Here is a 115,343-nt window from a genome sequence, read left to right as displayed (position 1 = left end):
ATGGGCTTTTATTTACCGGAAATGTTTCCCTGAAAAATAACGGAGGCTTTGTTTCCCTTCGCAGTGCCTTGGGTGACTATGACCTTTCTTCGTACAGCCACTGTGAAATCCGTTTCAAATCAGATACCGATAGGAAATTTGAGGTTTTGATTGAAAAAGACACCCCATTTTACCTACCCAAATTCAGGGCAAAGTTTGGTGTGGACAACAAAGAATGGCATACTGCCACCATTCCTTTGCAGGATTTTGAAATCAGCAAAATGGGTAACACCATCCAAGTAGGTATTGACCCCAAAAGTTTAAAAGGCATTCAGCGTATAGGTTTTATTCTGGCCGACAAGCAGGAAGGAAGCTTCAATTTATGGATTGATTATTTGAAGTTTTATTGAAAAAACCGAAATGTGAATTCTACTTGATCCTTGAAGCTTACGATATCCCAAGCGGCAATCTCTAGCGAGGTAGGATTAAAGGTGTTCTTAAATCAGTTGGAATTATTTTTAAACGTGTATTTGTCTAAGTCGTCCTAGCTATGCAACAGGAAAAATTATGCAAATAATCTTATTTTTTTTATATTGTTTACGTAAATCTGACCGATACAAAACAGTCGAATTCAACACCCATGAAACATCTCAAATACCTGCTAGCCTATTCCATCCCGCTGTCGGCTTTCTTGGCATTGCAATGGCAGGGGTGGTGGTCTTGGGCCCCTGTGATTCTGGCATTTGGAATATTCCCTTTACTGGATGCCCTTATTCCACCGTCCTCAGCAAATTATACGGAGCGTGAAGAGAAAGGTAGGTTAGCTAACCGTTTTTACGATATGTTGCTTTATATCTGTGCACCTATCTGTTTTGTCTTAGTGTATTTCTATTTTCAAACCATACAGAGAGGCGAAATGGCCAATTATGAACGCCTGGGATTGACATGCAGCATTGGTGTAGTTTTGGGTGCGGTGGGCATCAATGTAGCCCATGAACTTGGACATCGTGCCAACAAATGGGAGCAGTTTTTGGCGAAGGCAGGGTTACTCCCGGTTCTTTACCAGCACTTTTTTATAGAGCACAACAGAGGACACCATAAGCATGTATCCACCGACAAGGATCCGGCAACAGCAAGAATTAATGAATGGGTATATGTTTTTTTCTTTCGCTCCATCATCGGGCAATATATAGGTGCATGGAGGTTGGAAAGGAATAGGCTATCCAAAAAAGGTTTGCCTCCTTTTCACTGGCAAAATGAAATGCTCCGGTTTACAATTTACCAGACTTTGTATTTGGCAACTATAGTAGGTGTTTTTGGTTGGAATATGCTACCCTATGCGTTTGCCATTGCATTAATTGGCGTGCTGCTTTTGGAGACCATCAACTACATCGAACATTATGGGCTGAGAAGAAAGATGCTTCCCAGTGGAAGACCGGAGCGGGTCCTGCCTAAGCATTCTTGGAATTCTGACCATGAGATGGGGCGGATCGTTTTGTTTGAACTTACCAGACATTCCGACCATCACTATTTGGCCTCCAGAAAATACCAAATCCTCCGGCACATGGAAGATAGCCCCCAACTGCCCACCGGGTACCCCGCAAGCATGCTGATGGCACTGCTGCCGCCTCTTTGGTTTTATGTAATGAATAGGAGATTGGTCGATCAGAATAAAAAACTGGAGCGGGCTTAGATTATTTTCTCCTCGAGATATTTGGTAAGGTTGATGGGTTTTTGGGTTAATTGGTGAGGCGAAGTTAGAAATCGGCAGATATTATTAAAATTTATAACTTCTTACCTATGCCCGATTTATTTAGAGAAGTGCGGAGATGAGATACAATTGCCTTGCTTTTCTTCGTGGAACCCTTGGGACTATTGAAACAATGTTCCAAAAAGTCCCAAGTGACCCAAAGATTAGGGTTATTTTTTCTTCTTATTCCTCTCATCTATTCTCGCCTTTGTCATCCTTTCTCTTAAACCACCTTCTTTAATAAAAGCAATTTCCAATTGATTTATTTGCTGTTTTAGCAGATAGGTGCAAATTTTAATCAAGGTTATCATAGTATTGGCACAGATCTCTGGGCTTTCGTGCTCAATTGCTTTCACAAAAGTCTCATAGGTAGGTTTGGGAGTACTTTTGTTGAGCTCACGCAGGCGTGCAACCAGCCTATGTTCTTTTTCCCAAAGGGGTAGCTTTTGCGTGCGCAAAAAATCTTCATAATCTATTTGCAGCTCTTCCAAGCTGGCGCGGGCTACATTGGTTAATTTGATTTCTGTTTCTTTGGAGGTGCCTGATGCCATACTGGCTTCGGCGATATTTTGCTTGCCACTTCGGGCTGCTTGGACCATTTGCCCTACTGTGCGGTCGTACTTATGAAAAAAGCGTTTAGTGAAATACACGGTGCCGTCATAGATAATTTCTGCTTTCTGATAACTGAACAGATTGCGGTAACCTCCATGGGAGGGGATAAAACCTTTCGTATTTTCATCCTGATCGCTCATTTTTAATTGCATTTTCGCTTATCGAATTCGCCTTTTCCAAAAACTCCCCATTGAATGAGATAAATTTAAGAAATTCCGTTGAAATATTTGCATTTCGAAATGGATTGAACGGGATCAGATGCTTCTTAAATGAATTAACTGTCAATAGTCTGGTCGAGTGTGCGGGCATCCCAAAGTTTTATAGGGGTAATTTCAATAAAAAAGGCCAATTTCAGTTCATCATCAAAGCTCATAAGCGACTTCCTGTTTGATCCATTCTTTAGATTTTTCTTCTACCTCTTTTTGAGTTAAAATCTCTCCCCTCTCGACCTATTCTTCAGATTGATCAATATAGAGTAGCAATTTGGTTTCCGTTCAGCCAGACAGTTTTTCATCAATTCTTAACCCAATACGCAATTTTACCCAATACAAGAGCTAAACCGTCATACCTGGGTGAGTTTGCGTACTCATGCTTGAAAAGAAGGCCTCTGGAAAACTATTCCAAATGGCTTATAAAATATTACGATTCAAACTAGTTTGTCGATCGAAGCGTGTAGATGATAATACAAGTAGTCGTGGTTTAATGGCTAAAGCAACCGTTAAACTATTTTTATATCAAAAATTCTCTCAAAAGTATTAACCCATTATCTGATTTACAATTTTAGACTTATGACGAATAAAGCAAAGTCCCGTAGGAAAAAACCAAAACAAAAAAACCGCCCCTTCCAGAACGGTTTCCCTAATTTCATCTAGCACTATTTTACCCTACAACCTCCTAATCTCAACATTCCTAAACCAGATATCGTCGCCGTGGTCCTGTAGGGCGATGTGTCCCTCTTTGGATTTGGCGAAGTCAGGCAAGTCTTTGAATTTGCTGCCTGCTACCATTTCGTCCCAGGCATCGTTCCACATGGTGGTCTTGACGGTCTGTACACCGTTTAGGTAAAATTCCAATTGGCCGTCATTCAAAATGATTTCAGAGAGGTTCCATTCGCCTACTGGCTTAACGGGTTCTTGTTCGGAGGCGATTAAATCATAAAGGTTTGCGGTACGGTGGGTGACGATTTGGCCGTCACGGTGTCCTTCATTATCCAGCAGCTGATATTCCGGTCCGGTGTTGTGGGTGGCGCCGTATTTCTCGTTGTCCACGACAAGGAAGATGATTCCGCTATTTCCATTTTCGGAGATCTTCCACTCCAGTTTCAAATGAAAATTAGAAAAGGTCTCTTTGGTGACAAGGTCACCTCCGGAAAGATTTTCCTCCTTTTTCTTGGTTCCCTGAAAATAGATGGTACCGTCCTGTACTGTCCAAGCATCGCCGGGCTTGCCTGCTTTGAATCCTTTAAACTGATCCAGTGAGGTTCCGTCAAAAAGTGTGATCCACTCACCTCCGTTGGAGGCGGATAGTTGGGGAGTTTCCATGGCTGTCTGTTCGGTTGTTTCGGTAGATGATCCTCCGCAAGAGGCCAAACCTAATAACGCTGCGGAGAAGATTAAATGGTGCTTTTTCATAATGATACTGGTTTCGGAAAGGTGGTAAATTAGTTGATTTTAACGGGAATGGACAGCGTTGTAAAAAAGAAAGAATTCCCTTTCCAGTAATTCTACTTTCGGGGAATTCTTTTCTTAGCTCTTAGCGGTGCTTATTTTTTCAACAGCAACACATACTTTACCATCAGTTCCGCATCTTCTTTGGAAAGTGCCGGGTGGGCAGGCATGGGGATTTCACCCCAAACTCCCACATTACCGTTGATTACGTGACTGGCTAGACGCTCCACGTTTTCGTCAGTAATTTCGTACTTTTCAGAGACATCGCCATACGATGGGCCTACGATTTTTCTGTCTACCATATGGCAGCTAGGGCAATCACTTTGTTTTACCAGAGCCAAGCCGTTGACAAAATCCGGGTTATCTTTGTGTTTTTCCTCCGGAGTCATCTCCTTGGCAGGAGCAGGGGCCGGAGTGGATGTAGTTGTTTCAGTTTTAGAACCTGATCCACCACATGAATAAACCATCATCGCACCTGCGACTACGGCTAAGCTTAAGGTTTTATTTAACTTCATTTGTTTTACTGTATTATATAATTGATTAACTGATTCCTAATATTTTCTTGTTGAAATTTTCATCAGCTCCGGTTGAGGCAAAATCATCGAAGGCTTTTTCAGTAACCCGGATGATCTTTTCGCTGATAAATTTCGCTCCTTCAATGGCTCCGTTTTCGGGATGCTTGATGGCGCATTCCCATTCTAGTACCGCCCATCCGTCAAACCCATACTGGGAAAGTCTGCTGAATATACCGCTGAAGTCTACCTGTCCGTCACCCAGTGATCTAAAGCGTCCAGCTCTTTCCACCCAGCCGGAGTACCCGCCATAGACACCTTGTCTGCCAGTTGGGTTGAATTCGGCGTCCTTCACATGGAACATCTTGATTCTTTCGTGGTAAATATCGATAAATTCAAGGTAATTCAGGCACTGCAATACAAAATGACTGGGATCATAAAGGATATTGGCCCGCTTGTGGTTGTTGACCTTCTCGAGGAATTTCTCGAAAGTAACCCCATCATGCAGATCTTCGCCAGGATGTAATTCATAGCAGACATCTACATCATATTTATCAAATTCATCCAAGATAGGCAACCACCTTTTGGCCAATTCCTCAAAACCTGTATCCACCAATCCGGCAGGACGCTGTGGCCACGGATATACTGTATGCCACATTAAGGCTCCGCTAAACGTAGCGTGCGTTTTAATTCCAAAGTTATGGGAAGCTTTTGCGGCCCATTTAAGTTGTTGGGTGGCCCATTCGGCTTTGCCTTTTAGGTCACCTGCCAACTCCTTGGGAGCGAATCCATCAAACAATTCATTGTAAACCGGATGAACGGCTACCAACTGTCCCTGTAGGTGTGTGGAAAAATCGGATATCTCAACGCCTGCTTCAGCGACTGTGGATTTGATTTCTTTTACATAATCCATGTCCTCAGCAGCCCGCTTCAAATCAATCAATCGAGCGTCCCAAGTGGGGATTTGTACGGCTTTGTAGCCTATACTGGCCGCCCAGGTACAAATATTTTTCAGGTTATTGAAAGGGGCGGTATCATCTGCAAATTGAGCTAAAAAAAGTGCTGGTCCTTTTATGGTTTTCATAAGGTTATTTTTATTTAAAGTTCAAAGTTAGTCCATTTTTGATCAGATTTGGAACTTTTAACGACATGTTCCACAAATGCCATGCCCCGTAGGCCATCCTCAACTCCCGGAAAGTCTTCCCATTCTTTTTGGGGCGTTTCGCCGTTACGGGTAGCATAGAGCGTTCTGGCAAAGTTTCGGTAAAGGTTGGCAAACGCTTCCAAGTACCCCTCAGGATGTCCACCCGGAGTCCGGAGATTTTCCATAGCCCAGGAGGAGAGGTAGGGAATATTTCCGCCAGTGCGGTAGATCTGCGCAGGTGCCTCCGGATGTCTTACGATAAGCGTATTGGCATTGTCCTGTTCCCATTCAAGTCCAGCCTTATCTCCAAACACCCTGATTTTGATATTGTTTTCAGCACCGGTGGCAATCTGGGTCGCCATCAACACGCCGGTCGCTCCGTTGTCATATTTGAGCAGTACGGCCCCGTCGTCATCTAGGGTCCGGCCTTCCACCACAATATTGAGATCGGCACACAATTTGGTGGTTTTCAGTCCACTGACATATTCTGCCAAGTTGAACGCATGGGTTCCAATATCTCCCATACAGTTGGCGATACCGCTTTGCTTGGGGTCAGTTCGCCATTGGGCTTGCTTGTAGTCGGTGTTTTCCAAATCCGTCCAAAGCCAGCCTTGGGGATATTCCACATAGACCTTACGTATTTTACCCAAGACACCCGAAGCGATTAGGTGGCGGGCCTCTTTGACCATGGGGTAACCTGTATAGGTATGGGTAAGGCAAAATTTCAGTCCCGTTTCTTCTACCACTTTGGCCAATTCCTTGGCTTCGTCATAGGTAAGTGTCATGGGTTTGTCCAAGACTACGTGAAAACCGTTTCTCAATGCTTTTACCGCTGGGTCAAAATGCACGTGGTTTGGAGTGACGATCGCCACAAAATCAATTCGGTCAGATTCGGGAAGTTGCTTTTCTTTTTCGAACATTTCGTCATAGGAAGCATAGGCTCGCTCTGCGGGCAAAAACAATTCCCGGCCGGTTTGCTGGGATTTTTCCGCTTGGCTGCTAAAAGCTCCTGCTGCCAACTCAATCAACCCGTCCATCGCTGCCGATATCCGGTGAACCGCACCAATAAATGATCCGGGTCCACCGCCGATCATTCCCATTTTAAGTTTTTTGTTGCTCATTATTCCGATCTTTGGTTTTTTGGTTTTTAAAGTTTAATAATTTGTTATAAATTTCATTCCACAAATAAATGTTTCCTAGAATTGAGCCAAATACTAATCTTATAGCACATTCTGAATTCACCTATTTTCAAAGAAACCTAAATTGGTTATACTTGGGTATTATATCAAATGATAAATTTACATTAAATTGGGCAAATTATAAAGGTATGAGTAAATAGATTGCCCTTTCTGTAATGATATCCATGATTTTGCTGAACTCCAAACCTCAAATTTAACTATGAACTCATCCATTAGAATCAAGCTGTCCCTTATGATGTTTCTGGAGTTTTTTGTCTGGGGCTCTTGGTTCGTTACCCTAGGTACGTTCTTGGGCAACAATCTGGGAGCTACGGGAACCCAGTTGTCGGCCGCCTTCTCTACCCAATCCTTTGGTGCTATCATTGCTCCGTTTGTTATTGGATTGATAGCTGACCGGTTTTTTAATGCGGAAAAAATTCTTGGCGTTCTTCACCTCGTTGGAGCAGGATTGATGTTTTTTATGTTCCGAGCGGACAGTTTTACCGATTTCTATCCCTTCGTCTTTCTTTATATGCTTATATATATGCCTACATTGGCCTTGGTCAATTCGGTTTCATTCAATCAGATGAAGGATCCCGCCAAAGAATTCAGCGGCATACGCGTTTGGGGCACGATAGGTTGGATCGCCTCAGGATTGATGATCAGTTACTTCTTCCTTTGGGATAGTCCGGAAGCCTTGCAGGGCGGGATGTTGAGAAATACCTTTCTGATGTCATCTATTTCCTCGGTGGTGTTGGGGATTTTCTGCTTTACCTTACCCGCCACTCCACCGCAGGCAGCTACCGGGGAAAAACGCCGAATTTCGGAAATACTCGGATTGGATGCGTTGAAGCTTTTGAAGGATAAGGACTTTGCAATCTTCTTTATCTCGTCGATTTTGATTTGTATCCCACTTGCGTTCTATTATCAAAATGCCAACCCCTTTCTTTCAGATGTGGGTCTTTCCAATCCTACGGGGAAAATGACCATTGGCCAGGTGTCTGAAGTGTTGTTTCTATTGATGATGCCGTTTTTTTTCAAAAAATTCGGACTGAAGACAACTTTGGTGGTGGGCATGTTTGCCTGGGTAGTCCGGTATGTTTTCTTTGCCTTTGGAGATGCGGGTTCGGGCACTTATATGTTGATACTAGGAATAGCGCTTCATGGAATCTGTTACGATTTCTTTTTCGTTTCCGGTCAGATATATACCGATTCCAAAGCAGGACCCCGCTACAAGAGTGCAGCACAGGGGCTAATTACCTTGGCAACTTATGGTGTTGGAATGCTGGTGGGTTACTGGTTGGCGGGTATCGTATCTGACGCCTATATGTCAGAGGGTGTCCAACAGTGGAAATATGTTTGGCTGATACCATCAGCTATTGCATTTGTAGTAACGATGCTGTTTATTGTGTTTTTCAAAGACAGGGATTTTGAAAAGGTCTCCGCGATTCGGAAAAGTGAACAAAACATTGATCTTCAAAATAAGTTGAGTATAAAGTAAATTGCAGAAAAAGAGTGAATTACCCCCAGAGGAACCTATGTGAATATATTGCCGTTAGTTTTTTAAGCCAGGAAATCTAATTATCTTTCCCGGAAAAATTATAAAGTAAAAACCTAAAATAAAATTAAATTAAATTATATATGGCTAATGAAAGTTTTGATGCTATTGTCGTCGGATCCGGGATCAGCGGAGGCTGGGCGGCAAAAGAGCTAACGGAAAAAGGACTTAAGGTACTTCTTCTGGAAAGAGGCCCCATGGTAGAGCATGTGAAGGATTATAAAAACGCAACCAAAGCTCCCTGGGAAGTACCCCATAGAGGAAGAAGGACGGTGGAGATGCTTGAAAACCACCCAAACCTAAGAAGAGATTATGTATTGAATGAACTCAACCTAGACTGGTGGGCTCATGAGTCCGATTCTCCTTATATTGAAAAAAAGCCATTTACCTGGTTTAGAGGATATCAAGTGGGAGGGCGTTCGCTGTTGTGGGGACGTCAGAGTTACCGTTGGGCGGATGAGGATTTTGAGGCAAACTTGAAGCATGGCATTGCTGTAGACTGGCCTATCCGGTATAAGGATCTCGAACCTTGGTACAGTTATGTAGAGAAGTTTGCAGGGATTGCAGGTAATAAAGATAATCTCCCCATTTTGCCTGATGGGGAATTTATGCCGGCATTTCCGCTTAACTGCGTAGAAGAAGATGTGGCTAAGCGCATCAATGAAAAATTCAACGGAAGCAGGGCCATGATTCATGCCAGGGTTGCAAATATAACCCAACCTCTTCCCGGCAGACCAGGTTGCCAATACAGAAACAAGTGTTCTTTGGGATGCCCTTTTGGGGGATATTTCAGCACGCAGGCATCTACCTTGCCAGCAGCCGAAGCTACCGGCAACCTTACACTACGCCCTTGGTCTATTGTAAATAAAGTTGTCTACGACAAAGACACCAAAAAAGCTACCGGAGTAGAAATTATTGACGGGGAATCAAATGAAACCATTGTATATGATGCCAAAATAGTATTTCTATGTGCTTCGGCATTGAATACTTCGGCAATACTGATGCGTTCGGCCACTGAGGTCTGGCCCGAAGGGTTGGGAAGCAGTTCTGGGGAACTGGGACACAATGTAATGGATCACCATTTTCGCTTAGGTGCCAATGGTACTATTGAAGGATATGAGGATAAATATTATTTTGGAAGAAGACCCGGAGGATTTTATGTGCCTAGATATAGAAACTTGGGAGGAGAAAAACGTGACTATATCCGAGGATTTGGCTATCAGGGTGGTGCCAGCCGAAGCGGTTGGAGCAGGACTGTTGCCGAACTTGATTTTGGAGCTCCGTTAAAGGCGGAACTTACCGAGCCGGGACCTTGGTCACTAGGCATGACCGCATTTGGGGAAATCCTTCCGTATCATGAAAATACTGTAAAGCTCAGCAAAACTGAAAAAGACAAGTGGGGCATGTATGTGTTGGAAATGGACGCTGAGATCAAGGAGAACGAGAAGAAAATGCGGGTAGACATGATGAACGATGCTGCCGAAATGCTCGAGGCTGCAGGTGTGAAAAATGTTACTACCTACGATAACGGGTACACCTTTGGGCAGGGAATTCATGAGATGGGTACCGCCAGAATGGGACGTGATCCAAAATCCTCCGTACTGAATGGTAACAACCAAGTTTGGGATGCCAAGAACGTGTTTGTGACCGATGGAGCAGCCATGACCTCTGCGGCGGCTCAAAACCCGTCGTTGACCTACATGGCGATGACTGCGAGAGCTGCGGCATTTGCGGTGGACGAAATGAAAAAAGGAAATCTGTAATCACAAATTAACACACGAGATATGAGCTTAATGAATAGAAGAGAAGCACTCAAAAGCGTGGTTTTGATGATGGGTGGTACCATGGTCGGGGCCAATGTGATTTTGACCGGATGTGCTCCCGAATATAGTATCGAAGGACTGGATTTTACGGAGAAAGACATCGCTTTCATGGATGAAATTGGAGAAGCCATCATTCCTACCACTGACACACCAGGTGCCAAAGCTGCTGGAATTGGCACGTTTATGGCTATGATGGTAAAGGAGACTTATAACAAAGAACAGCAGGAATCTTTCATCGAAGGTCTAAATAATCTTCATTCAGGCTTTAAATCTGAAACAGGAGAAGATTTTATGAAAGCCTCTGTTGAGGAGCGCACCGCTTATCTAAATGGACTTAACCAGAAAGCCAAGGCCGATTTTGGCGAAGGTAATAAAGCTCCAAGTTATATTAATATGTTTAAGGACTTGACCGTTCTGGGATATTTTACCTCAGAGATTGGTGCAACCCAAGCATTGCGATACATTGAAACCCCTGGCAAATACGAGCCTTGCATTGATTATAAAAAGGGTGACAGAGCTTGGGCTTTGTAGAAAATAAATCTGAAAAGTACTAAAAAAAGGGACAGTTCAGGTTATCTTGGATTGTCCCTTTTGCTTTTTTTAATCCGATTTACTTACCGTTGGTGTAAACAATTTGGATTTTAAAAAGTTATTTTATATTATAAAGGAAATATTTAACGCCTATCATTATGCTAAAATCGATATTTGTTATCACATTTTCTTTAAGTTTCTTTTTTGTTTACAGTTCTATGGATTTATTATACAAAAATACGGATTTTGCGATTTCGCAGGATGACATAATTCCGGGAGACGAATTCGAAATGTATGCTGAAAATAAGGAAATCCCTGAAGAAATCCGCAGTGCCACGCTGGAGGCTTTATCTTTTTTTCCAGAGTTGTTGGATACTAGGATTGATTTTGAATTTAAGAAAAATATCAGTGGGTCAGTGATGCAGGCCCAGCCAAGAGTTCGTTCACTACTATTGAATAATAAGAAGAACCGTAGATACAAAATTAAAATTAGCCGTTTTTTAGAGTTAGAGGATGAATTGGTTCCTATGGAGGATCTTCCCCATGACGTATTACTTGGTTGGATTGGCCACGAATTAGGTCACATTAAAGATTATGTCGGTAGGAGTTCTGTTAATTTGATTGGATTTGGTGCGAAGTATTATTGTTCCAGCCGATTTGTTACAAAGGCTGAAATTGCAGCAGATACCTATGCGGTTTCTTGTGGAATGGGGGATAAGCTTGTTGCGACCAAAAATTTTGTATTGAACCACGATCGGCTTCCTGAATCCTACAAAAACAAAATCAGAAGCCTTTACATGTCTCCGGGGGAAATAATGTCCATGGTGGAGGTTACTGAGGAGGATGATACTGACTGATATCGATAGAATTATTGATCAATTTTTCTTTTTTGAGACATTAAACTAAACTTTGTTAGTCTTTTTGAGGTATAGATAATACGTTCTCGACGTGAATAAAATACCTAATAATGGAAAAAACCCTTCCTTTTTTCCCCCTTAAATTGGTCGCATTTCCCGGGGAAAATGTTAATCTTCATATATTTGAACCAAGATATAGGCAACTAATAGGAGACTGCCTATTACACGGGATTACCTTCGGTATATGCGTTTACCTTGACAAACTGATGATGTACGGGACAGAAGTCAGTGTGCTTGAGGTCTCCAATGTGTATGAGGATGGCCGCATGGATATCAAGACACAGGGACTACGTGCGTTTAAAATCTTGGATTTCAGAAATCCACTTGCGGATAGGCTGTATGCGGGGGGAGAGGTTGATTTTTTGGAAAATGATCCGTCATTTGACCAACAGATATTTTTGGAGTATAAGGACCTATTAAAGCAAATGTTGGTCCTGTTGGGTGTAAATGACGATTTAGAGCTAGTGGATTTGAATTCGTTTACATATTCCCATAAAATTGGACTTAAATTGACCGATGAGTTTCAGCTTTTATGCATGTCTTCGGAGGAGGACCGCCTTCGATTTTTAATTACTCACCTCAAAATAGTATTGCCAATCATGCGGCAACTTGAGACTGCCAGGGCAAAAATCAAAATGAATGGGCATTTCAAATCAATGGATCCCTTAGATTTTTGACAGGTTTTCCTTCTTGATATAGGCTGTCTTTTCGTTCCATTCTATTTCATACCAGATATCCTTGGAGGACTTGATTACCACCCGGTGTCCCGCATCGACCTTTCGGATAAGGTTGCCTGCCGCCGTCGGCTGATCCATAATTAAGGACGGCGCACCAGTTACGATGGCCGTTTCCTTGTCCTTAAGGAAATTGTTGCTGACGAATGTAAGCACGAGAAAAACAATGGCAGGCGCATAAAATCCAGTGCGTTTTTTGGGAAATACAAAGATGGAAATCAGGAAAAGCAATAGGAGCAGGGCGAAAGTAGCGGTGATCTCCTGATTTAGATCAATAAGGAACTTGAAAAATTTCTGCTGGTCGGAAACGTTGTACCCGACAAGTGTCGCCTGATTGGTAAGGGTTTTTATTTTAGCAATAACCTTTGGGTTAGGGTTGTGTGAGTAATACTTGGATAGGTAGAGTGTTGATTTGGGAAAGTCTCCCACACCCTCTGCAATAAAAGCCATTTTGAGCAGCATGGCCGGTGAGTATGCCTCATTGTCCAAAATGCCTTCGTAGATCAGAAGAGCTTCTTGATACTTTTTTTCCGCAAACAAAGAATCTGCTAAATTAATGTCATTTACATTGGCTTGACAGTCAGTTATTTGATAGGTAAACAAAAAAAATAAGATTAATTTTGCAATAAAGAAGTGCATTAAGTTTGGCATTTTGATTTAGGAGCGTTAAATTTGCAGTCCAATTACGATAAAGTTGTTTCAAAAAACAAACTTTAAAAGTAAAAAATTCTGTTGGAGGGGTAGTTCTTGAAGGCGGAGAAATAAAAGTTGATTCTGTAGCTCAGCTGGTAGAGCATAACACTTTTAATGTTAGGGTCCTGGGTTCGAGCCCCAGCGGGATCACAATCAAGTAAAGAAACCTGTTCTTCGGAGCAGGTTTTTTTGTTTTAGAACGTTTGATAGGATCGCGGAATCGACGGAAGGAGATATTCGGGAAGCGCCAACGAGCACGTCCCGTTAAAAATAATCCGGGAGATATTTTCAGGCCCGGCCCGGACGGCGGGATTCTTTAAATGGATGTTTTTCATCAGAGCATGTTTTTTTAAGTAACAAATCAAGATCTAGAACCTATTGAAACGTCTTTTTTTCACTAATTTTATAGACTTACTACCCGGATAATTGTAAGCACTTCAAAGGACATAATCTGCAATCAGATGCTGAACTTTTAAATTTACTTCAAACCACGGAACTTGAATCGGTTTAACGTTGAATGGTTGGTTGACGAATCACAATGCGGTGGTTTTATTTGCAACTTATGGAATAGCCAAAATTTGACATAGGGAGCGGAAAAATGGATCTGAAACAATGTAATTAATGAAGATAATTGATTTGAAACCGAGAAAAGTACTGAACAAGGCCTTTTTAAAAGTAAAACCGATAAGGACTGAAATTGAGAGTTTAAAGTTAAACTCCATCCATTTGATTGAAAGCACCAATGATGAATAATGTAACACAAAAAAAAACCGTTGTTGATGCCTCGAATGAATATGGGCAAAAGGAGATTTTGAATTACACTCATTTTGCAATCAACAAGCAAATCAGAGATTACATTAAAACTGAAAATGGTGGGTTGTTTATTTTCTGTGTTCTCAACGTGTTTGGCGAGGTGATCGAAAAAACATTAAGCCGATGTCTTATAAAACTCCTGTTAAGTAAAAGGAAACACAAGTAATTTCGGTCCGCTTTTTGTTCACAAACTGAATCCTGCTAGGTAAGCTTGGAAAATTTCAGAAGAAAGTTGACATTCGTATCGGGAATGATCAGGAAATATTTAATTTTATTATCCCTTCTCCCCAAATCGGAGCTACTATTCCGGATTGGTTGTTTATAAATACCCCGCTACCCATGATTAAAGTGTTGTTTGTATGTTTAGGTAATATTTGCCGCTCGCCACTGGCGGAAGCAATCCTGACCCAGAAGGTTAAAGAGAGGGGCTTGAGTAAAAGCATTGTCGTGGACAGTTGTGGGACATCTGATTTTCATATAGGGGAATTGCCGGATGATCGTACTCTGGCCTGCGCCGCCAAACATCAACTTAACATCCAACACCGGGGCAGGCAAATCCTGCGCAGTGATTTTAAAGGATTTGATTACCTTATAGCTATGGATAGCTCCAATTTGGAAAATGTGCAGAAGCTGGCGGGGAAATATAAGATAATGCCCAAGAATCTTTTTTTGATGAGTAACTTTAAAAATGGAATAGAATTTAACGACGTTCCGGATCCATACTATGGTGGGGAGGAAGGTTTTGAAGAGGTTTATGAAATACTGAATGCTTCCATTGACGGACTCCTCCAGACCTTGGAAAAAGAGTTAGTCAAAAATGGTTGATCCCAGTTTACTTTATGAGCGTATCCTTTTTGAAACCTTTGGGAAACAAATACCGCTAAACGGTGCCCAACTGATTGCAGCCGGAAATATGAATCAGGCTGTATGCCTGGAAACAGCAGGAGGAAACTATTTTCTAAAGACCAACCACCTCGAAGAAAGTGATGTTTTTCTTAAGGAAAAGCAGGGACTGGAGCTTCTACAGAAGAACACTTCCCTACATATTCCAGCGATCATCAATTGGGGCAGGATGGAGGATACGAACTACCTTCTTCTCGAATGGATACCCGCCGGACCTCCTAAGAAAAGGTATTGGCAAAAGCTAGCAGATGGTCTGGCCGAACTTCATATAGCGACCCAACAAAGCTTCGGATGGGATGCCGCCAATTATATTTCCATCCTTCCCCAAAACAATACACCGACAACCAATTGGGAGACTTTCTATATACAGGAACGCCTTGAACCCATGTTGCAGCGGGCTTACTTTCATCAGTTGATTGATGAGGGGTTTATGAAGAAATTCAGGTTATTGTATCCCAAGATCGAAGGGATCTTTCCCAAGGAAAAGCCCGCCCTGCTGCACGGAGACCTATGGTCAGGGAATGTTCTTGTAAATGCCTCGGGTAGCCCCAGCCTGATTGATCCTGCGGTATATTTTGGGCATAGGGAAATGGATATTGCCTTTTCCAAGCTTTTTGGCGGCTTTGCAGCAAGCTTTTATGAAACCTATCAGGAAGTATTCCCCATGGAACCGGGATTTGAAGCACGCAAGGAGTTATATAATCTGTACCCGCTGTTGGTGCATCTAAATCTGTTTGGTACAGGCTATTTGGCGGGGATTAAGCGCACAATTAGCCGTTATATCTAACTCACTGTAGATTTCCCCGTTGTTTTCATAGATAAAACCAGTTGCAGGGTGTGTGGACTTTTTTGAGCCAAATAAATCTTTTCTGCCTTTGATTCATAGATTTTTTCCTGTGTGGGCAGATAATTCCTGATAGTTACCAAGGTAAGTTCCTCTTCCCACTCAACATGAAAAATTTCCAAAATGGATTTTGGAAGTACATTGGATACCTGATCTGGCCGGTCAATTACCATCTTCACCGTCACCGCTGACCCCTGTGTGAGGTGCACGTTCCAGTTTAGTTTTTTTCCTAGATTAAATAATTCCTCAAAGTGAAAGCCACCCACCTTCGACAGGTCTTTAATTCTAAAGCTGGCCAAAACTTGGTTTTTACGGATAACAGTTATGGGGATTTTGGGGTCATCCTTAAAGTTTCCAATTACCGTACCGCTGGATTCTGGATCGATAAAGGATTTCACATACAGTGGAATCCGTTGTTTGGCGAGGGGCTTGATGGTTTTGGGATGGATGACTTTGGCACCGAAGTAGGTCATCTCCGCCGCCTCTTCAAAATCCAAATACTTGAATTTGACGGCATCCGGAAACAGGTCCGGATCACCGTTGAGGATACCAGCGACATCCTTCCAGATTGTTACCGATTTGGCACCTAAGCTTACAGCCAAAATAGCAGCAGTGAAGTCAGACCCCTCTCTGCCCAAAGTAGTGGTGGTCCCCTGCCAGTCGCTGCCAATAAAACCCTGAGTTACTACCGGAAAGGTTTCGAGCTTGTCAGCCAGATGTTTTCTGCACCGCTGCATGGTCAACACCCAATCAACCTTTGCCATTTTGTAGTTGGAATCGGTCGCAATCAACTCCCGGGCGTCTTGCCAGACACAGTAGTGCCCATTCTGGCAGAGCAGTTCTTGTAGGATTCGGGTGGAAATTAACTCCCCGTATCCAATTACCTGGTCGTAAAAGTAGGCATTTCCCTCCTGCTTTTTTTCGTTATCCAAAGTCCTTTTCAGCTTGGTGAATTCATTGGAGACCTGCTGGAAGATGCTGTGGCCTTCCTCGAACAGTGGCCTGCATAGATTCAGATGGAAGTCTTCCAGCTGGCTTAATTGCTCCGAAAAGCCTAGGTTATCAATAGCGCGCTGGATAATCTCCTCCAAATGATCGGTGGTATCCCCGGCTGCGGAGACCACGATCACGAGTCCGTTTTTCCAACGGCTTTTTAGAATATCTACTATTCGGATAAGAGATGTACTGTCTTTGATGGAGGCTCCACCAAATTTAAAAATAAAGGGTTGGACCATGAATTCAGAAAGGGTTAATGGCTTTTTGGGATTTTTCAGTAACTTAGGTCAAAGTTATGAAGACCAAACCTTACAAACAAGACACATCGCCCTTAGGGTATGCGGTAGGGGTGACCTTAGACCGCTTTATCAAAAGTAATCAAGCAGATTTTCCTTTTGCTACCGGAGAACTCTCCCAGCTCCTCCGGGACATAGCCTTAGCCTCCAAGATCGTTTCGAGAGAAATCAGCAGAGCGGGTCTGGGTCAGGTAACCGGAGCATTTGGCCAGACCAATGTGCAGGGGGAGGAGCAGCAAAAGCTGGATGTAGTCGCCAATATCCGTTTTACCCGTGCCTTGACGAAGGGCGGAGAGGTTTGTGCGGTCGTTTCAGAAGAGGATGACGAAGTGATCGACCTTCAAAACAAGACGGGTAAGTATGTCGTGGCCATCGACCCCTTGGACGGGTCTTCCAATATAGATGTAAATGTGTCTATCGGTACCATTTTTTCCATCTACCGAAGAGTAACCCCCATGGGGTCCCCGATTCAACCCGAAGATGTGTTGCAGAAGGGCTGCCAACAGGTGGCTGCTGGATATGTCCTATATGGTTCTTCTACCATGTTGGTTTTTACTACCGGCAATGGCGTAAACGGATTTACCTATGAACAATCATTGGGTGAGTTTTTTCTTTCGCACCATGATATTCAGGCACCCTTAACCGGTCAGATTTTTACAATCAACGACGGTTTAACTCCCGGTGCCGACCCAGGCATCGCCGGTTTTTTAAATGCGTGCAAACAGAATGGCAGAACAGCCAGGTACATTGGTAGTTTGGTGGCAGATTTTCACCGTAACCTTTTAAAAGGAGGCATATATCTGTACCCTGCTACGGTTGCAAATCCCAATGGGAAAATTAGGTTAGCCTATGAGGCCAATGCACTAGCCTTTATCGCCGAACAGGCGGGTGGAAAAGCAACTGATGGCATGCAACGCATCCTTGATATACCGCCATTAAGCCTGCATCAGCGGACGCCGATTTTTATAGGATCTGTAGAACTGGTAGATGAATTGGAAACGTACGTAAATGGATAGTAGGCTAGGTAGTTATATCTAGCGGTAAAAAAATCATTCGGAACTGTATTTCTCCCTGAGCTGAAATTTCAGCAGTTGACGGTCCACAAGAGCCAAACTTAGGTCCATTGCCATGGAGGTGACGGGAGATTCTTGCAGGATAGATTTTAATTTCTCCTCCCCCACATCGATCTGATAGCATAGCTGCAGCAACCTGCCCATATCCCTGTCCAATAAATTTCTAATTGCAGGGCATATAAAAGAAGCCAGCTCTTCCCGGGAGGTACAGGATGCGCCCTCAGGAAGCTCCAGCTTCTTTTCCAAAATTGCGGCACATGCCGGCAGATAATTTTTATTCAAATCCACGGGTGAAATTACGCCTCTCCAGTTTCTTCGGATGCGTCCTCAGTCTGTTCGGGACCATCTTCAGTAAGTACTTCCGGGGCTTCTTTTTTTATTACATGATACCAGTTGATCAGTTTTTTGATATCAGATACATACACCCGATCCTCGTCGTATTCCGGCAGTACATGTTTCAGAAATGCTTTGTACTCCTCGTTATCCGCATCAGCCAGTCCTGTATCTCCGTCAAATTCCTTCTCTATTGTCTTAAGTACTTCAAGAAGTGGGCTTGCACCTTCCTCAGTCAGGGTGTAAATGGAAATCTCACTCAATAAAGAAACCCGCTGATTGGCACCCACAATCAATTTGCCTTTTTTGGAATCCATTGATTCCAAAATCACACCGCTTCTACTGGGTTTTAATACCTTAAAAAGGCCCGGTTTACCCGAGACCGTTGCTATTTCTTTGAACTCCATGCTAATATTTTTTTGTTGATTTATTTTATATCGTGCTGAAAATATTTACTGTCAAGTGCTTACCGTTTATAAAACTCCGCAACATTTTCTTCTATAAAAGTTATTACGTCATCTTTACCCGTTGAGGTTTCGGCTGAGGTAACAAAATAATCCGGCTCATCGCCAAATAATTTCTTCATCTCCTCTAGGAATTTGCTGACGTTCGTCGTGGTTTTGGAATGGGACTGCTTGTCGGCTTTAGTAAAAATAAGTGCAAAAGGAACCTCTTGTTCCGCACACCAGAGGATAAATTCCAAGTCTATCTTTTGCGGATCCAATCGGCTGTCAACCAAAATGAAAATGGCTACCAAGTTTTCCCGCAGAGTGAGGTACTCCCGGATCATTTTGTCCCATTCAGCTTTCAAGGTCTTGCTTACTTTCGCAAACCCATATCCCGGCAAATCCACCATGTACCATTTATCATCAATGCCAAAATGATTGATAAGCTGGGTTTTACCCGGCGTGCCTGATATTTTTGCCAGGTTTTTATTATTGGTCAACATGTTGATCAACGAACTTTTGCCCACGTTGGATCTGCCTATAAAGGCAAATTCAGGCTTGTCCGGCGAGGGGCATTTCCGGAAATCCGTATTGCTGATAATAAAACTTGCCTTTTTGATCATGATATCCAATTTTTCACAAAGGTAAACTTTTCTCAGTAGCACCAATTAATCTTTAACATTTTTCCGATGCTCAGGTTTACTTACTAATATTGTACCCAAACACCACGTTATGTCAGTAGTTCCCTATAAAGATAAGCAGGAAGGCAAAAAAGAGCAGGTTGCCAACATGTTTAACAATATCAGTAAAAAGTACGACCTGTTAAACCATGTTCTCAGTCTGGGAATAGACATAACATGGAGGAAAAAGGCCATCAAGATGCTGAAAAAGGATCAACCTAAGCTTATCTTGGATATTGCCACCGGAACCGGCGACTTTGCGATAGAGGCTTTGGCATTGAATCCCGACAAAGTCATCGGCGTGGATATTTCTGAGGGTATGTTGGCCGAGGGACGCAAAAAGCTGAAAAAGAGGAAGTTGGACAATAGAATAGAACTTCAGTTGGGGGATTCTGAAAAGTTGTTGTTCGAAGAAAATAAATTTGATGCAGTGATCGTTTCCTTTGGAGTACGGAATTTTGAAAACTTGGAAAAGGGGCTGTCTGATATGTACCGGGTACTGAAGCCTGGGGGTAAGACCGTCATTGTGGAATTTTCCAAACCAAAAAAATTCCCTATGAAACAAGCATATAACGTTTATTTTAAATATATTTTACCTCAAATAGGAAAAGTAGTATCTAAAGATAACGCAGCATATACCTATCTTCCCGAATCTGTTCAGGCATTTCCTGATGGAGATGACTTCCTTCGCATCCTGGAGAAGGTAGGTTTTAAAAAGACAACATGCAAATTACTCACCTTCGGCATCAGTTCCATTTACATAGGAGAAAAGTAGGGCTATTCGGCGCACTTTTTTTTGTGACCTTTCTGTCGGGAATGGCACAGGAAAAAACGTTTATTTTTAATAAGTCCGGAAGTGATGACCAATTTTTGTCGTACGGTTTTTTTCTGGCAGCGCACAACAGTTCGCTTCGCATAAAATATTCGGAATCTTTTCTTGATCCCCTAAATACCGATGCCAGCGGAGTAAGGTCAATTATGCCTGTATTTTCGCCTGGATTTGCGTTGGGCTTTCTGGTGACCGCCCGACTACACGATCAGTTTAATATTATGTTTACCCCGAAGGTTGCCTTTTACGAGCATAGGACAGATTTACAGCTTTTTGCCGACGACGCCAACGCTCCAAATGGATTGGGAATTAATACGGTTCCATTAATGAGTGAGGAAACATTGGTGGAATTTCCGTTACTTTTCAAATATAAATCAGAACGCTTTAACAATACACGGATGTTTTTTGTGGGTGGGTTGAACGGTCAGATTCGCACCAAAAACCAAGAAGAGGCAGATGAAGATGATGTGGTACTACGGGGTAGGGACGTAGCCCTGGAGATGGGTATGGGATTTGACTTGTACTTTAAGTATTTCAAGTTTTCCCCCGAAATCCGGTTTTCTCATGGGCTGATGAATTTGCACCGACCTGGCTATTCGGATGAAAGGATTGATTCATCCATCACCGATATCCGGAGAAAAGCCATCACGATCTATTTTAATTTTCAATAATAGCTGCCAATTTCATGATTTAACTTGGGAGAATTTTTGTCCCTAAGCGGAATTATTTAAATTCAGGGATGGAAAAAAAGATCGCATTTATCACAGGTGCAACCTCAGGTATAGGTTGGTCCACGGCAATTCAGATGGCGGAAGTAGGTTATGCCATCATTGGCTGTGGGCGCAGAAGCGATAGGCTTGATGAACTCAAACAGACTTTGCCGGAAGGCACCCCCTTTCACCCCTTAACATTTGATGTCAGTAAGAAGGCGGATGTCTACAAAGCAATCGACTCGCTGTCTGCGGAGTGGAAGAAAATAGACGTGCTGATCAACAATGCCGGCAACGCCCACGGATTGGATTTTATCCATGAGGGAAATGTCGATGATTGGGATGCCATGATGGACATCAATGTAAAAGGACTGCTTTATGTATCCAAAAAAATCATACCGGGGATGGTGGAGCGAAAGTCCGGTCAAGTAATCAACATAGGCTCCATTGCGGGTAAAGAAGTATATCCCCGAGGTAATGTGTACTGCGGATCTAAATATGCCGTAGACGCCATTACCAAGGGTATGCGCATAGATCTTAATCCGTATGGTATAAAGGTTATGGGGATCCATCCGGGCATGGTGGAGACTGAGTTTTCATTGGTGCGGTTCAAAGGGGACGAAGATCGTGCAAAGACTACCTACCAGGGCTATGATGCGTTGACAGCGGATGATATTGCCGATATTATTGTTTTTGCAGTGACGAGGCCTCCTCATGTGGTTATGGCGGATGTACTTATCCTGCCATTGGATCAGGCAAGTACGATGGTGATTAATAAAAAAACTTCATGAGGAATATTGCATTTCCTGCACTTCTTGGATTTTGCCTTCTGTTAGGATGCCAAAATCCAAAATCAACCGAAGTAGCAATTCAAGATGATGGCAGGGCAAGTGGGTATTCGCTGGAAAAGGCGGATTCGGTTCATTTGAATTTTTTGTCCCAGGAGGACGAAGCTGAAGAACCAGGTGAATTGGAAAAAAGTCTACTGGCGGCAGGACTGGTAAATATTCAGAAAATAATTCCAGAAGCCTTGGTCGAACTGAAATACTCCACCACGGATAATTTTTTCCGAATGGATGTTTATGGGGACCTGAATAACGCTTACCTACAACCTGAAGCGGCAGAAATGCTGAGGAAGGCTTACGATATTTTGCAGGAAAAATATCCGGAACTTACTCTCCTAATCTATGACGGCGTCCGCCCCAGAAGTGTTCAGCAGATTTTATGGGACAATCTGGACAAACCGGATAGCATAAAGCCACTCTACGTGGCAGATCCAAAAAAGGGGGGCCTGCACAACTACGGGGTAGCGGTAGACCTTACCTTGGCGGAGAAAACCTCCGGAGAAGCCTTGGATATGGGTACGACCTATGATTTCTTCGGATATCCTGCTTATCCTGACAGGGAAGATCAAATGCTCCGGGAGGGAAAAATCACGCAAGCGCACATAAACAACCGCAAAAAGCTCAGGGTGGTGATGAACGGTGCTGGCTTTAATGGAATTGGCTCCGAATGGTGGCATTTCAACGCGTTTAGCAGCAAAGTAGCCGCCCAGAAATTCGCCATTGTAGAATAATAATTGTATAATCGTCTCTTATTTCAAAAAAACAAACCCATGAACAAAAAATTTATTCAAATATCCATAAGGAGTTTATTAGCTCTGGCTTTGATTTGGTCATTAACCATGACAACTGAATCGGTCGCCCAAAGTCAATTTAGAGCACTGGTTTTCAGCAAAACCAAGGGATTCAGACATCAGTCCATTCCCGATGGGGTGATGGCAATGAAAAAGCTAGGAGCCAAACACCGTTTTCAAGTTTTTACAACGGAAGATGAAGCTGAATTTACCAAAGAGAAACTGGAAAAATACGATGTAATCATTCTGGTCAGTACTACGGGTACGATTTTCAATGCGGAGCAAAAAGCCGCCTTTGAGGAATTTGTCCAAAGTGGAAAGGGCGTAGTGGGCATTCACAGCGCTACAGATACTGAGTACGACTGGAAATGGTACAACGATATGATTGGAGGGCAATTTGCACACCATCCCCACCAGCAAACCGCAAGGCTTAAGGTCGTAGACCGTAACCATCCCTCAACCTATCACTTGGAGGAGAACTGGCTGATGACGGATGAGTGGTATGCCTTCAAAAACTTCAACAAAAATGTAAATGTGCTGGTAAAGCTGGACGAAACTTCATATGATGTTGGATCCCGCAACGGTGAGTCCATGGGCATGGGCGACCACCCAATCTCTTGGTACCATGTATATGACGGTGGCAGGGTATTTTACACCGGCCTTGGCCATACGGACGAAGCTTTTCTCGATGAGTCGTTTTTAACCCATGTCTTGGGTGGTATCTGGTGGGCTGCGCTTGGTAGGCCGTTTTGATTAAATTGTAAGCTCTTTAATAAAAGCCGTTTCCTGTTGAAGGAGGCGGCTTTTTTGGTTATATTTTTTAAAGAACTTTGCTATTATGATTTAAAGTCTATCTTTTTACTAGTAGTTGGGGGAAAGAATAGTGTTATGGGTCTCAGCGCTCTTAGAGGAACTAAACATTACCCAATATTTCTACTATTCCGTACCCGCTACGTTCCTAGATCCGACAAAATTATCGAGAGATCGCTTGACAGGATCACTTAAATCCTTAATTTGGTATCAGCAATCATTTGATTTGGGTGCTATAGAGTAATGAGAGTTGCGTAAATGCAATAGCTATGGACAATTCATGAAAATGACGAGACAAATTAAATTAATACTAATTCTGCTAGTCTTTTCCGTTCAAGGATGCGAACAGCTTGATAGCGAGACAGAAAGGGATATTGAGAAAGCTGTAGAGTATTTCAACAGTGAAGAATATGAAAAGGCTTTAACCTATGTTGAGAAGCTAATTGAAAAAGATTCTACCAATCATATTAGTTGGGCTTTAAAAGGTCGGGCATTATTCAATATTGGAAAGGAGGAACAAGGAATACGTGCAATAAATAAAGCAATAGATATCAACCCTGCCTACCGCAAAGCCTACGGTTTCCGAGCGGTAATGTACAGCCTAACAGGAAAATACGAAATGAGCCAAATTCTTTCGGATATTGATGTCGCTCTTTCTGAAGATTCTTATAATTCCGAACTTATTAAAATTAAGGCAAACTATCTTCAAATATCAGGTCAGTTTGAAAAAGCAATAGATGAATATGACAAACTTTTGAATATAGAACCTAACAACTATGATATAATTGTCTTACGAGCTTCAGCAAATAGAAAACTAGGTAACCTAGACTTAGCGTTGAAGGAATTCAATCAAGCTATTGAAATTGATCCTGCAAAGTCTTTCGCCTATGAAGAAAGAGCAACTTTTTTCGTTGAGCAACAACAATTTGAAAAAGCAATTGCTGATTACAACAAATCGATAGAAACTATTTCAGAAAATAAAAACTTTCAAGTATTAAAAGCATATTCTTTAAATAATAGGGGATTTGCCTACTTTAAATTTGGTGAAAATGGCAAAGCATTGACAGATATTAGTCATTCCTTAAAATTGCTTTCAACAAATTCTTATGCTTATAAAAACCGTGCCATGGTCTATTTAAAGAATGGTGAAAAGGACAAAGGATGTGCTGACCTAGAAAAAGCGAATGATTTGGGATATACTGAACAATATGGCGATGAAGTGGAAAAATTGATTGATGAAAATTGCAGATAGAATAACTGGATAACATGGTATAGTCAACACTAATAGGCTAAAAAATAGTTTCTGGTTCTTGGTCCCGCTTAGGCTTTAATTACGATGAATAGTAATGAATTCCGAAATCCCCAGCATTTCAGGCATGGGCGGTTGTCGTCAGTTTTATCAAGATTATCAAAAAAAGGCTCACATTTTCAGGAACATCCTCTAGACCTAACAGCAATGTATGAATCTTCCATCTTAGAGATGGTATTAACCTGATGAGAAATTTAAAAATACAATTTGGAAATCGCTTATTTATGAGAAATCCATTACGGAATTAAATACGGAATTATGATTCAGCTCAAAATAAGCGAAATAACCTTCGAATTGAGAAAAGGGGACATATCTCAGCAATCCGACATGATTGCAGTTGTCAATGCTGCCAATGCCGAGCTTCGCATAGGCGGGGGTGTTGCAGGCGCTATACATAGGGCAGCAGGACCGGGTCTTGAAAAGGAATGCCGGCACTTGGCTCCCATAAAGCCGGGCGAAGCCGTGATTACCGGTGCGCATAATTTGCCTAACAAATATGTCATTCATTGTCTGGGTCCTATCTATGGAATAAACCATCCTGAGGATCAACTATTAGTTAAATGTTACCGCAATACACTGCATCTGGCGGATAAAGAAGGCATCACTTCTATCGCCTTTCCGGCTATTTCCACCGGAGCCTTTGGATATCCTATGGAAGAGGCGGTATCCATTGCCATAGATACGATCATTGATATGATCCCCCGGCTTAAGTCCGTAAAGAAGGTGGTCGTGGTCTTATATTCTGACGATGATTATCAGGCCTATAAAGCTTACCTCAACCAAAAATGTCAATCATGATCCAATAATGTGTGGCGTGAAAGTTTAATGTATTCCAATCCCGCTCAATCTTTTTAGGTCTCGGGCATAATTTAGCGCAAATATGAATCTCCTATTATTTATTTGTATCTTTACCGTTATTTTACTTTTACGAAAATGCTTTCCTAATAGGTTTGTGCATATCAGATGATATACTTCGTGCGATTATACATATATGTGTAAAAAATATGCTAACTTTTATTTTCTCCAGGGTGGAGGAGAAATGGGTGAATTCTTCAGAGCAACCGACTGGAGTAAAACTGCTTTAGGTCACCCCGAAAGCTGGCCCCAAAGCTTACGCACCACGGTGGGAATATTGTTGAATTCCAAATCCCCAATGTTCTTGTGGTGGTCTGATGAATTAACTTGTTTATACAATGACGCCTATCGCCCAAGTTTAGGGAAAGATGGCAAGCATCCTTCTATACTGGGGATGCCTGGAAAGGAAGCATGGCCGGAAATATGGCACATAATAGATCCATTGATTAGTAAGGTGGTGGAGCAAGGGGAGTCGTTTTGGTATGAAGATTTGTTGGTGCCCATTTTACGGAATGGAAGACTTGAAGATGTGTATTGGACCTTTAGCTATAGTCCTGTTCACAATGATACAGGCAATGTGACTGGAGTGCTTGTTATCTGTACAGAAACAACTGAAAAAGTGATTACGTCACGTAAAATTGAGGAAAGCGACCAACGTTTTCGCAATACCATGAAACAAGCCCCGGTAGGTATTACCATTTTAAGGGGCCCTCAGTATATCGTAGAAATGGCTAATGATGCCTACCTGCAACTTATAGATAAAACAGAAACTGAATTTACAGGAAATCCATTATTTGACACGTTACCTGAAGTAGAGGAAACTGTGCACTCCCTGCTGGATAGTGTACTAAGCACCGGCATTGCCTATCATGGTAACGAACTGCCTGTTCCGATCAAAAGGTATGGAAAACGGGATATTTTTCACTTCGATTTTATTTACTATCCACTGAAAGAGGGTGGGAAAATTACCGGTGTCATAGTAGTAGTGACCGATGTAACTGAAAAAGTTGAAACCAGGAAAAAGATTGAAGAAGACAAAAGGCTCTATGAGACCATAACTCAAAACACTCCTGATCTTATTTACGCATTTGATCTAAACTATAGGTTCACTTACGCAAATGAAGCATTGCTGAAAATGTGGGGACGCATGCGGGAAGATTCGATCGGTAAAGGTATGTTGGAATTGGGGTACGAGCCCTGGCATGCCGAAATGCATGAGCGGGAAATAGATCAGGTTATTGCCACAAAAAAGTCTATCCGTGGCGAGGTATCTTTTCCACACGCCCTGATGGGAATCCGCATGTACGATTATATTTTTACTCCGGTAATAAATGAAAAAGGGGAAGTTGAAGCAGTAACAGGTACGACCCGTGATATTTCTGATATAAAAAATGCCCAAAATGAATTGAAAAAAAGTGAAGAACAATTCCGACTGCTTGCTGATTCCATGCCACAGCATATTTGGACCTCAGACACAGACGGCAATTTGAATTATTTCAACCAGTCAGTTTTTGATTATTCAGGATTAACGCCTGAGCAGGTTTATAAAGACGGATGGTTACAAATAGTGCATCCGGATGATAGGGATAAGAATATCGAAGTATGGCTAAATGCCATTTCAACGGGTAACGACTTTTTGTTTGAACACCGATTTCGAAGACACGATGGGGAATATCGCTGGCAACTTAGCCGGGCTATTCCCCAGCGGGACTCTAATGGGAAAATACAGATGTGGGTTGGTACGAGTACGGAAATTCAGGAGCAAAAAATAAGAGAAGAAAAAAAAGATGAATTCATCAGCATTGCAAGCCATGAAATGAAAACTCCCCTTACTACTGCAAAGGCGTATTTGCAAATGTTGGAGCTTTTGTTGGACGAAGACAATGAAGAGGCAAATCTGTACGCCAAGAAGGCAAGCCAGTCAGTCAACAGGCTTAACGAATTGATAGGGGAACTGCTGGATGTAAGTAAGATACAGCTCGGAAAGCTTAATTATAACATCACTACGTTTGATTTTAATGATATGATTGACACGACAGTAGAAAATATTCAGCTTACATCCACCACGCATACCATTGTAAAAACGGGGAAAGTTGATAAAAAGGTTACCGGGGATAGAGATAGGCTGCAGCAGGTAGTCATCAATTTACTTACCAATGCCATAAAATATTCTCCCCATTCAGAAAAGGTTTATATCAATGTGGATCAGAAACTTGACAAAATAAATGTATCAGTGAAAGATACTGGTATCGGAATTGCTCAACATAGTCTTGACAAAGTATTTGACAAATATCATCGGGTGGAAGAGCACGCCGTTCAATTTCAGGGCTTGGGTATTGGGTTATTTGTTTCTTATGAAATCATCCAGCGCCATCATGGGAAATTATGGGCTGAAAGCGAATTAGGGGAAGGAAGTACCTTTTACTTTACATTACCGGTAACTAATGGCTTACAATAAATAGCTAGACAAAGGGTGGAAAACAACCGGGGTAAGTGTATATTAATTTACGAAGATAATCAGGAGATTTTAATTCTGTGTAAAACGATTTTGACAAGGAAACATTACCGTGTGGAAACACGATTACGATGTGAAAATGTGATCAACGACATAGATAGTGTTCAACCAGATCTAGTTTTAATGGACCTGTGGATCCCGGAAATTGGCGGTGAGAAAGCAGTATCCCTTATAAAAGGAAACCCCGCCACCCGTGATATTCCTGTACTGCTGTTTTCTGCTAATGCAGATATTAAAGAAATATGTAAAAGAACAAATGCCAATGGATATCTGGAAAAACCCTTTGACCTAAAAACTTTCATTGCAACAATAGAAGAGTATATTAAATAAAAAATTACGATGCCAAAAATATGATGCATGTATTCAGACTTTTAGAGATGGCTATTGAAATAGAAAAGAAAGTCAGCGTAAAAAGGCCAAACCGTGATTTTTTACTTGAAATTATATCCTGTAAATTTAAATATGAGGAATTATTAAAATAGGCAGAGGTAAAACGGGAAGAATTGGAGTTGGCGTTTGAAAATTCCACATGGCCTGAGGAACTCGATTTGGCAATAATTATTTAACCTATAGTTTGAGAGTTAATTCTATAAGGATAGAGCTTTTCTATAACGTTAAGATTTTGACGTATATTAACCTTTAAAGCTGCACGCTATTAGCCACTATTTAATAATGAGAGGACTATCTTTAAAAGTATTGCTTCCTTTGACCATACTACTGGAGGAACTATTAGAAAGGCGAGATTCGGTGCATGACGGTTATCATTGCTGAAGAAGCATATTGGACACTTAATTCCAGCCAAGACATTTCAATAGAGGTTGACATTGGTAATCACCTTCTCATTCAGATGGCCCAGACCGAAATAAGAACGGGAAACACTTTTCTTAAAAAAGGGTTGATCTCATGGTAGTAAATTAAGCTAAGTCAAGGGAGGTGTCTGTATCCTCTATTCGGGAATCACCGGCTGCACCCAGGCTATCTGGTATTTCATATTTTCCACCGGATTCTCTTGGGGTTTGGTGGAAGTTATTTTGGCTCGTACAAATAGCAATTCAGGATCCAGCTTAAATGATGCCGAAGTACCCTTTTCCTTTTTAAGCACAGTCGTTTCCTTTTCGCCCTTTTTGCAGCCAATAAACTCAATGGTATAGTCAATACCGTCTTCTGCCGCTACCTTAACAGATAGTTCATTATTCTTGAATGAAAAATCTTCCAGGGTAACTCCAGTAGTCGCATAGAACTCTCCCGCTTCCAATGCATCAATTAAGGAACCGGGCTGTAGGGAATCGGCCCGCACCATAACCCAACCCCTTCCGGAATTACTAAAAGTAGCACCCATATGATGGTAATTGTGGCTGTCATCCGTCGCCAGGCCAAAAAGCAGCGGCTGCTCTTTTTGCATATAGGCGATATTGACATAATCCCACATACGCTCGTAGCCCATCCGTATGGAATCTCCAAGGTTATTTACTTGGGGATGTCCGTTATAAACTTCAAAGAACCGTTCTCCCTTTAATTTTACGATGTCCTGCAGCGTGATTGCCCAGCGGAAGTTGGGATGGTTGATATGTACCATCATGGGCTGACCGGTTTCTTTTCGCCGTTCCAATACAGCATTGATATTGTTTTGAAGCACCTCTGCCACGCTTTCTCCACCTTGTGGGAGAAATAGTTTGTCAAGATTTGTTATGTTAAGGTGTAGGGGCTTACCCTTATATCCATCCGAGATTTCCTCCGCTGGAATCATAAGGAAACTTTCATCCTCCTGGAAAAGTGGGGCATACTCCGTATAGGTTTTCAGCTTCACCTGCGTTTCACCATCTTCCACTTTATATTCAACCCAATCCTCCCCGTATTCATCCAAATAATTTTGAAAGGCAGTCTGATATACGCTGTCTTCCCGCAGGGTAACCCATTTATCCCCTTCCGCAAAAATATTATGGTCGGTTAACGCCACAAAGTGATACCCGTGGCTTTTATACCAATCCATAATTACCTCCGGAAATTCGTCCCCATCACTCCAATAGGAATGGGTATGCAGGTTTCCTTTATACCACTTCTTAGTGGAGGCTGGCTCCTTTTCACAGGAAGTGAAGATAAACAAAACACATACAAGTAGCGAGAAAGCGAATAAAGAGGTGGATTTCATATTGTTTGGGTTGACAAGACGCAACAATATACTACTAAAAATAAAAATGGCCTAGCAAATCCAGATTACCGTTAGGTTAATTTACATTTATATGAATGTAACTTTAGCTATTCAGCCCCGTCCGCTACGATAATTTGGCGCAATAGCTGCTCGTCCAACTCATGCCCACCCGCATAGGTGAAGTTGCTTAGTTTCCGAAAAGCCACTGTTTCAACATGACCCAATTGCTCTTTTAATCTTTCTGGCGTGATTAAAGGGTCACTATTCCCAGTTGCCAAGATAAGGTGTAGGTTTTTTGCCTTCTCCTGTAGCTTTTCCTTATCCAAATCAACAGCCAATGCACCTCCCAAGAGAACCATTTTTTGTATCGGTAATGGGCTTTGTACTACCCAGCGGCTGACGGTGGCGGCCCCTTGGGAAAATCCCAAAACATTAATCTCAGGCCTGTCATCAAACGTTTTCAGAACCTCTTTTACAACTGCGTTCAAGTAGTTCATTCCGTTTAGAATGTCAGTTTCCCGTTGATGCTTGGTCATCCAATTGGCTCCCACCCGGCCGGAGAATCCTTCCAGATAGGAGCGGTTGATTCCTTCCGGTGCCACAAACAATCGGGAGGAATCGAAGAAAGGCCTGAATTTGCGTAGGAAAAATTCGGCAAGTTGACCGTACCCATGCAAGATCAGCCAGATTTCCTTTTCCGTCCCGGAAGGGTCATGAGATGTTAAAAAATAGTTTTGTTGGGTATAACTTACCTGCTGTTTGCCTAGGTCATTCATGGTTGGTTATTTGTTGAGATCCTCAAATTTAAAAGGAAGCAATTGGTCAATACCACTCGCTTGCAGCACTTCGCCTGAAGGCATATACATATAGAGCTCAATAGGCAAGCCAAACTTGATTTCGTACTCACTGATAGACTGCCGACAAAGGCCACAGGGAGTGACGGTGGCATAGTCCTCTTTTCCAGAGGCTCGTCTGGCAACAATAGCCAATTTGATAGGCGGTATTTCCGGGAAATTGGCGTGCGTGTATCCCAATAGGATCCTTTCGGCGCAAACGCCTACGGGGAAGCAAACGTTTTCCTGATTATTGGCGGTATAAACTTGGCCGTCCTGGAGCAGCACCGCAGCGCCCACCATAAATCCCGAGTACGGGGCATAGGCATTTTCTGTGGCAGCCTTCGCTTTGCTAACTAACTCCTGTACATCATGAGGAAGGGAAGTCCAGCTGTAAAGGGTTAGCGTGCTGGTCGTTTCAATTTTTTTATTGGTCATATGGGGGCTGCTAGTAGGTTGTACACTATTTGGATAAGCTTTGTGATGTCCAAGATGTTTAATTTTTTCGTTAAATAAAATGTAGGGCAAATATTCTCTAATGAAAATCTAGGAAGTGATACTATTCCAGAAGATAGAACACTAATCTTTGAAAGACTAAACCCACGAAAATAATGCAAGAGAAAAACATTTTGATCCTTGGGGCGGGAAAATCAGCAACCGTATTGATCGATTACCTCTTGAGGGATGCTGAAAAGAAGTTAAGGAAATTTGTCATTGCGGATGTTTCTCTGGAAGCGGCAGAGCAGAAGGTCAAGGGTCATCCTTCAGCCACAGCTAAGGCATTGGGTATTGAAAACGAAGCCGAACGGAAAGGGTTGATTCAACAAGCTGATTTGGTGATATCCATGCTGCCTCCGTCCTTTCACCCCTTGGTTGCTGCAGATTGTGTGGCAATGTCCAAGCATTTTTTCTCGGCTTCCTACTCTTCTGCGGAGATGAAAAAATTGGAATCCGAAATCAAAGAAAAAAGCTTGTTTTTTTTAAACGAATGTGGTCTGGATCCTGGGCTAGACCATATGTCCGCCATGCAGTTGATGGATAGGGAAAGGGAGCAGGGACATACGATCACCTTGTATAAATCCTTTTGCGGAGGATTGATGTCCCCCGAATATGTAGACAACCCCTGGAACTACAAGTTTACCTGGAGTCCCCGAAATGTGGTGTTGGCCGGGCAGGGCGTGTCGAGTTTTATCCGCAACGGGTACTACAAATTTATTCCCTATCACATGCTTTTCAAACGGACCGAAGAGGTTCATTTTCCGGGATTGGGGACATTTGAAGGCTATCCCAACCGGGATTCACTTTCCTACCGTGAGATTTATGGACTGCAGGATATCCCAACGATCCTAAGAGGAACTCTGCGAACCCAAGGTTTCTGCCAAGCTTGGAATGTTCTGGTACAACTGGGTCTTACCGATGATTCTTATGAAATGGATTTGCCAAAGGGATTTACTTACCGGATGTTAACAAACACCTTTCTTCCCTATGACCCGAATAAATCCGTCGAAGTAAAAATCAAGGCGCTTCTTCCCGAAGTAACGGATGCCATTTTGGCGAAACTAGCATGGTTGGGGCTTTTTGAGGATGGACCACTTGCCTTGCGTAAGGGCAGTCCAGCTAAGATTTTGCAAAAACTGTTGGAAGAAAAATGGAATCTAAAGCTTGGTGATAAGGATATGGTACTGATGCAGCATCAGGTTGAGGTGCAAGTAGGAGAGCGGGTAAAACGATTAGTAAGCAGTTTAACGGTAAAAGGCGATGACCAAGCGCATACCGCCATGGCCAAGACTGTAGGACTGCCATTGGGAATAGCTGTCGATTTGTTTTTGGAAGATAAATTTTCCAGTAGGGGACTTTTACTTCCTACACGCAAAGAAATATATGAACCCGTTTTGCAGCAATTGAGAGTAGAGGGGATTTCCTTCGAAGAAAGTGAATCTTGGATAGACGAGAAGTAATTGAACTGAGTTTGAAAGATATTTTCCGCCTAAAAATTCAATTGGCATCCAATATATCCTGCGAGATCAATCGGTAGATTTCCGCCAGTTGCTCATTATAGGTCAAAAACTGATGATGTGCCTCCAAAGTGGGGAAATCTTCCCGAAGGGCAGGGCCTGTCTGGGCTGCTCTCGCACCGATTTGTAGGCATTTGCTGATTTGTTCTATGATTAGTGGCTTGAGCATTTCCATATCCAAACCCTGCCGGTTCATGATTGCTTCCGCAATGCCAATCAGATGATTGGTAAAGTTACTGGCAAAGACAGCAGCCACATGCACGGCTTTTCGGTCCTTTGATTTTACAGTATAGTAGGGAGAGGTAAGGCTTGCGGCCAGTTTTTTTAGAATTTTAAGCGTCTCCTGATCTTCTGATTCGAGAAGTATGGAAACATCGGCAAAATCAAGGTCCCGGTTTTTACTAAAGGTTTGCAAAGGATAAAATATCCCTGTATAACTTGCTGAACTATACTCCAAAATTTCCAAGGGCATGCTACCACTGGTATGGACCAGAATGCTGTTTTCTGGAAGTATTATTCCATCCGCCACATCGGCGATCGCCTGATCCGCAACAGCAATAATAAACACACGGGCTTTACTTTCAGAGAAATCCAGCTCGTCGGTAGCTTCTGTGGCATAAAGCCTTCCCGTAATCCTTTTAGCATGGTCCAGATTACGACTGTAGACTTCTGTGATTTCATGTCCGGCGGTCTCCAAGGCTGCACTGAGGTGCCAAGCCACATTACCGGAACCAAGGATTGCGATGTCAAACTTCATGTGTTTATAATTGTTTTTCAGTTGCCACATGGAATCTCGCAATTATAATCATCCCTCCGTGCGTTGCCTGCGTCATGCTCGATTTCATGAGAAAACAATCATAACGGTCAAAATAAAACCCCTTGGAAGGGGTTTTAGAAATAAATGGGGGCTGGATCTTTATTCCAAACCTTTATTACGCATTTTGGTAAATTCGTCATAGCGCCGATAAATGGCGGTACAAAATCCGAACAACATGATGATGGTGCCAAGCCATAATACATTTATAAAAGGCTTGACGGAAGCTTTCATGACAACATAGTCTTTCTGGTAGGTATTGTACTTAAACACAAACTTTCCTTCCTCAGGTAAAATATTGTCAATCTCCACTTTGATTCCAAGATCCGAATCAATGGCTGCTATTTTTCCCACTTGATTATCCCGGATAAGAAACATGGGTTCGATAAGCCGCTTCACATCATTATCCATGATACTGAGCTTCGCACGAATGGCGACGTCACCTTCTTGCAGGCTCAAATCTCTCAATTCTTGGGGGTCACTGATAAGTTCCGTACCCTCAAAATTGGTCACAAAATCATTCATGAAAAACTGTCCCCCTGGCTCGGAATTTTCAAACTGATCCTCTTTCCATTCGGGATCCTCGTAGTCGTTGATGGCCGATACGTGGGTATATAAATCTTTAGAAAGGTATCTTTTGGAATCCGGAGAAGAAATCAATCCCATGGTAGGGTTTGGCTGGGACATGGGGAATAAGGTGAATTTTAGATCATCTTCCTGATAGTATTCCACCTTAAAATAACTGTTTTCCTCCAAAACGATGCTTACCGTATCTCCTCTTGAGAAATAGGTTTTTCCTTTGGCATCAATATCTTGGAGGGCAACGGCAGCGTTTATGCCGTCTACAGATTCCAACAAGTCAGCTTTGACATATCCGGGAAAGCCTTTGACTTTTTTGTGCCTGCCCCGATAGATTACTTCGTAATCCTTCATCTGCAGCGGCTTGTTAATCCAAAGTAATACGTTTTGTTTGTTTAGATCATCTTCCCAGTCCTTTTTATAGGTCATGCCTGACATGTTGATGGAAATGGTGTCAGAATATCCCGAAGAAAACATAACCCCGATTAGAATCATTCCCAGCCCTACATGGGCAAGAGATCCGCCAGCAAGTTTAAACGTTTTTGCTTTGATTAGCTTGATAAGAATGGATCCGTTGGCTACGATAGTAAAGGCTCCCGCCAATACGACTACGATATAACTGATATCATAAACCTTTCCCAAGGTGATAATGACAGCTGCCAGAATCATGGAAATGATATATGGCGTCACCAAAGAATTTTTTAGCTCATGCTTATCCATTTTATTCCACCAGAAGTACTGCCCCACACCCGTCAATAGGGCTAAAGCAACGGCAAACCAGAGTTGGAATTTGGTGTAGAAACCTACCTGATCCGCAGGCGGAGCCATATTGGATATGCCTCCCAATCCTTCCACGATGGCATTATATACCGGGATAGAGGTGGGCAATATGACTTGAAAAGCCATTAGCCCCAAGGTAGTGGCACCAATGAAAATCCAGAATTCCCGTGAATAAACAGATGCTTCCCTATCGGAAGTTGGAATGTTTTTCCATTCTTTCACAGATAAGAAAATGGCTATAACCAAGAAGAACAACATGTAAATCAGTAACTGACCGGAAAGCCCCAAATCAGTAAAGGAGTGCACGGAAGAATCTCCCAACACGCCACTTCTTACCAAGAACGTAGCATAAAGGACTAGAATAAATGAAGCTATTACCAGAACAATAGAGGTCTTCAGAGCCGTACTACTCTTCTTATAGGTAATCATGGTATGAATTGCTGCCACCATGATTAGCCAGGGAACATAAACTGCATTTTCTACAGGATCCCAATTCCAATATCCGCCAAAATTCAACGTAACATAGGCCCAATAAGCTCCCATAATAATTCCCATACCCAAAATCATGGCAGAGAATATAGCCCAAGGCAAAGCTGGTCGTACCCATTCCGAATAGCGCTTCATGGCAAGGCCTCCCATTAGGAAAGCAAAGGGTACTAATGTAGAGGCATATCCTAGAAACAGTGTTGGGGGGTGAATAACCATCCATATATTCTGCAACAAAGGATTCAAACCTGTCCCATCCTGTGGGATAAATTCCGGGTTAATTTGGAAAATCGGAGCTTCAGAGATGTCTCGAAGCAAAATAAAGGGGGAACTACCAATCTTAAGATCACCTATCACTACACCCAGAATCATGGATACCAAAAACGCCTGAACGAGGGCAAAAACCACCATGACAGGACCTTCCCAGAACTTATTGGTATGTATAAGGATAATGCCCAAAACTACATTCCAAAAAATCCAAAGGATAAATGCGCCTTCCTGTCCTTCCCAGAAGCTGGAGATCATGTAATGTACTGGAAGTGCTTTGGAGGAGTGGGAATAGGCGTAGAAATACTCGAACCGGTGATTGTATATGATCTCGAAAAGTGAGATGGCAATTCCTACGCTCGCAACAGCATGTATGTAAAATGTAATACGGCTGAATCGTTTCCAGGAAGCTTTTTCGAGTTCGGGTGCTTTAATATAGTTATAATATGAAAAGGCAGTTATAATGGCAGTGACAAAAGCAACAATTGCCATTAAATGCCCCAAATTACCAACAAAGGTATTCATCATTATCCGGGGGGTTAATTGAAGGGGTAAGCAACAGGAAGATTATAGTGAAGCAGATTTTACGTCAGTTTCCTGATATTTGGAGGGACATTTCATGAGTATTTTGTCAGCGACAAACAGTTCTTCATTTCGAAAAGATCCGATAACCACTACCTGTTCCGAGCGGGCGAAATCCGCAGGTACGGGTTCGTTGTAGTAAACTTGTTGTTCGTCTCCATTATTGTCTACCATCAAAAAAGTAAACGAAGTTTTATCTTCATGGACCTCCAGGCCGACTACCTGTCCGTATTCACTTTTTTTCAATTCGCCTACAACGTGAATGGCATTATCATTGCCGTTTGTGGCCAATATTTTCGCGGTTGAGAAACTTTCATAAGTGCTTGCATCGCCTATGGAAGTAATAATGATCATGATGGCTACACCAATGATGCCCAGTCCTATGATATGTCCTTTTTTCATATTTTTATGATTGTATTTTAATGGCCAAGCCTGTCCCCAATTTGTCGGGAGAATCTCGCAATGATAATAATTCCTCCGTTTGACGTTCTCGTCACGCTTGATTTCAGGTTAACTCTTTATATTGTTTTTCCAGATTGGATATCTTTCTGTCAGTATGTACCACATAAACCAATATTCCCCCCAAAACAATTCCAATTATGCCAGTCAAAACGTATATTTTTCCATTGGAGCGCATGAGGTCAGCCATTTCCACTTTGGTATTCTGGTAGTCCTCTCCGGTAATTTCGATTTTATCCTGCGCATTAAGCGAAAGGGACAGCATTAGCAGTGAGATGAACACTAATTTTTTCATATGCTTATTGATTGATCATTTTTTCTTCCATTTTTCTTTCCAGTCTTCTATACCTTACACGTATAGTTGTCACCCAGGTTCCAAGCAATGACCACCCAATGACGGCTGGGTAAAAGACAATGCGTAGCTGACTGTCCATATCGTATGCGTTAAAACCGGGGTTGCCACCGTTTCCCGGATGAAGACTGTCAGTAAGTCTCGGGAGTATAAATATAAGCGGGATAAATGCGGCATATGCAAAAATGCTGTAAACCGCACTGATCTTCGCACGTTGAAAGATATCTGTCAGCGAATTTCTAAGGATTAGGTAGGCAAAGTACATCAACAGCCCTATTGCGGCTGCGTTAAGCTTTGGATCATTGGTCCAGTATGCCCCCCAGGTAAATCGGGCCCACAAACTACCGGTCGCAATTCCGATTACACCGAAGAGGATAGCCGCATTGGTAAATTCCAAGGACATGTCGTCGTCTTCCAGCCTGCCATTTCTCAGGTATTTTATACTGTATACGATTCCCACCGTAAGCATGGCAAGCATGGCAAACCACATAGCTACATGGAAATATAATGCTCGGATGGTTTCGTTGAGTATGGGAAGTCTGGGAACATCAGCCAATAATCCGGCGATAAGGGTATAGGCCAAGAGTGCTATGGCCAATACTTTCCACCAAGTTGCTTTCATAGAATTTCTACAGGTAATCCTCCTACAAAAGTAAGGTATAAATCCCTATTTCCTTTAGTTTGTAGGTTTTATTTGATCAAGGCCTTAATGCCGTGATTAGATTACACTAGGCTGTTTAATCGGTGGGCATTTAGCTTTTCCATATAAAGGGAAAAAGCAGGTATGAGGTAGCTGCAATTACACCGTTTATGGCCAGCAAGGTAATAATTTTATCCAAGCTTACCCCCCTGTCTAGTCCGTCAATTGCATTTTTGGAAATCTGAATGGCCAGCAGTAAGATGGGAATTAAAATGGGGAAACTTAAGATAGCCATCAGGGTGCCGTTGTTTCCGGCTTTTCCAGCGATGGAAGAAACCATGGTTAGGCAGGAGGAAAAGCCTATAGAGGTCAATAGTAAGTTTAAAAGGAACATGGGCTGATCCTGAACGGGATTTCCCATAACCACCGAAAACACGAGATAGCCTAATAGGGAAAGTACTAGCGTAAGGCAGGTGTTGTAAAGGATTTTGGAAATAATGATGGATTCTGGCGAAGCAATCATGTAATAATAGAGTTGCCTGCCGGAGTTTTCCTGAATAAAACTCTTTGCAACGGCATTGACGGCTGAAAATAGAATGATGATCCAGTATAGGGCATTCCAAGTGGGAATTTGGACAGTGCCTCCTTTTACTCCAATACTTAGGTACGTGATGTAGACCGTACTGATGACGTAAAGTAAAATGCCATTTAAGGCATATTTCTGTCGCCACTCCAGCGTGGCTTCTTTTTTAACCAATGCAATGATTTCATCCAACATTTGGTGGCAAAGATACAAAGTATTGATAAAGTAGCGCAGCATAGATTGTCTTTTGACAATATGTTGAAACAAATGTAAAAACCGTTTTTGACTGGTCTGTTTTAAGGAAATCCCAGTATATCATAAGTAGTTGATTACGTAGTTGTAGAATTAGTTAGTTTTTCATTGCAATTGAAAAATCAAAACAATATGCCAAAATTCCCGATAGATCCCTCCCCAAATACTTCCCGGAGAAGTTTTCTGACTAAAGTTGGTCTAGGCCTTGCCGCAGCATCCATGCCGATCTCTATTAGAGCAAGTCAGAAAAACCATCTTAGCACTTCTATTATCAGCATGAACAACTCCGACAAAATATTTATTCCGGTGATGCTCACCACCTACCATCAAGACGGTACAATTGATTACGACGGAATGAGCAGGTTGATGGATTTTTATCTGGCTGCGGGTGCCAAGGGTTTCTTTGCAAATTGCCTTAGCAGCGAAATGTATCTCCTCACAGACGAGGAAAAATTGAAATTGACTAAGCACGTCGTGGAACATGTGAATGGAAAAATACCCGTGGTAGCCTCAGGATCATTTGGAGACACGATCAATGCCAAGGCGGATTTCACCAAACGGATAAAGGATACGGGGGTGGATGCGGTGATATTGATTTCCGGCCATTTTGCCGAAAAGGAGGAATCGGATACTAAGTTTATACAGCATTTGGATGATTTTATGCTCCAGACTGAGGGAATCCACTTGGGCACCTACGAATGTCCCTCTCCATATAAGAGAATAATCTCTCCGGAAATCATGAAATTCCTAGTGGATTCCGGCAGGTTTATCTACCATAAGGACACTACGGAAGACATTGACCAAATTAAAGCAAAGATAGACCTGGCCAAAGGCGGTGAGCTTGGGCTTTATAATGCGCATATCGGAAGTGCGGCAGCATCTTTACAATATGGCGGAGCTGGCTTATCACCCATTGCGGGAAATTTCTATCCAGAAATCATTACCTGGATGTGCGAAAATGCCACAGATTCCAAGAAAAAAACGGATGTGGATTGGTTACAAAAGGAGCTTCGAGAGGTGGAGAAAAAAATTGGAAGTCAATATCAATTAGGGGCAAGGTACTTTTTGTCCAAGAGAGGTTTCCAAACACCGCTAGTCAGTCGTGGCACCCCTGGAGCCTTAGCGGTGGATCAGGCAAAAATTTTGGATGATTTACAGACTAGAGTAAGGTTATGGCATGAACGTTTGGGGATTTGACAAACTTTTTTCGGAGGTAAAAGCTTAGTGGCGAAATAACCAGAAAAGCTTAAAATTTTCTTTTCGAATCCATTGGGGAATTTCGAGTTATTAAAAAGTCTATTGTTGAATCCAAATCTGGGATATTACTATTTCCCCCCTCCTAACAAATTCTAATTTTGAAAAAAGGTCGTCTTGCCCCTGCAATAGACAGGGGCAAGATGACCTTTGAGATTATCTAAGCTTCTATATTAACTGATCCACTCAAAGCCCAAATAGGGCACCAAGACCGCAGGCATTTTGATGCCGCCTTCCTGTTGGTTGTTTTCCAAAATGGAGGCAACAATCCGGGGAAGAGCCAACGCACTGCCGTTAAGTGTGTGGGCAAGAACTGTTTTTTTATCCTCGTCCTTAAACCTGAGCTTAAGGCGGGTGGTCTGGTAGGTTTCGAAATTGCTTACCGAACTCACTTCCAGCCAACGTTCTTGGGCTGCTGAAAACACTTCCATATCATAGGTAAGGGCGGAGGTAAAGCCCATGTCGCCTCCGCAAAGGCGGAGAACCCGATACGGTAGTTCGAGTTTTTGAAGCAGCCCCTGTACGTACCCACTCATCTGTTCCAAAGCCTCATAGGATTTGTCCGGACGGGATATATGGACGATCTCCACTTTGTCAAACTGATGGAGTCTGTTTAGTCCCCGAACATGTGCTCCCCAGCTGCCGGCTTCCCTGCGAAAGCAGGGCGTGAAGCCTACATTCTTCACGGGAAGTTGATCGGCTTGGAGTATTTCGTTTCGGTATAAATTGGTGATCGGCACTTCTGCCGTTGGTATAAGATAGAGGCCATCTTCGGTGCAAAAGTACATCTGACCCTCTTTATCCGGCAACTGTCCGGTGCCGTAGCCACTTTCTTCATTGACCAAGATCGGGGGCTGTACTTCCATATAGCCCGCCTTAGTTGCTTCGTCAAGGAAGAAATTGACCAATCCGCGCTGTAAGCGGGCACCTTTACCTTTATACACTGGAAATCCCGCTCCAGCAATCTTCACACCCAGTTCAAAATCGATGATGTCATATTTTTTGATCAACTCCCAGTGAGGTGATTTAAATTCAGCAGACAATTCTGGAATGTCACCATGGGTAAGCACCACTTCATTTTCATCCGCGCCAAAACCGGCAGGGACAGATTCATGGGGGATATTTGGAATCGTATACAAAAGTTGGGTCAGGTCATTTTCCTGCTGTGTATATTGGTCTTCAAGTATTTTTACCTGTGCCTTTATTTCCGAGGTCCTACTTTTAACTTTTTCAGCCTCTTCCTTTTGACCACTTTGCATCAACTTGCCAATGGTCTTGGAGATGGAATTGGATTCCGCCTGCAGCTGATCCCTTTCCAATTGGATATTTTTACGGGTATCGTCCAGTTGAACTAGCTGGGATAAAACTGCTTCTGCTTCGGTAAAATTTCTTTTTTTTAGACCTAAAACAGCTTTTTCAAAATTTTCTCTGATAAAATTTACTTGAAGCATGGGTACTGGGATAGATATATATCTTCGTTTACCGCGCAAAGATAAGCAAATCTTGTGAGCAGATGCATCATTCAGCGCATAAGAGCTGGTTTGGAGGCAACAGATTATTTGACAAACAAGGATTCCATTCTTTTTAGAAATAAATTTGGAATTGATGTAAAATTATAACAATTTTCGAAAAGTTTGCGTTTTAACGATTGTTACCGTAATATTGTAGCATCAATATGTTCAAAATCCCAATCCTGGAGATTTTAGTATTATCTGAATACCTTTTTACAGCAATCAAGATATACACTACTGACTTCACCAATTAATCAATCGAAATTATTTTCATACGTTTTTTATGTATAACATAGAAGAATTAAGAATCAGACTATTGTCTGAATTAAAGGAAATAGCTGAAGAGCTTGGCGTAAAAAACTTCAAATCATTAAAAAAAGATGATTTAGTTTATGCGATTTTAGACCAGCAGGCTAGACTTCCCGAACAAGCCCTACCTAAGAAAAAGCCCTCCCAAGTAGAATCACCTGAAAATCAATCCCCTAGTACTCCCGAAAAAGCGCAGGAAGACAGCCCAAAGAAGGATGACACGCCTAAACCAGAGCCTACAACGGATGAAAAGCCAAAGTTTAGAAGGCAGAATGTGACAGAAATACCCAAAGAGGCGAAGGAAGAGGAAGCGGAAAAGCCTGTCGTTTCAGAAATCCCGGAGAAACCCCGACCCCAGCCAAGAGATAGTAAACCTAAAAGGAAACCGGAGCGTGCTGAAGTTGCGGTAGAGAATAAGCCGAAAGAGACAGTTTCACCAACAGCCCCAAAAGCTGAATCTCCTAAACCAATTCAAAAGCGGGAATCAACTCCGGTAGAAGACGACAACAATTCCCGTACATTCCGCCCCAGACGAAGGGCGGTAGTAGAAATTGAGGAAGTTAAGGCGGCAAGCCAGCAAAACCCAGATGGAGAATTGCCAAAACGCAGGCCCCAAAAGGAGGTAGATGATATCCCCCCTCAGGCAGAGACACAGCCCTTTATGTCCAAGCGAAAGATTGCGTTTGCTATTAAGGAGTTCGAAGGTATCATTGAAAATGTGGGTGTGTTGGAAATCATGTCCGACGGTTATGGCTTTTTAAGATCACTCGATTACAATTACCTAGCTTCACCGGATGATATTTATGTATCCCCATCACAAATAAAGCTTTTTGGACTCAAGACTGGTGACAACATAAAAGGTCAGATACGTCCCCCAAAAGAAGGGGAAAAGTATTTTGCACTTCTTAAAGTCATCAATGTAAACGGCAAGACCACGGACGAAATACGCGACAGGATTCCATTTGAATACCTTACGCCTTTGTTTCCGGAAGAAAGGCTAAAACTTACCACCACCCACGACAATTTTTCTACTCGTATAGTAGATTTATTTGCACCTATCGGAAAAGGACAGCGTGGAATGATCGTAGCCCAGCCAAAAACGGGTAAAACGGTTCTTCTACAGAAAATAGCCAACGCAATTGCCGAAAACCATCCCGAAGTTCATCTGATGATTTTATTGATCGATGAAAGACCGGAAGAGGTAACAGACATGGCTCGATCAGTAAAAGCGGAGGTGATATCCTCGACTTTTGACGAGCAGGCTGAACGGCACGTGAAAGTAGCGTCACTTGTTTTGGAGAAAGCAAAGCGAATGGTGGAATGCGGACACGATGTGGTAATCCTTCTCGATTCCATTACCCGTCTCGCCCGGGCACACAATACAGTTGTACCTTCTTCTGGAAAGATTCTCTCCGGAGGTGTGGATGCCAATGCACTTCACAAGCCCAAGCGGTTTTTTGGGGCGGCAAGAAACGTAGAAAATGGAGGATCTCTAACCATTATCGCCACTGCGCTGGTGGAAACAGGCTCTAAAATGGACGAAGTTATTTTTGAGGAATTTAAAGGAACCGGAAACATGGAGCTGTCACTTGACAGGAAGTTGTCTAATAGGAGAATTTACCCAGCAATTGATGTTCCGGGGTCAGGTACTCGTAGGGAAGACCTCCTAATGGACAAAGAAGAGATGCAGCGTGTATGGATTCTGAGAAAACTGATGTCAGACATGACTTCCCAGGAAGCAATGGAATTCTTGCTCCAACGAATGCGGGGAACACGAGACAATGCGGAATTTCTTATTAGCATGAATAGCTAAAAATATCTTTATTCTAATATTTGAAAGCCCTGGTTCTGCCAGGGCTTTTTTATTGTCAAAATTGAAGTGTAATACGTTTTATAGCGTTCAAAAAGCAAAAAAAGGTATTTGTATAAAATTTAATCTGCGTATTCAGCAAATTCAACCTATGGAAAGCTAAGTTCATCGACTTTCTTAAATCCCTTTTTTTATTTAAGGTAGGTTTGTTCATGTTAATTTTTAAAACATAGAAAACATGAACAGCACATCCATATTCTCCGGCAGTTTCAACAGAAAAACATTCTTCGTATATGGGGTGTTTTTAGCACTTTTGTTTTCATCCACTATAAGCTGGTCTCAAAACTTTATCAGTAAGCAAGATGGAGTATGGAATCAAAACACAACTTGGAACAGCACGCACAGTTGTGGTCAATCGGACAACGTGAGTGCCGGAATTCCTCCCATCAATAAAGGTTGGGGATGTGCCGTAAGTGTCGTTATCAACCATAATGTTGAATTTACCGGAAACGCAAATAATTTTGGAGCAAATGTTTTTAACGGGATCACGATCAAGTCAGGTGCTTCATTACACTTTTCTGGCAATGTAACCATCAGTGGAGGAGGTTCAGTGCCTACGTTTATCCTTGAGTCAGGTGCCACTATGAATGTTGCCGGGACATTTACTGTCAATCGTCCTGTTAAAATTGTCATCCCTTCGAATTCAGTGGTTACAATCAAGAACCTAGTTGTTGGTGACAGTAGGCCAGAAATAACCGTACAGGAGGGAGGGAAATTGATCATCTTGGAGACTACTGAACTGAAAAGCCAAAGCACATTGAACGTTCATGGTTCATTACATACCAAGAACCTCTCCTTTACGTCTGGAGGTACTCTTAATGCAGACCATCAGGGTGCTCAAATAATAGTGGATGAAACGACTACGCTGGTGTCTAATAGCACCTTAAATCTCAATGGTATATTAAACACAAACAATCTTATTTTCACGTCTGGAGGGAAATTAAATGCTAATTCCGATCAGGCAAAAATTGAGGTTGCAAAGGATTTAACCGTCAGTAACGGTACGCTGAGTCTAAGTCAAAGCAGTAGCATCCAAGTAAATGGTAAAGCCAACGCAGGTCAAAGTGGAACCATAAGTCTTACCCATTCTGCTTCGGCAAGTTTTGAGGGGTTGGTCACCATCCCTAACGGAGCCACTATTAAAGCTGCAAATTCCTCCCATTTCCGATTCGGTAACAACGTTGATATGTCAGGAGGGGGCAAACTGGAATTGAGGAATAATGCAGAAGGTATCATCCAAGGCGATGTTTCTTTGCCAAACGGAAAAATTGAGACCTTTGATTACAGTGAGGTATATGTCGGAGGTAAACTGACCGCTTCCAATGGGGGAGAAGTTTCTACCTTTAATAACTCTGCTTTTAATATATGTGATTACCCCAATTCAACCCAGTTGGGAACATATCACATCAAAATGCTGCAAAACAGTTTTTATGGCGAAGGATGCTTTGCGCTTCCGGTAATCTGGGGAGCATTTACTGCCCAATTTGACCCATCCAAAAAGCAATCCAATATAGTGTGGGAAACGACTAAAGAATGGGAAAACAGTCATTTTGAAGTGGAAAGATCTCTGTCCGGAGTTGATGGATATACTGTGGTAGGAGAAATTTCAGCAGTTGGATACTCAGATTTGATCAGCTCCTACATGTTTGAAGATCAAGCTATCCCAATTCATAAAGGTTTCGTTTACTATCGTATTAAGCAGGTAGACTTGAACGGCAAGTACGCTTATAGTGAAACTGTTAGTGTGATGGTGCAAAACATATCGGAAAATTCCACCGCCTCCAAATGGGTTGCGTATCCAAACCCTACAAGCGGAGATGGCTTCAATCTCAAACTTACTGAAGCGTCCAACACTGACCAGGGACCAATTACTGCCCGCATCATCTCCCTGAGAAATTCTCAATCGGTGCAGGCAACTGATCTTTCCATGCTTTCCCTACTTATTGGCCAGCAGATCAGCCAGGCTCCAAAGGGTGTATGTGTAATAGAAGTAATCCAAGGGAATGAAGTGACACACTTGAAAATTTTAAAGCACTAACGATTTTACTAAAGGTCAGCATAATTTTCACATGTTCGATGTATTTATGAAACCGAACTGAGGAGAAATTCAATTTAGATGAATCCTTATTATTTGCAGACCTGCGAAGTTTTCTACCGAACGCGCAGGTCTGTTTTTTTTAATAGTTGCGTCCTGTGGTTAAAGTGAGCTACTGGATTTCTGTCATTTAGTTGTGCTTCAATGTTTTAAAACAAAATTTAGAAATGTACGAAGGATATGTGAAGGGATTTTTTTAAATTGCAGTTTTCAACCCTATTGTTAATAAACCTTTTTTACCATGAGACCGATAGATATTTTAAAGGACTTTTACGGTTACGATCAGTTTAGAGGTAACCAAGAACCAATTATCAATGCCGTGATGGCGGGAAAAGATACCATCGCACTGATGCCAACAGGTGCGGGAAAATCAGTCTGCTATCAGGTGCCTGCCATGTTGCTGCCTGGACTTACATTGGTGGTTTCTCCCTTAATTGCATTGATGAAGGACCAGGTAGATGCCCTGAATGCCATTGGGATTCCGGCTGCTTTTCTGAATTCCACGCAGAGTAGCAGTGAGCAGCGGTTTATTTCCCACGAAGTCACATCAGGTAAAATCAAATTGCTATATGTAGCACCGGAACGAATTTTTTCAGGAGGAAACTCTGTATTGGACCTTTTGGGGAATGTTACTTTGTCCTTAGTGGCCGTGGATGAGGCCCATTGCGTTTCCCAGTGGGGCCATGATTTCCGACCTGAATACCTGAAAATCGGTGAACTACGGCAGAAATTTAAAGATATTCCCTTTTTGGCGCTTACAGCAACGGCTGATACCCTCACCAGAAAGGATATTGCAGATAAGTTAGGGTTAGTTTCGCCCACTTGGTTCGTATCTTCCTTTGACCGGCCCAATATCACTTATAGGGTCGTTCTGCGAAACGATGCTTTCCAAAAACTGATTGACTTTCTATCCCACCACCCAGGAGATTCTGGCATAATTTATTGCCTGTCCAGAAAGGGTGTGGAAGATACTGCGGAGCGACTTCAAGATTTTGGTTATCAAGCCTTACCTTACCATGCAGGTTTAGAAAGGGATGTTCGTCAGCGCAACCAAGAGCAGTTTATCAAGGACGAAACAAAGATCATCGTGGCTACTATTGCTTTCGGCATGGGTATAGACAAGTCCAACGTGCGCTTCGTGGTTCATATGAACATGCCGCAGAATGTCGAATCCTATTATCAGGAGACAGGAAGGGCAGGCCGGGATGGTTTGCCAAGTGAAGTTTTATTATTTTACAGTTTTGGTGATAGTATCACGCTGGGTAGGATGATCGAAAACTCGGAAAATCCCGACCATATTGAAGTGATGAAGAAAAAGCTGGACCGAATGGTTTCTTTTTGTCAAACCCAACGGTGCAGGCGACGGTTTCTATTGGATTACTTCGGGGAAACCCAAAAGGAGGATTGCGGCAATTGTGATATATGTTTCCAAAAAGGGAATAAATTAGACGTGACTATTTTCTCTCAGATGTTGTTGTCAGCCGTGGTACGTATGAAGGAGTCATTCGGCTTAGCTTATGTGATACTTGTTCTCCGCGGCTCCCAATCCGTCAAGGTTCGTGAGGCGCATAAGGCTTTGGGAGTATATGGGGTTGGAAAGGACAAAAGTGAACAATTCTGGAAAAAATTGGGGAACCAATTGGTTTTGGAAGGCTATTTAGAGGCCACGGATAAGGAATACCCCACTTTGTCGTTGACACCCTTGGCTTGGGAAAAACTGAAGCAGAAGGAGAAAATTATGCTTTCCATGGACGAAGGAATTTTGGCAACACCCACGGAGCAGTCGCACGACAAAGGTCTTTTAGAAAAGCTTAAAAATCTTCGGTTTAGTTTGGCTAGGAAATTTAATGTACCCCCTTACATTATTTTTTCTGATGCCACACTGGTCGAGATGGCAACCCATTATCCAACCGATTTGGCTACTTTGCGTCAAATCAATGGAGTCGGACAGGTAAAGGCTGAAAAGTACGGTGATGAATTCCGCCGTGTGATAAGCCAATATTTGGTGGAGAATGACATCACGCCCCCCGCTCCAAATCGGATAAGCGGTTCCCAACGCAGGACATCCTCCTCCGGGAAGAATGTTGGAAGTGAAAAAGAAACATTGGAGCTATTTCAAAAGGGGCTTTCAGTTGATCAGATAGCTGAAAAAAGGGAGATGGCGCCTAGCACGATTGAAGGTCATTTGTTTAACCTTACGGAAAAGAAATTGATACCTCAACAAGAATTTCTCAACAACGATCAGATTGCGGAGATCAAGGCATTTTACGAAACTCAGGAAGGTCATTTTCTCCGTCCACTTAAGGACCATTTTGGAGACAAATATACTTATCTGCAATTGAAAGTAGCCGTCAGAATTAGCTAGTTCATCTTTGTTATTTGGCTTTTTATTTTTTGGCGTGTTTGTATCGGATGTAGAAAATCAATAAATCATACCCATAAAAAAGGTGCCTGTTTTGGGCACCTTTTCTTTTAACTAAAATCGAATAATTTACTTTAACCAAGCTAACTTTATTTCATCCGGCGCTTTCATTCTGTCGGCAAGTCGCATATAGCGGGAAGACAGACCGGCTAGGTAATCCTGCGCTTTGGAGGCGACATCATTCAATCCTGTTGCTGCCTCAACGTTCCACAGTTTTACCAAATGGTCGATTATCCTGGCGTAATCCCATCCGGTATAAACGCCAATTTTTTGGGTGATTGCCGAGAACTGGTCAAAAACAGTGGGGTTAGGACCTCCTTTACCCATCAATACCGCCGGCATAACGATTTGCTTGCGCATCATCTTTTCAAAAGCCAACATGGCTCCATTGGGATCAATTTCAAAAACCTGGGACATAAAGGACTTGTATGCTTTCTCATGCCGGGCTTCATCTCCGGCTATTTGTTTGCAAATTCTTCCCAATACCGTATCTCCAGCCTTGTCAGCCAGCTTCCCGGTGTTGACATGGGAGATTTTGGTAGCTCTTTCCTGAAATGAAGTATATATAATGGCCTGGTACGGGTCTTTTTCAGACCTCGGATCAAAACCGTTGTATATCAGTCGATGAATGGTCTGTTCAACCTGCCTCATGTCAGCCCGACCGGAAAGGTATAGGTATTTGTTTAGCAAATCTCCGTGTCGGTTTTCTTCCGCAGTCCAAGCCCTTGTCCATCTTACCCATCCGGCATCGCTCGTAAGGTTCCCTTCTTCATTAATACCCTCAAGCATATTGAAATATGTTTGATAGCTTGGGAGCGCTTCCTCAGTGATCATATTGCCAATAAGGGAAGTGATAATAGTGTCAGGAATTCCCTCAGCCCTTTCACGAAGCAATTTCACTTGATCCATTGCGTCTGGCTGGGTCATATCCGGTAGAAAATCAGTAGGCTGCCAGCAGTCATCCGGATCCAATAACGTTGAATCCACGGTTTGACTGACGTAGTCATTTAATTGACTAATCACCTCTGCGTTTTTTTCTATTTCATAATTTATTTCGCTCGATTTACTCATATGTCGTTCATTTTTTACCTCGCCTTATATACAAAAAGCCCCCTTAATTTTTATCATTTGCCTGTTACGCAAATAAACAATTTCCTATTCAATTTTTCAAATTGTACATACTCTTAGAACATCAAAAGTAACATGATGATTCAATATATTCATCACCATATCAATGATAAGTTGGTTTTCGCAGGGAGAGGTAGTAGTTATTTAATAAGTCAATTGATAGGCGGCTACTTTGTTTTTAAAGAAAGTAGGTACCACCACGATGTTGTCCTCAGGAATAAACCCGATGTCTGCGGTATTTGATTCGTCGCCGGAAGTATCCAACAGTAACGTTTCTTTGCCTTCTTGAATCAGGTAAATCTCTCCTTTCCACCTACTGGCCAGAAAGGTATCCGAGTCGATTACGATTAATCCGTCACCGCCAGTTACGCCCGAATTGATCATGGAAAAGCTGCCGTCTTTATTGTATTTTTTTAGACCTTCTGCATCCAGTCCATAAAGTGTCTTGTCGGCACCTACCCGCAATCCATTGATGTTAGGTTGGTTTTCAGCGAAGGTATGAATGTCTCCGTTTTCTAAATAAAGTATTTTATTAGCCCGCATGTCGGAAAAATACACCCGCTGTCCGTCTGAATCCGCATCATTAAGAAATTGTGCCCCTTCGACTTCGTAGGTGTTTAAAATGTCTCCAGATGCCAAGTCTATCTCCACTAAGGCATCGACATCGGTGACGTACAATTTCCCGTCCATCACGGCCATACCTTTGGGTGCATTTAGGCCGGTTACCCATTCTTGATCAATAATCTCTCCTGTTTTGGATAAGATAGAAATCGAACCCACCCCGTCTTTACCAGCCGGTTCACCTTCAATATTGGCCACATAGAGCTGGCCATTACTTGGCTCATAATGAACGGATTCGTTGGTGATAAATACATCCGGGGTTTCCCAAAGCAGTTCAAGGGTTGGTTCAGAAGTTGTTTCCGCAGTTTCGGTCATGCTATCGGACGCTGATTTTTCACTTGGCCCACAAGAGAGCAATATAGCTGAAAAAAGCGTCATTGGGATAATTAATCGAATTTGAATCATTGGTTTATAGCGTTTTGGTATACAAAAATACAGTTATTCTTTGAGTATTTCTCCCGATTGGGCAAACTATTATTTGTCCAGCAAATACCAGCCCAAAGGATCTACTTCCACATGGGCTGAACTGTTTACCTCTATAGGGGTTGAGGATAGTGTTATTCTTTCTATGCCTTTTTCAGTTTTTACGTCTATAGGCAAAGAAAAAGTGCTTCCGGGCAGGCTTATAAGATAGATATTTTTTTTCTTTTTCTTTACAGACACCTTTGGCAAATCTTCGCGATATAAATACCAGGATAAAAACTCCTTGATATCCAAGTCACTATCTTTGGAAAGGTAGTCGATTAAGTCTACCGTGGAGGCTTGATTGGCATAGGTGAACACTTCTTGATGCGCAATCCCTTGTAGTAGAGGGAAAAAGGCGTCGTCACCCAGCATAAACCGCAGGCTGTGCATGATAAATGCACCTTTGGTATATACATCTGGATGGTAGGCGATGTCAGAATGACTCTCCGGTGGGCTTACCACGGGAAGATCGTTTTTAATTCGTTTTTTTGCATCTGCTACTTTTTCATGATAAGCTTCTTCCCCATCATGTTTGAGGTAGAACAACCAGTCTCCATAGGAGGTGATTCCTTCATGAATCCAATAATCTGACCAATCTGAAATTGAAACTTTGTTTCCAAACCATTCATGCCCCAATTCATGGTGTAGCAACCAGTCATACCATACTTCCCCCATGCGGACAAACTGGAAATTATTGCCATAGGCGTTAATGGTTTGGTGCTCCATTCCCAGGTAGGGCGTTTCCACAACGGCAATTTTGTCTTCTGGAAAAGGATATGCGCCGAAAAAATGTTCATGGGTTTCTGTGCTTTTTTTTAACACCTCTAATAATAGAGGTGCCTTATCTTTATTCTCTTCCAGGACATACGCCACCATGGGTATTTCATCTCCCGAAATTCCCCTGAAATTCCCCTTTTCCATATGGAATTTCCCCATGGTAAAATTGATGTTGTAATTCATGATGGGATAGTTGGATTCCCAATGGAAAGTCTTTTTTCCAGTATCTTCAACCGTGCCCTTTAGCCGACCATTGGCGGCAACAGAGTATATTGCGGGTACGGTAATGGAGAGGCTTACACCATTTGCTGGTTTGTTTTTTGGATGGTCCAGGCAGGGCATAAAGATTTTGCCTCCTTCATTTTGACTGGAAAGCCCCATCCAGTGGTCGCCCTGACTGTCCTTTTCCCAGGTAAATCCACCCGACCAAGGAGGGTTGGAGGCAATGGGAGTTTTTCCATGGTAATATACTGTGACTTTATCTGGTTTTTTGCCATCTAAGCGTATATCCAATAGGTCATTTTGATGCACGAACGTCAGGGAGTGTCCGTCCCCTTTTACATCGTTTACGATATACTGGGAGACCAAATCCAACCGTAGCGTGTCCGTGTTTTCCAAATAGCGAACCGAAAGCGTTGTCGATCCGGCAATTTCTTGGGAATTAGGGAGTATTTCCAAATCCAGATGGTAGTGCGAAACACGAAATTTCTTCTGATGCGGATCCATTGGACCTCCCCAATTCCATGACTCACTTTGTTGGGCATATAAGGATTCGGTGATTCCAGAAAAAGAAAAACTCAAAAGAAAAATTATGAAGATGAAAGAAGTTTTGGTCATGTGTAGGAAGTGGGGTATGTGAGGGTTAATTCAAATTTTTGCTCTATCAGTGGTAAACCAAAGCTGTATGATTCTTGTTCAAGAACAAGTTTGAAGCCAAGTTTTTGGTAGATGGACGCTGCTTTAGTTAATGGGGTTGTTGTCCATAAATAGATATTTTGATATTTCTTTTCCCGTGCAGTGAGCATAAATTCGGTGGTGAGTTTCTTCCCCAATCCAATTCCACGGAATTCCGGCGAAATGATGAAATATCTTAGCTGGCCCAAGTATTGATCACGATGAACTAGAGAGATAAAACCAGCTAATTGATCTTGGTATTCACAGATCCAAACTCGGTCGAGACCTTCCTTGAAGTTCCCCACAAAGTCGGCGAAACTTTCAGCAACATACTGTTCAAAACCAAGGCCAAAACCAAATTCCTCGTGGTATAATTTTCCGTGGAGATGAATTATTCTGCCAATATCGCCTGGGATTAAAATTCTTCGAATAAATATTTCATCCAAGGAAGGGGGATTTTTTTTTCGATACATACGGTTGGTTGCAATGGTTTTCGTGTCTCCAAAATTAGGCATAAAATCGAAAACCGACGGGCTTGCCCAACTAAAAATGGTTAGAATCGGGTTCTAATACAAATGTGGGTTGCATCCATAACGAATTAGACCTAACTTGAACATTCATTAAATCCATCAAAAAGATGGGCACATATTTCCATATAGAAACCTTAGTTAACCAAACAAACCTATGTCCGACTTAAACGCAAATTTTAAAAAAGCTCAGCAAGCCTTTACGGCGATCAAATCCAAAACCGTGGCGGAAAAGGCTGCTTTTTTGGAAGCCATGGCAGTTCAAATTGAAAACATAAAATCCGAGTTGATTCCGACTGCATCCAAAGAGTCCAATTTACCGGACGGCAGAATAACCGGGGAGCTGGGCAGGACCTTGGGGCAAATTAGGCTCTTTGCCAATTTGGTAAAGGAAGGCAGCTGGGTAGAAGCTACTATAGATCATGCCGACCCCGATCGATCACCTGCTCCGAAGCCGGATATACGGCGTATGTTGCGGCCACTTGGTCCGGTGGTTGTTTTCGGTGCTAGCAATTTCCCCCTTGCTTTTTCTACGGCTGGTGGAGATACAGTTTCAGCGCTGGCGGCTGGGTGTCCGGTAATTTATAAAGCCCATCCGGCCCATCCTGCGACTTCTAAATTAGTCGCTGGGGCTATTCGAGATGCCGCACAAAAATCAGGCATGCCCGAAGATATTTTTCAACATCTTGAAGGTGGAATATCCGTAGGTCAGGAGATGGCAAAACATCCCATGGCTAAAGCTATTGCATTCACAGGATCCTATACCGGTGGCAAGGCCTTGTTCGATACTGCTGCGGCAAGAGAAGAGCCAATACCAGTATATGCCGAAATGGGAAGTGTCAATCCGATTTTTGCCTTTGAGAGCAAACTATCACAGCATTTGGATGCCCTCGCCACCGCTTATGTAGGTTCGCTTACATTGGGCGTAGGCCAATTTTGCACCAATCCCGGGCTAATCTTTGTACCGGAAAGTAAGGCGGATGCTTTTTCGAAGGCTGTTGCAGAAAAGATAGCTGCCGTAAGTGCTGCCCCCATGCTGCATGACGGAATAGCCAAAACCTATAAGGATCGGATCGCTACGTTGAAGGAAAAGGATAAGCTCAGTTGGGTTCATGCGGCTACTGCCTCCGAGCTGACCCATGGTTCGCCTGCTTTGGCCAGGGTGACTGCTGCGGATTGGATAAGCGACGATGCTTTTCAGGAAGAGGTATTTGGACCTTTTGGCATTTTGGTATCCTACAAAAATACAAGTCAACTGGTACAGATAGCTGATTCCCTGAAAGGCCAACTCACCTGCACGCTGTGGGCGGAGGATGATGAATTGGCGGAAAATGTCGAATTTCTGGCCTTAATTGAAGAAAAATGCGGGAGACTTTTGTTCAAGGGAGCTCCTACAGGTGTTGAGGTAGGCTTTGCCATGCAGCACGGAGGGCCCTTCCCGTCCACATCAGATAGCAGAAGCACTTCGGTAGGGGTGTACGCAATTAAGAGATTTGCACGTCCCGTTGCCTTTCAGGATATGCCGGAAAGGTTTCTCCCTGAGGAATTAAAGGAATCCAATCCACTTGATATTTGGAGAACTGTGGATGGCGTCTTGAAAAAATAAATGTGGTAAATGACACGTATTAAATTAGCCGGCACTTGGCTTTTCTGTTTCTGCTTGCTTCAGGCATTTGGACAAGGCGACGTCCATCTTCGCATTAACCAAATCGGATATAATCCAAATGACACCAAGGTTGCGGTGGCATTTTCTAAAAAAGCCATACGTGAACGGGTTTTATTGGTGGATGCATCCACCAAGGAAATTAACATGGAGATTACTCCTCAGCGCGTTGAAACCAACCACTGGGGAGTTTTTCCGTATTATGTTACGGTCGACTTTTCTGAGGTGAAAGAGCCCGGAGCTTATTTCTTAAAGACAAAGCGCAGCGGGGTTTCTACTCCGACATTTCATATAGGGGAAGATATTTATCATCAAAAGCAGGAAACGCTATTAGAATTTATGCGTCAGCAACGGTGTGGTTATAACCCCACATTAGATATGGTCTGTCATGCGAAAGACGGAAGGAGCCATTACGGACCTATTCCTGACAGCACTTATTTTGATTTGAGTGGGGGATGGCACGATGCGGGCGATCAGTTGAAATACCTGATCACCAGTAGCTATGCCACAGCCCACATGCTGATGGCATTTGAGCAATATCCAGATAGGTTTGCTGATGAATTCAATGCGCTGGGACAACAGGGAAGTAACGGCATTCCAGATGTGCTGGATGAAGCGAAATGGGGATTGGATTGGATCCATAAGCTTCATCCCCGCAAGGATATTCTTTTTCACCAGATCGCAGACGACAGGGACCATAAGGGATTCAAAATTCCCAATAATGATAACTCAGATTATGGATGGGGATCAAACAGCTATAGAGCCGCTTATATTGCTACAGGGGAACCTCAGGGATTGGGCAAATACAAAAGTGAGGCTACAGGAATTGCCAATGTGGCCGGACGAAGCGCCGCAGCAATGGCCATAGCCGCACGCATCTGGAAGGAACATCTTCATGATGAAGGCTACTCCGCCAAATGTGCAGAAGCCGCCGAATCGCTCTATGCCCTGGGAAGAGAGAACGAAGGCTACCAGCAGGGAAACTCCTATGGCGCCCCGTATCGATATAATGAAGAAACATGGGCGGACGATATGGAATGGGGAGCTGCGGAATTGTACAAACTTACCGGCCAAATGGAATACTTGGAACAGGCAAAGGAATATGCTTTGCAAAGCGGTGTAGGTGATTCTTGGACAGTGAGGGATACCGCTTCTCACTACCAACTCTATCCCTTTATTAACTTAGGCCATTACGCCTTGCACGGATTGGTTGATGAGGACTTCCAGAAAATATTGGAAGATTACTACCTGCAAGGGATACAATACACCCTAAATAGGGCAAATTCAAACCCCTTTCATATCGGCATTCCTTTCATTTGGTGTAGCAACAACCTGCTGACCAGTCTAGCGACTCAAGTAATTCTCTTTGAAAAAATGACCGGAGATACACGTTTTGAGCCGTTTTTATCAGCTCAACGGGATTGGTTGTTTGGTAGAAACCCTTGGGGAACGTCAATGTTTACCGGCATGCCCGAAGGAGGGGTGTATCCCGAGGACGTGCATACCAGTGTTTATGTTATGCTTGGCCTAAAAGTGCCCGGTGGATTGGTAGATGGACCCATCTACAAAACTATACACGAGCAACTTATAGGATTGACTCTTCTGGATCCGGATGAGTTTGCTGCAATTCAAAACAATCACGTAGTGTATCACGATGACGTCGGGGACTATAGCACAAACGAACCGACAATGGATGGGACCGCAGGAGCAATCATTATGATGACTCATTTTGGAAAGTCAAAAGAACACAGGCATTAGTTTTTTGTTTGGAAACTATACGTTAAACAGGGAGAAAACCAACGACCCGGATATAGATGTCTTTTTTGAGGTGGAAAACGTTCGAACAAGCCCGGCACAACGCTGGGTGGAAGGCAGGTTTAAAGGAAGGCTTTTCACTCGATCTCCTTCAGGGAGAATTCCCGAAACTACACCTAAGGTGGATGTGAGTGGGTCTTTCGTGTAGGAGTGATTGGTGATGTATGGGAATTGTCCAAGCCCAATCGCAGTGAGTTATTCCGAAGAAATGATTGGTTGTTTATTTTTAAGAATATCTCTTATAAAGCCTATCATCATCGATATCTCCGACCAATCAAAGGGTAGTATGTCTTGTGAATGCGCTAGGGCATCCCGAAGCTTTCCTATATTTCGTATCTTATCGTCAAAGGATTTTCGGCTGAGAGAGGGATCAAAAAGCTTGTAGCGTTTACTTTTTGAGAATATAGACCCCAAATCTCCAAGCTGTAGGCATTGGATTAGGTCAATTTCTTCGGAACGGGATGTTTTCAACTGATAAAGCTTTCGTGCGGAATCAAGCCGCTCTTTCGATAAACTTTCTTCCCATTGGGGCAAACTGGTTCGGACTAATTCCTTTATTACGGATTCCAACACGCTGATCAAACCAAACAATCCCAGCCGAACGGGGATTTTGTCCAAGTCACTACGGGTAGCGATATGAGAAATATTTGAGTCAATGCCAATAAACACCCGTCTATTACTTGCAATAAACGGGAATACTTCGAAAAGCGGAATATCTGGTGAAAAGATTTCGTCTGGGGATATTCTAGTTGGTTTTGTATCACCAAGGTCAATTTTAAGTAATCCTTCCGGTGTTTGGATCACAGCTGTCTGAAAATTACGGTCAGCCATTTCCTGCCTGTAATTCTCCATTTTAAACAGGAGCAGTTCCTCCGCTATGGATTTTACCCGCAGATGGTTTTGGAGAAAATCAAAAAGTTCTTGTACTTCCTTCATTGCATAAAAATAGGGAATATTTAAGCAAATCAGAAGTTAGCTGACTCATCACACTTACCTTCTCAGCCAAAGATTGGTGCCGCTATCAGTTTTGACATAGTCAAAGTCTCCGTATTTCCCCAGTAGGTCGACACTTCCTGCAAAATAGCTGTGCTGAAATTCTGGATATTGCCAATGGGTTTTTACCATATCATCATCACTAATCTCTTTTTGCGTAAGATTAGGATGGGCCAGTTCGACTAGGTTTTCGGCAATGAATCCTTGTCTGTCGTCTGGGAGGCGAATTCTCAACCATCCTTTCATTTTCCCTTCCACCCTTAAAACATCATGTTTAGCCAACTTGTCCAAGATTGGACTGGTTGTACTTGGGCTTTGACGAAGATTGACTACCTCCCCCTTTACCCGTACCCAAGTACTTAAGGAGCTGGTATCGGATGGAGAAAGTGGAGGCAAAACAGGTGCGTTTATGAAAAAATGTAATGGATCAATACTCCGCCGTCCCGGGGCGTAGATGCCAAAATGCAAATGAGGTGCAGTGGTGATGGCATTCCCCGTGTTACCCACGGTACCCAATGTGTCGCCCCTGCGAACACTTTTCCCCATGCTGACGAGTTGGCTGTCTAAATGCGCATAATAAAAGGAGTATTTTCCCGAAGAGACACTCACTGTATTCCCTCCGAGGCGGTTTGTTCCCACGCGAGTAACTCTACCGTCAGCAGCCGCTACTACCGGTGTACCCCTAGCCGCAAACACATCGACTCCTTCATGAGTTCTACGTCCGCCATCCCTGGCAGCTCCAAAAAAGCTCGCTATGTTAAGATGCGTTTTATCTAAAACTGGAAAACCCAAGGTACCTTCAAAACCGATAGATATTTCAACCAGTCCACCTTTTAACAACTCTGGTTGGACCCGTAGTAAGTAGGAGGCATCCGATCCTGCGGGGTAAGTCAGTCCATTATCACTCAAGTCAGGCTTTATGGGCTTTAACTCCTGGCCGGTTCGTACCTCAAACAAATCCAGAAAATAGGTCGCTGTGGAATCGGAATATGGGAGTAAGGAAATATTTACCTGTTGACCCTCCTTCACTGAAAATTGAAAGGACGCTGCCTGGGGTACTGCTGGGTCAAACTGCGTCAACTCCTGATAAGGTAACTCAATTCTATTCGAATCCTGTAAAACACTTTCTCCAACTCTTATCCACTCTTTGACCATACCGCTGTTTTTCAGTGTAGAGGAGTTAAGGTCCTGGAGGTATTTTTCGTAGGGACTAGTGGGCCTTAGTAGTTGGTCAATCTTTGTTCCTTGACAGGAAAAAAGAAGGAGAATCAATCCAAGATATGCAGACAAATGTTTCATTACTTCAAAACGTACAAAAGGCCTGCCAACTGATGACAGACCTTCCATTCTATATATATTAGGTGTTTTAGACAGTCTTTTGCTCCTTATGAACACCTTCTCTGATTTCTTCGATTAGTTTCTTGTTAAAAGCAGGAAGGTCATCCGGTTTTCTGGAAGTCACCAAGCCGGCATCGCAGACACACTCGCTGTCTGTCCAGTTAACCCCAGCATTAACCAAATCCGTCTTGATAGATGGCCACGATGTCATTTCTCTGCCGTCCAAGGCACCTGTTTCTATCAATACCTGGGGTCCATGACAAATGGCACCCACTGGCTTGCCTGCCTCGAAAAATGACTTAATAAAAGAAATGGCATCCTTGTCCGTTCTGAGCTTGTCAGGATTGATCACACCGCCTGGGATTACGAGGGCGTGATAGTCTTCCGGATTCGCCTCACTGAGTTTTTTGTCGATGGTAACTTCAACCGTCCAGTTTCCATCCTTCCACCCTTTGATGGAGGATGCAGGGGAAATAACATGAACCGTAGCTCCTGCCTCTTCCAGTGCCTGCTTCGGGCTGATCAATTCACTTTCTTCAAATCCTGTTTCGGTTAAGATAGCTACCGTTTTATTTTTAAGCTTAGACATGATATAAATTAGGTTTCGTTAAACAATCGATTAAAAGCCATATTCCACGGCCTTACAAAAACCAAGTAGAACAAGTAGAATATGGAAGCTGATAAAGTTCAATAACCGTACCATAGAATAATTGATGAAAAAATATAATTTAAAGGCTCAAAATTTGAGTTAAATAAGCTTTATAGGTACGGAAATGTATGTTTGCTTTAGAAATAGATTTTGATATTGAACAAAATGGGCAATTATTTACATGGTTATCACTGCGAGTAATGAAGCAGCTAAACTTTTCTTTTTAAGGTGCTTTAACGTTCGTTAACAAAAGGTGAATTAAACCTTACCGATTTCGCTTGGTCTAATTGCTATAAACCGTTGAAAATTAAGACTATGAAATCGAACATTGCGAAAGAGTCTCACCGAGGGATGATTACCTATAATGCGAGATTCCATATGACAACTAAAAAACAATTATAAACATATGAAAAAGCTATTAATGATTTGTGTATTGGTAGGAGCTACCATCATAAACGCCAGTGCAACCGAAGGAAAAAGATGTGAAAATTCTTCCGAAGAACTTTCAGAAAAAGTAAATGATGAAATCGACCAACCCGAAATGAAGTTGGAAAAAGTGGGTGATAAAAAATATCAGTTGAACTACATGCAGATACCTGCGGGCAAGTTAACCGTAATCATTAGGGATGAAAGCAGCCGGATTATTTACCGGGATGTGATCTTCGCTGAAAAGTTCTTCTCCAAAAACTACGACCTATCCAATTTGGATCTTGGGGATTATCAATTTGAGGTAATGGATTCCCAATCCATAAAGTTGATGGATGAAGGGATCCAAATCATGCCCAAAACAACCAAATCTACACCTGTTGCCACCGTAGAAGTGTTGGATAAGGAGCGTCTTGCAATATTCATAAACAATGAGGATGGTTTGGTTCGGAACCTGAAAATTTTTGACAACGGAGAATTGATCCACGAAGACGCAGTGGAGGGTGAGCAATTTGGGAAAAAATTTAAATTTGAAAACGTCAAGTCCCTAAGCACATTGTCCATACAAGTTTCGGATGCGGCTGGAAATACCAAATACATTTCTAGTCTATCTCTATAAGATAAGCACCTTTAATCGAGGTCCCATCCAGAGATTATATTTGGAAATTTAAAGCCCACGGTGCAAACTATGGGCTTTTTGAATTATTAGGATTCTGACATTTCTTCATCTTACGTGTTATATGTGAGGATTTTATTATATTCACCCAATAGCCCTTCAAATTATTATAGAACCAGTTAAATTGATTTATTATCGGCATCATCTGACAATTAAATCCATTCTAACTTGTAGAAAATTATGACAAATACGACTAAAATTATACTATTGATTTTGACAGTTGTCCTTAATCACACAGGCTTTACCCAGAATAGATATCAGCCAATTCGGGAAAATGTCCCTATGGATTCCATCAGATTGAGTGACCCATGTATTTTGGCCGATGAGGCTACTTCCATGTACTACATGACAGGAACAGGCGGCCTGTTGTGGAAAAGCGAGGATTTGATATTTTGGACAGGGCCTTTCCCCGTTGCCGAAACTGATCCCACATCTTGGATGGGAGAGAATCCGATGATTTGGGCTGCGGAATTGCATCAGTATAATGGTAAATACTACTACTTTGCCACGTTTACCAATAGAGACGTGAAAATTGATACAGTGAAAGGGAATGTTATTGAACGTAGAGCCTCCCATGTGCTGGTCAGTGATAAGGCGGAAGGGCCGTATTTACCCATGGAGGATTCAATATACCTACCTGCGCACATGCCGACGTTGGACGGCACTTTTTGGGTAGATGAGGATGGAAAGCCCTACATGGTCTACTGTTATGAGTGGTTGCAAAACTGGGACGGCACGATTGAGAAAATTGAATTGAAGCCGGACCTGAGTGGGCCGGTGGGTGAAAGTAAGCTCCTTTTTAAGTCTAGCGAATCACCGTGGAGTAAGGAAAGAAATGAAATCGGAGATACCATACCCAACAAGGTCACGGATGGTCCATGGTTATTTAAAACCCAAACAGGAAATTTGGGCATGCTTTGGACAAGTTGGGTGTTTGGAGATTATACCCAAGGAGTGGTTTATTCGGAGAGTGGCACATTAGACGGGCCATGGATTCATGAACATGACCCCATAACTCCACCCAATCATGGCCATGGAATGCTCTTCAAAACTTTCGACGGTCAGTTGCTGATGGCCGTCCACAGTCATCGGGTAGGGGGCAACGGACAATATATCCGAAATCCCAAGCTATTTGAAGTGGATGATTCGGGAGAAAAATTGGTGGTGGGTAGGAAGTATTGAGGGTATTCAAGAGTTTGTTTTTCCCCCCAGTCTCAAGAGAATAATCAGCAATATCCTCCAAATCTTCATCTGCTTTAACAGATAAAAGGTAATTAGGCATTCTGTATTACATTAGGTTTTAGTTTTGCCCTTATCTTATTTCATAAAAATAGAAGGAAATATATTCCAGTTCTTTTTCATCCTTTGGGAGTTTGAGGTTCCGGTCTGCATATATCCTTTCGTTTTGAAATTGGAATTCAATATCCAAGTGCCCCTCCCATAACTTTTCGCCTTCTTTGACGACCTGATAGAAGGGGATTTTAAGGCTAGGAATATAGCAACATTCCGAATTAATCAAAAACTGTTATAAAGCGGTCCGGATAAAATTTGGGGAAAATGTGAAATTAATGGGTTCAATCAATTTCAGGTTAGAATAAACCAAGCTGTTTTTTTGCCGCCTGTAGATGCTTTTCATCATTTGTATTGATGGCAAAGAACGCATAGTTTAATGGCGAAGCGGCCTGCCTTTCTATAGCTTGCTCGTATAGTTTATCCCACGTTTTGCCTCCCATTTGCTCATATATACTGATCAGTTCTTTCAAACTTTCTTCCCCAAAAACTGCACAATGACCGGAAAAATCCATGGCGGGGTCACTTACTTGCCCCTCAGACCAATCGATTATCCCACTTATTTATTTTGCAATTGTATGATAAGTATCGACACTATCCGTAGCTAAATAGTTCATTTTTAAAATCTTATGCTAAAATAATTATATTAAAAGTCTCGGATTAATTTCTTTTTTTTTATAAATTTCTTCTCTGCACTGCCATTATAAATCTATTTGTTGATTTTCTGTTTCTATATTTTCTTAGTATTTCCCACCTACTAACCAAAAGTCATGAAAACTAAAAAGAAGTTATTAGCTAAAACGTGGCGGATGGCCCCTATGTGGGCTATTCTTACAGTTATCTTTGTCGTATCCTGTCACGATAGAACGTTTTGGGATCCAGAAATAAGAAATCCACGCACCTTGGATTACGAGGAAATTGAACCCGGAACTTTTGTTGGGGAACATGGAGGAGCGAAATGGCAGCTAAGCCTGCCCAATCCTATTATCTGGAATTCCTTGCCAAAAAGGTATTTGTTCTTTTATGCACATGGTATTGTTGACCCGGTTCCCTATGAACCTGTAAAACTGCCTGAAGATAAGATAGGAGGGGTATCCGTCGAAGATATTTTAAATGGCAAGGGAATTGGATATGCGAGTTCCAGTTACCGGGATAATGGGCTTGTGGTTTTGGAAGCAGTGGAGGATATGAAAAAATTGGCGGATTTGACACGGCTTTTTTTTAAAATCCGTCCCGATTATTCCGCTCCGGATATCTTATTCATAGGAGGTCCCTCCGAAGGGGGGCTTGTGACTGTAAAGACAATTGAGAAATACGGCTATCTTTTTGATGGTGGTATTTCCATTTGTGCCCCGATTGGAAGTTTTCAAAAACAATTACAGTACAACGGGAATTTTCACGTATTATTCAATTACTTTTTCGGAGCGGAACTTATGGCTGAAGGTATTGATCTTGGAAACCCCAAAGATGGGGTGCATCCTGATATAACGCGTGCATGGAAGTCCGGGGAGTTGCAACAAAAGATCATTTTGATAATGCAGAATCATCCTACAAAGGTCTTGGAGTTGATGAAAACTGCAAAAGCTACAGTGGATTATACGAATCCTGTGGCAGTGGGTACCGCTGTTCTTGAGCTGTTAAGGTTTAACATGATGTTTAGCGAGAACGCCCGAATTGTATTTAAAGGAGTTCCGTTCAACAATTGGAAAGAAGTTTACTCCGGATCATCGGATGATAGAAAATTAAATAGAGAAATACAGCGGATTAACGAACCTGATTATCCCAGGGTGAGGTTCAATATATGGAGATACGAAACCTCGGGCACACTTATTGATTTTCCCCTGGTAACTATTCATACTACCGGGGATTATATAATTCCCTTCTGGCATGACCAGCTTTACGCTTCCAAAATCTTTCCTCCTCGGAGTAAAAGGTTGCACAAAAGCATTTCTGTAAACAATTTTGGACATTCTACCATTTTTATCGAGAATGTTGAAGAAGCCTTGGCTTACCTGATCGGAGTAACTTCTGCCAGCCAACGCTAAATGGGGGAAATGGGCTATTAAGTAAATTCGAAACATATATGAATAGCCTGCTGAACATCTTCTGCAGGCTATTTTATGGGCCCTAGATGGCGTCAATTATTTGGTGCAGTTAAAGAGCGGGAGTATATGTATGGTGTCCAAAAAGAGATGGAATTTGAATGGAGTGCTCGCCTGTAATCAAGCAGAAGTTTGAGGCCGAAGCACTCAATGCCTAAAAAGTAGGGAATAGGCTTTCAAAATGAGAAATGTGAAATTTTGATTTTCAGAAATCCTTGGACAATAAATCTTGTTTTTAATAAAGGTCTTTTTATACGGCTTGTTTTCATTTTATAATAAATTTAAATCCTTCTTTAAATTACTTATCATAATTAAAAGCCTGCTAAATATTTTTAAAACTTAACAATATTTTGAATTGTTTTTCTCTTTTACTGGAACTAAAATTCTATTCTACGTACGAGTGCCGCTGCCCTTTTATTACACCAATGCAAATAAGTTATCATCATTAACGTCGAATTTTGGGTGTGCCTTCAGGAATTCCGCCATCGCTTCAATGGCCTTGATATCCATTACCTTTCTGTTTTTTCCAATATTTTTTGGAACACCTTGTGAAGTCACAAAACTCACTTTATAAATTTCTTTGGGGTTGAGATGCTTTCCGCCAAAATATATTTCCTGAATACGATGCCCCACCGGGTTTTCAATGCGAAGGTTTACGCGTAAACCTGAACACCTTTTAACATATCCGCCCATCTGCTTCATCGGGTCTGATGAAAAAGTTCGTTCAAGGTTTTCCTCCAGCATATCAATAATTTCCTGTCCAGTCAAATCTACTGTGGAAACAGGTGGATCCATTGGAATGATATTGAACAAATCTTCTTCTGTGATATTACCTTTTTCTATAGGTGCACCATAGCGCCATCCATTTGAAAATGAGATTTCAGTACCACTTACATACTTAATAGCATTCAATAGAAAATTATCCATAGATGAATTCATGGTATTATACCTATGCAATGTCACTTCTGTACTACCGATCAGATTATTTTTTACGGCTTCATACGGTTGTAATATGGTATGGATTATCTTTTCCATTTCGGCATCAGGAGAAATGTGATTCCCTACTTTTAATAAATCATATTCATGGCCAGTAATTCGTTTGTCTTCTATCTTTAATTTTAAATGGCCCAGAAACGATCCGTGGCAACCGCACTGAATGACTATGGATTTATTCACCAAAACAGGTTCATATAGACGATTGTGTGTATGGGCACTCAAACAAACATCTATGCCTTCAACTTGCTTAAGCATATGCATGTCCTGAGGAAATCCATTGTGAGACAACAAGAAGATAATATCAACTTTATCGTTCTTTAGCTGCTTTATGTATCCAGGTAATTCATCAATTCCATCGGTGATTTTTAGCCCTTCACTAAATTCTGAAGGCATTGTTTTATCAATAATATTAGAACAAACACCAATCACCCCAATTTTCAGGTTTTCCTTTTGTATTGTTATAAAAGGCTGAAGAAAAAGACTCCCATCCATATTGTAAACATTTATTCCCAGCATCGAATAACTCAGCTTCGACAACAAATTTTTAAGTTGCTTAGGTCCATATGCAAAATCCCAATGACCTACCATGGCATTGAAAGAAAGTTCATTTAGCACCGGTATAACCGCCTCACCCTTAGAACTTACTAAGGGTAATGTTCCGTGAAAAGTATCCCCTCCATCGAATAATAAAGTTGAATTATTTTTTTGTCTAATTCCCTTAATCAACGTTGAAATGCGGGAATACCCTCCAACAGTTTCAGTAAATTCTCGTTGGTTATTGTAGAACAATTCTTTGTGCGGTTCTAAATAACCATGCACATCATTTAGATAAACTATATTTAATTCCATGTTATATTTTTTTTAGGTTGAGTTATAGTAGATTCCGGAAACAAAAACACTTTTTCCTGATTTATATTTTTTGAGGTTTATCCATTTTTACCCTAACAATTTTAGATCCAAAAATGGAAAAATGTCACAACAGATTATGTTGTCAAAATACAAGTCAAGTGATTTTTCCCCATGTCAAAAATTATATAAACCCTCTAAATAACAAGAATGGTCATTATTTAGAGGATTTATACATTTGGTTCCAATTAACTTGGGTTCATTAGTTAATAATCCCTTCTTTGATTTCTTCAGATGGTTTTAAAAGGATGTTATCATTGGATGAAAGATTACCAAACACCTCTGTCAGGCTATCCAACCGTATGCCTTCTTTAACGGCAATACGTTGCATTTTCTTTTCATTCAAGGTCATAATGTAAGTTCCCCTCTGCGTACTGAGGACACTTTGAGTAGGTACCCAATAGGAAGAGTTTTTGCGTTGTAACTTTAGTTTCACTTGTGCATAATCACCGCCCTGCAGTTCCCCAGAAGGGTTTTCTACATCAAACTCCAAGGTTAGCGACCGGTCCTGCTGGTCCAGTAAACCCGATGTACGGGACAAGGCCGCAGGAAACGTTTTTCCCGGTTGCGAACTGACGGTAAAAGTGGCTTGCATTCCCTTTTTAACGGATGCAGCATGTTTTTCGGGAAGGGATAATGTTAAACGTAGCTTGTTTCCCTGAGCCATCATAAACAAAGGAAGATTGGCACCTGTACCTACCAATGCGCCTACTGAAATATTTCTATTCGTTATTACCCCATCAAAAGGTGCAGTGATGCGGAGATATTGCTGTAGTTGTGAAGAGTGCGCCGAGCCTGCCTTGGAGGCATTGTACGTAGCTTCGGCACTTTCCATTAAACTCTTTGCTCTTTCCAGTTCAATAGCAGCAACGGCTCCTTCTGTTTTCGAGGCAGAGACCAAACGCTCATATGCCTGTATCGCAAATTGGAAATCGCCGTATAACTTTTGCTCGGTTGATTTGTCCGAAAGGTATGTCTGATTCATTTCAGGAGCTTCCAATACAGCCAAGAGTTGCCCTTTTCGAACATAATCTCCCCGGTCCACGAGTAACTGCTTTACAAAACCACTTACTCTGGCATGTACTTCTACCTGTTCGAACGGTTTCAGTTCTGCCGGAACTGATATTTCATATTCCGGATTGATGAACTTTACGGGGACTGTAGGATATGAAATTGTCTTCACCACACTTTTCTGTGTCACTTCCGTTTTTTCATCGGGTGAAGAACATGCTGCGGACACCAATACCAGAACTGTGGCCATTGCCAATAATGACTTATTTCTTAAAATTATATGATTCATCTTTTTAGGAATTATGTTTTATGATATTGCTTTTTCTAAATAATACTTGCTCTCTTCATCATCAGGGTCCAAAGACGGACTAATGTTGCCTGTCTTTGACATCATGGAAGAAAAGAAATGCGGAAGAAGCAGTAAAATGGTTGCGGTAGATGCCAGAAGACCGCCAATAACAGCCCTCGCCAATGGGGCAACCTGTTCGGCACCATCTCCCCAACCAATAGCCATGGGCAACATCCCTGCAACCATGGCAGTGGCAGTCATCAATACCGGTCTCAACCTGGAGGAAGCTGCCAGTCTTGCAGCATTTACGGGTTTCAAAGCTAAATTTCTTCTGTAAAATTCAGCTTGGTTTACCAGTAGGACAGCATTCGATACCGAGACTCCAATGGACATGATAATTCCCATGTAGGATTGAAGATTGAGCGTACTACTCGTCAGAAAGAGAATGGTAAGACTTCCGGCAATAACCGCGGGTACCACGGCCAGTATAATCATAGGCACTTTGAACGACTGGTAGTATGCCGACAGCATAAGGAAAATTGCAATAATAGCGACACCCAAACCAGCCAAGAGGCTGCCTAATGTATCATCAAGAAGCTGTAGGGTCCCTTCTGTCCATATTGTAGTTCCACGCGGTGGTTCCCCTGCCTCTTTTATAGCAGTTTTTACTGCCCGAGAAGCTGTGCCCAAATCCTTGCCATAGACGTTGGCTATGACAGTTACATAACGGTTTGGACCTTTACGGTTTACCTGAGCTGGGGCAGTGACCCTTCGGATAGTTGCGACATCTTCCAATACGGGGCGTATGCTTCCTTTTTTCAAAGGCAGAGACCGCAATTTTTCTTCTGAAGACATAATTGACTCCGGTATCTGTACCTGAACCTGGAAGACCAACCCTGACTTGGGATCAACCCAGAGGTTTTTGTCTGTAAATCTGGTGGACGAAGTTGCGGTTACAAGGCTCCGTGTAATTTCCTGCATGGTCAGTCCAAACTGTCCGGCAAGGTCACGGTCTACCTCGATTTCCAAATTTGGATAGGCAACGGGTTCGACTATTCTGACATCCCTCAAAAAGGGAACATTTTTCAGATTGGCTTCAATCTTCGAGGCATGGGCATGAGCTTCTAATACCTGACGAGCACCTACTTTGACTTCAATAGGTGTCATGGCTCCCTGTCCCATTATTTTTTCGGTCAGCTCCGTAGGCTCAAAATTGAACTGGGATTCGGGATGATTTTGAGCAATTACATTTCTGATTTTCTCTTTCAAATCCTCCATTGAACCATCATAAATCTCTTGATCTACAGACACCTGTAAGACAGCTTCATGTGAAGCATTGGTGAAAAGAAAAATGGCATTGATTGGTGAGCCAGCGGGGTGCATTCCAACAAAGGCTGAGGTGATGATAATGCCGTTTTCAGGAATCTGCTCTTTGATATCCTCTGTAATATCCCGAACAAGTTTCTCGGTTACCTCAAGCCTGCTGCCTTGTGGTGCCTGTATCCGCAGCTGAAAATCCCCACTATTTGAAACCGGCATGACATCAGTACCTACAACGGTTAACAGCAATGCTGATAAACCACCAGCTACCACAACATACATGATAAACAGGGAAAGCGATTTTTTTGAATACTTACGCATCCTGTAGGAATAATTCACCCTGAACTTTTCAAAGAAAGCTCGTTTCCTTGGGATGTTAGCGACCTCATGGTGTTTGTTCTTCATCATCCAATTGGCCAGTATGGGTACAAAAGTCTGTGATGCCAAAAAAGAGGCAATCATAGCAAATGCAACAGCCATGGATAAAGGCATGAACATATCTCTTGGGAGGCCGGTCATGACAAAGGCCGGGGTCAAAACAGCAAGGATACAGAACAATATCAATAGTTTGGGAGTGGAGATTTCCAGCAGTGCATCCACGATGGCGCGTTGCTTGCCCTTCTTCATTTCCATGTGCTGATGAATGTTTTCTATCGTCACCGTCGCTTCATCCACAAGGATTCCTATCGATAAAGCCAAGCCACTCAATGTCATGATATTGATAGTTTGACCGAAAAGGTAAAGAACCATAACAGCTGAAAGAACAGCGATCGGGATAGTCAATACGACTATTAAAGCCCCACGGGTATCGCCCAAAAACAAGAGTATGATCAAGCCCGTGAAAACAGCACCCAAAATTCCCTCATGAATAAGGTTGGATAGTGACCTTTCGATATAGGTAGACTGATCAAACTCGTAACGAATATTGACATCTTCCGGCAATTGATTCTTCAACATGGGAAGAGCCGATTTAAGGTTCTGCACTGCGTCAAGCGTTGAGGCATCAGCTTTTTTGATGATCGGAAGATAAACCGACCGTTTGCCATTGATCAATGCATATCCGGCAGTCTGGTCGGCGGCATCTTCTACCCTGGCAACATCCCTGACATATACGGTGCGATTGTCACCCGTTTTAATAGGTGTGTTTAAGAATTCTTCAGGGCTCTTTGCGAGGGAGTTAAGTGGAGCCATCAGGTTTTCATCCCCGATTCTAATATTTCCTGCGGGAGAGGGAAGACTACTTTTCGTAATTGCAACAGTTATATCCTCGGGACTCAGCCCGTTTGCCTGCATTGCTTCGGGATCAACGTTGATCACAATCGATCGAATATTTCCACCGAACGGAGCCGGAGCGGTGATACCGGGTATCTCCACAAACATTGGTCTAATTCTGGTCAGCACCAGTGTCTGTATTTCATTGACTGACCGCTGATCGCTTTCAAAGATTAGTTGCCCAACGGGAAGTGAACTTCCGTCAAAACGAACTACGATCGGGGGAACAGCTCCGGATGGCAGGAATCCCATTGCCCTTGAAACCGATGTAGAAACTTCACCTGCTGCCTGCGACATATTGGTCCCGGGATAAAAGGTAAGTTTCATCAGAGTCAAACCCTGGATACTTTTAAAATCAATATTCTTTACTCCACCTACAAATAGCAAGACCTTTTGGAACTCGTTGGCCATAAAACCATCCATATAGGATGGGGATAATCCTCCATAAGGCATTGCGATGTACATCGCCGGTAATTCCACCTCAGGAAAAATATCTACGTTGATTTTACTTATCGTGCTATAGGAAAAGACAGCTATTGCCAGCACCATCACCATTATGGCTATGGGCTTCCTTAATGCAAATCTTATGATGTTCATGCTTGAAGATTAAAGGTTGTTGAAGAGATAGTCGAAATCTGCGGTCAGTTCCGCCTCGTAAGCCACGAGCATCCAATATTCCCGTGAAGCCTCGATATGATTATTCTCAGCATGCTCTAATAAAGTGCGGATCTGCAACAATTCACTGAGTGTAATGAGACCGCTCTTGTATCGCGCCAGATACATATTGTAGGCATCCTGGGATTGCTTTACCCCTAATCTGGTTTTTTGAAGCTGTTCGGATTGTTGGAAAATTTTTGCCTGCGATGCAGTCAGGTCGGCTCGCATTGCCTGCTCGTATTGTGAGTAAAGTAGCTTTTCACTTTCGGCTTCTTTTAAGAGCTCTTCACCCTTAAAATGGTTGGTGTGAAGACTGGTAATATTCCATGTGACACCGACACCAACGAGAAAATTTTTGGTGCTATTATTAAAACCGTCACTCCAAGATCCTGATTCGGTTCCATTGGAATTGATTCCAGTCCCTCTATAGGCATATCCCCCTAACAAATGCAGAGATGGCAATGAAGCTCTTTTTTGTGCTTCACCGCTAACAGCATAAAATTGGGCCTGTTTATCCAACGCATTGAGTATAGGATGCGAAGGATCTACAGTGTTGTTGATATTTAAATGATTTCTTTCCGGATTGCTAAAACGGTAGGTGGATGCGATATAATTTATTGTGTCGCCGGCATATAACTCCAATAATTTGATAAAGGCGGCTTCCTTATACCCTTTCCATTTATCATTCTCTCCCATTGATTGGATATAGGAGGAAGATGCCAGCAAACTATCCGCTGCAGGCTTTAGGCCGGAAGCCGACAACCCGGAAGTGGTTTTGCGAATATCATTAAGACGTTCAACATTATTTTCAGTCCAAGTCAGCTTGGCCTCATTATACAAAAGAGAAATGTAGCGTTCTGATAATAGCTTTTTAAGACTAAGCAAGTAAGCATCCTTTTCACTTATGGATTTACTTGACAAAGCTTTCGCAGCCTCATTTTCCTTGCGAAGTCTGCCGAAGGAAAAAAGCTCCCAGTCAATAGTAGTGGAGCCGAAACTGTTGGCGGCCATGTTGCTCCCATTTAGGGAACTTCCGGAACCGCTTACATTGAAGAAACCTGGTTGCGGGAAAAATGCTCCTGCACTTCCCTCGTAGGTACCGTAGGTAGTTTGTGCCTGAGCTTTTAGCTGGGGAAGCATTCCGCTTTTTACAGCCCGCTCATTGAGCTTTGCTGCTTCAACATCCGAATTTTTTACGCCAACCCCCGGATAATTCTCTTCTACTTTTGGCCACAAATTGCCTAAGGTATTCGCTTTTGGTTGCTGCCCATACAATGGGAAGGCGACCGCAAGGGCACAGCACATGACTGTGATAGCTATAATATATTTGATCATCCTACAATAGAATTTTTGATAGATCGGAGTTCCGATCCATGATTATTAAATGAAAACAATAGAAATTCCGCCTATTGAAACCTGATGGTCAATAGGAACAAGAAAAGTAGGATGGTATTAAATGAGGAGTTTCCGGTATTGGAGAAAGATGGGTAAAGTACCGGTGATTTTTAAGTTCCCATAGAGGGGATGTGCTTGATCCCTGCCAGTTGTAAAACTAAGCAGGAAAAGAAAAGTAGCAGTTAGTAGAAGAATAGGTAAAAACTCGTTTGCGCTGCTGGAAACCTCTTGGAAAATTATAGGATCAGCTGTTTCGCTGTAAATACATTTTTCTATCCTTTCTCCCGAGAAAATAGTGCTTTTTTTAGCTAATCGTTGTTCCGAATTTGCGGGAATATTAGCAAGACTTAAAAGTCCGTTTTTGATTGGGCAGGACGTTAACACCACCAAAAGCATAGCCGCGAACACCAAAAAGTCTCGCAGATGGTTTTTTAAAATATTTGGTTTAGCCTTATCCATCAATCTGCAAAAATAAGTTTATTTATATACGGATGCAAGTAAAAAAAGGATTTAGCTGTTTTTTACACACTTTTTTTTAAGTTTTATTTAGTGTTGATCTACTGAAAAAAAATGCGAAATAGGGCTGAAAGCATTAAAAGCCAGTCGATTTGACTTACGTTTAGCAACTTAAATTATACGAATCTATATGGAAAAGTTTAAAATATGGTTATTTACCTCTTTTTAAGAGTTAATTGAAAAAACTCTCTCGGTACAGGTTTTCCGATTGGTTCGCCACCACGCAAAGCGTAAAACTGCTTCATTACCGATGTGCCTTTCCCGCTAAGCAGCATAAGCACCATCTGATCTCCTTCCTGGGATCTTTCCTCCATTGAGTTCAAAACCGCTTTAATCTTGAAATCAATCATGAACCAAGATAATCGAAAAAATTTAGGCGGACAAAAAAGGCGGACAAATATATCGAATTTACAGAATCAATCAGAATCAAAATTTCGCTAAACCCCTGAAAAACAAAAACCTCCGAACAATTTTTACATTGTCCGGAGGCGCTAAGTAGCGGGAACAGGACTCGAACCTGTGACCTTCGGGTTATGAGCCCGACGAGCTACCAACTGCTCCATCCCGCGATATATTTTTAACTCTTGGTTGCTTTCTAATTTGTGATCAACATCGTTTTGCTGAATTCGTGGTACAAAAGTAGGCGTATTTTTTGTCAAATGCAAGCGAAGGTTAGAATAAAATTTGGGGAGGTCCGTTTCTTTTATTATTGATGGCTGATGCCTAGGCTGTTAAATTGATTTTATTTCGCACAAAAAAATACAAACATATTGATGGGTAATGATATTTTCGGCTCAAAAGACCAAACTTTCTTTGGTTTATTCGTTCACCCTTGCTACCACTCGGAAAAAAACAAGTACCTTTGCAAAAAACTATTGTCATGACCGAAAACACACACAAAGCTGGATTTGTCAACATCATCGGAAAACCCAATGTAGGCAAGTCCACACTTATGAATGTGCTTATAGGTGAGCGACTTTCGATTATCTCCTCCAAGGCCCAGACCACCCGTCACCGGATTATGGGCCTGATCAATGACGACAACTATCAGATTGTTTTTTCCGACACACCGGGAATGCTGAAGCCCAAATACGAGCTGCACAAAAACATGATGAGCTTTGTCCACATGTCTCTGGAGGATGCTGATGTGATTCTTTTCGTAACCGATCTATTTGAAACCGACGAGGAAATAGAAGACGTACTGGAGAAAATCAACGATTCAGGAGTGCCCGTGTTACTGGTCATCAACAAGATTGACCTGAACAAGGAAAACAAGCTGGAAGAAGTTACGGCCTATTGGACACAGCGGCTTCGGACCGCAGCCGTGATCCCCATCTCCGCTACCGAAAGTTTTAACACCGAGCGTATTCTGCAGGAAATCCTGGACAGACTTCCTGTCCACGAGCCATTTTACGATAAAGATGAACTTACTACCCGGCCGGAGCGGTTTTTTGCTTCCGAAATTATCCGGGAAAAAATCTTTATAAATTACAAGAAAGAAATCCCATACAGCACGGAAGTTGCCATTGAGGAATTTTTCGAAGACCATAAGATCATCCGGATACGGGCGGTCATCTATGTGGAGCGAAACAGCCAAAAAGGCATCATCATTGGCGAAGGCGGCAAAGCCCTCAAGCGGATAGGCATTCAGGCCCGCCACGAAATGGAGAAATTCTTCGGGAAACAAATATTCCTTGAGACTTTCGTGAAGGTGGAAGAGGACTGGAGAAAAAACAAAAACAAACTGAAAAAATTTGGTTACGACCAATAAGAAATACATACGATGTCAAATATAGTAGCAATTGTGGGCCGGCCCAATGTGGGCAAGTCTACCTTTTTTAACCGCTTAGTGGAAGAACGTAAAGCCATTGAGGACAACCTCAGTGGTGTTACACGGGACCGTCACTATGGACATGCCCAGTGGGGAGGAAAGTTTTTCTCCGTGATAGATACAGGCGGGTATGTGACCGGGTCGGAAGACATCTTTGAGAAGGAAATCAGGAAACAGGTAAAACTGGCTATCGAAGAAGCCTCCGTGATCCTTTTTGTGGTCGACTGCCTGGATGGGCTGACCGACTTGGACACAGAGTTTGCCGATGAGCTCAGGTCATCCACGAAGCCAGTTTTTTTGGTAGCCAATAAAGCCGACGACAGGGATAAGATGTTTATGGCTAACGAATTTTATGCCTTGGGTCTCGGCAAGGAAGAAATTTATCCTATTGCCGCAGTTAGCGGGAGCGGTATTGGAGATCTGCTTGATGATGTAATCAAAGAATTTAAGGAAGAGGGAGATGAAGATCCCGATGTGGGGGTTCCCAAGATCGCCGTTTTGGGCCGTCCGAATGTGGGAAAATCTTCGTTTTTGAATGCCTTGTTAGGCAAGGAACGCTCCATAGTAACTGATGAAGCCGGCACCACCCGGGATGCTATCCACACCCGTTATACTCTTTACGGTAAGGACATTATTATCACCGATACAGCCGGAATTCGAAAAAAAGCCAAGGTAAAGGAAGATATTGAGTTTTACTCCGTCATGAGATCCATGCGTACGCTCGAGGATTCGGACGTAACTGTCGTGATGGTCGATGCCACCCGCGGCTTGGAAGCGCAGGATGTTAACCTAATTGCTCTTGCGATCAAAAACAATAAGGGCATCATGATCATCGTGAATAAATGGGACTTGATCGAAAAGGATCATAAAACCATGTTGACCTTCAAGGCTGACATGACTGAAAAGCTTGGAGAGAACAAGTGGATTCCTATCATCTTTATCTCCGCGCTCACTAAGCAGCGTATCTATCAGGCCATCGAATTGGCGGTAAGAGTTTATGAAAACAAAAACCGAAAGGTCGCAACATCTAAGCTAAATGAAATTCTTCTGCCGGAGATAGAAAAATATCCCCCTCCTGCAAATAAGGGCAAATACATCAAGATCAAATACATTACGCAACTTCCCACCAAAAACCCGGTATTTGCGTTCTTCTGTAACCTCCCCCAGTATATCAAATCGCCTTATTCCCGGTTTCTGGAAAACAGACTTCGTGAGAATTTTGACTTTGAGGGAGTCCCCATCAAGATTATGTACAAGAAAAAATAAAACAGAAAGGCAAGGAAATTATTCCTTGCCTTTTTTTTAGCCAATCAACTAGTTTATAGGTCGTTTGGTCTATAGGTTTTTAGGTTGATTGTGTCGAAGAATATTTTATCAAATCAACATTTTACCAAAACTCATCAACTCATCAACTTATTTTAAATCGGTTTATAGGTCGATTGGTCTATAAGTTTATAGGTTGGTTGTCGAAGAATATTTTTCCATCAACCATAAACCAATAAACCCATCAACTTTAATCAAATCGGTAAATAGGTCGATTGGTCTATAGGTTTTTAGGTTTATTGTCGAAGAATGTTTTTCAGATCAACAAAATTACAACTCATCAACCCATCAAATTTAAATGGTTTATAGGTCGATAGGTCTATAAGTTTATAGGTTGGTTGTCGAAGAATATTTTTCCATCAACCATAAACCAATAAACCCATCAACTTTAATCAAATCGGTAAATAGGTCGATTGGTCTATAGGTTTTTAGGTTTATTGTCGAAGAATGTTTTTCAGATCAACAAAATTACAACTCATCAACCCATCAAATTTAAATGGTTTATAGGTCGATAGGTCTATAAGTTTATAGGTCTATAGGTTGGTTGTCGAAGAATATTTTTCCATCAACCATAAACCAATAAACCCATCAACTTTAATCAAATCCGTTTATAGGTCGATTAGTCTATAGGTATATGAGTCGATAGGTTTTTAGGTTAGCGAAGAATATTTCACCCCATCAACCTATAAACCCATAGACCCATCAACTCATCAACCCATCGACCCATCAACTCATCAACTCATCAACTCATCAACCCATCACCCCATCACCCTATCAACACTAGTAACAAAAACCGATAAGTTCACTAGTCCAATAGGTAAATTATCCGATATTTTTACTAGTCCACTAGGTAAAATCAGAAATGAAAGGGTCCAAAACTACTTGGAGGTAATGGAGAAGTGTTTTCATTTGACTTTGTTAAAGCCATTTTCGGCGAATCTGAGAAAGGAACTGGTCAAGATGCCCAAAGGGTATTTGATGGATACAGGCTTGAGAAACTGCCTCCTTAACAATTTTCAGCCAGTTAATCAGCGGCTGGATAAAGGAGAACTATGGGAACAAGCCTTTTTCAGGCTATTGGTTGATAAATATGGTATGGATGAAATTCGCTTTTGGCGGACTGCGGATGGAAAGGGAATTGATTTTATCCTACCAAACCAACACCCGCCCCTTGCGGTAGAGATCAAGTTTGATAAGGAGCAAATAAAAATAAAAAAATACCGTGCATTTCTGGATGCCAACCCTGAATTTAACTTCAGTGTTGCGGCTGTTCATCCTTGGTCAGAAACCTTTTTCAGGGATTTTTTATAAAACTTCAATACCTTTATTATTCAAAAGGCGAAATATAATATGAAAATAAGTTTATATGTTATTATATCTATTATAAGCGTTTTTCTTCTTAGTTGCGGTTCGGATGATGATGTGTTGCCAATCATTGAGAATTCGGTGGAGGGCACATGGGAATTACGTGAGGTCACCATGCAAGGATCGGGAAGCGCCAGTATAGCTTTGGTTCCTTTTCCAATCCCAGTTACATTCGCCGGAAATGGCACCGATTACGACATGCAGTTGGTGTTTGCGGAGGATCCGCAGGTAGTGACTGCATTGGGCAGTTTCAATTTGGATGTACGGGTGGCTGCTGCGGGGATTAATATGGGAAATCGCACGGTCCCCATTATAGGTTCTGAGGCATTTAACGGTACTTGGTCCCAGGAAAATGGGGACTTGGTATTAACCGGGAATGAAAATGAGGTGCGGTTTCAACTTCTTGAGGTAACCCCAACCAGCCTGGTTTTTGAAGGTAACCCCAATCTAAGGAATTTTGAATTTGAAGAGGGGGGAGTCAGTGTAAATGAAGCCAACATGCGGTTTGTCTTTGACCGATGAAGATCCGTTACCTCCTGCCTTCATAGGGTAAATAAATTACTTTTTTTGTCTGGAAGTAATCTTCCTGGAAATAATCCTCCAAATGATAGCTGACATACATCAGTCCCAGTGCTTCCAGTTCCTCATCTACTTCCCCACCTTTGAGATAAAAGATGCCGTTTTGGAATTCCGGATGGACATCTTCCTTGCGGAATTTGCCTTTGGTCCACGGATAAAAATTAGCCATTTGGGTGACTGCCCTGCTGATGATAAAATGGTATTTTCTGTTCAATAGTTCAGCACGGGTTTGCTGTGGTTCTACATTTTGGAGCTTCAAAGATTTCACAATATCTTTCACTACAGTAATCTTTTTACCGATGGAGTCTACCAAGTGAAAGGTTACCTCGGGAAAAAGAATGGCCAAAGGAATGCCGGGAAAGCCGCCCCCGGTGCCGATATCCAAGATTTTTGTTTCAGCGGGGAATTGCACAACTTTCGCAATTCCCAGCGAATGCAGTACATGGTGCAGGTAAAAGTGCTCCATATCCTTACGGCTGATTACATTGATTTTTTCGTTCCAGGCGCGGTATAAGTCGCCAAGTTGTTCAAACTGACTTTTTTGTTCGTCAGATAAGTGTGGGAAATGAGAAAAAATAAGCGAAGTGCCTTGGTCCATTTGTAATGTATACGATTAAATATGTTTGTCTTTTCCTTGCGCGATCTCGTAAAGCAGTTCACGTGACCGATGTAGCTGCGCTTTTACAGTGCCCAATGGTTTTCCAAGTTCTGCGGCTATTTCATCATAGGACAGTTCGTCAAAATACCTCAGTTTGACCAGCTTCCTGTATTTGGCTGGGAGTTTGTCCACAAAAATACGGACCATCTCTATGCGCTGTGACTTGATGTATTCATCCTGCGGATTATTATCATCGTCTTCTACGTCAATGTTTACAGAGTTGCCCCCGTCGTCTGTCAGGGTATTGTTAAGGCTCATGGTTTTGAGCTTCTTTTTACGGATAAAGTCGATGGCGTTGTTAGTGGCAATACGAAAAAGCCAGGTGCTGAAGGTGTAGTCTTTTTTAAATTTATGTAGGTTTCTGAAGGCTTTGGCAAAGGCCTCCATGGTAAGGTCTTCGGCATCATCCGTATCACGGATCATCTTCAGAATCATGAAATAAACTGCTTTTTTATAGCGTTTCATCAGCGTGGCATATGCCTGCTGATCTTTTTCTTTGACCGCTTTGTCGATCAAATCAAAATCCTCCAATGCTTTATCCGAAAAACCCCTTTCGCTTATTTCCATTTAACTGTTTTTGACAGGTACCCCTTTGTTCCTACGATCCAAAAATAAATCATGTACATAAAATCAAAAAACATGGTCCAAAGCACCTTTCCCATGCCCTCCAATTTCATTTTGGCTTGCCTGATAATCACGTATTGCAGCAACGCTCTCGTGAGAACAAACCCCAAGATTAGTGTAATTGGTTCCCAAGATCGACTTGTTGCCAATAAAAAGATTGCGCTAAGCCAGTAGATCAAATGTGTTAACGAATAAATACCTAGTTTTAGCTTGTCTTTCAGTCGATAATATTTTCCAGCCTGAAAATGCCTCCTTTTTTGGACCAAAAAATCGCTGAACTTGGTTTTTGGCAGGGAGAGCGTAATGCTTTCCGGATGAATCACCATGGCCGTGTTTTGTTTGGTCGCGTATTTGTTCACAAAAAGGTCGTCATCACCCCCGATTATATGCCAGAGCCCCTTAAAAGCTTTTCGTTCCATAAAAAAGCTTCTGCGGTAGCATAGGTTTCTACCTACTCCCATAAAGGGGGATTTCCACAAGCCAAAGGAGAAGTAGTACAGGGCGGTAAGCATGGTTTCAAACTGGATCAGTTTGTTCAAAAAACCGGGCAAGGTCTGGTAGGAGCCATGGCCAATTGCGAAAATTTTATTCTCCAGTCGCAATGGAGCCGTCATCCTTTTGATCCATTGATCGGAAACGGGAATGCAGTCCGCATCTGTGAGCAGGATAATATCTGATGAAGCAACTTTTATTCCTAACGTTAACGCGTATTTTTTAGAAGTTAAGTGATCGGGTGTGTAGCGCACATGGACCAATTTCAGATTTGGATATGCAATCGCATATTCCATAAGCCAATCTTCGGTACCGTCTACAGACTGGTCATTGACGATCAACACTTCAAAGTTTTGATAATCTTGCGCAAACAATTTTGGCAGCAACTCTTTAAGGTTTTCCAGCTCGTTTCTGGCAGAAATAAGCACCGTGACCCCCTCCTGATTCTTCTCAACGGTCGATTCAGCGGGCTTTTGGTAGAAAAACGCTAGTCTCCCAAAAATGAAAATCAAATAAAACAACTGGATGGCAACAGCACTAAAAAAGACCAACCACAAGATATCTACCATAATAGGATTATATGTAATGGCAAAGATAAAATCAAAAACGACAATTGTTTTGAGGAATTGAATCTATTTTTGCACCCTCAAAAGTAATCAGAATCTCACAGACTTTTCAACCAACCGCAGGAATGAAATTTACCCTTCATCAAAAAGACGCAAAAAGTAACGCCCGGGCAGGAAGTATTGTAACCGATCACGGCATCATCGAAACCCCTATTTTTATGCCGGTAGGTACAGCAGGTTCTGTGAAAGCAGTCCATCAACGGGAATTGAAAAAGGACGTAAAGGCGCAGATCATACTGGGAAATACCTATCACCTCTATTTACGCCCCGGTTTGGATATCATTGAAAAAGCCGGCGGTTTGCACCGTTTCACCGGTTGGGACAAACCTATTTTGACAGACAGTGGAGGCTATCAAGTCTTTTCCCTAGCTGGTACCCGCAAAATTAATGAAGAAGGCGTTGTATTTAAGTCCCATATTGACGGCTCAAAGCATCACTTTACACCGGAGGGGGTGATGGATATCCAACGAACCATTGGTGCGGATATCATCATGGCCTTTGATGAATGTACGCCCTATCCGTGTGAGTGGGATTACGCCAAAGCGTCCATGGAACTTACGCACAGGTGGCTTCAGCGGTGCCAGACGAGATTTGACGAGACGGAGGGAAAATACGGCTACAAGCAGACTTTTTTTCCAATAGTGCAGGGAAGTGTATATAAGGACTTGAGAAAGGCGTCAGCGGAATTTATCGCGCAACAGGGCAGGGATGGAAATGCCATCGGTGGTTTGTCGGTAGGCGAACCAGCCGAGATGATGTATGAGATGACCGAATGGGTCACGGATATTTTGCCCGAAGATAAGCCCCGTTATTTAATGGGAGTGGGTACTCCAGCCAATATTTTAGAGGCAATCGCCTTGGGGGTGGACATGTTTGACTGTGTCATGCCCACCCGAAATGCACGCAATGGGATGCTGTTTACCACCGAAGGAATTATCAATATCCGTAACGAAAAGTGGAAGGAAGATTTTTCCCCCGTGGATACGGGTTTTGTCAATAAAGTAAGCAACTTCTACAGCAAAGCCTATCTGCGGCACCTGACAATCAGTAAGGAAATGTTGGCGGCCCAGATAGCAAGTATACACAACCTTTCTTTTTATCTTTGGCTTGTCGGACAGGCAAGAGAACGGATTTTGGCCGGTGACTTCGCCACTTGGAAGAACCAAATGGTACAAAAAGTGAGTCAAAGGTTGTAAGATTTGCTTCAACTATTGACCAAAGCCATTACTTTTGCGTAAGCAATACCAAGTGAAGTAAATGCCTCATTCCACATGAAGATACTGGACAAACTTATCATCAAAGATTTCCTCAAGACCTACTTTTTTGTGGTTCTGATGTTGATTTTGATTGTGTTGGTGTTGGACTTTACGGAAAAGAATGATGCCTATATCAGGAACAGCGTTCCCAGTGGGCAAATTCTGATGTACATGATGAATTACGGCTTGTACCTGAATAATCTGCTGACTCCAATTACGGTGTTTATTTCGGTTATTTTTATTACATCTAAAATGGCGGGAAGGACAGAGATCATAGCCATTTTGAGCAGTGGGGTAAGTTTTATGCGGATGCTCTTTCCGTTTTTATTTTCGGCTCTATTAATAGCAGTTGTCAGTTTTTTCCTAAACGGATGGGTACTTCCCGTGGCCACATTGGGTGTGTCGGAATTTAAAGTCAAATATTTGGACGATAACCGGAATAATGTGGATCGGCAAAACATGCACATCAAGGTAGCTCCGGATACATATGCGTACCTAACAAGGTATTACACCTCAGGTAATACGGGCTATAATTTTACGCTTGAAGAGATCAGCGAGGGGAAATTGATCTCCAAACTTTCCGCCGAACGGATTGTATGGGATACCGCTACGAACGCATGGAGTGTGCGCAACTGGAAATTACGGGTTTTGCAAGACATGGGAGAGGAATGGTCGTCAGGAGAATCTCTGGACACGGTACTTTCCATCACACCCGCGGATTTTGATTTGCCCCATAACCACCATGAAACGCTCACCCTTCCTAAACTGCAGACCCAGATAGAAATCCTGCAGGAAAGGGGAGCTGACAATACCAGTTTTTATTTGATCGAAAAATATGTGCGGTATATGTCCCCTTTTGCTGCCATTATCCTGACCTTTATAGGTGTTATTGTGTCCTCCAAGAAGACCCGGGGTGGTTCAGGATTTAAGATTGCCTTGGGGTTTTTGATGGCTTTTGTCTATATTATATTGTTTTTGCTTTCCAGAACCTTTGCAGAGGCAGGCACTGCCTACCCGGTATTGGCTGTTTGGATACCGAATATGGTGTTTGCCCTGACAGGTCTAATTATGTATAAAACTGTACCCCGATAATATGTTTGGAACTCCTACCCCGACTAAGGATTACCTTACCTTGCATTTTGTCATCTTGATTTGGAGTTTTACAGCCATCTTGGGAGTGCTGATCAGTATTCCTGCCTTGGAGATCGTCTTTTACCGGACCTTAATTGCGAGTCTGGTAATTGGTCTGATTTTTTGGGTAAAGAAAAAATCCATCCGGCTCAAACTTCGGGATCAGGCTAAGATTATTGGGACAGGTTTTCTGATCAGCTTGCACTGGACCTTGTTCTTCTGGGCAGCACAGGTGTCCAACGTTTCAGTATGCTTGGTGGGTATGGCCACCTGCTCTCTTTGGACATCCTTTTTGGAGCCCTTGGCCAATAAATCCAAAATCAAATGGTATGAGGTCATGCTGGGATTGATGGTTATTTGTGGATTAGTAGTCATTTTCAAATTCGAATTCGATTATTGGCTAGGCCTGGCCATGGCGTTGATGTCGGCCTTTCTATGTGCCACATTTATGGTCATCAACGGCCGCCTGACCAAAAAACACAATCCCTATACCATCACATTTTATGAGATGGTGGGTGCATTTGTGTTTTCAGTTCTCTTCATGCCAATTTATGCTTTTTTCCTAACCCCCGATGGTCTTGATATGCAGTTGAAAGGCCTGGATTGGATGTGGTTGCTTGTATTAGCACTCGTCTGCACGGTCTTTGCCTTCTCGATGTCGGTTGAGTTGATGAAGCGGTTAACTGCCTTTACCATCAACCTAACCGTCAATCTGGAGCCTGTTTATGGGATTATTCTCGCATTGATTATTTTTGGGGAAAAGGAAAAAATGACTCCCGGTTTTTATTTGGGTACCCTGATTATTTTAGGTTCAGTATGTCTCTACCCTTTTATCCAGGTGTACTACAAAAGAAAGTTAACCAAGACGGCACTCTTGAATTAGTCCATTATCCTTCTAAAAAGACCACGAAATACACATAGAAGGCACAAAGCACGAAGTTTTTTTCCAATACTGCCTATTCCTTTTTCACGCAACGGACGCAACGATGGCGCGGCGGACGCAACGGATTTCATAAAAGCCTATGTGAACTCCTAAGTTGAACTATGTGGTTTAAAAATGACCACGGAGGACACAAAGAAGGAACAAAGAGCACAGTTTAGAAAATTCTCCGTGTTCTTTGTGGCCATATTTAAAATTGTCTTTGGATGAAACACTATTTAGAGGTTAATTTTAATGAATTATTTGTTAAGTTTTTTGGGGACATTTAATGTAATGTAGTATAACGAACAAAAGCATAATTCACTAAAGTCTTCGAAAAATATTGTCTCTAAAATAAACCTTCATAAACAAAGAAACCTTCTTCACTTTTCCCAAAATGAGGTTCCTGATCAAAAAGTCCAAACAGCGTAGACCCTGAACCTGACATGGCTGCATAAAATGCCCCTTTAGCATACAGAGAATGTTTCACCTTTTTCAGCATAGGGTACTTTTCAAAAATGCTTTGTTCAAAATCATTGATTAATTCATCTTTCCACTTGGCAGGATCGGAAAGCACTTGCTTCAAATCGTGTATGGGTGCTTTCGGCGTTACACCGGCATACGCCTCTTGTGTACTGATATGTATGTTCGGATTAATAAGTACAATCCATTTACCGGATAGATCCAGGGGTATGTCCTTCATTATCTCTCCCCGTCCGCTGACAAGTTTGGGGGTGTTTTGGATAAAGAATGGGCAGTCACTTCCGAGTTTTTCGGCATACTCTTCCAGAAGCCAATCGTCCAAAAACAAGTCAAAAAGCCGGTTCATGAGTGTAAGGGCGAATCCGGCATCCGCCGAGCCACCTCCGAGTCCAGCTCCTATCGGGATCACTTTATGTAGGTGGACGGCGATGGGAGGGAGGTCTGGGAAATCCTTCCGAAGAAGTTTATAGGCTTTCAAAATCAGGTTGTCCTGCTCCTTCCCGGGAATGGGAATTCCAGTCGAGTCAAAGGTGGTTTTCTTCGATGGAATGATTTCCAACGCATCACAAAGCGGGAGGGGGTAGAGGCAGCTTACTATTTCATGATATCCGTCGGGTCTCTTGGATGTTATATGCAGACCTAGGTTAATCTTTGCGTTGGGATACTGGATCATGGCACTATAGGGAATGGATATTTGACAAAAGTAAAAATTATGCCACAACTTTTTCAAGGCTGTTTCCAAATTGGGTAATTTTTAAATAGTTTTTTGAACATTAATCAATACATGGGCCGATCTGATGCAGATCAGAAAATTTTGCAGAGAAATAATTAAAAGTCCCGTAAACAGAATATAATACTGTATTATTTTAAATATGAAAAATAAAAAAAATTAAATTCTCATTTTTTATTATCGATAAATTTAAATTCTATGAATAAAAAGAAATGCAATTAATTCATTTCTGCTACGAATGAAAAAATGAAATAAAATATTGTAAGTATGAAATAAGGGTTTTAATATTGCATAATCAAATTTATAATCAAACTGCAAACCCAAAGAGATATCACATATCCATGTTCAGCATCGTCAACATTATCCTCCTAGTCGTCATAGTCATTTAGTAATAGATGAAGCGCTGAACTATTGTACCACACACAGAAAACAATAAAGTGCTTCATTCAATTGAAGCACTTTTTTTTATAAGCAATTAACAAAAAAGCAAGAAAAGTTAATGGGTAATTCTAAGAAATATAGCTGGGAAGTAAGTGACAACCAAGAGAATCCGGCCTCTATGGCCATGTTGTACGCCACTGGTCTTTCGGACAAAAAGATGAAACAACCCTTCGTCGGGGTGGCCAGCTGTGGATACGAAAGCAATCCCTGCAATATGCACCTAAATGATTTCGCCAAAGAGATCAAGGACTCTACGGTGAAATCAAAATTGACGGGCATGGTATTCAATACTATAGGGATCAGTGACGGTATTTCCATGGGTACTGCCGGTATGCGTTACTCCTTACCTTCAAGGGAAATTATAGCCGATTCCATCGAATCATTTATTCTTGGTCATTCTTTTGACGGTATTGTCGCCGTGGCCGGATGTGACAAAAACATGCCGGGTGCCGTTATGGGTATGCTGCGGGTAAACCGCCCATCCATCATGGTATATGGCGGAACCATCCGTTCCGGAAAATATAAAGACCAGAAGTTGAATATTGTTTCGGCTTTTGAAGCCTATGGCAAAAAAATCAAAAATGAAATCAGTGACGAGGATTACCTGGGCGTAATTAAAAACGCATGTCCGGGAGCCGGCGCTTGTGGGGGTATGTACACTGCCAACACCATGTCTTCTGCCATAGAAGCCATGGGCCTTTCATTACCTTATAGCTCTACCAATCCCGCGACTTCCCCGGAAAAGCGGAAGGAGTGTAAGGATGTCGGCGAATATATAGCCTTGTTGTTGGAGAAAGACATCAAGCCCAAAGATATCGTTACCATTAAAAGTATCGAGAATGCAGTGCGTGTGGCAGTCGCTTTGGGAGGAAGTACCAATGCCGTTTTGCATTTGTTGGCCATTGCCAAGACCGCAGGATTGGAGTTTGGATTGGAGGATTTTAAACGGATTAATGCGGAGACTCCGGTTTTGGGTGATTTCAAGCCCAGCGGAAAGTTCCTGATGGAAGATTTGTATGAAATAGGTGGACTTCCGGCCTTTATGAGGTACTTTTTGGACAATGGTTTGCTTCACGGAGACTGTATGACCGTGACAGGGAAAACATTGGCAGAGAATTTGTCGGATGTCGCACCTTTGGTACCCTCCAAGCATGCTGTCATTCATCCGATTGAAAATCCATTGAAAGAATCCGGACATTTGTGCATTCTGACGGGTAATTTGGCTCCCGAGGGATCTGTAGCTAAAATATCCGGCAAAGAAGGCAAGTCCTTTACCGGAAAAGCCAAAGTTTACGACAGCGAACAGGAAGCCAATGATGCCATGAAAAACAATGAAGTGGTAAAAGGCGATGTCGTAGTCATCCGATATGTGGGGCCCAAGGGCGGTCCCGGAATGCCGGAAATGCTAAAGCCTACTTCCATTATTATCGGAGCAGGCTTGGGAGCGGATGTTGCTTTCCTTACAGACGGAAGATTTTCCGGTGGAACCCACGGCTTCGTCGTAGGGCATGTGACACCTGAGGCATACGAAGGAGGCCCAATTGGACTTCTTCAAAATGGAGACGAAATCACCATCGATGCCACTGACCTGACCATCAACTGCAGTGTTTCTGAGGAGGAATTTGCGCAGAGAAGGAAAAACTGGAAAAATAAAGACTTGAGCCACTTAAGTGGAACACTTAAAAAATATTCGCAGTTAGTATCTACAGCATCTGAAGGATGTATTACTGATAATGGATAAATGATATGAAATCGAGCATGACGAAAACGTCACACAAAGCGATGATTATCATGGCGAGATTCCATCTGGCCGCTGGAAAACAAATAATAAACAGATGAAAGATTCTAGAATAAGAGGAGCTGATATCGTGATAAAAGCCCTGATAGCTGAAAATGCCAAATTCATTTTCGGATATCCAGGTGGAGCGATTATGCCCATTTATGATGCTCTTTATGATTATGAAGATCAGATTCAACATATTCTAACCCGCCACGAGCAGGGAGCAATTCATGCTGCTCAGGGTTATGCGCGTGTCTCCGGCAAGGTGGGTGTCTGTATGGCTACTTCGGGCCCCGGTGCGACCAATTTGATCACCGGAATTGCCGATGCGCTTATTGACAGTACTCCACTTGTCTGCATTACGGGGCAGGTCCCCTCTTATTTATTAGGAACAGACGCTTTTCAAGAAACCGACGTAGTGGGAATCTCCATGCCCGCTACTAAATGGAATATTCAGGTACACCGGGTGGAGGATATCGCGCCGGCCATCGCCAAAGCATTTCATATTGCGCGTTCGGGTAGACCCGGCCCGGTGCTGATTGATATCACCAAAGATGCCCAAGTGGCACTGGGGGAATTCAATTATGTTCCCTGCTTGAACATCCGCTCATACAAGCCCTACCCGAAAGTCTCCGATAAAGAGATTGAAGATGCCGCCGCGTTAATCAATCAGGCCGAACGCCCCTATTTGGTATATGGACAAGGTGTAATCATTGGCAAGGCCGAAAAGGAATTAGAAGCCTTCCTGAACAAAACCGGTATTCCGGCCGCCTGTACCCTGCTGGGGACAGGAGCTCTTTCCGAAGAACACCCCAACTACGTTGGCAAACTGGGCATGCATGGTAATTACGGCCCAAATCTGCTTACCAATAAATGTGACGTATTGATCGCCGTAGGGATGCGTTTTGATGACCGGGTGACCGGAGACCTTACCCGCTATGCCAAGCAGGCAAAGGTCATTCATATGGAATTGGATTACGCTGAGATCGACAAGAACGTAAAATGCACCGTGCCAGTATTGGGAGACTGCAAGGTTACACTAGCCAAACTTACCGAACAGGTGAATTCCGCTAAACATGATGCTTGGACTGCCAAATTCCACGAATTGGAAGCGGAGGAGAAGCGGGTAGTAGTGGGGAATGACTTGTTGCCGACCAAGGATGGTTTGACAATGGGAGAGGTAATCCGCCATATTAATGAGTTTAAAGCAGATGATGCCATTTTGGTAACGGATGTGGGGCAACACCAAATGGTGGCTTGGAGGTATTTTGAATACAAAACTACCCGTACACAGATAACATCCGGGGGCTTGGGGACCATGGGATTTGCACTTCCCGCAGCTTTGGGAGCGCAGCTTCATGACTTCAACCGTCAGGTAATCTGTGTGGTAGGGGACGGAGGTATTCAAATGACCGTTCAGGAATTCGGAACCATTATGCAAACCAAGGCACCTGTGAAGGTTGTCTTGTTAAACAATAATTTCCTGGGCATGGTAAGGCAGTGGCAGCAGTTGTTTTTTGACAAACGCTACTCATTTACCGAACTGGAAAACCCCGATTTTCAAAAAATAGCAGAAGCCTATCGGTTTAAAGTTCAGAAAGTGGACAAGCGGGATGATCTTCGCGAGGCGGTGGCAGAAATGTTTATCCATGACGGGCCTTATTTCTTAGAAGTAGTGGTGGAGAAGGAAGACAATGTGTTTCCAATGATTGCCTCTGGCAGCTCCGTAGAAGAAGTAAGACTAAGTTAATTTCAAACAGCATGAAATCGAGCATGACGAAAACATCACCAAGTGGGATGATTATTATTGCGAGATTCCACCCCGATAAGCCGGGGCAAGTTGTGACCGCTGAAAGACAATTATAAACACATGAAACGATACACAATTTCTGTTTTCACAGAGAATTTTATTGGTATTTTGAGTCGGATTACCCTGATCTTTACCCGAAGGGGAATTAATATTGACGGGTTCACCGCTTCCGAAAGTAGGGAGGAGGGTATCTACCGGATTACCATAGAAGTCACGACAACAGAGGAACAGATCATACAACTTTCCAAGCAGATAGATAAGATCATCGATGTCATCAAGGCATTTTATTACATGGATGATGAGATGGTTTTTCAGGAAATTGCCCTGTATAAAATCCCCATTGGCAGCCTTGATCCTGGACTGGAAAAAGTAATTAGACAACATAGTGCACGCATTATTTCCGCGGAGAAAGATTTCGTGGTCATTGAATTGACCGGACACAAGGAGGACACACAGGCCCTTCTGGAGGTGTTGAAGGATTTCAACGTATTGGAATTTGTGCGGTCCGGTAGGGTGGCAGTGGCCAAGCCTATGGTAACCATAGATAAATATTTATAAAAATCAATTAAATCTTACATTATAACTATGAAACTGAAATTCGGTACAGTTGAAGAAAATGTCGTAACCAGAGAGGAATACCCGCTGGAAAAAGCCAAGGAAATTTTAAAGGATGAAGTCATTGCCGTGTTGGGTTATGGTGTTCAGGGACCTGGTCAGGCACTTAATTTGAAAGACAACGGATTCAACGTGATCGTTGGACAGCGCAAAGGAACCAAGACTTGGGACAAAGCGGTTGACGATGGTTGGGTACCCGGCGAAACGCTTTTCGAGTTGGAAGAAGCGTGTGAGAAAGGCACTATCCTTCAATTTTTACTTTCAGATGCTGGCCAGATTTCTTTGTGGCCTACTGTTAAAAAACATTTGACTCCCGGCAAAGCCCTTTATTTCTCCCACGGATTTGGAATCACCTACAAAGAAAAGACCGGAATCATCCCTCCTGCGGATGTGGACGTGATCTTGGTAGCGCCTAAAGGTTCCGGTACTTCCCTTAGAAGAATGTTTGTAGAAGGCAGAGGCTTAAACTCTTCGTACGCTATCTATCAGGATGCCACCGGCAAAGCCAAAGACCGTGTAGTAGCCTTGGGTATCGGTGTAGGTTCAGGTTATTTGTTTGAGACTGATTTTTACAGAGAAGTTACTTCCGACCTTACTGGGGAGAGAGGCACCTTGATGGGAGCTATTCAGGGGATCTTTGCCGCCCAATATGAAGTATTGCGTGCCAATGGACACACCCCTTCAGAAGCTTTCAACGAAACGGTTGAGGAATTGACACAAAGTTTGATGCCTCTAGTCGCTGAAAACGGTATGGACTGGATGTATGCAAACTGCTCCACGACTGCCCAAAGAGGTGCGTTGGACTGGTGGAAGCCATTCAGAGACGCTACTAAGCCAGTTTTTGAAGAGCTTTACAACAGCGTGAAGACCGGTCAGGAAGCAGCCAAATCCATTGAGTCTAACAGCAAGTCAGACTATAGGGCCAAGCTTGAAGAGGAATTGAAAGAATTGAGAGAATCTGAAATGTGGCAGGCCGGAGCGGTCGTCCGCCAATTAAGACCAGAAAATAACTAAGAAGGATGGCAGATAAGCTTTGGGTTTTCGATACGACACTTAGGGATGGCGAGCAGGTGCCTGGTTGCCAGCTAAATACCCGGGAGAAAATTGTAGTCGCCCAGGCATTGGAAGCACTGGGGGTGGATATTCTGGAAGCAGGCTTCCCCATATCCAGCCCCGGAGATTTTAACTCGGTCGTGGAGATATCCAAGGCTGTGTCTGAACCCATCATCTGCGCCCTCTCCCGGGCCGTGGAAAAAGATATACAGGTAGCCGCAGACTCCCTACGTTTTGCCAAAAAGGCCAGGATCCATACCGGCATAGGTGTCTCCGGCTACCATATCCAACACAAGCTGCGCAGCACACCGGAAGCGGTGATGGAGCGAGCAATCAATGCGGTTAAATTTGCCAGAAACCTGGTGGGCGAAGTGGAATTTTATGCGGAGGACGCCGGAAGGGCCGACCCCGAATACCTGGCCAGCATCATCGAGGCGGTAATCGCCGCTGGAGCCAGAGTAGTAAATATTCCTGATACGACGGGCTATTGCCTTCCGGAGCAATATGGTGCCATCATCCGTTTTCTAAAGGAAAATGTATCCAATATTGACCAGGCAATCATAGCCACCCACTGTCATAACGACCTGGGACTTGCTACCGCCAACACGCTGGCAGGCGTCATGAACGGAGCCAGGCAGGTGGAGGTAACCGTCAATGGTATCGGTGAACGCGCCGGCAATACCTCGCTGGAGGAAGTCGTCATGGCCATCAAGAGCCACAGCGAAATCCCCGTAGTCACCCAGATTAATACCAAAAAAATCTACGAAACCAGCCGTATCATTTCCAAACTGATGAATATGCCCATACAGCCCAACAAGGCGATTGTGGGAAGAAATGCTTTTGCGCATTCCTCCGGCATCCATCAGGATGGGGTACTAAAAAACAGGGAAAATTACGAAATCATCGATCCCAAAGACGTGGGTGTGGAAGAGTCCACCATTGTCCTCACGGCAAGAAGCGGCCGCGCCGCACTCAAGCATCACCTGGCTCTGTTGGGATTTCCTGTAGAAGGTGCTGAACTGGATGAGGTGTACGAACGTTTCTTAGTCTTGGCAGATAGTAAAAGGGATATGGGACGAAAGGAATTGCTTTCGCTTATTGGAGAACATCTCGAAGATTCCCCCTTTATTTCACTGGAGCAAATCCACTATGAGGGTGGAGAAGGTGAAATAGCGAGTGCTAAGGTCACCCTTGCCATTGGAGGTAAAAACCTTTCCGCTGATGCGGTCGGAAACGGCCCCGTAGATGCGGTGATCAAATCCATCAAACAGCTGATCGATCACACCGTCCTGTTGGATGAATTTCTGATCCAAGCTATGACCAAGGGAAGTGATGATACCTGCAAAGTGCATATGCGCTTGATGAGTGAGGGAAAACCTTATCATGGGTTCGGTTCGGAAACGGATATTGTATTAGCTTCAGCAAAGGCGTTTATTGATGCCTTGAATAAATTGCCAGTAAAGCAAAAATTGAGTAACAACTAGCATAATGGAAAATAAAACATTATTTGATAAAATATGGGATGCCCATGTGGTAAAATCCATCCCCAACGGTCCGGATGTATTCTTTATCGACAAGCATTTTATCCACGAAGTTACCAGCCCGGTGGCTTTCTTGGGCTTGGAGAGTAGGGGTGTACCTGTCCTTTATCCGGAAAAAACCATTGCCACCCCTGACCATAACGTGCCTACGATAGATCAGGACAAAACCATTAAGGATAAGCTTTCACGCATGCAGGTGGAAAGGCTTCGCGAGAACTGCCAAAAATACGGAATTGATTTACATGACTTGGGTTCTGACCACCACGGGATCGTTCACGTGATCGGGCCCGAATTGGGCATCACCCAGCCAGGAATGACCATTGTCTGCGGCGATAGCCATACCTCTACGCACGGTGCCTTCGGTACCATTGCTTTTGGTATAGGAACTTCCGAAGTGGAAATGGTATTTGCCACACAGTGCATCATGCAGGTAAAGCCGAAAAAAATGCGGATTACCGTAGATGGGGAGTTGGGCAAAGGAGTGACTTCCAAGGACATCATCCTTTATATCATCTCCAAGATATCTGCCAGTGGCGGAACGGGTTATTTTCTTGAATATGCCGGTAGCGCCATACGCAACCTAAGCATGGAAGCAAGGATGACCATCTGCAACATGAGTATAGAAATGGGCGCACGCGGGGGACTTATAGCTCCTGACGAGACTACTTTCGAATACCTGAAAGGAAAGCAATATTGCCCCAAGGGAGAAGATTGGGACAAAGCAGTAGCTTACTGGAAAACTTTGAAAACAGATGACGGGGCAACCTTTGACCTGGAATATTCCTACGATGCCGCTGATATCGAACCCATGATCACCTACGGGACCAATCCGGGTATGGGAATAAAGGTAAGGGACATGATCCCTACTACCGAAGGCATGGAGGGAAGCGAGAAAAAATCCTACCTCAAGTCTCTTGAATACATGGGCTTCCAACCGGGAGAGGCCATGAAAGGCAAAAAAGTGGACTACGTTTTTGTAGGTAGCTGCACCAATGGACGGATTGAAGATATCAGATCAGTGGCCAACTTTGTAAAAGGAAAGCAAAAAGCAGATAACATCACGGCTTGGATTGTTCCCGGATCGAGAGAGGTGGAAAAGCAAGCCATAGAAGAGGGCTTGGTAGCTATCTTGGAAGAGGCGGGCTTTAAGTTGAGACAGCCCGGCTGCTCGGCTTGCCTGGCAATGAACGATGACAAAATACCTTCTGGGAAATACGCGGTTTCTACATCCAACAGGAACTTTGAAGGAAGACAGGGTCCCGGATCCAGAACGCTATTGGCCAGCCCACTTACCGTGGCGGCAGTTGCCATTACCGGTACCATAGCTGATCCCAGGGACGTATTCGAAAATTAGTAAACGAGAATAAATTATGGCTTACGATAAATTTAATGTACTTGTCAGTAGGGTGGTTCCCATGTCTGCCGAAAATGTGGACACAGATCAGATCATCCCTGCCAGATTCCTGAAAGCTACCGAACGTACCGGCTTTGGGGACAACCTGTTCCGGGATTGGAGATATGACAGTGAGGGCAATCCAAAACCGGATTTTGTGCTGAACGACCCTACTTACTCCGGAAAGATCCTGCTTGCGGGTAAAAATTTCGGTTCCGGCTCCAGTAGGGAACATGCCGTGTGGGCACTGTATGATTACGGGTTCAGATGTGTGGTTTCCAGCTTTTTTGCGGATATCTTTAAAAATAACTGCCTTAATATCGGTGTACTCCCGGTGACGGTCACTGCTGATTTTGCGGACGAAATGTTTGCTGAAGTGGAAAAGGACCCCTCATCCGAAGTGAAAGTGGATATCGATGCCCAGACGATCACCATCCTATCCACAGGCAGATCTGAGACCTTCGATATCAATGCCTACAAGAAGGAAAATATGAAAAACGGGTTTGACGATATTGATTATCTGCTAAACCTAAAAGAGGAAATCGGAAAATTTGCCGAAAAGGCATAAAGACAACCTTTTCTAACAACAAACGTTTTGTTTAGATAATTTTTTATCGTTGTTTCCAATAAATTAACAGAGGAAAAATGGGTGGTCAAAAAAATATAGAAATCATGGATACTACCCTGAGGGATGGAGAGCAGACCTCAGGGGTTTCCTTTTTACCCTCGGAAAAATTGCAGATAGCCAAGCTGCTGCTGGAAGAACTGAAGGTAGACCGGATAGAGGTAGCTTCCGCCAGGGTTTCTGACGGGGAAATGGAGGGCGTGAAAAAAATCACCCATTGGGCCAAAGAAAGAAAATTCTTGGATAAAGTGGAGGTATTGGGTTTTGTCGATACCCCCAAATCCGTGGATTGGTTGGTGGAGGCAGGTGCCAAGGTACTCAATCTGCTTACCAAAGGTTCTCTGAATCACTTGACTCATCAGCTTAAGAAAACCCCGGAAGAGCATTTTCAGGAAATTGAGGAATGCATCCGCTATGCCATCGATAAGGGCATCGCCGTGAATGTGTACTTGGAAGACTGGAGTAACGGCATGCGGAATTCCAGGGAATACACGCTGGACCTAATTCATTTTCTATCCACCCTGCAGGTCCGCAGAATCATGCTGCCCGATACCTTGGGCTTATTACAGCCGGAGGAGGTAAAATCATTCTTACTGCTTATTACCGAGAAGTTCCCCACCGTTCATTTTGATTTCCACGCTCACAACGATTACGACCTTTCTGTGGCCAACGTGCTTCAGGCGGTTGCCTGTGGGGCAAAAGGGATACATACCACCGTCAATGGCTTGGGTGAGCGAACCGGCAATGCGCCCCTTGAATCCGTGGTGGCCGTAATCAAGGATTTTACCGAGTATGACTTGGGGATCAAGGAAAACAAAATATACCGAATCAGCAAATTGGTGGAGCAGTTTTCGGGCTTGCATATCCCTGCCAACAAGCCTGTAGTGGGAGAGAATGTATTTACCCAGACCGCCGGTGTACATGCGGACGGAGACAACAAAAAGAACCTCTATTACAGTGATCTGATGCCGGAACGCTTCGGCAGGACAAGGAAATATGCCTTGGGCAAAACCTCCGGCAAGGCCAATATCCTCAAGAACTTGCAGGAATTGGGAATTTCCCTGGAGCCGGACGAATTGACCAAAGTCACCCAACGGATCATTGATCTGGGAGACCGGAAGGAGCGCGTCACGACGGAGGACCTACCCTATATCATTTCGGATGTGCTGCAAAACAACAGCATCAAGACCGATATCAGCATAGACGGCTATCACATGGTTCACTCCAAAGGACTAAAGCCCTCTGTACAACTGCGGATGAAGATCCATGAGGAATATTACGAGCAGAACGCCTCCGGGGATGGGCAATACGATTCCTTTATGAAGGCCCTCAAGAAGATCTATAAGTCCCTCAACAAGGAATTGCCCAAGCTTACCGATTTTCATATCAGTATCCCTCCAGGTGGCAAGACAGATGCCTTTGTGGAGTGTGTGATCACCTGGGATTATGGAAAGATCTTTAAAACCAAGGGTTTGGACAGTGACCAAACCATCGCTGCCATGAAGGCAACGGAAAAAATGCTAAACATCATTGAACAATTAAATAAAACCAACCAAGAAAAATTGAATTCCTATGGAAATGAATATAGCCCTATTACCTGGTGACGGTATAGGACCTGAAGTAGTCGATCAGGCCGTAAAAGTAGTAAAGGCCATCGGTGAAAAATTTGGACATCAGATTACATTTGAAACAGCGCTGACAGGTGCCGCTGCAATTGAAGCCGTAGGTGTTCCCTATCCGGACGAAACCCATGAAGTTTGCTTGCGGTCAGATGCCGTCCTTTTTGGAGCCATCGGCGATCCCAAGTATGACAACGATCCATCTGCCAAAGTTAGGCCGGAACAGGGACTTCTTTTGATGCGGAAAAAGCTTGGCCTTTTTTGCAATGTGCGGCCTACCTTTACCTTCCCTTCTTTGGTAGATAAGTCTCCGCTAAAGCGGGAGCGTATCGAAGGAACCGACTTGGTTTTTCTTCGTGAACTTACCGGAGGCATTTACTTTGGTGAGCCAAGGGGAAGAAGCGAGCAGGGAGACCGTGCCTTTGACACTTGCGTGTACAATGTCTATGAGATTGAGCGCCTGGCCCGCATGGGATTTGAATTTGCGCAAAAAAGAAGAAAATTGCTTACCTGCGTGGACAAGGCTAATGTTTTAGCTACCTCTAGACTTTGGAGAGAGACCGTACAGCGTTTAGCTCCCGAATACCCCGATGTAAAGGTAGAGTATGAGTTTGTGGATGCGGTAGCCATGAGGTTGATTCAGTGGCCAAAGGCTTATGACGTATTGATTACCGAGAACCTGTTTGGCGATATCCTGACCGATGAGGCGTCTGTTATTAGCGGATCCATGGGTCTGATGCCTTCGGCTTCATTGGGATCTGACACCAAGTTATTTGAGCCCATCCACGGTTCCTATCCACAGGCGGCAGGCAAGGACATCGCCAACCCATTAGCCACGGTGCTTTCCGCGGCCATGATGTTTGAATATGCCTTTGATTTGCAGGAAGAGGCGGATGCGATTTCAGCGGCGGTAAACCGCTCTCTGGAAGAAGGCATCGTCACCGAAGACCTGGCTGGAGACGGCGGCAAAGCCTACAAAACCTCCGAGGTGGGTGATTGGCTGGTAAAGCAGATAATGAGTTAAGTCAATTACGAATTAAAAATTACGAATTACGGTGGCTCGCTGGGAAGGTAGATATTGAGGTGAAAAACGAATAAATAATTACGAACTAAAAATTACGAATTACGGTGACTCGATTGTAAACCAGATACTGAGCTTAAAAAGGTTTTAATTAGTAATAAAAAGGCCGGAACGGGATTCGTTTCGGTCTTTTTTTTGGGAAGATTCCCCGGTAGTTTTTCAGACTTACTTCGTAGGCCTTCCGCATATAATATCCATTTTAACGACATATGATCCCCAACGGGGTCAGTATTGGAGAAATTTCCATATAGAATAACAAAAGAATCCCGTAGGGATGGCCTATATAGTAGCCACGGGTTTCAACCCGTGGATTAAAAGCGATTTCCCGTAGCGACGTTTTGGCCGCCAACACAGTCGAAACCGCACCCCTCGTCTGGGTGTAGTATCCACTACACCCATCTATCACTTAATTCCTCAAGAAACGAAATCTTCTAAAAGCCATTTGCAATGGCTACGATAAACTGCTTTTGATATAATCCGAGCATGACACCAACGGCAACCACGCTGAAATTAAACCTTCCATTTGAGGTGGATTTATTGCAACCGGGCGTTTTCCAATTACAAATTGGAGGGGATTTCAGCAAGGTAAACCCAAAGACCGAGAAATTCCTCACGAATCATTTTGGTTTAGTCCATTACAAATGGCCGGAATCCAGTTTCGTTTCTAAAGTAGATTTGTGATAATTGGGTGTAGTTGCAAACGACACCCAGAAGGGCTTTAACGATTCAATGGTACGGCCTTCAGTCAGAGGTTTGCGCTGCCGTAGGTAAGGTTGGTATATACGCCATCCGTAATGCGAACCGTTTCATTGTTTTGGGGATTTACCAGGTCGAATTCGAAGATGCCACTTATCCTTCTGGTGGATAAATCAGAACTTTTTACCATCGAGTATCCCGATTCCTTTCCATCAAAGGTCGGTACTGAAATTGAGAAGTCCGTATCTATCATCATCCCGATAGTTCCCACGCTTGCAGGCTCATTCTCAAACATATCCACGTAGAGGGTATCGCCTATATATGAAAAGTTGGTCCCATAAGGCTCAAAGTCATTGAATCCGATTACGAGTTGTATTCCTGACGCATCTGTAGCTCGTATATCAAACTGTTTTCCCCTGTCATCCCCTGTCAACGTATTTTCAAAAGAAACCGCGGTAAATGCCACGCCGTCGATTTTGCAGGTCAAGGAGGCTTCTGCGGATTCCGACCCGTCGTCACCAGAACATGATGCAAATAGAAATGCAGCCAAAATTGCTCCTGCCGATAAGTTAAATAGTGATGCTTTCATGGTGTGTTGTTTTTAAAAGGTATAAGAAATAATTAATTTATTGTTTTTAAAAGTTATTGTTTTCCCATTTTAATATCCGATTGATCGGTTTGATTGATAAAAAAATGAAACGTTTCGATCAGCTGGTATTCCATCTCAAATACAGCATGCCCATGGCGTCCTATTTTCTCAAAAACATCGTGATGATTAGGCTGTTTACAGCCACTATTGTCTAATTGCTTTTCCGCCACGACTTCGCCTAACCCCCAAAAATAGTTTTGCATCTACTAAAAAGTCAATGCGAATTCATCGTTCGTCTCCAATACTGACACAATACTAGAAGTTTTCTGGTTAAGATGCAACTACCTATTTCTTAGATATTTTGACCTCTTAAAAAATACTCTAATCAACTAGAAAAAGTCAGCCTCGTCTGGGTGTAGTATCCACTACACCCATCTATCACTTAATTCCTCAAGAAACGAAATCTTCTAAAAGCCATTTGCAATGGCTACGATAAACTGCTTTTGATATAATCCGAGCATGACACCAACGGCAACCACGCTGAAATTAAACCTTCCATTTGAGGTGGATTTATTGCAACCGGGCGTTTTCCAATTACAAATTGGAGGGGATTTCAGCAAGGTAAACCCAAAGACCGAGAAATTCCTCACGAATCATTTTGGTTTAGTCCATTACAAATGGCCGGAATCCAGTTTCGTTTCTAAAGTAGATTTGTGATAATTGGGTGTAGTTGCAAACGACACCCAGAAGGGGTTTTACATCTACTAAAAAGTCAATGCGAATACATCGTTCATTCCGATGTAATAATAGAAGTTTCCCGGTTAAGATGCAACTACTTTTTTCTTAGACAATATCCTAACCCAAGAAAAAAACCATCAACCCATCAACTAATTCATCAACCTACCAACTTATAAACTAATTCATCAACCTATAAACCTATAGACCCATAGACCCATAGACCCATAAACCCATCAACTCATAAACTAACTCACGCCCAGGTACCATGGTATAAAGAGCCATTCCCAAGTCATCCCTGACAAAATGAATATCTGTATGACAAACCCCACAAAATAGGATTTTAATGGAATCGTCATGAGGACCCGGTTCCCGCCTTTCAATGCTAAAAGGTGCCTGCGTTTTGTGCCGCATAAGCTTTTACAGTAGCCATAGTTATTTTTGGAATAAACTTATCGAAAAAGCGAAGTCAGGTGTTAGGACGATTATTCCAACTAGTAGAAATATTATTCCAGAGATGAGAGTTGGGTAGCTGTTTTTGGAGCCAAGTAACGGTGGTTTGGTTAAATGGGTTTCTAGAATTAAGTGCTTAATTATTTTTCCTACCTGACAAATAAAGATTTTGACAATTGGCAGGACCTGATGTACACGGGCGGATTTTACGATAAGGCCCACTTTTTCAGGGACCTCTGTTACTTCAAAGCAAAAACGCAGAACTACAAACGGGCGTTGGTAGAGTTGCTGGGGACTTAGGTTTGGGGTGAGAGTTGGAGGTTTTCTATAGGTTTGATGTTTATCTAAAAATGATTATGCTTAAAACATAAATAAATGAAAAACAGCTATTTAAAAAGAGGTGTCTAAAATAAAACGTAATTTTTTACCAAAATTATTTGCATTGTTTTATTTATTTTATATATTCGAAATGTGCTTTTAGAGCCAGTTAAACGTATTTTAATATTTATTGGTCGGGTTTATTGCTATTTTGTCTCCGGTCCTTTTTTAATTCGGAAATGTTGAGTCTTGTCTTAAAAAAGGTTTCAATTACGTTGTATTAGCTGTTTGATTCAAATTAACAAAGTTTCTTTATCTGTATTCAATTTACATCATGGAGCTTTGAGTTTACTCCGAATTGCAAACCTAAGTTCTACATGTGATATTCGGTTATTATTTAAGCAGGATTAGGTGGTTTACCCTTCCATAAGAGAGAAGGAGTATACCTTCTATATACGCCAATGTTGGATCCTAAGCCAAAAGGGAAATAAGTTGGGTTTTTTTATTTGAGTCGGGTTTTAGGTCTGCTGGATTCAATGTGGTAAGGACAATACAGTCCTTTGACCCTTAGGGGTTTATTGATTAATTCGTTTTCATTCTTTTTCTTTCTTAACCATGAGAAATTCTCCCGGATTATTTTCATTTGGCACCACTATGCCTTCTTCGATCAAGAAAATACCATATGCCAGAGTATTCATACTAATGTTATTTTTAAGTTTCCCGCATCTTTTTGCAGTGGCACAGGAAAACAGATTCAGGGGTCAAGTAATCCCACCGTCTCCCGAGGTAAGTGCCTTGGCCAAGTTTGCCGATGTCACCATATCCAAATACAGCGGCTTGCCCAACGTTTCCATTCCTATCTATACCATATCCCAGGACGATTTTGAGTTGCCCATCGAATTGGTTTACCACCACGGGGGTATCAAAGTGGAGGAAATGGCCGGTTGGGCCGGATTGGGCTGGGCATTGAATGCCGGGGGCAGCATCAGCAGGACCGTCAAAGGAATCCCGGATGAGGCTTTTGGAGCCACTTCCGGATATATCAACCATCAGCGAGACCCGGAGAGTTTTTCATGGTTCCAAACATTGACGTATTTTAATAGCTTTAATAAAAGCGAGATAGACTTTGAGCAGGATATTTTTTATTTTTCCTTTGGTAGTTACTCCGGGAAGTTTGTATTGACGAAGGATCGAAAGGTTTCCTTTATCAATGCCAGTAACCTGGATATCAGTTTTACTTTATCCAACAACCGCTTTGTGGAGTGGCGGGTAAGGGATCCAAAGGGAAATACTTACTATTTCCGGGAGGTTGAGCGTACGGTGTCTGAGCCTTGGGTTAGCAGTCGAAGCCAGAATTTTAACCGTTTACTTGATTCGGCCTGGCACCTCTCGGAGATTGTTACGTTTAGAGGTAAATCAATCAAATTCACCTATCAGAGCTATACCCATAACTATTTTAGAAGGTCGATGCAAACGGCCTCATATTTTGTAGCGGGAGGTTCCAGTACAGGTGCCTGCCGTCAAGACCGGGTTGAAAACAGTTGGGCAGAATATAATGTAACGGGGAAGCAACTGGCTAGAATAACCTTTGATGAGGGTTCATTATCTATTGTTAGTGTGCGTGACCGGGAGGATTCTCCAGCGGGTAGACTGAGAAGTATCACGGTCCGCAACGTTAATAATCGGATAATCAAGTCCTTTGATTTGGTCCATGACTATTTTTTCAGTACGCTGAGCAATCTTGCCATGAGTCTTCCTCCGCAAATCCAAAATGCTACCCCTACTAAGAGGTTACGACTCGCGAGAGTTCTGGAAACCACCTCTATCCCTCATCTGGTCCATTCATTCGAGTACGAAGGCAATAACCTTCCTCACCTATTTTCGCAGGCACAGGACCATTGGGGATATTATAACGGGGTATTTAATCAAAGTTTGCTTCCCCAATACATGCGCTTTAGGCAGGCCAATGCTAATAGACTGGTAAGCCCAACATATGCCAAGTATGGTTGTCTTAAAAAAATAACATTCCCAACCGGGGGGAGCATCACCTATGAAATGGAAAGCAACACCAGCCAGGTGACCCTCAAGGACTACAATGATTTTTTTGCGCCGTTGGCAATCGATACGAATCTGCCAAAATATTCGGTAACGGTGAACCAGAATAATCGGCGGGCAACCCTGCAGGTGGAGCCTCAATTGAGTCTGGTTGATTCCATCAAGTGGTTTACTTATACAGTAAACCTTCCCACCCCCGTCAACTGTGATGGCGGATCCAGAGACTGTGTGGGCACACTTGACGTTTCCCTTTATTCAGCTAGAGTCAAACACTACGTAAGTTTAACCTCCACTCTTTTCAGCGCAGGACAAAGTCAGGGGCGGATAGGGCTTAAGGCTGGAGAAACGTATCTGTTTAGCATAGATGGTCAGACTAACCAGATTCAAGGTGTAAGTGCTGCAGTAGTGGGACACATGAATCCCCCAATGGTGGATGAAACAAGACAAATAGTTATAAATGTAGGTGGCCTGAGAGTAAAAGAAATCGTAAAGGATTTTATTACACAAAAAGAGAGGGTAAAGTTTTTGTATGAAATGCCTGACAATACCCAAACTTCCGGTGTATTGGCTTCCTTTCCAAAATATGATTATTTGATCATCAAGGAGACAGATTTAATCGATTTGCGTGGAAATCGGCATGTTTTCCCCTGCTTAAAATTTGAACTAAGGTCGGTTTCACAAATACCACTGGGCAGTAGTGGGGGATACTTCGGATATGCCAATGTAAAAGAAATCAAAGAAGTTGACAACCGCCAAATCCGGACAGACTATTCGTTTTATTCGGCATTGGAATTTCCCGACAGTGTAAGATATGAATTTCCTTTTGGGGTAGTTGAATCCGAGGAAACCAGCAGAGGTTTGCCGAAGAATGAAATTTACTTTGCTCATACGCTGGTAGGATTAAAAAAATCGAAAGAAATCTGGTACCATTATGACCGCATAGTAAACACCACCCATTCAAATTTTTTTTATGCATGCACTGAATACCAAACTTCAGGTTGTAAAAAGATTTTTCTATTCAAATATACAAATTCATCAACCTGGAATCCGCTTCGGGAAGTTACGGAAATAAACTATGAGCCTGAAAGCGGCAAATCCATCCAAGAGGTTCAGAAAAAAGAGTATCACCCTTCGTATTTTTTGCCAATTCTTGAGCAAACAAGCGTCAACGGAAATTCCGAAACAACCGAGTACTTTTACCCTTTTAACGCTTCGGGACTGTATCCAACCCGTGCAGCATCCACTGCGATAAATCTACTTCTGCAAAACTACCGGATTGCCGACCCCCTGACGGTCAGAAAAACAATAAATGGAGTAAGGGTGGAGGAGGACCGTATGCAGTTTCTAGTTAGGAACCAACTGCCCGTAGTGGTGGCTGTTGAGCGGCTCTTAAATGGAGGGGCATCACAAAAGGAATTGGATATCCTAATGCACGATTCAAACCACAACATCATTGAGCAGAAACCCCGAAATGGACCATTGGAAACGTTTCTGTGGGGATACGGACAGCGGCATGTGACAGCCGCAGTGACAAATGCGAAGTCCACAGAGGTGGCCTATACATCCTTCGAAGCTGGAGATAAAGGAGGGTGGATTTTTTCAGGAACCCCTATATCTTCCCAGTTGGCGAAGACGGGCACGTCTTATTACAACCTTAGCCGTGGAAGCATAACTAGTACAAATGTACCCGCCAACAGCAGCAGACCCTTTAAGATTTCCTTTTGGGCAAGACGGGGAGCCGGCTCGATGCTTTGGACTTTTATGGGAAAAAGCGAAATTCTCTCCACCCAGTGGAGACTTATAGAAAGGGAGATTACGGGGAATTCGGTTCAGATAATTGGTCCTGACATATGGATTGATGAACTCAGGCTCCATCCGAAGGATGCCCAAATGGTCACGTTTACCCATGAGCCGTTGGTAGGGATTACGTCAATGACCGATCAGAGAAACCAAACCACCTACTTTGAATATGACGCCTGGGGAAGAGTCGGTGCTGTCCGTGATGCGGATAGAAATGTTTTGGAACACGCTGCTTATCACTATCAAAACGGATTATAACTTTTTTACCCATGAAAAAATTTCTAATTATTGTCAGTTTGCTATTGAGCGGGAAATTGGACGTTCCCCAGGCAATAGCCCAACAAAAGGAAAATTATGTCTACCGGTATCATGCCAAGGAGCCTTTGAAAAATATCCAAGACCTAGTAACAGGGTCAAGCACTCAATCTACTAAGTCGGTCACCTATTATGACGGGCTGGGCCGCCCAAAGCAGACTATCCACCAACAGAGTTCGGCTGCTGGTTGGGATCTTATTCAGCCTATTCAATATGACGCGGCTGGGAGACAAACACGGGATTACCTCCCGTATGCCAGAAATAACGGTGCGCAAAGCGGAAATTTTAGGTCAACTGCTCCAAGTGAACACGCTGCCTACTTCAGTTCTCAATATTCCGGGGATGGACATGGCTACTCGGAAACACAATATGAGTTTTCCTCGCTGGGAAAAGCAGACAAAAAGGGCTCTCCGGGAAATCAATGGCGTATCGGAAGTGGCCGGGAAGTCATCTTGATAGAACGACCAAACCGCCCCGATGAGTCAGTACGGAAGTGGGAAGTAAACGCAGACGGCTTGCCATCCACATCAGATACGTACAAGGAGGGCGACCTATGGGTAAAGGAGACAGTCAACGAGAATAAAACCAAAACAGTGGAATATACCGACCATCTTGGAAATGTGGTCTTGCGGAAAGTTCAGATTTCGAATTCGCCATCAAGCCACCATGCTGGGTGGTTGAGCACCTATTATGTGTATGATGCTTTCGTTGACTTGCGGGTAGTTATTCCTCCCAAAGCGGTGGCATTTCTAACAAATAATTGGGCTGCCTCCACACAAATCCAGCTTGCTGATGAACAGTATTATAGGTACCGGTATGACAATCGGAAGCGGATAATCGAGAAGAAGATACCAGGTAAGGGTTGGGAATATATGCTCTATGACGAAAAAGATAGGCTTGTTGGAACCCAAGATGCCAATCTCCGCTCCAAAAATCAATGGCACTACCGGCTCTACGACGTATATAATAGGGAAATTGTGCAGGGAATAGTAGTGGATGGACGGGATAGGAGCCAGATTCAGCAACGCCTAGGTACTATGACTCCTGTAGATTTTGAAGTAGATTATTTCAAAGGGTTAATCAGCAACGGTACGCTGACTAATGCTTCAGCCAATAGGACTATTCCGGGGATCAATTCTGGCTTCCCCATGCAGATAGGAGAAATGTTACTGCTGAATTTTTATGACCATTATGATTTTAACTCGTTGGGAAATTATACTAGACTATCCATAATACATGCGATTAGTTCAAACTCTGTTCAGGGGTTGCAGACGGGTGGGCTGAAAAGAAATCTTCAAACAGGGAAATTTCTAGAAGCCACTTTTTTTTATGATAAAGATGGCTTACTGATCCAACAAATTTCAGAAAACCATATGGGAGGACTGATTAGGCAATCCACCGCTTATAATTTTGAGAAGAAGCCAATATCAGTTACCCCACAGTTGCTGGGACCAACCAACCTCAACGTGACAAAAGGAATAGATTACTTTCCCAACGGTGCTATCCGGCAAACTACTCACAGGATTGGATGGGGACAGACTATCCAACTGGTGAATTTTCAATATAGCCAAACAGGTGAATTGATCCAAAAAAGAGTTCATAATTCGCTGGCCAACCTTGATTTTAGATACAATATTCGTGGATGGCTTACCCAAATCAATGAGGCGAAGGGAAGTAATCGGCTTTTTGGGATGCAACTGTATTATGAATCAGGTGCGGATGTAAATAACTGGAATGGCAATATTTCCCGGGTCGACTGGAAAGGGAGGGATTTGGTTTCCCGTAGTTATGATTACCGCTATGACTTGGCGGATCGGATTACCCAGGCCTCCTATGCTGTTCCCGGCACCCCGGCCCAAAAAGGAAGATACTCCCTAAGTGGGCTAACCTATGATCCGAATGGAAATCTACTTCGGTTAGTTCGGAACAATCAGCAGACCGAAACGCTTTTCACCACTGTGGATAACCTCAGTTTTAATTATCTTCCACACAGCAATAGGATAAGCAAAGTTACCGACACGCACACGAATAAGAATTACCTAGCCCATGATTTCAAACCGGGAGGAAGTGTAGCGTCTTATAGCTATGACGGAAACGGTAATTTGAAATCAAACGGTGATAAACAAATTCGGGAAATCACCTATAACTTCCTGAATCTGCCAACAGAAATTACTTTTGAGTCTGGGGAGAGGTTGATTTTTACCTATGCAGCCGACGGAACCAAGCTCCGTCAGGAATTTAAGCCGACATCAGGTCCATCCAAAATCATCGATTACATCGGGGAATTTGTTTTTGAAGATGGGAAGCTTGATTATATAGTCCATGATGAAGGCAGGGCAGTGCTGGAAAATAACACATACCATTACGAATACTATATCAAAGACCACTTGGGCAATGTCCGTCAGGTGATAAGGCCGCAAGTTACTGAAACACTCCTTGCCACAATGGAACTAAACCGTTCCACGGTGGAGGAAAAAGAGTTTGAGCGGGTTAGGGAAAGCCGCCAAAGTGGGGCGGAGCACAACGTAACTCCCGGCGGAAACAACATAGCTTGGCTAAATGCGTCAAGAGGCCGAATACTAGGTCCAGCCTGGGAGCGGGAAGTTCAAGAGGGGCAGGAATTGAGCCTTTCCGTGTATGGCAAATATAGAGATAAGGGCAACTTAAAAGTTTCTCCGTTGGTGTTTGTTTCCTCAGGAGCCAAAGCCAAACTTGTGACTCAACTGGGAGAACTGTCCAATACAACAAAACTTTCTGCCGTTCCCAATGCGGTCACAATTTTAAGCGTAATTGATTTGCTGATCAAAGAAGTGCAGGCCAAACCCTCTCCCGAAGCCTATATGATGTATGCGCTTTATGACAAGTCCGGAAAGCTGTATGCCCAAGGCAAAAAAGCCTTAAGCACCAAAGCGGCGGGAAAGCATGAATATTTGACCGAAAATATTTATATTAGCAAGGATGGAAAGATGGAGGCTTTTTTGGTAAATGAGACGGCCGAAGATGTCTGGTTTGACGATTTTGAGGTACAAAGTAAGACACCACTTATCGTTCAGGAAAGCCACTATGATCCTTGGGGAGTGCAGTTAAGCGGTTTGGGCTATCAGTATAAGGGCTTTAAAGAAAACAGGTACTTGTATAACGGCAAAGAACATATTGCGGACAAGCAGTTGGCCTGGTACGACTACGGCGCAAGGATGTACGATCCCGCTGTAGGCAGGTGGTGGGTGGTGGATCCGTTGGCGGACCAGATGAGAAGGCATTCTCCGTATAATTATGCCTTTAATAATCCACTGAGGTTTATAGACCCAGATGGGATGGCACCATGCGAATCTTGTCCTGAATTGGATTTTATAAAAACCCAATTAGAAAGTCAATATTCATATATTATTTCTAACATAGAGAAAGCTTACAAAGATTTTAATAGAAAAGTAGATGAGGTGGGGAAAAATGTTTCCGGATTTTTTAAAGAATTGGATGAGAAATTTTCAAGTGGAGGGTCAGGCAATGTGCATGTGTCTGATGTTTTTAGTGGAGATGATTCGAAGGTTCGGGAAGGTAGAGTTGATGCCGTGATTAATGTGGATGATTTTATTTTACCTAACCTCCGAACTGGACCTGCGAAAAATAGCGCCGAAGGCTTTTTACAAGGAGTTGAGATGGGAACTATAATTATGGGTTTTGGAAAGGATTTGATGGAAGGAAATTTAGACTCAACATATATAAGTGGGAGCGGGAACAATCATTCAGATGGTACGGTTTCTGTTGATGTTATAATCGGTAAAGATACATTTAGTTTACGTACAAAAAACATAAATGAAACAATTAGACTTAGAGATGATCCAAATGTTAAATGGTCTAAAAATAGGCAATAAATTTTGCTTAATTTCCGTAATTTTATTTATGACTTTATTTTCATCATGCAATAAAGCAGATCCCTATAAGTATAAATATACAACGGGAGATGTATTTCAGGTTTCACTAAATGATTCTATGTATGTAGATATTAAATGTTATGAAAGCGGTGTTATTGAGACCATAACAACGAAAGATAGATTCGGAATGAAAAATGGGTTAAGTTTGGAGTATCATCCTAATGGGATGTTAAGGAATAAGTATTTCTGGGAAAATGATACAGTAGCCGGTGGTTATTGGATTTACAATGATATTGGAGAATTGCAAGTCTATTATACCTATGTTGGTGGTGAGAAAAACGGAGATATGTATGAATATGACAACAATACCAATATTAAGTCTCATTTTCTGTTTGAAAATGGAAAAGCTGTTTTCGTAGCTTACTATGAGAAAGGTCAAAAAAATATTAGTTCCGCAATTCCTATTTTTAAAAATGAAATGATTAATAATGACAGTATTTATAATGTAAGAATAACGTTTCCTTTTCCATTTAAAGGTGATTTGGAAATATTTCTTAAGGATACTTTGGATTTTAACTTAGAACAAATTGACAAGTATAATATTGATCTTACCATTACTAATTTTGATGAACGTTGGACGGCGTATGAATTTTTGCTAGAATATGAACCTGTAGAGGGTGACAGCTTAAGTAGAACAGAACAGGTCTATAAACGGGTATTGGAACTTGATAGATGATATTTAAGGTAGCAGAGTTAATAGCGGTATTAATTTTAACCAAAAGTATTATAAAAAATGATATTATTTGCATCAGAAACAAACATTATTCGAAAGATACCCATGTAATAAATTAATGGGGTTAATATGGTGGTCCCACCATATTCCGCTTAATAAATCCCGGTTTGGTTGATTGAGAAAGAAGGATTTGAACCTTTCGGGTAGAATTAGGTAATATTGAAAATGTAATGGACGGCAAATGTCTAATAAAAACGAAACTTTTGTGTTCCCATTGATTATGTCCATTATGTTTATACTGATAGGGGGAGCCATGATTTTAAAGGGAATGGTTGGTATTGGTGTAAATTCTAGGACAAAGATGGTGTCTGGATATGGTGGACATTTGTTGATTTTGGCTGGGATTATATTTTTGGTGGTCACCTATTACAGCATTTCTCCTTTCAGTAAGTTTAGAAATTTGGGAAAGATGTTTACTAAACGGAGAAAACATCCCAAACTTTAACCTAATATGGTCGGAAAATATGAGAATGTTCACGGTCTTTTGGAGTTATCGTTGCAAATAGAGAAGCGTTCGCTGAAAAAGTTGGGATGAATGAAAATCAAAAGGTTTTCTATAACACTGTAATACCCAGTGTAAATCACCTTGGAAACTGGAAGCTCAACAGTTATTATAAGTTGACTTTCGTTTTATTTTCTATTTTCCTCTCTTTGGTTGTGTATGCCCATCTAAAAGTTGATAGGGACAAATGGATTGGCAGATATAAGAAGGCACTAAGCCCTTAGAAAAGATGGGTAGACCTCAGTACAATGCAGATATATGGAATCGGTCTACAAGCGGGTATTGGAATTATTTTCTTTCTACTAAGATATCAGGGCTACGCCCCTAGGATTCGTTATACTAATTTCGATCTACAGCGGTTAAGGACCGATGCTTTTTTGGTTCATGGTTCGGTTTCCGCAGTAGAAAGATTTCAGGGCTAACGCCCCTCTGTTTCGAGACTTTATTTCTACTAAGAAGTCAGGGTTAGCGCCCCAATGTTTGGTGTCAATTTCGGTCTTTTCTATCATTGAATAACTTCCCCAATCAAAACCTTTTGGTCAAATCAATACTCACATTACCTAACCAAATTCTACCATTTTGCTGATCCAATTCTGATTTATCTGAAATACTGAGTTCCGGACTGGGAAAGGAAAATAAAAATTTCAAGTCTCTACCGGTAGGTACATTTTCAAAAGGGTAGGTAAATTCAAATGATTTGGTTTCCTTTCCTTTGATGACTGACATCCAATCCAACGTCCAATGCAGTTGAGATTCAGGTTGTTCATGGGGGATTTTGTTTTGCTGATATCCCAAGTTTGGGTCAAAAAATCCAAGTCCGTTGGTGAAATAATGAAATAGGCCTTCTCCCATTTTATTTGGATCTAAAAAGTAATAGTTCTGGTTGTCATGATTTCTTAGTTTAAATCTGAATTTTATCTCGTTTCCCTGACGTGAGATGGATTCAGTTACTATGGAAAGTCCAACCCTGTATTTATTATGTTGCTTTAACACTGAGACTATTCTGGGATCACTTCTCGGGTCTTGAATACTGCTGCCTGATCCACTTTGGAAATCACCAAAGCTGATTCGAAATGCAAAATCCCCAAAACTATCGATTAATCGTTTAATATGCGGACCGGTTGGAATAGTCGATAGGTAAAGTTCATGAATTTTTAGTGGGTAGATCTCAAACCCATTTACTAAAATGTTTGCGCCTTGAAGTTTGTCGTAATCTCCAGCGAGTCGGTTGTTTTCATTGAGGTAAACGATATGGGTAGAAAAATCGTAATAATCGATGTCGGACAAATCGAGAACTACCTCGCCTTGGTTTACAATTTTAAAATCTTCAGGGGACCCATCGTTCCCATCGGTAATACAACCGGACATCAAAAATAGAAGGAATATCAAGTATCTATTTTTCATTGTTTTGGAATTTTAGGCCAACATAATATTTTCTTCCAATCCTAAGACGTAACTCCTTGCTATCATGCTACAAAATATAAAAAAAACTAATCCACTCGACAAACAAAAATGAATCTCACAACATGACTGAGTGATTTGACGTTTCGTACATTTGCTACAAATGAAAAGATTCCTAACTATACTAAAACGCACCATGATCATTTTCTTTGGCATTAACCTACTGGTGGTTATCGCTGGATTTTTGTATTTACAACAACCGATTTTCGGTAAAGCTCCGAGTGGGGAACGCTTGGAAAGGATAAAGTTATCCCCCCATTTCAAAAGCGGAAGATTTGAAAATTTGAGTAACACGCCAGGATTATCTGAAGGGTATTCTTACGCAGGCATTATATACAACCAATATTTCAAAAGTCATCCCAACCGGGAACCGCAGAAACTAATTCCCACCACTAAAACTGACTTGCTGCAATTGGATCCTGAGGAAAACGTTCTGGTTTGGTTTGGGCATTCATCTTATTTTATGCAGCTGGAGGGTAAAACTTTTTTGGTTGATCCGGTGCTGAGTGGGAATGCATCTCCCGTGCCTGGTAGTTTAAAGGCCTACAAAGGAACCGACAGATATATCGTCGAGGATTTTCCGGAAATTGACTATTTGCTGATCAGTCATGACCACTACGACCACTTGGATTATACTACCATTGTTGGGCTTCGAGATAAAGTAAAAACCGTGGTCTGTGGGCTGGGAGTAGGCTCACATTTTGAATACTGGGGCTATGCGCCCAATGTAATAATTGAAAATGACTGGAACGAAACCTTGGACTTCGGTGACTTGAAAATACATACGACTACGGCCAGGCATTTTTCCGGCAGAGCCCTCTCCAGAAACAATACCCTCTGGCTTTCTTATGTCGTAGAAACTCCAAACCGAAAAATTTATGTGGGAGGGGACAGCGGCTACGAATCCCATTTGGCTGAAATCGGGAACATCCACGGACCCTTTGATCTGGCTATTTTGGATAATGGACAATACAACGTTGCCTGGAAAGAAATACATTTCAAGCCCGAGGAAGTCGTACAGGCAGCCATTGATCTACGGGCCAAACGTCTTATGCCTGTTCATTCCTCCAAGTTTTCTTTGGCGATGCACCCTTGGAATGAGCCTTTGAGTGAAGTGTATAAATTTTCCCAAGAACAAAACGTTCCTGTGGTCACGCCAATTATAGGCGAGAAGGTAATGCTTGACGATGATACGCAACTATTCAACCAATGGTGGATCGAATAAAATGATAGTGGTGGATCTTGTAATGGCAACCCTGCACCGGCACATTGAATAAACCGATTTGACTTTGAACTTCCTCTTCCAAACCCAAAATCGATGGAAAAACTTGATCTTACCAAAAAGTACAAAAGCTACTTCACCGCAAAAGCATTCCCTGAATTGGTGCAAATTGAACCTGCACAATATGTTTCCATCTGCGGTAAGGGCGAGCCTGGTGGGCAGGCCTTTTCCGACAGGATAGAAGCGCTGTACACAACGGCTTACACGCTCAAGTTTAGCATGAAGACCAAAGGTCAAGATTTTGTGGTTTCCAAACTCGAGGGGCTTTGGTGGTTTGATGAAATAAAATACCCCAATATGACCATCGACACCGCCCCTGTTGAAGTGCCAAGAAGTGAATGGGAATTTAGACTTTTAGTTAGGTTACCTGAATTTGTGACAAAGGAAGATACAGAAACTGCAAAGGATGTAGCCTATGCTAAAAAAGGAATCCAGCTGATTAAGGAGGTCTCGTTCTATACTATGTCAGAAGGGACATCCATCCAAATGATGCACATAGGGCCTTTTGCTAATGAACCGGAATCACTAAAGCAGATTATGGCATTCTCAGAAAAACACAATCTGGAAAGAAACGGACGACACCATGAAATCTATTTGTCTGATTTTAGAAAAACAGCACCGGAAAAGCTAAAGACTATTTTAAGAGAGCCGGTAAAGTAGTCCTGGTGGCTTGTGCGCCAAGTTTTCTTAGACCTTTGAAGTTTTTTAAAGCTCGAAGGTCTTCTCTGAATCAATAAAACCTTCGAGTTCCTAGAGATCTCAAAGGCTTAGTTCAGACCTTTGAGGTTTTTTTCCAAACCTCGAAGGTCTTTTAGAAGTCTTGCGTAATAAAAACCTTCGAGGTCGGAAAAGACCTCAAAGGTTTAGACGCTTATCCTCTGATCTTGATATTCCTTTTGCAATAGTCTATGATTTCGCCGATCCGCTTTTTTCTGGTTTCTTCTCTTTTTGCCTGGCATAGCCAGTGAAGATAACTTTTCCGGTAGGAGCGTGAAAAATTCTGGAAATTATTAAACGCATCAGGATGCATTTCAAAAGCCGTCTCTAAATCCCCCGGGATTACTCCTTTTTCTACATCATCGAAGCTGTTCCAGCTTCCGTTCTCTATGGCTATTTCAATGGACCTTAAGCCGCTTTCATGCATCATCCCATCTGCTACCAGTACTTCAATATAGGCCTTGTTGATGGCACTCCAAGCACTTTTGGGTTTACGCTTTGTGAAATATTGCTTACGCTTTCCCTGGCCAAGGCTATAGGATGTAGAATCAATCCAACCAAAGCATAAGGCAACCTTAACGGCTTCCTCCCATCGCATGGATGGCATTTCATGGCCAACGGTATATAGTAATAAATAAATACCCGATTCAGTTTCATGATTTTTCCCCAGCCATTCCCTCCATTCCTCAGTATTCTGAAAGTAAATTTCCTTTACATCACTCTTTTTCATGTGTTTATAATTGTTTTTTAAAGGTCACATGGAATCTCGCAATTACAATCATCCCTCCGTGCGTCGCCTGCGTCATGCTCGATTTCATCAATAATTTAAGTTCTGGGGTTGCAAAAAACTACAATATTGAACAGCAATGGGGTATGGCCAATTACTGTAGCTTATATAGTTAAAATTAGGAATAATTTTCGGTAAATTAGCAGTACAAACTAGATAGGATGCTTACAGCCATTCACCCCAAATTGCCCATGCGGGACAAGAATAAGACCCGAGCCTATTACAGTATTCTTGGGTTCTCAGAATTTGGCAACACTGATTATAAGGGATATTTGATGGTGCAAAAAGACCACATACAGCTTCATTTTTTTGAGTTCAGCCAGTTGGACCCGTCGGAAAACTATGGGCAGGTCTACATTCGAACGGACGATATTGAGGAACTCTATCAATCACTCCTTGACAAACGAATCCCTATTCATCCCAATGGCCATCTTCAAACAAAACCCTGGGGACAAAAAGAATTTTCGTTACTGGATCCGGACAATAATTTGCTGACGTTTGGACAAGAAATATGATAACCCTTGTTCCGCAAACCTGCCTCATTCTGATACAGCATCTTTCCAGTATTTTTCAATATAGTCTTGGGCTTCCTTAACGGTCTCATCCTGATGCGTTTTTTGGTTGGAAAAAATAATGAATTCCGATTGCTTGTTTCTGCTGATATCTATCTGAAAAATCTTGGAACACATCAAAAATAATTGTCCTGATCAACCCTTAATATTGTCGGTTTTACACCCTTTATAAGTTCCAGTTAAATGATAAATTTGAAAAAGAATCGTAACACAACAAACATATGGACAGAGATGGCTTTAATACCGAAATAGTTGAATGGAAACTCGAATGAGAAAGATGACCACATTTCTTTTCCTAACGCTTAACGGTTTTTATAAAGGGCTAAATAACGATATCAGTTGGCATAATCACGGGGAAGAGGGCAATGCATACTCTGAGCGGCAACTGGAGGCCGGCAATATTTTTCTTTTCGGTAGAAGAACCTATGAGATGATGTATAGCTTTTGGCCTACAAGAATGGCTTATGACCAATTTCCTAAGGTGGCGGAAGGGATGAATTCGGCAGAAAAATGTGTGATTTCCAATTCGTTGAAAACAGCGGATTGGAACAACTCAAAAATTATTTCCAGAGATGCAGTTCATCAAATCATTCAACACAAACAATCATCTGGGAAGAACATTACGATTCTGGGGAGTGGATCAGTCATAACTCAACTGACCGAAGAAAGAATGATTGACGAATATCAACTCTTGATTGATCCAACAGCTATAGGCAAGGGGACACCTTTGTTTGAAAACATTTCTCAAAGACTGGACTTGGAATTGATTGATTCAAACGTATTCAAAAATAGCGGATCTGTATTACTTACCTACAAAACAATATGAAACGAAAACAATATAAAGTCGAAATCAATGCGCCAGCCGAAAAGACCTACGATGTGATGCTGGGACTTTCCGAAAAAAGCACCTATGACCAATGGACATCCATTTTCAGTCCCACATCAACCTTTGAAGGGAGTTGGGAGAAAGGCGGGAAGTTGTACTTTATAGGTTTTGATGAAAATGGAAAGAAAGGCGGTATGGTAGCCAGAGTTGTAGAGAATACTCCCAGTCAGTTTGTATCCTTGCAGCATTACGGCATTTTAGACGGTGAGCAAGAAATAGTAGAGGGGCCACAGGTCGACGAATGGGCAGGTGGATTTGAGAATTACACCTTTGAGAGGAATGGGGAAAAAACAGATGTAACCGTAGACGTGGATGTTACGGAGGATCATTTGGAATACTTCGACACCACGTATCCCAAAGCATTGGAAAAATTGAAGGAAATAGTAGAAGCCAGTTGAGGGTTATAGCCGCTACCTGTTTGGTTAATCTAATAATATGCCGGAAAAACTCTCGGAGCGTATCTCAACCTTAGTTCATGCCTTGCCCTTATATCCGGGAATTCGGGTTTTGGAAGTTGGCTGTGGCCCAGGCGCAGCGGCAAGGGCCGTTGCGGGAAAAATTGGCAATGGATTTATATTAGCCATCGACCGCTCCGAAAAGGCTATTGGCAAGGCTATCTCCAATTCCCAAGAAGCGATCAAAACGGGTAAACTCTCCTATCGTATAGCTGAGATTGGAAAATTTCAACTCGAAAATTGGGGGATGTTAGGGCAAAACTGAAAAAACGAAATCGCAATTTAACTAAATCCTCTATTAGGGATTTACAGATGTTTTTTACATGCTGTTAACTCCTAAGTATTCATCCCTTCATCAGTGCATCTGTGGCGTTCTTTTCATTCATCTGTGACTTTTATAATATTAGTCTTTTATAATTCAATTTTAGTTCCCCGAAATTTACGATCATCGCTATCTTACATTGAGATACTTTGAGGTAATTTATTGCTTGTGCAATGTGTTCATCCGCAATCCCTTTTCGTCCTTTGATTTCTAATATAACATTATTCGAAACCACAAAGTCGGCATAAAATTTATGTAGTAAAATCACTCCTTTATAATTGACGGAATATTCTTTTTCTCTTTCATAGAATATTCCGGCGCTTTTAAACTCTAATTCCAGTGCATCTTTATACACGGTTTCAAGAAATCCCGCGCCCAAATTGTTGTGAACTTCCATACACACGCCTAAAATTTTGTAAGTTTCTTCTTTCAAAGGGAAATTGTCCATATGCTAACTTTTTTTGGTTGTAGTTGCCTCAGATTGTTTTTTTTGAAATACAAATATTGTTTTATACCAAGAATTCTGTTCTCCAAACTTTTATCTGTGCATCCGTGCCTACATATCTAAATAGTTTAATGTGCCACAGATGCACGGATGGGTTTTTACTGCCAACGTAAACATAAGTTCTCCAAT

The 115,343-nt window shown here is 42.5% G+C and carries 102 protein-coding genes, 2 tRNA genes and 1 pseudogene (1 of these 105 running past the window's edge); 60 read left to right on the top strand and 45 right to left on the bottom strand.

What is annotated here, in order from left to right:
- Positions 1-389 carry the 3' portion of a CIA30 family protein gene (locus FQ608_RS14700; protein ID WP_234364215.1) on the top strand. The gene continues 115 nt to the left of window position 1, outside the view, so only the last 389 of its 504 coding nucleotides appear in the window; its start codon lies beyond the left edge, outside the window; it ends in the stop codon at positions 387-389.
- Between the two features lie 230 nt (positions 390-619).
- Positions 620-1,672: an alkane 1-monooxygenase gene (locus FQ608_RS14695; RefSeq protein ID WP_158858992.1), complete on the top strand. Its 1,053-nt coding sequence runs from the start codon at positions 620-622 to the stop codon at positions 1,670-1,672.
- Positions 1,673-1,899: 227 nt separating this feature from the next.
- Here FQ608_RS14695 and FQ608_RS14690 read toward each other — a convergent pair whose 3' ends face one another.
- The 5 genes from FQ608_RS14690 to FQ608_RS14670 form a co-directional block, all read right to left on the bottom strand.
- The gene (locus tag FQ608_RS14690; RefSeq protein WP_158858991.1) at positions 1,900-2,481 is read right to left on the bottom strand and encodes a four helix bundle suffix domain-containing protein; all 582 of its coding nucleotides are present in this window, start codon (positions 2,479-2,481) and stop codon (positions 1,900-1,902) included.
- 744 nt (positions 2,482-3,225) lie between these two features.
- Entirely contained in the window at positions 3,226-3,972 is a 747-nt protein-coding gene (locus FQ608_RS14685) for a 3-keto-disaccharide hydrolase (protein ID WP_158858990.1), read from the bottom strand.
- 131 nt (positions 3,973-4,103) lie between these two features.
- The gene (locus FQ608_RS14680; RefSeq protein WP_158858989.1) at positions 4,104-4,523 is read right to left on the bottom strand and encodes a c-type cytochrome; all 420 of its coding nucleotides are present in this window, start codon (positions 4,521-4,523) and stop codon (positions 4,104-4,106) included.
- 25 nt (positions 4,524-4,548) lie between these two features.
- The gene (locus tag FQ608_RS14675; RefSeq protein ID WP_158858988.1) at positions 4,549-5,604 is read right to left on the bottom strand and encodes a sugar phosphate isomerase/epimerase family protein; all 1,056 of its coding nucleotides are present in this window, start codon (positions 5,602-5,604) and stop codon (positions 4,549-4,551) included.
- 14 nt (positions 5,605-5,618) lie between these two features.
- Positions 5,619-6,785: a Gfo/Idh/MocA family protein gene (locus tag FQ608_RS14670; RefSeq protein ID WP_199856386.1), complete on the bottom strand. Its 1,167-nt coding sequence runs from the start codon at positions 6,783-6,785 to the stop codon at positions 5,619-5,621.
- A gap of 277 nt (positions 6,786-7,062) precedes the next feature.
- On the opposite strand from FQ608_RS14670, the gene FQ608_RS14665 reads away from it, so the two are divergent.
- The 5 genes from FQ608_RS14665 to FQ608_RS14645 all read left to right on the top strand — a co-directional run bounded on the left by FQ608_RS14665 (position 7,063) and on the right by FQ608_RS14645 (position 12,348).
- Entirely contained in the window at positions 7,063-8,343 is a 1,281-nt protein-coding gene (locus tag FQ608_RS14665; protein ID WP_158858987.1) for a nucleoside permease, read from the top strand.
- 140 nt (positions 8,344-8,483) lie between these two features.
- Positions 8,484-10,163, top strand: coding sequence for a GMC oxidoreductase (locus FQ608_RS14660; RefSeq protein ID WP_158858986.1), 1,680 nt, complete (start codon positions 8,484-8,486; stop codon positions 10,161-10,163).
- Positions 10,164-10,193: 30 nt separating this feature from the next.
- Positions 10,194-10,754, top strand: a complete 561-nt coding sequence (locus FQ608_RS14655; RefSeq protein WP_158859094.1) for a gluconate 2-dehydrogenase subunit 3 family protein — start codon at positions 10,194-10,196, stop codon at positions 10,752-10,754.
- A gap of 158 nt (positions 10,755-10,912) precedes the next feature.
- Positions 10,913-11,611 carry a hypothetical protein gene (locus FQ608_RS14650; protein ID WP_158858985.1) on the top strand — a complete coding sequence of 233 codons (699 nt, stop codon included), beginning with the start codon at positions 10,913-10,915 and terminating at the stop codon, positions 11,609-11,611.
- 110 nt (positions 11,612-11,721) lie between these two features.
- Positions 11,722-12,348 (top strand): LON peptidase substrate-binding domain-containing protein, encoded by a 627-nt coding sequence (locus FQ608_RS14645; protein WP_158858984.1) that lies wholly within the window; start codon positions 11,722-11,724, stop codon positions 12,346-12,348.
- Here the strand turns inward: FQ608_RS14645 and FQ608_RS14640 are convergent.
- Positions 12,337-13,044: an SH3 domain-containing protein gene (locus tag FQ608_RS14640; protein WP_234364214.1), complete on the bottom strand. Its 708-nt coding sequence runs from the start codon at positions 13,042-13,044 to the stop codon at positions 12,337-12,339. The two genes, FQ608_RS14645 and FQ608_RS14640, sit on opposite strands and share 12 nt — an antisense overlap.
- A 131-nt stretch (positions 13,045-13,175) precedes the next feature.
- On the opposite strand from FQ608_RS14640, the gene FQ608_RS14635 reads away from it, so the two are divergent.
- The 3 genes from FQ608_RS14635 to FQ608_RS14625 all read left to right on the top strand — a co-directional run bounded on the left by FQ608_RS14635 (position 13,176) and on the right by FQ608_RS14625 (position 15,601).
- Positions 13,176-13,248, top strand: a tRNA-Lys gene (locus FQ608_RS14635).
- Between the two features lie 1,002 nt (positions 13,249-14,250).
- The gene (locus FQ608_RS14630; RefSeq protein WP_158858982.1) at positions 14,251-14,736 is read left to right on the top strand and encodes a low molecular weight protein-tyrosine-phosphatase; all 486 of its coding nucleotides are present in this window, start codon (positions 14,251-14,253) and stop codon (positions 14,734-14,736) included.
- The gene (locus tag FQ608_RS14625; protein ID WP_158858981.1) at positions 14,729-15,601 is read left to right on the top strand and encodes a fructosamine kinase family protein; all 873 of its coding nucleotides are present in this window, start codon (positions 14,729-14,731) and stop codon (positions 15,599-15,601) included. The genes FQ608_RS14630 and FQ608_RS14625 overlap by 8 nt, the downstream gene beginning before the upstream one ends.
- Here the strand turns inward: FQ608_RS14625 and FQ608_RS14620 are convergent.
- The gene (locus FQ608_RS14620) at positions 15,598-16,893 is read right to left on the bottom strand and encodes an aspartate kinase (RefSeq protein ID WP_158858980.1); all 1,296 of its coding nucleotides are present in this window, start codon (positions 16,891-16,893) and stop codon (positions 15,598-15,600) included. The genes FQ608_RS14625 and FQ608_RS14620 overlap by 4 nt on opposite strands.
- 56 nt (positions 16,894-16,949) lie before the next feature.
- Here FQ608_RS14620 and fbp point away from each other — a divergent pair, with 56 nt between their 5' ends.
- The gene (fbp, locus tag FQ608_RS14615) at positions 16,950-17,966 is read left to right on the top strand and encodes a class 1 fructose-bisphosphatase (RefSeq protein ID WP_158858979.1); all 1,017 of its coding nucleotides are present in this window, start codon (positions 16,950-16,952) and stop codon (positions 17,964-17,966) included.
- A 33-nt stretch (positions 17,967-17,999) separates the two neighbouring features.
- Here fbp and FQ608_RS14610 read toward each other — a convergent pair whose 3' ends face one another.
- Genes FQ608_RS14610 through yihA form a run of 3 tightly spaced genes read right to left on the bottom strand, consistent with a single transcriptional unit; the run spans position 18,000 to position 19,425 of the window.
- On the bottom strand, positions 18,000-18,305 hold the full coding sequence (locus FQ608_RS14610; RefSeq protein ID WP_158859093.1) for a hypothetical protein: 306 nt from the start codon (positions 18,303-18,305) through the stop codon (positions 18,000-18,002).
- Between the two features lie 14 nt (positions 18,306-18,319).
- Positions 18,320-18,763: a DUF5606 family protein gene (locus FQ608_RS14605; RefSeq protein WP_158858978.1), complete on the bottom strand. Its 444-nt coding sequence runs from the start codon at positions 18,761-18,763 to the stop codon at positions 18,320-18,322.
- 59 nt (positions 18,764-18,822) lie between these two features.
- A complete protein-coding gene (gene yihA / locus FQ608_RS14600) occupies positions 18,823-19,425 on the bottom strand; it encodes a ribosome biogenesis GTP-binding protein YihA/YsxC (protein WP_158858977.1) in 603 nt (200 codons plus the stop codon).
- Positions 19,426-19,534: 109 nt separating this feature from the next.
- On the opposite strand from yihA, the gene ubiE reads away from it, so the two are divergent.
- From ubiE to FQ608_RS14555, 9 genes are all read left to right on the top strand, one after another.
- Positions 19,535-20,257 carry a bifunctional demethylmenaquinone methyltransferase/2-methoxy-6-polyprenyl-1,4-benzoquinol methylase UbiE gene (gene ubiE, locus FQ608_RS14595; protein WP_158858976.1) on the top strand — a complete coding sequence of 241 codons (723 nt, stop codon included), beginning with the start codon at positions 19,535-19,537 and terminating at the stop codon, positions 20,255-20,257.
- Positions 20,206-20,982, top strand: coding sequence for a type IX secretion/gliding motility protein PorT/SprT (gene porT, locus FQ608_RS14590; protein ID WP_158858975.1), 777 nt, complete (start codon positions 20,206-20,208; stop codon positions 20,980-20,982). Before ubiE ends, porT begins: the two co-directional genes overlap by 52 nt.
- Before the next feature lie 68 nt (positions 20,983-21,050).
- Positions 21,051-21,812 (top strand): SDR family NAD(P)-dependent oxidoreductase, encoded by a 762-nt coding sequence (locus FQ608_RS14585; RefSeq protein ID WP_158858974.1) that lies wholly within the window; start codon positions 21,051-21,053, stop codon positions 21,810-21,812.
- A complete protein-coding gene (locus tag FQ608_RS14580) occupies positions 21,809-22,597 on the top strand; it encodes a M15 family metallopeptidase (protein ID WP_158858973.1) in 789 nt (262 codons plus the stop codon). The genes FQ608_RS14585 and FQ608_RS14580 overlap by 4 nt, the downstream gene beginning before the upstream one ends.
- 108 nt (positions 22,598-22,705) lie before the next feature.
- Positions 22,706-23,410, top strand: a complete 705-nt coding sequence (locus tag FQ608_RS14575; protein WP_234364213.1) for a ThuA domain-containing protein — start codon at positions 22,706-22,708, stop codon at positions 23,408-23,410.
- Between the two features lie 337 nt (positions 23,411-23,747).
- Positions 23,748-24,719, top strand: a complete 972-nt coding sequence (locus FQ608_RS14570; protein ID WP_158858971.1) for a tetratricopeptide repeat protein — start codon at positions 23,748-23,750, stop codon at positions 24,717-24,719.
- 315 nt (positions 24,720-25,034) lie between these two features.
- Positions 25,035-25,574 carry a macro domain-containing protein gene (locus FQ608_RS14565; protein WP_158858970.1) on the top strand — a complete coding sequence of 180 codons (540 nt, stop codon included), beginning with the start codon at positions 25,035-25,037 and terminating at the stop codon, positions 25,572-25,574.
- Between the two features lie 193 nt (positions 25,575-25,767).
- Positions 25,768-28,089, top strand: coding sequence for a PAS domain-containing sensor histidine kinase (locus FQ608_RS14560; protein ID WP_158858969.1), 2,322 nt, complete (start codon positions 25,768-25,770; stop codon positions 28,087-28,089).
- Positions 28,090-28,104: 15 nt separating this feature from the next.
- Positions 28,105-28,476 carry a response regulator gene (locus FQ608_RS14555; protein ID WP_158858968.1) on the top strand — a complete coding sequence of 124 codons (372 nt, stop codon included), beginning with the start codon at positions 28,105-28,107 and terminating at the stop codon, positions 28,474-28,476.
- 616 nt (positions 28,477-29,092) lie between these two features.
- Here the strand turns inward: FQ608_RS14555 and FQ608_RS14550 are convergent.
- The 3 genes from FQ608_RS14550 to FQ608_RS14540 all read right to left on the bottom strand — a co-directional run bounded on the left by FQ608_RS14550 (position 29,093) and on the right by FQ608_RS14540 (position 31,566).
- Positions 29,093-30,295 (bottom strand): CehA/McbA family metallohydrolase domain-containing protein, encoded by a 1,203-nt coding sequence (locus tag FQ608_RS14550; protein WP_158858967.1) that lies wholly within the window; start codon positions 30,293-30,295, stop codon positions 29,093-29,095.
- A gap of 107 nt (positions 30,296-30,402) precedes the next feature.
- Positions 30,403-31,071 carry an alpha/beta hydrolase gene (locus FQ608_RS14545; RefSeq protein ID WP_158858966.1) on the bottom strand — a complete coding sequence of 223 codons (669 nt, stop codon included), beginning with the start codon at positions 31,069-31,071 and terminating at the stop codon, positions 30,403-30,405.
- Positions 31,072-31,077: 6 nt separating this feature from the next.
- Positions 31,078-31,566 (bottom strand): cytidine deaminase, encoded by a 489-nt coding sequence (locus FQ608_RS14540; protein ID WP_158858965.1) that lies wholly within the window; start codon positions 31,564-31,566, stop codon positions 31,078-31,080.
- Positions 31,567-31,739: 173 nt separating this feature from the next.
- Between FQ608_RS14540 and FQ608_RS14535 the strand changes: the two genes are divergently transcribed.
- Positions 31,740-33,086, top strand: coding sequence for a saccharopine dehydrogenase C-terminal domain-containing protein (locus FQ608_RS14535; protein ID WP_158858964.1), 1,347 nt, complete (start codon positions 31,740-31,742; stop codon positions 33,084-33,086).
- Positions 33,087-33,123: 37 nt separating this feature from the next.
- On the opposite strand, the gene FQ608_RS14530 is transcribed toward FQ608_RS14535, so the two are convergent.
- The 6 genes from FQ608_RS14530 to FQ608_RS14505 form a co-directional block, all read right to left on the bottom strand.
- A complete protein-coding gene (locus tag FQ608_RS14530; protein ID WP_158858963.1) occupies positions 33,124-33,900 on the bottom strand; it encodes a Rossmann-like and DUF2520 domain-containing protein in 777 nt (258 codons plus the stop codon).
- A 159-nt stretch (positions 33,901-34,059) separates the two neighbouring features.
- Entirely contained in the window at positions 34,060-36,597 is a 2,538-nt protein-coding gene (gene ccsA / locus FQ608_RS14525) for a cytochrome c biogenesis protein CcsA (protein WP_158858962.1), read from the bottom strand.
- Between the two features lie 39 nt (positions 36,598-36,636).
- Complete coding sequence (locus FQ608_RS14520) at positions 36,637-37,053, bottom strand: cytochrome c maturation protein CcmE domain-containing protein (protein ID WP_158858961.1); 417 nt, start codon at positions 37,051-37,053, stop codon at positions 36,637-36,639.
- A 103-nt stretch (positions 37,054-37,156) separates the two neighbouring features.
- Positions 37,157-37,405, bottom strand: coding sequence for a CcmD family protein (locus tag FQ608_RS14515; RefSeq protein ID WP_158858960.1), 249 nt, complete (start codon positions 37,403-37,405; stop codon positions 37,157-37,159).
- A gap of 4 nt (positions 37,406-37,409) precedes the next feature.
- Positions 37,410-38,084: a cytochrome c biogenesis protein CcsA gene (ccsA, locus tag FQ608_RS14510; protein ID WP_158858959.1), complete on the bottom strand. Its 675-nt coding sequence runs from the start codon at positions 38,082-38,084 to the stop codon at positions 37,410-37,412.
- A 130-nt stretch (positions 38,085-38,214) separates the two neighbouring features.
- On the bottom strand, positions 38,215-38,880 hold the full coding sequence (locus tag FQ608_RS14505; RefSeq protein WP_158859092.1) for a heme exporter protein CcmB: 666 nt from the start codon (positions 38,878-38,880) through the stop codon (positions 38,215-38,217).
- A gap of 189 nt (positions 38,881-39,069) precedes the next feature.
- On the opposite strand from FQ608_RS14505, the gene FQ608_RS14500 reads away from it, so the two are divergent.
- On the top strand, positions 39,070-40,134 hold the full coding sequence (locus FQ608_RS14500; protein ID WP_234364212.1) for a dihydrodipicolinate synthase family protein: 1,065 nt from the start codon (positions 39,070-39,072) through the stop codon (positions 40,132-40,134).
- A 230-nt stretch (positions 40,135-40,364) separates the two neighbouring features.
- Here FQ608_RS14500 and serS read toward each other — a convergent pair whose 3' ends face one another.
- Entirely contained in the window at positions 40,365-41,642 is a 1,278-nt protein-coding gene (gene serS, locus FQ608_RS14495) for a serine--tRNA ligase (RefSeq protein WP_158858958.1), read from the bottom strand.
- A 343-nt stretch (positions 41,643-41,985) separates the two neighbouring features.
- On the opposite strand from serS, the gene rho reads away from it, so the two are divergent.
- From rho to recQ, 3 genes are all read left to right on the top strand, one after another.
- Positions 41,986-43,824 carry a transcription termination factor Rho gene (rho, locus tag FQ608_RS14490; protein ID WP_158858957.1) on the top strand — a complete coding sequence of 613 codons (1,839 nt, stop codon included), beginning with the start codon at positions 41,986-41,988 and terminating at the stop codon, positions 43,822-43,824.
- Positions 43,825-44,059: 235 nt separating this feature from the next.
- A complete protein-coding gene (locus FQ608_RS14485; RefSeq protein WP_158858956.1) occupies positions 44,060-45,919 on the top strand; it encodes a translocation/assembly module TamB domain-containing protein in 1,860 nt (619 codons plus the stop codon).
- Between the two features lie 298 nt (positions 45,920-46,217).
- Positions 46,218-48,341, top strand: a complete 2,124-nt coding sequence (gene recQ / locus FQ608_RS14480) for a DNA helicase RecQ (protein ID WP_158858955.1) — start codon at positions 46,218-46,220, stop codon at positions 48,339-48,341.
- 126 nt (positions 48,342-48,467) lie between these two features.
- Here the strand turns inward: recQ and FQ608_RS14475 are convergent, their stop codons facing one another.
- The 4 genes from FQ608_RS14475 to FQ608_RS14460 all read right to left on the bottom strand — a co-directional run bounded on the left by FQ608_RS14475 (position 48,468) and on the right by FQ608_RS14460 (position 52,729).
- The gene (locus FQ608_RS14475; protein ID WP_158858954.1) at positions 48,468-49,469 is read right to left on the bottom strand and encodes an acyl-ACP desaturase; all 1,002 of its coding nucleotides are present in this window, start codon (positions 49,467-49,469) and stop codon (positions 48,468-48,470) included.
- Positions 49,470-49,670: 201 nt separating this feature from the next.
- Positions 49,671-50,552, bottom strand: coding sequence for a YncE family protein (locus FQ608_RS14470; RefSeq protein ID WP_158858953.1), 882 nt, complete (start codon positions 50,550-50,552; stop codon positions 49,671-49,673).
- Between the two features lie 69 nt (positions 50,553-50,621).
- Entirely contained in the window at positions 50,622-52,226 is a 1,605-nt protein-coding gene (locus FQ608_RS14465) for a M1 family metallopeptidase (RefSeq protein ID WP_158858952.1), read from the bottom strand.
- Positions 52,223-52,729 (bottom strand): GNAT family N-acetyltransferase, encoded by a 507-nt coding sequence (locus FQ608_RS14460; RefSeq protein WP_158858951.1) that lies wholly within the window; start codon positions 52,727-52,729, stop codon positions 52,223-52,225. The genes FQ608_RS14465 and FQ608_RS14460 overlap by 4 nt, the downstream gene beginning before the upstream one ends.
- A gap of 238 nt (positions 52,730-52,967) precedes the next feature.
- Between FQ608_RS14460 and FQ608_RS14455 the strand changes: the two genes are divergently transcribed.
- Genes FQ608_RS14455 through FQ608_RS14445 form a run of 3 tightly spaced genes read left to right on the top strand, consistent with a single transcriptional unit; the run spans position 52,968 to position 56,436 of the window.
- The gene (locus FQ608_RS14455; RefSeq protein WP_158858950.1) at positions 52,968-54,416 is read left to right on the top strand and encodes an aldehyde dehydrogenase (NADP(+)); all 1,449 of its coding nucleotides are present in this window, start codon (positions 52,968-52,970) and stop codon (positions 54,414-54,416) included.
- A 9-nt stretch (positions 54,417-54,425) separates the two neighbouring features.
- The gene (locus FQ608_RS14450; protein WP_158858949.1) at positions 54,426-56,231 is read left to right on the top strand and encodes a glycoside hydrolase family 9 protein; all 1,806 of its coding nucleotides are present in this window, start codon (positions 54,426-54,428) and stop codon (positions 56,229-56,231) included.
- Positions 56,203-56,436: a hypothetical protein gene (locus tag FQ608_RS14445; protein ID WP_158858948.1), complete on the top strand. Its 234-nt coding sequence runs from the start codon at positions 56,203-56,205 to the stop codon at positions 56,434-56,436. The genes FQ608_RS14450 and FQ608_RS14445 overlap by 29 nt, the downstream gene beginning before the upstream one ends.
- 47 nt (positions 56,437-56,483) lie before the next feature.
- Here the strand turns inward: FQ608_RS14445 and FQ608_RS14440 are convergent, their stop codons facing one another.
- Genes FQ608_RS14440 through FQ608_RS14430 form a run of 3 tightly spaced genes read right to left on the bottom strand, consistent with a single transcriptional unit; the run spans position 56,484 to position 59,208 of the window.
- A complete protein-coding gene (locus FQ608_RS14440) occupies positions 56,484-57,224 on the bottom strand; it encodes a hypothetical protein (protein ID WP_158858947.1) in 741 nt (246 codons plus the stop codon).
- A 54-nt stretch (positions 57,225-57,278) separates the two neighbouring features.
- Positions 57,279-58,628 carry a M23 family metallopeptidase gene (locus tag FQ608_RS14435; protein WP_158858946.1) on the bottom strand — a complete coding sequence of 450 codons (1,350 nt, stop codon included), beginning with the start codon at positions 58,626-58,628 and terminating at the stop codon, positions 57,279-57,281.
- Positions 58,629-58,647: 19 nt separating this feature from the next.
- Positions 58,648-59,208 carry a type 1 glutamine amidotransferase domain-containing protein gene (locus FQ608_RS14430; RefSeq protein WP_158858945.1) on the bottom strand — a complete coding sequence of 187 codons (561 nt, stop codon included), beginning with the start codon at positions 59,206-59,208 and terminating at the stop codon, positions 58,648-58,650.
- Positions 59,209-59,674: 466 nt separating this feature from the next.
- Between FQ608_RS14430 and FQ608_RS14425 the strand changes: the two genes are divergently transcribed.
- Both FQ608_RS14425 and FQ608_RS14420 read left to right on the top strand, forming a co-directional pair.
- Positions 59,675-60,313: a hypothetical protein gene (locus FQ608_RS14425; protein WP_158858944.1), complete on the top strand. Its 639-nt coding sequence runs from the start codon at positions 59,675-59,677 to the stop codon at positions 60,311-60,313.
- 237 nt (positions 60,314-60,550) lie between these two features.
- Positions 60,551-61,552, top strand: coding sequence for a glycoside hydrolase family 43 protein (locus tag FQ608_RS14420; RefSeq protein ID WP_158858943.1), 1,002 nt, complete (start codon positions 60,551-60,553; stop codon positions 61,550-61,552).
- A gap of 407 nt (positions 61,553-61,959) precedes the next feature.
- On the opposite strand, the pseudogene FQ608_RS14415 reads toward FQ608_RS14420, so the two are convergent.
- A pseudogene (locus FQ608_RS14415) lies at positions 61,960-62,223 on the bottom strand (phosphotransferase); the annotation flags it as partial.
- A gap of 207 nt (positions 62,224-62,430) precedes the next feature.
- Here FQ608_RS14415 and FQ608_RS14410 point away from each other — a divergent pair.
- Positions 62,431-63,705, top strand: coding sequence for a hypothetical protein (locus FQ608_RS14410; protein WP_158858941.1), 1,275 nt, complete (start codon positions 62,431-62,433; stop codon positions 63,703-63,705).
- 474 nt (positions 63,706-64,179) lie between these two features.
- Here the strand turns inward: FQ608_RS14410 and FQ608_RS14405 are convergent, their stop codons facing one another.
- The 6 genes from FQ608_RS14405 to FQ608_RS14380 form a co-directional block, all read right to left on the bottom strand.
- Positions 64,180-65,607, bottom strand: coding sequence for a bifunctional metallophosphatase/5'-nucleotidase (locus FQ608_RS14405; protein ID WP_158858940.1), 1,428 nt, complete (start codon positions 65,605-65,607; stop codon positions 64,180-64,182).
- A gap of 259 nt (positions 65,608-65,866) precedes the next feature.
- On the bottom strand, positions 65,867-66,964 hold the full coding sequence (locus FQ608_RS14400) for an efflux RND transporter periplasmic adaptor subunit (RefSeq protein WP_158858939.1): 1,098 nt from the start codon (positions 66,962-66,964) through the stop codon (positions 65,867-65,869).
- 18 nt (positions 66,965-66,982) lie between these two features.
- Positions 66,983-70,153, bottom strand: coding sequence for an efflux RND transporter permease subunit (locus tag FQ608_RS14395; protein ID WP_158858938.1), 3,171 nt, complete (start codon positions 70,151-70,153; stop codon positions 66,983-66,985).
- A gap of 9 nt (positions 70,154-70,162) precedes the next feature.
- Positions 70,163-71,548 carry a TolC family protein gene (locus FQ608_RS14390; protein ID WP_158858937.1) on the bottom strand — a complete coding sequence of 462 codons (1,386 nt, stop codon included), beginning with the start codon at positions 71,546-71,548 and terminating at the stop codon, positions 70,163-70,165.
- A 731-nt stretch (positions 71,549-72,279) separates the two neighbouring features.
- The gene (locus FQ608_RS14385; protein WP_158858936.1) at positions 72,280-72,438 is read right to left on the bottom strand and encodes a hypothetical protein; all 159 of its coding nucleotides are present in this window, start codon (positions 72,436-72,438) and stop codon (positions 72,280-72,282) included.
- Between the two features lie 182 nt (positions 72,439-72,620).
- Positions 72,621-72,693 (bottom strand) — tRNA-Met (locus FQ608_RS14380).
- A gap of 311 nt (positions 72,694-73,004) precedes the next feature.
- Here FQ608_RS14380 and era point away from each other — a divergent pair.
- The 4 genes from era (at position 73,005) to FQ608_RS14360 (ending at position 77,165) form a co-directional block, all read left to right on the top strand.
- The gene (era, locus tag FQ608_RS14375) at positions 73,005-73,895 is read left to right on the top strand and encodes a GTPase Era (RefSeq protein WP_158858935.1); all 891 of its coding nucleotides are present in this window, start codon (positions 73,005-73,007) and stop codon (positions 73,893-73,895) included.
- A 12-nt stretch (positions 73,896-73,907) separates the two neighbouring features.
- Positions 73,908-75,221 carry a ribosome biogenesis GTPase Der gene (gene der, locus FQ608_RS14370; protein ID WP_158858934.1) on the top strand — a complete coding sequence of 438 codons (1,314 nt, stop codon included), beginning with the start codon at positions 73,908-73,910 and terminating at the stop codon, positions 75,219-75,221.
- A gap of 750 nt (positions 75,222-75,971) precedes the next feature.
- Complete coding sequence (locus FQ608_RS14365) at positions 75,972-76,589, top strand: DUF4143 domain-containing protein (RefSeq protein WP_317168929.1); 618 nt, start codon at positions 75,972-75,974, stop codon at positions 76,587-76,589.
- Between the two features lie 39 nt (positions 76,590-76,628).
- Positions 76,629-77,165 carry a hypothetical protein gene (locus FQ608_RS14360; protein WP_158858932.1) on the top strand — a complete coding sequence of 179 codons (537 nt, stop codon included), beginning with the start codon at positions 76,629-76,631 and terminating at the stop codon, positions 77,163-77,165.
- 7 nt (positions 77,166-77,172) lie between these two features.
- On the opposite strand, the gene rsmG is transcribed toward FQ608_RS14360, so the two are convergent.
- Genes rsmG through FQ608_RS14345 form a run of 3 tightly spaced genes read right to left on the bottom strand, consistent with a single transcriptional unit; the run spans position 77,173 to position 79,565 of the window.
- A complete protein-coding gene (gene rsmG / locus FQ608_RS14355) occupies positions 77,173-77,820 on the bottom strand; it encodes a 16S rRNA (guanine(527)-N(7))-methyltransferase RsmG (protein ID WP_158858931.1) in 648 nt (215 codons plus the stop codon).
- Between the two features lie 15 nt (positions 77,821-77,835).
- The gene (locus FQ608_RS14350; protein ID WP_158858930.1) at positions 77,836-78,447 is read right to left on the bottom strand and encodes an RNA polymerase sigma factor; all 612 of its coding nucleotides are present in this window, start codon (positions 78,445-78,447) and stop codon (positions 77,836-77,838) included.
- On the bottom strand, positions 78,438-79,565 hold the full coding sequence (locus FQ608_RS14345) for a glycosyltransferase (RefSeq protein ID WP_199856385.1): 1,128 nt from the start codon (positions 79,563-79,565) through the stop codon (positions 78,438-78,440). Before FQ608_RS14345 ends, FQ608_RS14350 begins: the two co-directional genes overlap by 10 nt.
- Before the next feature lie 122 nt (positions 79,566-79,687).
- On the opposite strand from FQ608_RS14345, the gene tgt reads away from it, so the two are divergent.
- The 3 genes from tgt to FQ608_RS14330 all read left to right on the top strand — a co-directional run bounded on the left by tgt (position 79,688) and on the right by FQ608_RS14330 (position 82,892).
- Positions 79,688-80,818: a tRNA guanosine(34) transglycosylase Tgt gene (gene tgt, locus FQ608_RS14340; protein ID WP_158858929.1), complete on the top strand. Its 1,131-nt coding sequence runs from the start codon at positions 79,688-79,690 to the stop codon at positions 80,816-80,818.
- Between the two features lie 75 nt (positions 80,819-80,893).
- Positions 80,894-81,970: an LptF/LptG family permease gene (locus tag FQ608_RS14335; protein WP_158858928.1), complete on the top strand. Its 1,077-nt coding sequence runs from the start codon at positions 80,894-80,896 to the stop codon at positions 81,968-81,970.
- Between the two features lies 1 nt (position 81,971).
- Positions 81,972-82,892 (top strand): DMT family transporter, encoded by a 921-nt coding sequence (locus FQ608_RS14330; protein ID WP_158858927.1) that lies wholly within the window; start codon positions 81,972-81,974, stop codon positions 82,890-82,892.
- 385 nt (positions 82,893-83,277) lie between these two features.
- On the opposite strand, the gene ispE is transcribed toward FQ608_RS14330, so the two are convergent.
- Positions 83,278-84,084: a 4-(cytidine 5'-diphospho)-2-C-methyl-D-erythritol kinase gene (ispE, locus tag FQ608_RS14325; protein WP_158859089.1), complete on the bottom strand. Its 807-nt coding sequence runs from the start codon at positions 84,082-84,084 to the stop codon at positions 83,278-83,280.
- A 556-nt stretch (positions 84,085-84,640) separates the two neighbouring features.
- Between ispE and ilvD the strand changes: the two genes are divergently transcribed.
- The 10 genes from ilvD to FQ608_RS14275 all read left to right on the top strand — a co-directional run bounded on the left by ilvD (position 84,641) and on the right by FQ608_RS14275 (position 96,780).
- Entirely contained in the window at positions 84,641-86,323 is a 1,683-nt protein-coding gene (ilvD, locus tag FQ608_RS14320) for a dihydroxy-acid dehydratase (RefSeq protein WP_158858926.1), read from the top strand.
- 94 nt (positions 86,324-86,417) lie between these two features.
- Positions 86,418-88,112, top strand: a complete 1,695-nt coding sequence (gene ilvB / locus FQ608_RS14315) for a biosynthetic-type acetolactate synthase large subunit (RefSeq protein ID WP_158858925.1) — start codon at positions 86,418-86,420, stop codon at positions 88,110-88,112.
- A gap of 120 nt (positions 88,113-88,232) precedes the next feature.
- A complete protein-coding gene (gene ilvN / locus FQ608_RS14310) occupies positions 88,233-88,730 on the top strand; it encodes an acetolactate synthase small subunit (protein ID WP_158858924.1) in 498 nt (165 codons plus the stop codon).
- Positions 88,731-88,757: 27 nt separating this feature from the next.
- Positions 88,758-89,801, top strand: coding sequence for a ketol-acid reductoisomerase (gene ilvC, locus FQ608_RS14305; protein ID WP_158858923.1), 1,044 nt, complete (start codon positions 88,758-88,760; stop codon positions 89,799-89,801).
- A 5-nt stretch (positions 89,802-89,806) separates the two neighbouring features.
- Entirely contained in the window at positions 89,807-91,324 is a 1,518-nt protein-coding gene (locus tag FQ608_RS14300) for a 2-isopropylmalate synthase (RefSeq protein ID WP_158858922.1), read from the top strand.
- A gap of 4 nt (positions 91,325-91,328) precedes the next feature.
- Entirely contained in the window at positions 91,329-92,735 is a 1,407-nt protein-coding gene (gene leuC / locus FQ608_RS14295; protein WP_158858921.1) for a 3-isopropylmalate dehydratase large subunit, read from the top strand.
- 16 nt (positions 92,736-92,751) lie between these two features.
- The gene (gene leuD / locus FQ608_RS14290) at positions 92,752-93,342 is read left to right on the top strand and encodes a 3-isopropylmalate dehydratase small subunit (protein WP_158858920.1); all 591 of its coding nucleotides are present in this window, start codon (positions 92,752-92,754) and stop codon (positions 93,340-93,342) included.
- A gap of 77 nt (positions 93,343-93,419) precedes the next feature.
- The gene (locus FQ608_RS14285; protein ID WP_158858919.1) at positions 93,420-95,003 is read left to right on the top strand and encodes an alpha-isopropylmalate synthase regulatory domain-containing protein; all 1,584 of its coding nucleotides are present in this window, start codon (positions 93,420-93,422) and stop codon (positions 95,001-95,003) included.
- Positions 94,972-96,042, top strand: coding sequence for a 3-isopropylmalate dehydrogenase (leuB, locus tag FQ608_RS14280; RefSeq protein WP_158858918.1), 1,071 nt, complete (start codon positions 94,972-94,974; stop codon positions 96,040-96,042). The genes FQ608_RS14285 and leuB overlap by 32 nt, the downstream gene beginning before the upstream one ends.
- A 540-nt stretch (positions 96,043-96,582) precedes the next feature.
- Positions 96,583-96,780, top strand: a complete 198-nt coding sequence (locus tag FQ608_RS14275; protein WP_158858915.1) for a hypothetical protein — start codon at positions 96,583-96,585, stop codon at positions 96,778-96,780.
- Between the two features lie 64 nt (positions 96,781-96,844).
- On the opposite strand, the gene FQ608_RS14270 is transcribed toward FQ608_RS14275, so the two are convergent.
- A complete protein-coding gene (locus FQ608_RS14270; RefSeq protein ID WP_158858917.1) occupies positions 96,845-97,384 on the bottom strand; it encodes a hypothetical protein in 540 nt (179 codons plus the stop codon).
- Between the two features lie 53 nt (positions 97,385-97,437).
- The gene (locus FQ608_RS14265; protein WP_158858916.1) at positions 97,438-97,647 is read right to left on the bottom strand and encodes a hypothetical protein; all 210 of its coding nucleotides are present in this window, start codon (positions 97,645-97,647) and stop codon (positions 97,438-97,440) included.
- A 256-nt stretch (positions 97,648-97,903) separates the two neighbouring features.
- On the opposite strand from FQ608_RS14265, the gene FQ608_RS14260 reads away from it, so the two are divergent.
- Positions 97,904-98,101, top strand: coding sequence for a hypothetical protein (locus FQ608_RS14260; protein WP_158858915.1), 198 nt, complete (start codon positions 97,904-97,906; stop codon positions 98,099-98,101).
- Positions 98,102-98,320: 219 nt separating this feature from the next.
- Here the strand turns inward: FQ608_RS14260 and FQ608_RS14255 are convergent, their stop codons facing one another.
- Positions 98,321-98,533 carry an alcohol dehydrogenase catalytic domain-containing protein gene (locus FQ608_RS14255; protein WP_199856384.1) on the bottom strand — a complete coding sequence of 71 codons (213 nt, stop codon included), beginning with the start codon at positions 98,531-98,533 and terminating at the stop codon, positions 98,321-98,323.
- A gap of 171 nt (positions 98,534-98,704) precedes the next feature.
- Here FQ608_RS14255 and FQ608_RS14250 point away from each other — a divergent pair, with 171 nt between their 5' ends.
- From FQ608_RS14250 to FQ608_RS14230, 5 genes are all read left to right on the top strand, one after another.
- Positions 98,705-98,872, top strand: a complete 168-nt coding sequence (locus FQ608_RS14250) for a hypothetical protein (protein WP_158858914.1) — start codon at positions 98,705-98,707, stop codon at positions 98,870-98,872.
- Positions 98,873-99,505: 633 nt separating this feature from the next.
- A complete protein-coding gene (locus FQ608_RS14245) occupies positions 99,506-103,003 on the top strand; it encodes a hypothetical protein (RefSeq protein ID WP_158858913.1) in 3,498 nt (1,165 codons plus the stop codon).
- An 11-nt stretch (positions 103,004-103,014) separates the two neighbouring features.
- Positions 103,015-106,932, top strand: coding sequence for a DUF6443 domain-containing protein (locus tag FQ608_RS14240; RefSeq protein ID WP_199856383.1), 3,918 nt, complete (start codon positions 103,015-103,017; stop codon positions 106,930-106,932).
- Complete coding sequence (locus tag FQ608_RS14235; RefSeq protein ID WP_158858912.1) at positions 106,874-107,668, top strand: toxin-antitoxin system YwqK family antitoxin; 795 nt, start codon at positions 106,874-106,876, stop codon at positions 107,666-107,668. Before FQ608_RS14240 ends, FQ608_RS14235 begins: the two co-directional genes overlap by 59 nt.
- 238 nt (positions 107,669-107,906) lie before the next feature.
- Positions 107,907-108,170, top strand: a complete 264-nt coding sequence (locus FQ608_RS14230; RefSeq protein WP_158858911.1) for a hypothetical protein — start codon at positions 107,907-107,909, stop codon at positions 108,168-108,170.
- 582 nt (positions 108,171-108,752) lie between these two features.
- Here the strand turns inward: FQ608_RS14230 and FQ608_RS14225 are convergent.
- Positions 108,753-109,631: a hypothetical protein gene (locus FQ608_RS14225; protein WP_158858910.1), complete on the bottom strand. Its 879-nt coding sequence runs from the start codon at positions 109,629-109,631 to the stop codon at positions 108,753-108,755.
- 160 nt (positions 109,632-109,791) lie between these two features.
- Between FQ608_RS14225 and FQ608_RS14220 the strand changes: the two genes are divergently transcribed.
- Both FQ608_RS14220 and FQ608_RS14215 read left to right on the top strand, forming a co-directional pair.
- Positions 109,792-110,913 (top strand): MBL fold metallo-hydrolase, encoded by a 1,122-nt coding sequence (locus FQ608_RS14220; protein WP_158858909.1) that lies wholly within the window; start codon positions 109,792-109,794, stop codon positions 110,911-110,913.
- 93 nt (positions 110,914-111,006) lie between these two features.
- Positions 111,007-111,630: a GyrI-like domain-containing protein gene (locus FQ608_RS14215; protein WP_158858908.1), complete on the top strand. Its 624-nt coding sequence runs from the start codon at positions 111,007-111,009 to the stop codon at positions 111,628-111,630.
- 211 nt (positions 111,631-111,841) lie between these two features.
- Here FQ608_RS14215 and FQ608_RS14210 read toward each other — a convergent pair whose 3' ends face one another.
- On the bottom strand, positions 111,842-112,417 hold the full coding sequence (locus tag FQ608_RS14210; RefSeq protein ID WP_158858907.1) for a YdeI/OmpD-associated family protein: 576 nt from the start codon (positions 112,415-112,417) through the stop codon (positions 111,842-111,844).
- 218 nt (positions 112,418-112,635) lie between these two features.
- On the opposite strand from FQ608_RS14210, the gene FQ608_RS14205 reads away from it, so the two are divergent.
- Complete coding sequence (locus FQ608_RS14205) at positions 112,636-112,989, top strand: bleomycin resistance protein (protein ID WP_158858906.1); 354 nt, start codon at positions 112,636-112,638, stop codon at positions 112,987-112,989.
- A 24-nt stretch (positions 112,990-113,013) separates the two neighbouring features.
- Here the strand turns inward: FQ608_RS14205 and FQ608_RS14200 are convergent, their stop codons facing one another.
- A complete protein-coding gene (locus FQ608_RS14200) occupies positions 113,014-113,163 on the bottom strand; it encodes a hypothetical protein (RefSeq protein ID WP_158858905.1) in 150 nt (49 codons plus the stop codon).
- 160 nt (positions 113,164-113,323) lie between these two features.
- On the opposite strand from FQ608_RS14200, the gene FQ608_RS14195 reads away from it, so the two are divergent.
- The 3 genes from FQ608_RS14195 to FQ608_RS14185 are packed head-to-tail and all read left to right on the top strand — an operon-like array spanning position 113,324 to position 114,652.
- Entirely contained in the window at positions 113,324-113,872 is a 549-nt protein-coding gene (locus FQ608_RS14195; RefSeq protein WP_234364211.1) for a dihydrofolate reductase family protein, read from the top strand.
- Complete coding sequence (locus tag FQ608_RS14190) at positions 113,869-114,330, top strand: SRPBCC family protein (protein WP_158858903.1); 462 nt, start codon at positions 113,869-113,871, stop codon at positions 114,328-114,330. Before FQ608_RS14195 ends, FQ608_RS14190 begins: the two co-directional genes overlap by 4 nt.
- Before the next feature lie 37 nt (positions 114,331-114,367).
- On the top strand, positions 114,368-114,652 hold the full coding sequence (locus FQ608_RS14185; RefSeq protein WP_158858902.1) for a methyltransferase domain-containing protein: 285 nt from the start codon (positions 114,368-114,370) through the stop codon (positions 114,650-114,652).
- 130 nt (positions 114,653-114,782) lie between these two features.
- Here the strand turns inward: FQ608_RS14185 and FQ608_RS14180 are convergent, their stop codons facing one another.
- Positions 114,783-115,157 (bottom strand): GxxExxY protein, encoded by a 375-nt coding sequence (locus tag FQ608_RS14180; protein WP_158858901.1) that lies wholly within the window; start codon positions 115,155-115,157, stop codon positions 114,783-114,785.
- Between the last annotated feature and the right edge of the window lie 186 nt (positions 115,158-115,343).

The organism is Lunatibacter salilacus (genome assembly GCF_009797935.1).
Classification (GTDB): Bacteria; Bacteroidota; Bacteroidia; order Cytophagales; family Cyclobacteriaceae; genus Lunatibacter; species Lunatibacter salilacus.
Note: the sequence above shows the minus strand (reverse complement) of the source record. Positions and strands in the feature narration are given on the sequence as shown.

Bases quoted from the DNA above. Each gene is read 5' to 3' on its own strand.
- FQ608_RS14695 (WP_158858992.1), top strand. From the start codon at position 620: ATGAAACATCTCAAATACCTGCTAGCCTATTCCATCCCGCTGTCGGCT.
- FQ608_RS14690 (WP_158858991.1), bottom strand. From the start codon at position 2,481: ATGAGCGATCAGGATGAAAATACGAAAGGTTTTATCCCCTCCCATGGA.
- FQ608_RS14685 (WP_158858990.1), bottom strand. From the start codon at position 3,972: ATGAAAAAGCACCATTTAATCTTCTCCGCAGCGTTATTAGGTTTGGCC.
- FQ608_RS14680 (WP_158858989.1), bottom strand. From the start codon at position 4,523: ATGAAGTTAAATAAAACCTTAAGCTTAGCCGTAGTCGCAGGTGCGATG.
- FQ608_RS14675 (WP_158858988.1), bottom strand. From the start codon at position 5,604: ATGAAAACCATAAAAGGACCAGCACTTTTTTTAGCTCAATTTGCAGAT.
- FQ608_RS14670 (WP_199856386.1), bottom strand. From the start codon at position 6,785: ATGAGCAACAAAAAACTTAAAATGGGAATGATCGGCGGTGGACCCGGA.
- FQ608_RS14665 (WP_158858987.1), top strand. From the start codon at position 7,063: ATGAACTCATCCATTAGAATCAAGCTGTCCCTTATGATGTTTCTGGAG.
- FQ608_RS14660 (WP_158858986.1), top strand. From the start codon at position 8,484: ATGGCTAATGAAAGTTTTGATGCTATTGTCGTCGGATCCGGGATCAGC.
- FQ608_RS14655 (WP_158859094.1), top strand. From the start codon at position 10,194: ATGAATAGAAGAGAAGCACTCAAAAGCGTGGTTTTGATGATGGGTGGT.
- FQ608_RS14650 (WP_158858985.1), top strand. From the start codon at position 10,913: ATGCTAAAATCGATATTTGTTATCACATTTTCTTTAAGTTTCTTTTTT.
- FQ608_RS14645 (WP_158858984.1), top strand. From the start codon at position 11,722: ATGGAAAAAACCCTTCCTTTTTTCCCCCTTAAATTGGTCGCATTTCCC.
- FQ608_RS14640 (WP_234364214.1), bottom strand. From the start codon at position 13,044: ATGCACTTCTTTATTGCAAAATTAATCTTATTTTTTTTGTTTACCTAT.
- FQ608_RS14630 (WP_158858982.1), top strand. From the start codon at position 14,251: ATGATTAAAGTGTTGTTTGTATGTTTAGGTAATATTTGCCGCTCGCCA.
- FQ608_RS14625 (WP_158858981.1), top strand. From the start codon at position 14,729: ATGGTTGATCCCAGTTTACTTTATGAGCGTATCCTTTTTGAAACCTTT.
- FQ608_RS14620 (WP_158858980.1), bottom strand. From the start codon at position 16,893: ATGGTCCAACCCTTTATTTTTAAATTTGGTGGAGCCTCCATCAAAGAC.
- fbp (WP_158858979.1), top strand. From the start codon at position 16,950: ATGAAGACCAAACCTTACAAACAAGACACATCGCCCTTAGGGTATGCG.
- FQ608_RS14605 (WP_158858978.1), bottom strand. From the start codon at position 18,763: ATGGAGTTCAAAGAAATAGCAACGGTCTCGGGTAAACCGGGCCTTTTT.
- yihA (WP_158858977.1), bottom strand. From the start codon at position 19,425: ATGATCAAAAAGGCAAGTTTTATTATCAGCAATACGGATTTCCGGAAA.
- ubiE (WP_158858976.1), top strand. From the start codon at position 19,535: ATGTCAGTAGTTCCCTATAAAGATAAGCAGGAAGGCAAAAAAGAGCAG.
- porT (WP_158858975.1), top strand. From the start codon at position 20,206: ATGCAAATTACTCACCTTCGGCATCAGTTCCATTTACATAGGAGAAAA.
- FQ608_RS14585 (WP_158858974.1), top strand. From the start codon at position 21,051: ATGGAAAAAAAGATCGCATTTATCACAGGTGCAACCTCAGGTATAGGT.
- FQ608_RS14580 (WP_158858973.1), top strand. From the start codon at position 21,809: ATGAGGAATATTGCATTTCCTGCACTTCTTGGATTTTGCCTTCTGTTA.
- FQ608_RS14575 (WP_234364213.1), top strand. From the start codon at position 22,706: ATGACAACTGAATCGGTCGCCCAAAGTCAATTTAGAGCACTGGTTTTC.
- FQ608_RS14570 (WP_158858971.1), top strand. From the start codon at position 23,748: ATGAAAATGACGAGACAAATTAAATTAATACTAATTCTGCTAGTCTTT.
- FQ608_RS14565 (WP_158858970.1), top strand. From the start codon at position 25,035: ATGATTCAGCTCAAAATAAGCGAAATAACCTTCGAATTGAGAAAAGGG.
- FQ608_RS14560 (WP_158858969.1), top strand. From the start codon at position 25,768: ATGTGTAAAAAATATGCTAACTTTTATTTTCTCCAGGGTGGAGGAGAA.
- FQ608_RS14550 (WP_158858967.1), bottom strand. From the start codon at position 30,295: ATGAAATCCACCTCTTTATTCGCTTTCTCGCTACTTGTATGTGTTTTG.
- FQ608_RS14545 (WP_158858966.1), bottom strand. From the start codon at position 31,071: ATGAATGACCTAGGCAAACAGCAGGTAAGTTATACCCAACAAAACTAT.
- FQ608_RS14540 (WP_158858965.1), bottom strand. From the start codon at position 31,566: ATGACCAATAAAAAAATTGAAACGACCAGCACGCTAACCCTTTACAGC.
- FQ608_RS14535 (WP_158858964.1), top strand. From the start codon at position 31,740: ATGCAAGAGAAAAACATTTTGATCCTTGGGGCGGGAAAATCAGCAACC.
- FQ608_RS14530 (WP_158858963.1), bottom strand. From the start codon at position 33,900: ATGAAGTTTGACATCGCAATCCTTGGTTCCGGTAATGTGGCTTGGCAC.
- ccsA (WP_158858962.1), bottom strand. From the start codon at position 36,597: ATGATGAATACCTTTGTTGGTAATTTGGGGCATTTAATGGCAATTGTT.
- FQ608_RS14520 (WP_158858961.1), bottom strand. From the start codon at position 37,053: ATGAAAAAAGGACATATCATAGGACTGGGCATCATTGGTGTAGCCATC.
- FQ608_RS14515 (WP_158858960.1), bottom strand. From the start codon at position 37,405: ATGAAAAAATTAGTGTTCATCTCACTGCTAATGCTGTCCCTTTCGCTT.
- ccsA (WP_158858959.1), bottom strand. From the start codon at position 38,084: ATGAAAGCAACTTGGTGGAAAGTATTGGCCATAGCACTCTTGGCCTAT.
- FQ608_RS14505 (WP_158859092.1), bottom strand. From the start codon at position 38,880: ATGTTGGATGAAATCATTGCATTGGTTAAAAAAGAAGCCACGCTGGAG.
- FQ608_RS14500 (WP_234364212.1), top strand. From the start codon at position 39,070: ATGCCAAAATTCCCGATAGATCCCTCCCCAAATACTTCCCGGAGAAGT.
- serS (WP_158858958.1), bottom strand. From the start codon at position 41,642: ATGCTTCAAGTAAATTTTATCAGAGAAAATTTTGAAAAAGCTGTTTTA.
- rho (WP_158858957.1), top strand. From the start codon at position 41,986: ATGTATAACATAGAAGAATTAAGAATCAGACTATTGTCTGAATTAAAG.
- FQ608_RS14485 (WP_158858956.1), top strand. From the start codon at position 44,060: ATGAACAGCACATCCATATTCTCCGGCAGTTTCAACAGAAAAACATTC.
- recQ (WP_158858955.1), top strand. From the start codon at position 46,218: ATGAGACCGATAGATATTTTAAAGGACTTTTACGGTTACGATCAGTTT.
- FQ608_RS14475 (WP_158858954.1), bottom strand. From the start codon at position 49,469: ATGAGTAAATCGAGCGAAATAAATTATGAAATAGAAAAAAACGCAGAG.
- FQ608_RS14470 (WP_158858953.1), bottom strand. From the start codon at position 50,552: ATGATTCAAATTCGATTAATTATCCCAATGACGCTTTTTTCAGCTATA.
- FQ608_RS14465 (WP_158858952.1), bottom strand. From the start codon at position 52,226: ATGACCAAAACTTCTTTCATCTTCATAATTTTTCTTTTGAGTTTTTCT.
- FQ608_RS14455 (WP_158858950.1), top strand. From the start codon at position 52,968: ATGTCCGACTTAAACGCAAATTTTAAAAAAGCTCAGCAAGCCTTTACG.
- FQ608_RS14450 (WP_158858949.1), top strand. From the start codon at position 54,426: ATGACACGTATTAAATTAGCCGGCACTTGGCTTTTCTGTTTCTGCTTG.
- FQ608_RS14440 (WP_158858947.1), bottom strand. From the start codon at position 57,224: ATGAAGGAAGTACAAGAACTTTTTGATTTTCTCCAAAACCATCTGCGG.
- FQ608_RS14435 (WP_158858946.1), bottom strand. From the start codon at position 58,628: ATGGAAGGTCTGTCATCAGTTGGCAGGCCTTTTGTACGTTTTGAAGTA.
- FQ608_RS14430 (WP_158858945.1), bottom strand. From the start codon at position 59,208: ATGTCTAAGCTTAAAAATAAAACGGTAGCTATCTTAACCGAAACAGGA.
- FQ608_RS14425 (WP_158858944.1), top strand. From the start codon at position 59,675: ATGAAAAAGCTATTAATGATTTGTGTATTGGTAGGAGCTACCATCATA.
- FQ608_RS14420 (WP_158858943.1), top strand. From the start codon at position 60,551: ATGACAAATACGACTAAAATTATACTATTGATTTTGACAGTTGTCCTT.
- FQ608_RS14410 (WP_158858941.1), top strand. From the start codon at position 62,431: ATGAAAACTAAAAAGAAGTTATTAGCTAAAACGTGGCGGATGGCCCCT.
- FQ608_RS14405 (WP_158858940.1), bottom strand. From the start codon at position 65,607: ATGGAATTAAATATAGTTTATCTAAATGATGTGCATGGTTATTTAGAA.
- FQ608_RS14400 (WP_158858939.1), bottom strand. From the start codon at position 66,964: ATGAATCATATAATTTTAAGAAATAAGTCATTATTGGCAATGGCCACA.
- FQ608_RS14395 (WP_158858938.1), bottom strand. From the start codon at position 70,153: ATGAACATCATAAGATTTGCATTAAGGAAGCCCATAGCCATAATGGTG.
- FQ608_RS14390 (WP_158858937.1), bottom strand. From the start codon at position 71,548: ATGATCAAATATATTATAGCTATCACAGTCATGTGCTGTGCCCTTGCG.
- FQ608_RS14385 (WP_158858936.1), bottom strand. From the start codon at position 72,438: ATGGAGGAAAGATCCCAGGAAGGAGATCAGATGGTGCTTATGCTGCTT.
- era (WP_158858935.1), top strand. From the start codon at position 73,005: ATGACCGAAAACACACACAAAGCTGGATTTGTCAACATCATCGGAAAA.
- der (WP_158858934.1), top strand. From the start codon at position 73,908: ATGTCAAATATAGTAGCAATTGTGGGCCGGCCCAATGTGGGCAAGTCT.
- FQ608_RS14360 (WP_158858932.1), top strand. From the start codon at position 76,629: ATGAAAATAAGTTTATATGTTATTATATCTATTATAAGCGTTTTTCTT.
- rsmG (WP_158858931.1), bottom strand. From the start codon at position 77,820: ATGGACCAAGGCACTTCGCTTATTTTTTCTCATTTCCCACACTTATCT.
- FQ608_RS14350 (WP_158858930.1), bottom strand. From the start codon at position 78,447: ATGGAAATAAGCGAAAGGGGTTTTTCGGATAAAGCATTGGAGGATTTT.
- FQ608_RS14345 (WP_199856385.1), bottom strand. From the start codon at position 79,565: ATGGTAGATATCTTGTGGTTGGTCTTTTTTAGTGCTGTTGCCATCCAG.
- tgt (WP_158858929.1), top strand. From the start codon at position 79,688: ATGAAATTTACCCTTCATCAAAAAGACGCAAAAAGTAACGCCCGGGCA.
- FQ608_RS14335 (WP_158858928.1), top strand. From the start codon at position 80,894: ATGAAGATACTGGACAAACTTATCATCAAAGATTTCCTCAAGACCTAC.
- FQ608_RS14330 (WP_158858927.1), top strand. From the start codon at position 81,972: ATGTTTGGAACTCCTACCCCGACTAAGGATTACCTTACCTTGCATTTT.
- ispE (WP_158859089.1), bottom strand. From the start codon at position 84,084: ATGATCCAGTATCCCAACGCAAAGATTAACCTAGGTCTGCATATAACA.
- ilvD (WP_158858926.1), top strand. From the start codon at position 84,641: ATGGGTAATTCTAAGAAATATAGCTGGGAAGTAAGTGACAACCAAGAG.
- ilvB (WP_158858925.1), top strand. From the start codon at position 86,418: ATGAAAGATTCTAGAATAAGAGGAGCTGATATCGTGATAAAAGCCCTG.
- ilvN (WP_158858924.1), top strand. From the start codon at position 88,233: ATGAAACGATACACAATTTCTGTTTTCACAGAGAATTTTATTGGTATT.
- ilvC (WP_158858923.1), top strand. From the start codon at position 88,758: ATGAAACTGAAATTCGGTACAGTTGAAGAAAATGTCGTAACCAGAGAG.
- FQ608_RS14300 (WP_158858922.1), top strand. From the start codon at position 89,807: ATGGCAGATAAGCTTTGGGTTTTCGATACGACACTTAGGGATGGCGAG.
- leuC (WP_158858921.1), top strand. From the start codon at position 91,329: ATGGAAAATAAAACATTATTTGATAAAATATGGGATGCCCATGTGGTA.
- leuD (WP_158858920.1), top strand. From the start codon at position 92,752: ATGGCTTACGATAAATTTAATGTACTTGTCAGTAGGGTGGTTCCCATG.
- FQ608_RS14285 (WP_158858919.1), top strand. From the start codon at position 93,420: ATGGGTGGTCAAAAAAATATAGAAATCATGGATACTACCCTGAGGGAT.
- leuB (WP_158858918.1), top strand. From the start codon at position 94,972: ATGGAAATGAATATAGCCCTATTACCTGGTGACGGTATAGGACCTGAA.
- FQ608_RS14275 (WP_158858915.1), top strand. From the start codon at position 96,583: ATGACACCAACGGCAACCACGCTGAAATTAAACCTTCCATTTGAGGTG.
- FQ608_RS14270 (WP_158858917.1), bottom strand. From the start codon at position 97,384: ATGAAAGCATCACTATTTAACTTATCGGCAGGAGCAATTTTGGCTGCA.
- FQ608_RS14265 (WP_158858916.1), bottom strand. From the start codon at position 97,647: ATGCAAAACTATTTTTGGGGGTTAGGCGAAGTCGTGGCGGAAAAGCAA.
- FQ608_RS14260 (WP_158858915.1), top strand. From the start codon at position 97,904: ATGACACCAACGGCAACCACGCTGAAATTAAACCTTCCATTTGAGGTG.
- FQ608_RS14255 (WP_199856384.1), bottom strand. From the start codon at position 98,533: ATGCGGCACAAAACGCAGGCACCTTTTAGCATTGAAAGGCGGGAACCG.
- FQ608_RS14245 (WP_158858913.1), top strand. From the start codon at position 99,506: ATGAGAAATTCTCCCGGATTATTTTCATTTGGCACCACTATGCCTTCT.
- FQ608_RS14240 (WP_199856383.1), top strand. From the start codon at position 103,015: ATGAAAAAATTTCTAATTATTGTCAGTTTGCTATTGAGCGGGAAATTG.
- FQ608_RS14235 (WP_158858912.1), top strand. From the start codon at position 106,874: ATGAAACAATTAGACTTAGAGATGATCCAAATGTTAAATGGTCTAAAA.
- FQ608_RS14230 (WP_158858911.1), top strand. From the start codon at position 107,907: ATGTCTAATAAAAACGAAACTTTTGTGTTCCCATTGATTATGTCCATT.
- FQ608_RS14225 (WP_158858910.1), bottom strand. From the start codon at position 109,631: ATGAAAAATAGATACTTGATATTCCTTCTATTTTTGATGTCCGGTTGT.
- FQ608_RS14220 (WP_158858909.1), top strand. From the start codon at position 109,792: ATGAAAAGATTCCTAACTATACTAAAACGCACCATGATCATTTTCTTT.
- FQ608_RS14215 (WP_158858908.1), top strand. From the start codon at position 111,007: ATGGAAAAACTTGATCTTACCAAAAAGTACAAAAGCTACTTCACCGCA.
- FQ608_RS14210 (WP_158858907.1), bottom strand. From the start codon at position 112,417: ATGAAAAAGAGTGATGTAAAGGAAATTTACTTTCAGAATACTGAGGAA.
- FQ608_RS14205 (WP_158858906.1), top strand. From the start codon at position 112,636: ATGCTTACAGCCATTCACCCCAAATTGCCCATGCGGGACAAGAATAAG.
- FQ608_RS14200 (WP_158858905.1), bottom strand. From the start codon at position 113,163: ATGTGTTCCAAGATTTTTCAGATAGATATCAGCAGAAACAAGCAATCG.
- FQ608_RS14195 (WP_234364211.1), top strand. From the start codon at position 113,324: ATGACCACATTTCTTTTCCTAACGCTTAACGGTTTTTATAAAGGGCTA.
- FQ608_RS14190 (WP_158858903.1), top strand. From the start codon at position 113,869: ATGAAACGAAAACAATATAAAGTCGAAATCAATGCGCCAGCCGAAAAG.
- FQ608_RS14185 (WP_158858902.1), top strand. From the start codon at position 114,368: ATGCCGGAAAAACTCTCGGAGCGTATCTCAACCTTAGTTCATGCCTTG.
- FQ608_RS14180 (WP_158858901.1), bottom strand. From the start codon at position 115,157: ATGGACAATTTCCCTTTGAAAGAAGAAACTTACAAAATTTTAGGCGTG.